Origin of the sequence: Solwaraspora sp. WMMA2101, from assembly GCF_049179175.1 — a bacterium.
Lineage (GTDB): Bacteria > Actinomycetota > Actinomycetes > Mycobacteriales > Micromonosporaceae > Micromonospora_E.
Map to the genome: position 1 here is coordinate 4,233,831 of NZ_JBMHMA010000006.1, position 115,343 is coordinate 4,349,173.

Consider the following 115,343-nt stretch of genomic DNA (forward strand, 5'->3'; position numbering starts at 1 on the left):
GGCCAGTTGTCCGCCGACGGTGTCGGCGACCCGGCTCACCCCGACCCCGAGGGTCACCGAGTCGCCCAGCAGCACGAGCCGCAGCGGCTCCCCACCGGCCGGGCCGAGGGCGGCCCGGACGGCCAGCCCCAGCTCGGGCTGGGCGTATCGGCGGTTGCGGGCCAGCAGCGCCTCGCTGACCAGTAGCGCGGCGCTGCCGACGGTGCCGGCGGCGACCGCCGCCGCGGTGACCTGACCGACCCGTACGGCGAGACTCCTCGTGGTCACAGCGGTCGCCTTCCGTTGCGGCGGTGGCCGGTGCGCACCGGCTCAGCTTTCCGGACCTGCGGGGGACAGCCCCAGGTGCTGACCGGAGGATACGGCCGATCGTCGGTGGTCGGCGTCCCGATCTGCTCCGGGCGGTCCGAACAACCAGCTCAGCGCAGCGGCCTGCCAGGACCGGCCGGGCAGCCGGGGGCGACGGCGCAGCCTGGCCCACCGTCCGTCCGGTCCGCGCTCGCGCCCGCCCACCTGGGTACCGCGTACCTCGGTGCCCGCGTGCCGTGCCGCCTCGTGGGCGGCCTGCGGCAGGGTCCGGACCTTCTCCCGGCCGGCGACGCCGGTCCGCGATGCGGTGCTCGCGCCGAGCGCGCCGAGCGCGGCCGGCAGCAGTACGGCGGCCGCCATCGCGTACCCCTCGGCGGACGGGTGGAACCGGTCCCAGGAGTACAGCCGGGTCGGCTCGGCGGCGAACCGTGGGCCGAGCAGGTCGCCGAGGGAGACGGTCCAGCCGCCGGCCTCGACCACCGCCACGGTCTGCGCGGCGGCGAGTTGACGGCTCCAGCGGCGGGCCAGCCACCGCAGCGGGGGCTTGATCGGCTCGATCGCACCCAGGTCCGGGCAGGTGCCGACGACGACCTGCGCGCCGACGGCACGCAGTTGGCGGACCGCGTCGACCAGGTGCCCGACGGCGACCTCCAGCGGGGTCCGGTGCGTGACGTCGTTGCCGCCGATCAGGATGACGACCAGGTCGGGGCGGATCTCGAGGGCGGCCTCGACCTGCGGGACGAGACCGGACGAGCGGGCCCCGACCACCGCGAGCCGGTGCAGCCGTACGGGTCGACGCAGCCGGCGGGAGATCCCGGTGGCCAGCAGCGCGCCGAGGGTCTCGCGGGGCCGGTGCACGCCGTAGCCGGCGGCCGACGAGTCGCCCAGCACCGCCAGGGTCAGCGGTGGACCGGGCAGCCGGGCCCCGTACAGCCCGTCGCCGCGCGGTGGGGGTGCCTCCGCCAGCGGGATGATCCGCCGGGCCTGCCTGGCCTGGGCGTAGAGGGTGCCGGCGGTGGCGATCGCGACGGCGGCGGCGGTGCCGGCGCCGAACGCGGCGAGCCGGGCCGCGCGGAGCGCCCACGTCCGGCCGGTCGGGTGTGTCATCGCGTCAACCGTGCCCATCGCGCCCCCCGACTGCGATCCGCTGCTGCCGTCGTGCCGTCGTGCTGCGTCCGTTCGAGATTATCTCGGTTCCGGGCGGGACGGGACGCCGCCGCCGCGCGCGGCGAAGTTTGCCGATCGGGGGCATCATGGAGAGCGAGGGCGGCGGTGTGTGCCCGGCGGGTGTGACGAGGAGGAGCCGATGGCCAGGACACTCAAGCGGGCGGCGGCGTTCGCGGCGCTCGGTCGGGCGCTGACGGCGGGGACCCGGTCCGGACCGTCGCTGGGGCGTCGGCTGGCGGCGGTGCCGCGGATGATCCGGGCCACGATGCGTGGCGACTACGACGGCGGCCTACGGCTGGCGTTGATGACGGCTGCGGTGGCGTACGTCGCCTCCCCGGTCGACCTGGTGCCGGAGGCGTTCCTGATGCTGCTCGGCATCGTCGACGACGCCCTGGTGGTCACCTGGCTGGCGGGCAGTGTGCTCGCCGAGACCGAGCGCTTCCTGGACTGGGAGACGCGTCGCGAGTCGGTGGTGCCCGGTCAGGTCGTAGGCTGACCGCGACATACTCCACCGCCGGCAGCGGGCTGTTGTCGGCTGACGACCTCGACCCCGACGATGACGGTGCCGGCGTCAGCAGAAGGGCACAACGAGGTGCGTTACCACGACAACGTCGTTGATCTCATCGGCAACACCCCGCTGGTCCGCCTACGGAAGGTCACCGCCGGAATCGCCGCGACGGTGCTGGCCAAGGTCGAGTACTTCAACCCGGGCGGTTCGGTGAAGGACCGGATCGCGCTGCGCATGGTGGAAGCCGCCGAGCAGTCCGGTCGACTCCGGCCGGGCGGCACGATCGTGGAGCCGACCAGCGGAAACACCGGCGTCGGCCTGGCGCTCGTCGCGCAGCTCAAGGGCTACCAGTGCGTCTTCGTCTGCCCGGACAAGGTCAGTGAGGACAAGCAGAACGTGCTGCGGGCGTACGGCGCCGAGGTGGTGGTCTGCCCGACCGCGGTGGCGCCGGAGGACCCTCGCTCCTACTACCAGGTCTCCGACCGGCTGGCGGCGGAGATCCCGGGGGCCTGGAAACCGGACCAGTACGCGAATCCGGCCAACCCGCAGTCGCACTACGAGGGCACCGGGCCGGAGCTGTGGGCGCAGACCGACGGCCGGATCACCCACTTCGTCGCCGGGGTGGGCACCGGCGGGACGATCTCCGGGGTGGGCCGCTACCTCAAGGAGGCCTCCGACGGTGCGGTCCGGGTGATCGGTGCGGACCCGGAGGGCTCAGTCTACTCCGGAGGGTCGGGACGACCGTACCTGGTGGAGGGAGTCGGCGAGGACTTCTGGCCGCAGACCTACGACCGGTCGGTCTGTGACGAGATCGTGGAGGTCTCCGACCGGGAGTCGTTCGTGCTCACCCGGCGGCTGGCCCGTGAGGAAGGGCTGCTGGTGGGCGGTTCGTGCGGGATGGCGGTCGCCGCCGCGCTGCGGGTGGCCCGCCGGGCCGGTCCGGACGACGTGGTGGTGGTGCTGCTGCCCGACGGCGGTCGCGGCTACCTGTCGAAGATCTTCAACGACGACTGGATGGCCCGGTACGGGTTCCTGGACACCAACGGCGCCGAGCCGACCGTCGGTGACGTGCTGGCGGCCAAGCCGGGTGGCCTGCCGGAGCTGGTGCACGTCCATCCGACCGAGACGGTCCGGGACGCGGTCGACTACCTGCGCGAGTACGGCATCTCCCAGCTGCCGGTGCTGAAGGCGGAGCCGCCGGTGGTGACCGGTGAGGTGGCCGGGTCGATCGCCGAGCGGGACCTGCTCGACGCGCTGTTCAGCGGCAAGGCGCAGCTGCACGACACGATCGAACGGCACATGGGCGCACCGCTGCCGATGATCGGTGGCGGGCAGCCGGTCCGTGAGGCGGTGGCGCTGCTGGCCGGTACGGACGCGGCGCTGGTGCTGGTCGACGGCAAGCCGCGTGGCGTGATCACCCGCCAGGATCTGTTGGCGCATCTCGGAAACAGCGGCGAATAATCGCACAGGGTGTCCGGTTGGATGCCGTGAGCTGATGTTGACTAGGGCTATGGAAGTTCCGCCCCGGCACTGTCCGCTGCCGGGGCGGACGACCATGGTGCTTCACTCTGCGGTGACCCGGGCGCCCGCCAGCATCCCGGTGTCCCGCATTGTTGCCCGCCCACGCCGATCAACCGGCACGCCTCCGCCGGTTGAGCGCCTTCGGCCAGGCGTTTTCCCCCGGTTAGGGCGGGCAGTGCCGGGCGAGAGTACGGGGCTGGACGGAACCCCCGCAGCAGCGGCTCCGTACTCTCGCCCGGCCGTCACACGTCGGTGGTGGGCAGCGCGCGGGTGTAGCGCAGCTGCGGGGTGAGCACCGGCCCGATCCAACTGTCCCGGCGCTGCCCGTCCGGCCGCCAGCCACTGTGTTCGTAGAAGCGTCGGGCCGGCTGGTTCTCGGCCAGGACCCAGAGCACCGCACGGTCGTAGCGGTGGCCGCGCATCGTGTCGAGTGCGTCGCGCAGCAGCGCGGTGCCGATGCCGGTGCCCTGGTGCGGCGGGGCGACGTGGATGGCGTACAGCTCGCCGGTGTCGGGGTCGCCGTCGCTGTGCGGGCCGACGTAGGTGAAGCCGGCCAGCTCGCTGTCGCGTTCGGCGACGGTGAGCCGGTGGGTGTCGCTCTCGTAGGTCAGTCGCTCGGTCCACCAGGCGGCCAGCACCGGACCCGGCACGGCGTCCAGCGCGGCGTCCGCGACGATGCCCCGGTAGGCGCTGCGCCGGGAGAGGTGGTGCAGGTGGCCGACCGCGTCGACGTCGTCGAGCCGGGCCGGGCGGAGGGTGAGCGCCACCTGGTGAGCGTACCGGCATAAAACGACCCCCGGGGTTTCCACGTCGGTGACGTGGGCCGGCTGGACTGGGCCGGCACCCCGGGGGTCGGGTGGCTGTCGTGGTTTCGCCGCACCGCTGCCACACGGTCTCGACGATCGGAGCTGTCGAGGACAGCGGCTAGCGGACAGTCACCTCACGAGTCCCATTGCTATCCAACGTCGGACCACCTCCTTTCCCGTGTACGGCCACGCTAGCCGGGCGCGCTGGCCGGCGGCAACGGTTTTTGCCGATCACCACGGGGGTCGCCGGTGTGCCGCCCCGGCGCCTCCGGTGGCACCGGCCGGGGTGGCCGCTGGACCTTGTCGGTTACTAAATGTAGTCACCTGTGCACATTAAGTATGCAATGTTCGGTGTATTGATGTTCGCCTTAGGGAGTGGGGAACCTGCGGGGGTGATCAATATTGACTGAAACGATACGGTGGCGACTTGTCCGTTGGCCGTTGTATCTGCCATCGTCTTTCCGGGTGATTCGTTCCGTCGTCATGATCGGACAGGTGTGGCCGGTGCGAATGCCCGCACACAGGTCGATCGATCGCAGCGTGTGTGATCGGGGGGACGAGTCGATCAAAGGCCACGTCCCGCGGCGGCAGCCGTGGACGGGCCGCGAGGTCGACGGGTCGTTACGCCAAGTCGGTGGAGGCTCGTCGAACGCGTCCTCGCGCCATCCCCGCGGCCCTGGTCAATAGCGTCGTACGGCGCTGTCGACCATGAATAGGGCGGGTGGGTTTTCAGCAGGTTTCAATAGGGGTGGGCAGACAGAATATGAGTGACACGGGTGAGAAGCTGAGGGTGGCCCGGGAATCCGCCGGCATCAGTCTGGCCCGAATGGCGGCACTCAGCCACTTCAGCAAGGGCCATCTGTCGAACGTCGAGGCAGGGCGGCGGACCGCGACGGCCGACGTGGTGACCGCCTATGAACAGGTGTTGGGAGACCAGATGCAACGTCGCGGTCTGATCACCGGGCTGGCCGCCGGAGTGGTGGCGCCGGGTGCCATCTCCGAGTTGATCCACCGCGGCTTCACCGCCGCGCTCGGCGATCCGGCAGCCGAGGAGCAGTGGCGCGAGCACGCCGACAACCTCGGCCGCGACTACATGTCCGTCGGTGCCGGGGAGTTGCAGGACCGGCTCGCCAACGACCTCGTGGTGCTGCAGCAGCAGCTCGGTTCACCGCCGATGTGGGGGCTGGCCGCGCGCTTTCTCAGCGTGTACGGCAAGACCACCGGGCAGGCACAGGAGGCTGTCCGGTGGTACCGGCTCGCCGCCGTCGCCGCCGACCGCAGCGGGGACACCGCCGTACGGGTGTGGGTCCGTGGCCGGGCCGCGCTCGCCCTCGGGTACGAAGGCGCCGCGCTCGGTGTCGCGCAGGACCTTGCCGACCAGGCGCTCGCGCTCAGTGAGCGACCCTCGCTCGGCCGGCTCAACGCACTGATGGCGAAGGCGCAGGTCGCCGGGGTACGTGGCGACCGTACCGCCGCTCTGGCCCATCTCGACGCGGCCCGGCGGGTCTTCGACGCGGTCGACTCGACCGACCAGATCTCCGATTTCGCGGTGCCGCAGTGGCGGATGGCCACCTTCACCAGCATGCTGCTGGCCCGGCTGGGCGACCCGGCCGCGGTCGGGGCCCAGGAGTGGGCGGACCGGACCCGACCGGCGAGCCTGACCCGGTTCGCCACCCACATCGAGCTGCACCGTGGCCTCATGCTGGTCCGGTCGGGCGACCGGACCGAGGGCGTGCGGTACGCCAGGTCGGCGCTGGCCCGGCTGCCGTCGGCCAAACACAGCCAGTCCCTGCGGCTGATGCTGCGGGAGGTCGAGCAGGCCGCAGCCTGACGCCCGGCCGGATACACCGGCAAGCCGACCGCGCCGCCGAGGCGGTCGGCGGCGCGGTCGGAGCCGTGCGGGCACAGCCGTGCCGTCAGGCGGTACGGGCGACGCCGACCGGGCAGGTCATCCCGTTCGGCCCGTGGTTGCAGTACCCACCGGGGTTCTTGTGCAGGTACTGCTGGTGGTGGTCCTCGGCGTAGTAGTAGGTGTCCGCCGGCCGGATCTCGGTGGTGATCCCGTCCCGCCCGGCCGCCGCCACGACCGGCGCGAACGCCTCCCGGGACGCGGCGGCCTCGGCCGCCTGCTCGGCGTCGGTGGTGTAGATCGTCGACCGGTACTGGGTGCCGACGTCGTTGCCCTGCCGCATGCCCTGCGTCGGGTCGTGGTTCTCCCAGAACACCTTGAGCAGGTCGGCGTAGCTGATCACGGACGGGTCGTAGACCACCTGGACGACCTCGGCGTGTCCGGTCGCCCCCGAACACACCTCCTCGTACGTCGGGTTGGCGGTCTCGCCACCCGCGTAGCCGACCGAGGTCGAGTAGACCCCGGGCAGGCTCCAGAACAGTCGCTCGGCCCCCCAGAAACAGCCCATGCCGAAGATCGCCACCCGGGTACCGGCCGGCCAGGGGCCGACCAGCGGCGTACCGAGCACCAGGTGCCGGTCGGCGACCGGCATCGGCCGGTCCCGGCCGGGCAGCGCCTGACCCGGCGCGGGCAGGCTCGCTTTCATCGGTCGTAGGAACACCGCGACTCCTCTCGTCGTTGCCACCGGGGTAACACCGCTGGCGGCCGGGTCGTTCCCGCCGGTGCCCCGGTGTGCCGTTCCCGGCTCGCTGCCAGGGCGTACCCACCCGGACGCGCCGCATCCGTCCCGACCGGGGGCGGCTCCCCGACTATGGCCTAGCCTCGACCCATGACATACGGGTTCGACACGGTCGCCATCCACGCCGGCCAGGAGCCGGAGGCCCGGACCGGGGCGGTCGTGCCACCGATCTACCAGACGAGCACGTACGCCCAGGACGAGGTCGGCGCCCCCCGGTCGGGGTACGAGTACAGCCGCTCGGCCAACCCGACCCGCGACGCCCTGCAGGAGTGCCTGGCGGCGATCGAGGGCGGCCGGACCGCGCTCGCCTTCGCCAGTGGGCTCGCCGCCGAGGACACGCTGCTGCGGACCGTCTGCCGGCCGGGTGACCACGTCATCATCCCGGACGACGCGTACGGCGGCACCTTCCGGCTGTTCGCCAAGGTCGCGCAGCGGTGGGGGCTGACCTGGAGCGCGGCGCGGATCTCCGACGTCGACGCGGTCCGGGCAGCGGTGCAACCCGGACGTACCAGGATGATCTGGGCGGAAACCCCGACCAACCCGCTGCTCGGCATCGCCGACATCGCCGCCCTGGGCGCCCTCGCCCGCGACACCGGCGCGCTGCTCGCGGTCGACAACACCTTCGCCTCGCCGTACCTGCAGCAGCCGCTCGCCCTCGGCGCCGACGTCGTCGTCCACTCCACCACCAAGTACCTGGGAGGACACTCCGACGTGGTCGGCGGGGCACTCGTCGTCGACGCCCCGGAGCTCGCCGTCGAGCTGGCCTTCCACCAGAACGCCATGGGCGCCGTCAACGGCCCGTTCGACGCCTGGCTCACCCTGCGCGGCGTCAAGACCCTCGGCGTACGGATGGAACGGCACTGCGACAACGCCGAGCGGATCGTCGAGTTCCTGGTCCACCACCCGGCGGTCCACCAGGTGCTCTACCCGGGGCTCGCCGAGCACCCCGGCCACGAGACGGCGGCCAAGCAGATGCGCCGATTCGGCGGCATGGTGTCGTTCCGGGCCGCCGGTGGGCCCGCCCGCGCCGTCGAGATCTGCAACCGGGCCCGACTCTTCGTGCTCGCCGAGTCGCTCGGTGGCGTCGAATCGTTGATCGAACACCCTGGACAGATGACGCACGCGAGCGCCGCCGGGTCACCTCTTGAAGTCCCCGGTGATCTCGTGCGACTGTCTGTCGGCATCGAAACCGTCGACGACCTGCTGGCCGACCTCGACCAGGCGCTCGGCTGAGACGTCGCGAAGCCCCCACCGCGTACCGGCTGCCTGGAGGTGCCGTGCACGACATCGTCCCGACCTGGGTGGGAACCACCGCCCGGCAGATCGCCCGTGCCGTGCGCCGGGGCGACGCCTCGGCCACCCAGGTCGTCGCCGACCACCTCGACCACATCGCCCGGGCCGACGGTGAACTCTCCGCGTTCCGCGCGGTCCGGGGCGGCGAGGCGATCGTCGAGGCGGAGAAGGTCGACGAGCAGGAGGACCTGGCGAACCTGCCACTTGCCGGGGTGCCGGTGGCGGTCAAGGAGAACACCCCGGTCGCCGGGTTGGCCACCTGGCGCGGCTCGGCGGCGGTGCGCACCGAGGTGGCCGAGGACGATCACGAGGTCGTCCGCCGGCTGCGCGGCGCGGGTGCGGTCGTCGTCGGGGTCACCCGGATGCCGGAGCTCGGCCTCTGGGCGACCACCGACGATGCCTCCGGGACCAGCCGCAACCCGTGGCAGCCGGCGCGCACCCCCGGCGGCTCCTCCGGCGGCGCGGCGGCGGCGGTCGCCAGCGGCATGGTGCCGATCGCGCACGGCAACGACGGCTTCGGGTCGATCCGGATCCCGGCGGCCTGCTGCGGCCTGCTCGGGCTCAAACCCGGCCGCGACGTGGTGCCACGCCAGCTCGGTGCCGAGGACTGGTTCGGCCTCACCGAACACGGCATCCTGGCCAGCTGCGTCGCCGACGCGGCCACCGGGTTCGCGGTGCTTGCCGGCCGGCGACCGGAGAAACTGGTGCAACCGGCGCGGCTGCGGGTCGCGGTGTCGCTGACCTCGCCGTTGGCCGGGGTACGCGCGGACGCGGCCAACCGCGACGCCGTCGCGGCGACGTCGCGCCGGCTCACCGAGGCCGGGCACGACGTGGTCGGCCACGAACTGACCTACCCGGTCTCGCTCGGGCTGCGTGGGGTGGCGACCTGGTTCGCCGGGGCGGCCGAGGACGCCGTCGTCGGCCGGGCCGGCGGGCGGGACCTGCAGCCGCGGACCCGCCGGCACGTCGCGCTGGGCCGGTGGGCGCAACGCCGGGGGTACGTCCGGGAAGCCGACCGGACCGCCTGGCGGGAGCGGATGATCGGGCTCTTCGCCGACCACCGGATCGACGTGCTGCTGACCCCTGCGCTGGCCGGCGTGCCGCCACTGGCCAGCAGTTGGGCGCGCCGATCCTGGGCGGCGAACATGTGGAGCTGCGTGCGCTACGCCCCGTACGCGGCACCGTGGAACATGGCCGGTCTGCCGGCGCTGGTGGTACCGGCCGGTCAGCGCCCCGAAGGGCTGCCGGTCGGCGTGCAACTGGTCGGCCCGCCCGGTTCGGAGCTGCTGCTGCTGGCCGTCGCCGGCCAACTGGAGATCATGGCACCCTGGCCCCGGCACGCCCCGTCCTGGCCACGGCCGGGCAGCCCGGTCGGTCGATGATCCTGGTTGACCCGGTCGCCGCCGCCCGACATGCTGTCGCGGGCGCGGAGGAGGACGACGTGGACGATCAGACGGCCAGTGTGCCGTGTGCGACCTGCGGTGGGCAGGTCGGTTCCCGGCAACGGTACTGCCTACTGTGCAACACCCCGGCCGGTGAGCCGGCGGTGCGGCCCGGGGCGCGGACGTACCGCACCCACACGCTCGGGATCGTGACCTGTGTGGCGATCGTCGCCGTGGTGGTCGCCGACGTCGGGTACGCCAGCTGGCCGTTGGTGGTCGCGCTGCTCGCCGAGGCCGGGGTCGTCAGCGACGGGGACATGCTGCTCCTGGCGGCGTTCGCCGTCGATCTCGCGCTCGGGCTGCTGACCGCCGGGCTGGTGCTGACGGCCTGCGTACCGATGATCATGTGGACCTACCGGGCCCGCGCCAACCTGGACGCCTTCCCCGGTGCCGGCGGATCGATGCGCCGAGGCTGGGCGATCGCCGGCTGGCTGGTGCCGATCGCCAACTTCTTCGTGCCGTACCGGGTGGTGGCCAATGTGGCCCGGGACAGCCTGTGGCAGGCCGCCACCCCGGTGGCGGTCCGGGTCTGGTGGGCGGCCTTCCTCGGCTATCAGGTCATCACCAGGCTGGTGAGTCGGCAGGGTGACCGGGTGTTCACCGAGTTCGTGGACGCCCCGTTCCCGGTGGACGTGGTCGCGTTCCGCGCCGAGTTCGTCGCGCTGGTGCCCATGCGGGTGCTTGCGGCGCTGGCCAGCGCCGTCGCGGCCGCCACGATCATCATCGTCGTCCGGCAGGTGAGCCGGGCCCAGGAGGAACGGCTCGCCCGAGCCTGGCCCCAGGTGTACCAGGGAGTACGGATCTGATGACGGAACTGGTCACGCTCGCGGACGTCGTCGCCGCCCGCGCGGCCCTCGCCGACGTGGTGCGGGTCACCCCGCTGGAGCCGTCCCGGCCGTTGACCGACCTGCTCGGCGGCCCGGTGTGGCTCAAGTGCGAGCACCTGCAGCGCGCCGGCTCCTACAAGGTCCGTGGCGCCTATCTGCGGATCTCCCGGCTGACCGCGCAGCAACGGCAGCGTGGCGTGGTCGCCGCGAGCGCCGGCAACCACGCCCAAGGGGTCGCTCTCGCCGCCGGCCTGCTGGGCATCACGTCGACGGTGTTCATGCCGGTGGGCGCGCCGCTGCCGAAGGTCGCCGCCACCAAACGGTACGGCGCCCACGTCGAGTTCTCCGGGTCCACCGTGGATGAGGCGTTGGACGCCGCCCGGGAGTACGCCGACCGGACCGGGGCGGTGCTGATCCACCCGTTCGACCATCCGGACGTCATAGCCGGCCAGGGCACCGTGGCGCTGGAGATCCTGGAGCAGTGTCCGCAGGTGACCACGATCGTCACAGCGGTCGGCGGCGGCGGGCTGGTCTCCGGGATCGCGGTCGCGGTCAAGGCGCTGCGGCCGGACGTGCGGGTGATCGGCGTACAGGCCGACAACGCGGCCGCGTTCCCACCGTCGCTGTCGGCCGGTGCGCCGGTGCGGCTGGATTCCATGCGTACGATCGCCGACGGCATCGCCGTGGGGCGGCCCGGCGAACTCACCTTCGCCCACGTCAGCAAGTTGGTGGACGAGATCGTGACGGTGTCGGAGGAGGAGATCTCCCAGGCCCTGCTGATGCTGCTGGAACGCGGCAAGCAGGTGGTCGAGCCGGCCGGGTCGGCCGCCGTCGCCGCGCTGCTGTCCGGTGCCGTACGGCCGGCCACACCGACTGTCGCGGTGCTCTCCGGCGGCAACATCGACCCGCTGCTGCTGCTGCGGGTGATCGAGTACGGGCTCGCCGCCGCCGGGCGCTACCTGCGGTTGACGATCCGGTGTGGCGACCGTCCCGGCGAGTTGGCGGCGGTGCTGTCGCTGATCGCCGAGCAGCGGGCCAACGTGGTCGACGTCGAGCACCAGCGCCGCAGCCCCCGGTTGCGACTCGGCGAGGTGGAGGTCGGGCTGTCCGTGGAGACCCGGGGGCCGGAGCACTCAGAAGCACTGGTCCGCGCGCTGCGCGGCCGGGGCTACCTGGTCAGCTTCGCTGCTGCCGAGGCCGACTGACGACCGGGGCCAGCCGCTCAGCCGGCGAAGGGCTCGAAGGTGTCGACGGTGACCTTGATGTCGGCGCCGCTGGGTGCGGTGTAGGTCACCGTCTGCCCCTTGCGTGCCCCGAGGATCGCCTTGCCGAGCGCGGACTCCGGGCTGTAGACGGTCAGCTCGGTGGTCGAGGAGATCTCCCGTGAGCCGAGCAGGAAGGTCTCGGTGTCGGCCGGATCGTCGTCGAAGTGGATCGTGACGACCGTCCCGGGTGCCACGGCGTCGGCGTTCGGGGCCTCGCCGACCTGGGCGGTACGCAGCAGCTCCTGCAGGTAGCGGATGCGCGCCTCCTGCTTGCCCTGCTCCTCCCGGGCGGCGTGGTATCCGCCGTTCTCCCGTAGGTCGCCTTCCTCACGCCGGGCGTTGATCTCGGCGGCGATCACCGTGCGACCGGCGATCAACTCGTCAAGCTCGGCCTTGAGCCGGTCGTAAGCGTCCTGGGACAGCCAGGTGGCGGGCGCCTCGCGGTCGGTCGTGGACACAGACGATCTCCTTGGGGCTTGCGGGCGGACGAGGTCGAACTACCAACGTACCAGTGATCGGCATGGTGGTGCCGTGGTTGCGGGCCGGCGGAGTTTCAGTCGGCCGGCCGACAGCGGGTGACCTCGCCGAGAAACGCCTGCCGCTCGGTGGGCAGTCGGTGGGTGGTGCGGATCTGCCGTTCGCCCGCAGCGGCCCGGACCGTCACCTCGTCCCGGCCGACCTCCGCGCCGTCGCGCGAGCGCGCCCGGACCAGGCAGGTGGCGGCCCCACCGGGTGGCACCCTCACCGCGAAGTCGATCAGGATCCCGTCCTCGGTCGCCTCGGTGTACGTGATCACCTTCGGGTCGTACGTCGGGTCGCCGTACAGCGTGTAGAGCCGGACCGTGACCACCAGCCCGGCCAGCACCGCCAGGGCGACCAGCACCGCGACCAGCCAGGGCCGGCGACGGCGGGACGCGCGCCGTCGACCGTACCGCCCGGGTGGGAACATGTCGGCGGTCGGTGCTGTTGTGGCGGACGGGTCGGTCACCCGGTACGCATCTCCTCGGCGGGGCGGATCGGTGCCGACGGGTCGGTCGGTGCCAACGGGTCGGATCGGGGCCATCGGTGAGAATGGTCGTCGGGCCCTATTGTCGCAAGGCGGGCCGGAGAGACGTCGGCAGGGGCGTCGGTGGTGTTACGAGGGAGCGGTTCGTTGGCTGAGCAACTGCGTCTGATGGCGGTCCACGCGCATCCGGACGACGAGTCCAGCAAGGGTGCGGCGACGATGGCGCGCTACGTCGCCGAAGGTGCCCAGGTGCTGGTGGTGACCTGCACCGGAGGCGAGCGGGGCAGCGTTCTCAATCCGAAGCTGGACCGGCCGGACGTGTGGGAGAACATCGCCGAGATCCGGCGGGCGGAGATGGACGCGGCCCGGGCGATCCTCGGCGTGGAGCAGGCCTGGCTGGGGTTCGTCGACTCGGGCCTGCCCGAGGGCGACCCGCTGCCGCCGCTGCCGGCGGGCTGCTTCGCCCTGGAGCCGGTCGAGCAGGCCGCCGCCCCGCTGGTGCGGTTGATCCGGGAGTTCCGTCCGCACGTGGTCACCACCTACGACGAGGACGGCGGCTATCCGCATCCGGACCACATCATGTGCAACCGGGTCAGCCTGGCCGCGTTCGACGCCGCCGGGGACGCGTCGCGGTACCCGCAGCTCGGTGAGCCGTGGCAGCCGTTGAAGCTGTACTACTGCATGGGCTTCACCCGGGCCCGGATCCTCGCCCTGCACGAGGGGATGATCGCGGCCGGCCTGGAGTCGCCGTACGCGGAGTGGATGGGCCGGTGGGAGGACCGCCCGGACAAGGGCGACCGGATCACGACCCGGGTGGAGTGCGCCGACTACTTTCCGGTCCGCGACGACGCGCTGCGCGCCCACGCGACGCAGGTCGATCCGGACGGCTTCTGGTTCCAGGTGCCGATGGAGGTGCAGCGGCAGGCCTGGCCGACGGAGGACTACGAGCTGGTGCGGTCGTCGGTGACCAGCCCGATGCCGGAATCCGACCTTTTTGCCGGAGTGCGGGAGTGGCTGGACCGGCCCTGAACTGGGCGGCGTAGCGTGTACCTGTCGTCGTCAGCGCGTGCGAGGAGTCCGACATGCTCGACCTGGTGCAGGTCGTCGCGGCCAACAACTTCGGGGACACCCGCAGCGGTGGGCTGGCCGGCCCGATGGGTCTGTTCCTGCTCCTGCTGCTCGCTGCGGTGACGGTCCTGCTGGTCCGGAACATGAACGCCCGGCTGCGGCGGTTGCCCGAGCGGTTCGAGAGCCGATCCTCTGACGACACGCCGGCGACCGCCGAGGCTAATGTCCTTGATCTGACAGATCGGCAGTCGCGCCCCGGATCGCCTTTGTAACCGCTTACATCCCCTGCTGTCAGGGACTTTTCTCCCACTGAGTGGACGTCCGCTCCTAAACCGGCCCTGTGGCCCCTGTTGCCGCAATCGGCTTTGGCTTAGCCTTCCGCCGGGGACCTTGAGTTCCTCCGACCGCGCGCGGAAAGGGGCGACCATGGACGGCATCGCAGTCGCCTCGTGCGGGGCGTCACGGACACGAGTGACGCTCGGATCGGTCGGTCGCACCGGGAGCGGCCCATGACGCCCGACCGGCCCGCTGGGCAGTGGCAGCTGGCGGTCTTCACCGCCGCGCTCCTGTTCGGTGCGCTGGCCACCGCCGCCATCGGCCTGGTCACCAACGACGACCCCGGCGGTACGGCGTGGCCCGCCCCGGCGCGGTTCGCCGTCGTCGTCCTGCTGCTCGGGGTCGCTCAGCTCGCCCGCCTGCGGTTCCGCATCGGCACCGGCACGGTCAGCTTCACCTGGGGCGAGGCCGCCCTCATCGTCGGGCTGTACCTGGTGCCAGCGGGCTGGCTGCCGGTGGCCACCGCGGTCGGCGTGGGTGCGGCCTGGACGCTGTTGTCGATGTTCGCCGAGTCGCGGACGGTGCCGGAGATCGCCCGGGTCACCGCCTCGCTGACCGTCGCGGTCGCTGCGGCGGGGCTGCTCACCCAGGTCGTGTCCGATCCGTACGGCCAGCCGCTGACCCCGCCGCTGGCCGGTGCCCTGGCGCTGGGCGCGGTCACCTACCTGCTCGTCACCGCAGGCCTGGCCGCGGTGACGATCGCCCTGCGCCACGGCCGGCCCTTCGGCGCCACCCTGCTGCACGCGCTGCGCAACAAGGCGCTGATGTTCGTCGGCAACGTGCTGGTCGGCCTCGGCACGGTCACCGTGCTGGACCACGATCCGCGCTGGCTGCTGCTGCTGCCACCGGTGCTGTGGCTGCTGCAGCAGACCTACGGGCACTGGCTGCGGGTCGAGGACGAGCGGCGAGCCTGGCAGGAGTTCGCCCAGGCGACCCACGCGCTGAACCAGCTGGACGAGCCGAGCGTGGCCGGTGCCGGCGTGGTCGGCGGTCTGGCGCTGTTCGGCGCCGAGCGGGTCGAGGTGGATGTCCGGCGCGTCGACGGCCGGCTGTGGCGTTACGTCGGGGACGACAGCGGCCAACTGCACGGCGCGGAGGCACCCGACGAGCCGCGAACGGCCGCGGTACGGGCACCGGGGCCCGACGCCGGTTCCGCCCCGTACGTCGACGCCGAACCCAACGACCGGGTCCTGGTGCATCCGCTCACCGTCGGGGCGACCACGGTCGGCGCGCTCCGGGTCCACCTTCCGGTCGGTGCGCTGCCGGGCGCCCGGGACCGCAACGCGCTCTGCGCCTTCGGCCACGCGTTGGCCGCCGCGCTGCACGACGCCACCACCCACCGCGAGCTCGCCAGCCTCAGCGCCCGGGCCGCCCACGAGTCGACGCACGACCCGGTGACCGGGCTGCTCAACCGGTCGGCGCTGCTGACCGGCGGCGACGCCGCCCTGCAGGAGCTCGGCAACGACCATCAGATCGCCCTGTTGATGCTGGACATCAAGGGCTTCAAAGAGGTCAACGACACCCTCGGCAACGCCGCCGGGGACGAGCTGCTGCAGGCCGCGGCACGCCGGCTGCGGGCCCGGACCGGCTCCGGCGAGCTGCTCGGCCGGCTCGGCAACGACGAGTTCGCCGTACTGCTGACGTCGCTGGCACCGCCGCCGGGCGCCACCGGCGACCGCAGCTCGCCCACCGGGACGGCGATGCGGCGGGCCCGCGAGATGATCACGGCGTTGGCGGAGCCGACCGAGGTCGCCGGGGTGCGGATGTCGGTCGAGAGCGCCCTCGGGGTGGTGGTCGCCGGGGCCGGCACCGCCGACATGAACGAACTGTTGCGCCGGGCCAACATCGCGATGAGCCAGGCGAAGGAGATCGGCGGCAGCGTCGCCGGCTACGACAGCGCCAAGGACGCCGCCAGCACCGACCAGCTGGCGCTGCTGGCCGAGCTGCGTGTCGCGCTCGACACCGACGACCAGCTCGAACTCGCCCTGCAGCCGGCGGTGGACCTCGCCACCGGCGCACCCACCGGGGTCGAGGCGCTGATCCGGTGGCGGCATCCACGGCGCGGCCGGCTCACTCCGGTCGACTTCGTCCGGGCGGTGGAGGGCAGCGAACTGCTCGCCCCCTTCACCCGGTACGTCGTCGACCGTGCCCTGTCGGTGGCGGCACAGTGGGCGGCGCAGGACATCGACGTGCCGATCTCGGTCAACATCTCGGCCCGCAGCCTGCTCGACCCGCAACTGCCGGCCGAGATCGGTGAGCTGCTGCGCCGGCATCAGGTGCCGGCCCGGCGGCTGGTGCTGGAGATCACCGAGACGGTGGTGATGAGCGAGCTGGAGATCATCGACGAGGTGCTGGGCACGCTGCGGGAGATGGGCGTCCAACTGGCGGTCGACGACTTCGGCACCGGATTCTCGTCGCTGGCCTTCCTGACCCGGGTCCCGGTGGACGAACTCAAGGTCGACCGGTCGTTCGTGATGAACATGATCGATTCGCCGGCGGACGCCGCGATCGTCCGGCACACCGTCCATCTCGGCCGGGACATGGGGCTGCGGGTGGTCGCCGAAGGAGTCGAGACGGCCGACCAGCGGGCCACGCTCGCCGCGCTCGGCTGCGCCGCCGCGCAGGGCTACCACTTCTTCAAGCCGATGCCGGCGGACAAGATCGTCGCCGTACTGCGGTCGTTGCTCGACTCCGCCCAGGCCCAGATCTACCCGCTACGGGCGGACGGCGCCTCGTGACCACCCACCCAGCCCGTGTACTCGTGGCCACCCACCCGGACGGCGCCTCGTGACCGCCCACCCCGGCGCGGCCGTCGACAGTTGGCTGGTGTTCGACTACGGCAAGGTGATCTCGCTGCCGCAGCCACCGGACGCGCTGGCCGCCATGGCCGCCGTCGCCGGGGTGCCGGCGGCCGGCTTCGAGCAGCGGTACTGGCAGCACCGGGACGCTTACGACGGTGGCTGGCCGCCTGGCCGGTACTGGAGCCAGGTCGTCGGCCGGCCGCTCGCCGACGACGACCCGTTGGCGGCCGAGTTGGACCGGGCCGACGTGGCCAGCTGGTCCCACCTCAACCCGGACACGGTCAGGTTCGTCGCCGACTGCGCTGCCGCCGGCCACGGTCTCGCGCTGCTGTCCAACGCCCCGGCCTCGATCGCGCTCGCGATCGAGGCGGCACCCTGGGCGCAGGCGTTCCAGCACCTGCTGTTCAGCTGCCGGCTCGGGCTGACCAAACCGGACCCGGCGATCTTCCAGGCCCTGCTGCGCCAACTGGGCGCGCCGGCCGGGCAGGTCACCTTCGTCGACGACCGGCCGGAGAACGTGGCAGCCGCAGCGGCCGCCGGCCTCACCGCGCTGTGCTATCCACAGCTGCCGGCACCGGGCCGGGGGACTGGCTAAGGTCGGGTGGTACGACGACCCGAGGAGCAGCCCGCGTGAACCGGCTTGGCGAGGCGACCAGCCCGTACCTGCAACAGCATGCCGACAACCCGGTCGACTGGTGGCCGTGGTGCCCGGAGGCGTTCGACGAGGCACGCCGTCGGGACGTGCCGGTGCTGATCTCGGTCGGCTACGCCGCCTGCCACTGGTGCCACGTGATGGCGCACGAGTCGTTCGCCGACGTCACCGTCGGGCAGCTGATCAACGACAACTTCGTCGCGATCAAGGTGGACCGTGAGGAGCGCCCCGACGTCGACGCGGTCTACATGGCCGCCACCCAGGCGATGACCGGGCAGGGCGGCTGGCCGATGACGGTCTTCGCCGCCCCGGACGGCACCCCGTTCTTCTGCGGCACCTACTTCCCCCGGCCGAACTTCGTCCGGCTGCTGCAGTCGGTCACCACCGCCTGGCGCGACCAGCGCGACGCCGTGCAGCGTCAGGGGACCGCCGTGTTGACCGCGATCGGCGGCGCGCAGGCCGTCGGCGGCCCGACCACCCCGCTCACCGCCGACCTGCTCGACGCCGCCGCGCGCACGCTGCACCAGGAGTACGACGCGACCCACGGCGGCTTCGGCGGCGCGCCGAAGTTCCCGCCACACCTCGCGATGCTGTTCCTGCTGCGTCACCACCAGCGCACCGGCGACTCCGACAGCCTGGAGACCGTCCGGCACACCGCCGAGGCGATGGCCCGGGGCGGCCTCTACGACCAGCTCGCCGGCGGCTTCGCCCGGTACGCCGTGGACGCCACCTGGACCGTGCCGCACTTCGAGAAGATGCTCTACGACAACGCGCTGCTGCTGCGGGTCTACACGCAACTGTGGCGGCTCACCGGGGACCGGCTGGCGGCCCGGGTCGCCCGGGAGACGGTCCGGTTCCTCGCCGAGGCGCTCGCCGTACCCGGCGGGGGGTTCGCTTCGGCGTTGGACGCCGACACCGACGGCGTCGAGGGTGCGACGTACGTGTGGACGCCACAGCAGCTGACCGAGGTCCTCGGCGAGGCGGACGGGCGGTGGGCGGCGGATCTGTACGGCGTGACGGCTGACGGCACCTTCGAGCACGGCAGCAGCGTGCTGCGACTGGCCAGGGACATCGACGACGTGCCGCTGGAGCCGGTGGACCGGATCCGGTCGGCGCTGCGGCGGGCCCGGGCCGGCCGGGCGCAGCCGGCCCGTGACGACAAGGTGGTGGCCGCCTGGAACGGCCTGGCGGTCACCGCCTTGGCCGAGTTCGCCACCACCGCCGACGCGCTCGGTGCCGACGGCACCGCCGACGCGCGCGGCGGTGACAGCGGTGACGACATCGGCGGCGGCACCCGTACCGGCGGCGCCGATCCCGATGTCGAGCTGGCCGCCGAGCTGGCGACGGCCACTGCGGCGTACCTGGCCCGCACCCACCTGGTCGACGGCCGGCTGCGGCGGGTCTCCCGCGACGGCCTGGTCGGCGCACCGGCCGGGGTACTGGAGGACTACGGCTGCGTCGCCGAGGCGTTCTGCGCGGTGCACCAGCTGCGCGGCGAGGGCCGCTGGCTCGACCTCGCCGGTGAGCTGCTCGACGTGGCGCTGACCCGGTTCGCCGCCGACAACGGCGGTTTCTACGACACCGCCGACGACGCCGAACGGCTCGTCACCCGGCCGGCCGACCCGACCGACAACGCCACCCCGTCCGGGCTGAGCGCGACCGCCGCCGCACTCACCACGTACGCCGCGTTGCGCGGTGCCCCGCGCTACCGGGCCGCCGCCGAGGCCGCCCTGGCCACCGTCGCGCCGGTGGTGGCCCGGCACGCGCGGTTCACCGGGTACGCGGCGGCGGCCGGCGAGGCGCTGCTCGCCGGACCGTACGAGATCGCCGTGGTCACCGACGATCCGGCCGGCGACCCGCTGCTGCTGGCGGCCCGTCGCTACGCGCCACCCGGCGCAGTGGTGGTCGCCGGGGCGACCGACCAGCCGGGAGTGCCGTTGCTGGCGGACCGGCCCGCCGTCGGCGACGTCGCCACCGCGTACGTCTGCCGGGGTTTCGTCTGCGACCGGCCGGTCACCTCGGCCGACGACCTGACCGCCCAGCTGCGCTAGGCTGGCGCCGCCATGGATACCCGTACCGGTCTGCCCATCGTCGGCATGGTGGGTGGCGGGCAGCTCGCCCGGATGACCCACCAGGCCGCCATCGCTCTCGGCCAGTCGCTGCGCGTGCTCGCCCGGACCCCGGAGGACGGTGCCGCGCTGGTCGCCGCCGACGTGCAGTACGGCGAGCACACCGACCTGGCCGCGCTGCGTACCTTCGCGAAGAGCTGCGACGTGGTCACCTTCGACCACGAGCACGTGCCGGGCGAGCACATCCGGGCGCTGGCCGCCGAGGGCGTGCGGCTGCACCCGGGGGCGGACGCGTTGCGCTACGCCCAGGACAAGGCGCTGATGCGCCAGCGGCTGACCGACCTGGGTGCCCCGGTGCCCCGGTGGCGCCGCGTCGGCGCCGTCGACGAGCTGGCCGCGTTCGGCGCGCAGGTCGGCTGGCCGGTGGTGGTGAAGACCGCACGCGGCGGCTACGACGGTCGTGGCGTGTGGGTGATCGACGACCCGGCCGGGCTGGCTGCCGCCGGGCTGGACCCGGCAACCCGGCCGGAGCTGGAGCTGATCGCCGAGGAACGGGTGGCGCTGCGTCGGGAGCTGGCGGTGCAGGTGGCCCGCTCGCCGTTCGGGCAGATCGCGGTCTACCCGGTGGTGGAGACCGTGCAACGCGACGGCATCTGTGTCGAGGTGCTGGCCCCCGCGCCGGATCTGCCGCAGCGGCTCGCGGTGGCGGCCCAGCAGCTGGCCATCGACCTGGCGACCGCGCTGGACGTGGTGGGGCTGCTCGCGGTCGAGCTGTTCGAGGTCGACGGCGAGCTGGTCGTCAACGAGCTGGCGATGCGGCCGCACAACTCCGGCCACTGGACGATCGAGGGGGCCCGGACCTCGCAGTTCGAGCAGCACCTGCGGGCGGTGCTGGACTACCCGATGGGGGAGACCGCGCTGACCGCTCCCGCCGTGGTGATGGCGAACGTGCTGGGCGGTGCCGACGGCGGCATCGGCATCGACGAACGGCTGCACCACCTGTTCGCCACCGACCCCGGGGCCAAGGTCCACCTGTACGGCAAACAGGTCCGGCCCGGCCGCAAGATCGGCCACGTCACGGTCCTGGGTGCCGAGTTGTCCGAGGTACGGGGCCGGGCCGCCCGGGCTGCCCGCTGGCTGCAGGAGGGCCGATGATCGGCGTCATCATGGGGAGCGACTCGGACTGGCCGACGATGCGCGCGGCCACCGAGGCGCTCGACGAGTTCGACGTCGCCTACGAGGTGCGGGTCGTCTCGGCGCACCGTACGCCGCGTGGGATGCTCGACTACGCCGGCACCGCCGCCGACCGTGGCCTGCAGGTGATCATCGCGGGGGCCGGCGGGGCCGCGCATCTGCCCGGCATGGTCGCCTCGATGACCCCGCTGCCGGTGATCGGGGTGCCGGTGCCGTTGAAGCATCTGGACGGGATGGACTCGCTGCTGTCGATCGTGCAGATGCCGGCCGGCGTACCGGTGGCTACGGTCTCCATCGGCGGGGCCCGCAACGCGGGTCTGCTGGCCGTCCGGATTCTCGCGGCGGCCGACCCGGTGCTGCGCGCCCGGATGGCCGCCTACCAGCAGGAGCTGGTCGAGCTGGTCGCCGCCAAGGACGCCGCGCTGCGCGCCTCCCGTACCGCCACCCCCACCCCCACCTGACCGCGTCGATCTTGCAGTTATCGAGAACTTTTGTCGGATTTGTCCGTCGATAAGTGCAAGATCGCCGGGATCTTGGCGGGAACGGGGGGTCAGCGCATCCCGCGCAGCGCACCCCGGACCCGCTCCTGGGTCTGGCGCCGCCATTCGCTGCTCGCCCCGAGGGCCAGCAGCACCAGGCCGACCGGGATCAGCACCAGCCACGGGCCGAAGAAGGTCAGCGCGTGCAGCGCGGTGACCGCGCTGACCACCGTACCGACGACCACCGGGGCCTGCTGCTGGCTCATCGCGCCGAGCAGCAGGGTGCCGACCGCGCCGAGCAGCAGCAGGACGTGCCGGAAGCTGTTGTCCCCGTCGCTGATCACGATCACCAGGGTCGGCAGGAACGTCGCGACCAGCGCCGGCCCGTACGCGGTCCAGCTGCTCAGGTCCGGCCGGTGACGCAGCTCCAGCACCCCGACGAGCAGGGCGAGCGCCGCGAACGGCAGGGTGTACGCCTCGATGAGCGCGACGTCGGCGATGCGCATCAGCATCCACCAGGCGGTGATCTCACAGCCGACGGCGGTCCAGAACAGGATCCGGCGCTCCAACGCCCGCCGGCCCGGTCGGGTGGCGGTCACCCCGAGGACGGCACCCCAGGCGGCCAGCAGCCCGGCCAGGTGCGGCGTGGAACTGTAGGCCAGCGCCAGGGCCAGTAGCGCCGCCGCGTAGCTGCTCCATTCGACGACGGACCGCTCCCGGACCGCCTCCGGATGGTCGAGCCGGGGCAGCCGGGTCGCCGACAACAGCAGCGCCGCCCCGACGGCCAGCACCCCGAAGGCCGACCAGGCCGGCGGCAACCCGGCGACCAGGCCGAGGGTCAGCACGAACAGTTGCGCCATCACCGAGGCGAACAGCCAGCCCAGGATCCGGGCCGGTTGGCTGCGCCCGCCGTACGCGGCGACCGCGCCGACCGCGACCGCGCCGCCGAGGGTGAACACGGTCAGCTGGTCGTTGGCGAGGGCACCGGCGAGCCCGGCACCGCCAGCGGCCAGGCCGATGATGAACAGCACCCGACGGGCGATCCGCAGCGGCCGGTGCCGCTCGGTGTCCGGCGGCGGCGCGGTCGACGCCAGGCCGATCATCGCGACCGCGAAGACCAGCAGCGCGGCCGTGGTGCTCGTCGGCCAGCCGATGCCGAACGACAGCGGCGTGATCAGCAGGGTCAGCGCCACGCCGGGCAGCACGACCGGAACGACCTGCCCGGGCTGGCCGCTGTTGAACGCGGTGGCGGCGAGCGCGGCGGCGACGGTGAGCAGCAGCGCCGCGAGGACGTTGGTCGGGCCGACGGCGGCGGCCGGCGGGTCGAGCAGCACCGCCGGCGGCCCCTGCCAGATCGCGGCCAACGTCCGGTACGGCTCGACCAACGCGGTGGTCAGCGTCGGTGCCACGGCCGCCACGGCCAGCGCCGTCGGCAGCGCGGCGGCGGCCAGGGCACCCTTGACCGGGCTGATCGCCCACTCCTGGCCGATCTCCAGCGGCCCGGGTCGGCCGAGTCGTCCGCCGAGTCCACTCCACCGCCGGCTCAGCCGGGACAGCTCCGTCGGCGGCGGGGTGGCGGCCCGGAGCAGTTCGGCGAGGACGGCGAGCAGCGCCGCGCCCGCGGCGTACATCCCGGTGGGCAGGTCGGTCGGGAGCGAGGCCAGCGCCGTCACGGTGGCCCCGCCGGCCGTCCCGACCGTGGCGTACGGCAGGTAGTGCGGCACCTGACGACGGACCGCGGCCAGCACGGCGACACCCAGCGCCGACGCGGCCAACGCACTGGTCAGCACCACCTCGGTGGTCCAGCCGAGGGTGGCGGCGAGCGCGGCGAGCGCGCCGGGCAGCGCCAGCAACGCGGCGCCGGTGGCGGCACCGCCGACCGTGGCCAGGTGCCGGGGCATCGTGGCGGGGTCGTCCACCGCCCACGTCGGGCGCTGGCGCACCGCCGGGTCGAGTTCGAGGTCCACGTCGTCGGCCTCGTCGGCGTCCGGGCCGTCCGCCGCCGGGTCCGGCGGCATGTCGGCCGCCATCACCCGGCCGAGCACGGCCACGACGACACAGGTCAGCACGATCACCCCGAGGGCCGCGGCGGTGGTCCACGGCCGGACCAGGCTCGCGCCGACGGCGTACAGCGCCACGGCGGCGGCGACGGTGGCCCGGGCGGTCGCGGCCTGCGGGTCGGTGGCGGCCACCGAGGCGATGCCGTACCCGATCGCGACCAGGCAGCCGACCGCGATCGGTGACCACCAGGGCAGGCCCAGGGCCGCCGGGGTGCCGACGGTGGCGAGCGCCACCAGCACCCCGGCGGCATGGAACGACCAGGGCCGGGGCAGCGCCACCGCGGCGGCCATCGCGAGTAGCACCAGCGCCAACGGCACCTGCCAGGCGTTCGCGGTGGTCTCGACCGACCAGGCGGTCAGATCCGCCTGCCACAGCTGTCCGGGGGTGGCCAGCGCCCGGATGCCGCCGGCGACCGCCGTGTAGCCGGCGAGTACCGCGATGACTGCGCCACTGACCGCCACCCCCAGCACCGGCCCGCGCTGCCAGTCCTGCGGCATGGCCCGGATGGCGACCGCCACCAGCAGCGCGAGCGCCGCGCTGGCGACCAGTTCGATGCCGGGCACCACGATGGCGCTGATCCTGGCCAGGGTGCCGACCAGCACGGCGATCGCGGCGGCGGCGGCGAAGTCGGTGCCGTCGAGCAGCCGGTCGGCGCGACGGTTCGCGTCGATGCTCGGCGTCATGAACAACAGGACGCCACCGAGCAGCAGCGCGACCGCGACCCAGACGTCGGCGACCGTGGCGCCCGGGGAACCGAAGGTGGCGGCGGTGACGGCCAGCGCGCCGAGCCCGGTGCCGATCGTCAACGGCCGGGGGATCTGCCGCTCGGCGACCTGCGCCAGCGCCGCATAGCAGAGCGTGCCGGCCACGGCCAGGAACGCGGCGGCGAGGATCGGCGCGGTCGTCTGCTGCAGCGCCGGCCCGGTCGGCCCGGGTGCCGGCACCATCGCGGCGACGAACGCGGCGACCCCGCCGGGCAGGGCAAACGCCGCGCCGCCGGCGGCCCAGCCGGCGACCGGATCGGCAGCGGGTCGGCGGCGGATCTCCGGCAGGCTGCCGGCCACCGCGATCAGCACCCCGGCGGCGGCGAGCACGAGCAGGACGGCGGCGGTCGCACCGGGGCGGGCCAGGGCGGCACCGGCCCCGGCGACACCCAGCACGGCGGCACAGCCGACGTGCACCTGGGCGGACCGTTCGGAGCCGGCGAACAGGCCGGCCCCGGCGACCACGACGGCCGCCAGCACCGGCGGCCAGCAGGCGGCGTACCAGGGCAGGGCGAACGACGCCGGTACGGCGAGCGCGGTCAGCGTGACGCCGGTGACGGTCGCCTCCCGGCGCCACTCGACCGGTACGGCGACCGCTGCGGCGACGGTGATCAGCAGCGCGGCCAGCGCGAGTTGCCAGTCGGCCGGGCCGGCGTAGGCGTCCAGCCGCTGCTGGTAGTCGGACAGGTCGGTCTGCCAGGCGGGCAGCGCGGCGCGGCCCGGGGCCAGCGCGGCCCGTAGCGCGCTGCCGGCGACGAGGACACCGAGTACGCCGAGTGTGGCGGTGGCGGCGAGCTGCGGGCCACGCCGCAGGGCCTCCGGCAGGGCCCGGACGCCGATCCCGGCGATCGCGACCACGGCGGCGATCAGCAGCAGCGCCCGGCCGGGCAGGCCGACGGCCACGAGGCGGCTCGCGGCACCGACGGCCGCCAGGGTGAACACCCCGGCGGCGATGTCCGGCACCGGCTTGTAGCCCAGGGTGAGGCCGCCGATCAGCCCGACCCCGGCGGCGATCACCAGGACCGCGCCGGCGCGGATCGCGGCCGGCACTGTGTCGGCGCTCAGCACGGCCGCGACGGCGTAGGCGAGCGCCACCGCGACCGCGAGCCCGTGGAGGGTCCAGATCAGATCGCGGAGCCAGAGCATCGCGGCGCTGGGAGCCGGCGGCGTCCACCCTGGCCCGCGCCGCCCGGCCCGCCGGTCCGGTCCGGCGTCGCCGGGCAGGTCCGCGCCGACGACGGCGTCGGCCTCCTCGGGGGCGCCCTCCGGCCGGGTGGCACCGCTGTCGGCTGCCGTGCCCGGTGCGGCCGGTCCGGCAGGTGCGGTGGGCGGGTCGTCGGTCGGCACGGTCGGCCCACCGGGTGGTGCGGTCGGATCGGCGGAGCGTCGCTGCGGTGGGGCGAGCAACCCGGCGGGGCCGGCCGCCCCGGCCGCCCCGTCAGCCGTCGTCGCCCGGCCGGCCCGGCCGGTCAGCCAGGCTCCGCTGGTGAACCGCCCGGAGCCGGTGAGCAGCCGGACCAGCAGCAGATCGACCACGGCGACGGCGGCGAGCGCCAGCGCCCAGCCGGCCGGCCCGAGGATCAGGTCGTAGCAGAGCAGCGGCACGATCGGCTGAACGGCGAGCACCATCGCGTACCGGGGCAGCTGGAGCCCGGTGGTGGCGGCGTACCCGCCGGCCACCAGGGCGGTGACCACGAAGGTCAGCCCGGCGAATACGGCCGGGCTGACCGGGCCGGACCGGACCGCGTCGGTGACCCACAGCGCGTACCCGTCGATCGGGACGAGGATCAACGCGACGGCGGCGATCGTCTCGGCGGTGGAGCGCAGCCCACGGGCCGCGACGACCGGCGGTGCCGCGAGCAGCAGCACCGTGCCGGTGAGCAGGATCAGCAGCCGGGTGGCGTCGGGCAGGGTGCTGTTGGCGACGGCGGCGAAGACCACCATGGCCATCAGCGCACCGAGACCGAGCAGGACGTTCTGGATCGACTGTGCGGACGCCTCGGGTCGGGCGCCGTCGGCCGACAGCACCCGGGTCGGATCGTCGTCGGCGGACGCCGGCGGGTAGCCGGGTTCGTCGCTGCCGGGTGGCGGCCCGCCGTCGGTGCCGGCGTCGCCGGATCGGTGCGGTGTCTGGCGGGGGAACCGGGGCGGGGCGGCACCGGCCTCTGCGGTCGGTGGCCGGCGGCCGGCGCGGCGGCGTACCGAGATCCGGGGAGCCGGACCCCGACGACCGGCGGCGCCGCCGGTGGACAGGATGTCCCGTTGGAAGATCGCCGCCTGCAGGTCGGCGGCCATCTGCTTCTGTTCCTTGGCCAGCGCGACCTCGCGCGCCTTCATGTCGGCGATCGAGCGTTCGATCCGGGCCAGGTCCTCGGCGAACTGCGGCTGGGCCGCGCCGCAACGCGAACAGGTCGCCGCGGCCGGGACCGTCCGTCCGCACGAGGTGCAGCGGTACGCCGTACTCATCGGCACCTCCTCCACGCCTGGCCAACACTGTGGACCGCTTCTAACGAAGCATGCCTAAACCAGGCAACTGTTGAACAGTCCCTGACGGCGTGGAGATCGGAGAAAAAAGCCGACCACGGTCGGCCGGACCGGCTGCGGTCGGCTGGTGGGTCAGGGGCGGCCCATGCCGCGGTACTCCCAGCCGGCGCTGGTCCACAGGACGGAGTCGAGGCAGTTCCGGCCGTCGATCACCCGGCGGCCGGCGGCCAGCTCACCCAGCGCGACCGGGTCGGCGTTGCGGAAGTCGGCCCATTCGGTCAGTACGCAGACCAGGTCGGCGTCGCGGACCGCGTCGACGATCGACGGTACGTAGTTGAGGTCCGGCTGCGCGCGGCGGGCGTTCTCGGTGCCCTCGGGGTCGAAGACCCGTACCTGCGCACCGGTCTTGGCCAGCATCGCGGCCACCGCCAGCGACGGCGCGTCGCGGACGTCGTCGGAGTTCGGCTTGAAGGTGGCACCGAGCACGGCGATCGTGGTGCCGGACAGGTCCGGCCCGGCCGGCCCGGCGCGGCGGCCCAGCAGCTCGGCGGCGAGCTGCACCACCCGGGTACGCCGCCGCTGGTTGATCAGATCCACCTCGTGCAGGAACCGCAGCGCCTCACCGGCGCCCAGCTCCTGGGCGCGGGCCTGGAACGCGCGGATGTCCTTCGGCAGGCAGCCGCCGCCGAACCCGATCCCGGCCTGCAGGAACCGGTTGCCGATCCGGGGGTCGTAGCCGATCGCGCGGGCCAGTTGGGTGACGTCGCCACCGGCGACCTCGCACACCTCGGCCATCGCGTTGATGAACGAGATCTTGGTGGCCAGGAACGCGTTCGCGGCGACCTTGACCAGCTCGGCGGTGGCGAAGTCGGTGACCACCAGCGGGACTTCCCGGTCCTCGGTGGCGGCCAGGTCGAACACGCCCTTGTGGGCGGCGTACAGCATGCCGTTGGCCCACTCGCTGCGCACCCCGACCACGATCCGGTTCGGCCGCAGCACGTCCTCGACGGCGAAGCCCTCCTGCAGGAACTCGGGGCTCCAGGCCACCTCGACGCCGAGGTCGCCAGGGGCGTGCTTGCCGACCAGCTGCTCGATCCACTCGGCGGTGCCGACCGGCACGGTGGACTTACCGACGATGAGCGCCTTGCGGGACAGGTGCTGCGCCAGGTTGGTCACCGACGCCTCGACGTAGGACAGGTCCGCGCCCATTCCGTCGGCCCGCTGCGGGGTGCCGACGCAGATGAAGTGCACGTCGCCGAACTCGGCGGTCTCCGCCATGTCGGTGGTGAACCGCAGCCGCCCGGCGGCCAGGCTCCGTTTGAGCAGCTCGTCCAGGCCCGGCTCGTGGAACGGCACCTCACCGGCGCTCAGCTTGGCGATCTTGTCGGCGTCGACGTCGTAGCCGATCACCTCGTAGCCGAGTTCGGCGAAGCAGATGGCGTAGGTCGCGCCCAGGTAGCCGGTACCGAGGAAGGTCAGCCGCGGACGGGAGGCACCGGACGGCGGCGTGACCGCCGCGATGGCTGGCATTGGCTGGGTGTTCGGGTACGGGATGGTCACGCCTGTGTTCTCCGCTCGCGCTGGCGGCGCCGTGGTTGCGTCGCGCTCGGTGGTCCGGTGCCGGGGGCTCGACACCAATCATCGTTGTTCTGATGTGTGCGGCAGACCGCTTCTTGAGGCCCGACCCGGACGCGGTGCCGGCCGGCTGCCCGGCAGACGATAGTCCGTTCAGTCGGGTAGGGGCGACTGGCACCGGCATTACTCGCCGGTATCCTCGCATTCGAGCACGATGCGAGTGGTGACCCCCAGATGAGGGAGGGCGCGATGACGTCCGGGCCAGCGTTCGATGTCTATCAGCTACCGGAGGAGCACGAGGCGATCCGCCAGGCGGTACGGGAGGTGTGCGACGCCAAGGTCGCCCCGAACGCTGCCGAAGCGGACGAAACTGCGCAGTTCCCTAGCGCCTCCTACGACGCGTTGCGCGCGGCGGACTTCCACGCCCCGCACATCCCGGAACAGTACGGCGGCGCGGGGGCGGACGCGTTGGCCACCGCGATCGTGATCGAGGAGGTGGCCCGGGCCTGCGCGTCGTCGTCGCTGATCCCGGCGGTCAACAAGCTGGGCAGCCTGCCGCTGCTGCTGGCTGGATCGGAGCAGCTCAAGCAGCGGTACCTGACTCCGGTCGCGGCCGGGGAGGCGATGTTCTCGTACTGCCTGTCGGAGCCGGACGCCGGCAGCGACGCGGCGTCGATGACCACCCGCGCGGTCCGCGACGGCGACCACTGGGTGCTCGACGGCGTCAAGCGGTGGATCACCAACGCCGGTGTCTCGCAGTACTACACCGTCTTCGCGGTGACCGAGCCCGGTGCCCGGTCCCGGGGGATCTCGGCCTTCGTGGTGGAGAAGTCCGATCCCGGGGTGAGCTTCGGCGCGCCGGAGAAGAAACTGGGCATCAAGGGCAGCCCGACCTGCGAGGTCTACCTGGACAACGTACGGATTCCGGCGGACCGGATGATCGGCGAGCCCGGCACCGGGTTCGGCACCGCGATGCGCACCCTGGACCACACCCGGGTGACCATCGCCGCCCAGGCGGTCGGGATCGCGCAGGGCGCGCTCGACTACGCCCGGGGGTACGTGCGGGAGCGCCAGCAGTTCGGCAAGCCGATCGCCGAGTTCCAGGGCGTCCAGTTCATGATCGCCGAGATGGGCATGAAGCTGGAGGCCGCGCGTCAGGTGACCTACGCGGCGGCGGCCCGGTCCGAGCGGGGCGACGCCGATCTGACCTTCTTCGGTGCGGCGGCGAAGTGTTTCGCCTCCGACGTCGCGATGGAGATCACCACGGACGCGGTGCAGTTGCTCGGCGGCTACGGCTACACCCGGGACTTCCCGGTGGAGCGGATGATGCGGGACGCCAAGATCACTCAGATCTACGAGGGCACCAACCAGGTGCAGCGCATCGTGATGGCCCGCCAGTTGCTGTCGTCCTGAGCGGCGACGTCCGACCGACCCCGGTGACCGCCGGTCAGCCGGCCGGCTTGCGCGCGGTCGCGTCCGGGTCCGTCGGGGGCAGCGCCGTGGTGGCGTCCGGGTCCGTCGGGGGCAGCGCCGTGGTGGCGTCCGGGTCCGTCGGGGGCAGCGCCGTGGTGGCGTCCGGGTCGGCGGCGGGGGAGACCACCGCTGTGGTCTGCTCGTCGCCCCCGGTGTCCGGCGCGTCGGCCGCCGGTGGGGTCCGCAGCCGTACGGTCTCGTCCGCCGCCGCGATCCGGGTGGTCTCGTCGCTGTCGGTGTCGGCGGCGGCCGGTAGTTGGATCCGGGTCGTCTCGTCGCTGTCGGTGTCGGCGGCCGGTAGTTGGATCCGGGTGGTCTCGTCGGCCGATCCGCTGCCGGTGCCGGTCCGCAGCGGCACCGTCTGGTCGGCCGGTGGCGGGCCGGCCGGGATCCGGGGCGTTGCCCCCGGCACCGGCGGCAGGGCGATCGTCGGGTCGTCCCGACGGTGCCCCGGTGGGGTCAGCCGCATCGTGTCCTGCTCGGAATCCGGGGCCCCCGCCGGATGGGCCGGGCGCGGCAGCGGGCCGGCGGCAGCCGGAAACGCCATGGTCTGGGCCGGGCCGCCGTACCCGCCATAGGCCCGGGGCTCGCCGTACCCGCCGCCGTACCCGCCGCCCTGGCCGTGACCCGGCAGCGGTGCGGTTCTGGCTACCTGCGGGGACTCCGGCTGACCGGCGTACAGGGCGACCATCCGCTCGCCGCGCCACCGGCGCGGGCTGACCACCGTGGCCAGCAGCGGCACCGCCAGCACGACGGCCAGCCCTTCGGCCGGGGCGGTGAACGTGTCGTCGGTGCCGAACAGCCGGCCCGGCATGTTCTGGTAGAAGCTCGTCATGTCTGCGGCCGACCAGGCGGCGAGACCGAGGAACGACAGGCCGGCGACGACCGGCCCGATCGGTGACAGCCGGGGCAGCAGCAGCAGCGCGTACACGATGCCGCAGACCGCCAGCGCGGCCAGCCCGACGAACACCTCGGTCGGCGGCTGGTCGTACGCCTCCCGGCGGGCCGTCGCGTACTCGCTGAGCCCGAGGCCGGCGAGGAACCAGATGACCGGGGCGAGGACCAGCGACAGCACCAACGAGCCCACGTGCCTCATCTGGACTCCTCACGCGTCGACACCTCATCGCACGGTACCCGCCGGGACGACAACGGTCGCAGGTGACCGGCGGAGTCCCGTCGACGCGTGGGTCGGCGGCGGACGCGTGGGTCAGCGGCCGCGTCGGGTCGACCGGGGGATCGGGCGGGCCGGCCGCAGCCGGTCGGCGTCGGTGTCGGCCGCCGTGGCCGTCAACGTGGTGGTGGTGCCCGACCGGCCGCTGGTCGTCGGATCGGCCGCCGTGGGCGCGGTGGGGGTCGTCGCCGGCGCCGGTTCGGCCGGGCCACCGGGCAGCGACCACAGCGACGGGTCGAACTCGCCGAGCGGCCGGACCGGCAACGGCTCCGCTGCCGGTGCCGCCGGCTCGGCGGGGGCCGGGTCGCCCGTACGGCGGTCGCCCGACCAGCGCCGCCGGCTCAGCACGGCCGTGCTCAACAGCACCCCGAGCAGGGCCAGGGTGCCGTTGTCGACCGGGCCCAGCAGCACGATCGGCTCACCGAACACCGCCGCGTCGACGCCGAGGAGGTCACGGGTGCCCAGCGGGTCGATGAACGTCGCCACGTACGGGGCGGCCAGGGCCAGCCCGGCGGCGAGCGGGCCGAGCGGGGAGAACCGCAGCGTACCCAGCAGGCCGAGCAGCAGCCCGGCCGCGAACAGCAGCGCCGCCGGCCCGAGCAGGGTCGCGGTGTGGTACTCGCCGTCGGTCACCCAGCCACCGATGGTCCTGGTCGACGTCGTCTGGCCCACCGCGACGAGCAGCCAACAGAGCGGCGCGACAGCGATGCCGCTGAGGAAGCTCCAGAGATGACGCATGGGCGAACCGTACCGTTTCGGGTGGGTGATGGCGGGCACCCCGGGCAGCACCGGCGGGTTTTTCGGCGGTACGCCGGTCGGCTGTGCCCGCACCGCGACCTGCCCGGCACGGCTTGTGTTCCCAGCACGCTCCGTCGCCCCCGTCGCAGGCACGACAATGGCGACGGCGGTACGGGAGGATGGTCACGGGTGCCTTCGGCGGCGCGGCCGGGGCCCGGGGAGGAGTGCAGGCGTGAGCGAGGTGCTGTGGCGCCCACCGGCGGACGTACGGCAGCGGACCCGGATCGGTGCCTACCTGCAGTGGCTGGAACGCACCCGGGACCTGCGGTTCGCCGACTACCCGCAGCTCTGGCAGTGGTCGGTGGACGATCTGGCCGGCTTCTGGGGGTCGATCTGGGAGTACTTCGCCGTGCTCGCGCACGAGCCGCCGCAGGAGGTCCTCGCCGAGGCGCGGATGCCGGGTGCCCGGTGGTTCCCCGGTGCCCGACTCAACTACGCCGAACACGTGCTGCGCGCCGGCGGGCTCGCTGACGACGATCCGGTGGTCATCGCGCACAGTCAGACCCGGGCCCCGGTCACCCTCACCGTCGCGCAGCTGCGTGACCAGGTGCGTCGGGTGCGGGCCGGGCTGCGCCGCCTCGGGGTGGGGCGCGGCGACCGGGTGGCCGCGTACGCGCCGAACATCCCGGAGACGTACGTGCTGATGCTGGCCACGGCGAGCCTGGGCGCGGTCTTCTCGTCGGCCGCGCCGGAGTTCGGCACCCGCAGCGTCACCGACCGGTGGCGGCAGATCGAGCCGACTGTGCTGGTCGCCGTCGACGGCTACCGGTACGGCGACAAGGCGGTGGACCGGCAGGCGGAGCTGGTGGCGATCGCCGCCGCGCTGCCGTCGGTCCGGCACCGGGTGGTCATCCCGTACCTGTCGCCGCAGGCGGCGACGCCGCAGTGGGCGACGTCGACCTGGTCGGCGCTGGCCGGGCCGACGGACGAGCCGCTCGCGTTCGACGCGGTGCCGTTCGACCATCCGTTGTACGTGCTCTACTCCTCGGGCACCACCGGGCTGCCGAAGCCGATCGTGCACGGCCACGGTGGGATTCTGCTGGAGCACCTGAAGATGCTGGCGCTGCACCACGATCTCGGCCCGGGGGACCGGTTCTTCTGGTTCACCACGACCGGCTGGATGATGTGGAACTATCTCGCTTCCGGGCCGGCGGTCGGCGCGGCGATCGTGCTGTTCGACGGCAATCCGGCGGTCGACGCCGCGCCGGACGGCCCGGCCCGGCCGGACCTGGGCACCCTGTGGCGGCTCGCGGCACACACCGGCACCACCTACTTCGGCACGTCGGCGCCGTTCCTGCTGGCCTGCCGCAAGGAGGGGCTGGTGCCCCGCGAGATCGCCGACCTGTCCGCGTTGCGGGGCGTGGGTTCGACCGGGGCTCCGCTGCCCGCCGAGGGGTTCACCTGGGTGTACGAGTCGGTCGGCGCGGACCTGCAGTTGGCGTCGCTGTCCGGCGGCACCGACGTGTGCACCGGGTTCGTGGGCGGCGTACCGCTGGTGGAGGTGCGGGCCGGGGAGATCGCCTGCCGCGCGTTGGGCGCGCGGGTCGAGGCCTGGGCCGCCGACGGCCGGGCGGTCGTCGGTGAGCTGGGCGAGTTGGTGATCAGCGCGCCGATGCCGAGCATGCCGGTCGGGTTCTGGAACGACCTGGACGGGCACCGCTACCGGCAGGCGTACTTCGAGCGCTACCCGGGGGTGTGGTGTCACGGTGACTGGATCACCATCGCCGAGCACGGTGCCTGCGCGATCACCGGCCGCTCCGACGCGACGCTCAACCGTGGTGGTGTCCGGCTGGGCACGGCCGAGTTCTACTCGGTGGTGGAGGCGCTGCCCGAGGTCGCCGACTCGTTGGTGATCCATCTGGAGGATCCGCAGGGCGGCGCGGGAGAGCTGCTGCTGTTCGTCGCGTTGCGCGACGGCACCGCGTTGGACGACGCACTGCGTACCCGGATCGTGCGTGAGCTGCGGTCGGCGCTGTCGCCGCGGCACGTTCCGGACGGGATTCACCAGGTCGCGGCGGTGCCCCGGACCCTGTCCGGCAAGAAACTGGAGGTGCCGGTGAAGAAGATCCTGACCGGTACGCCGGTGGAGCAGGCGGTGGCGAGCGGGGCGCTGGCCAACCCGGCGGCGCTGGACGCGTTCGTCCGGTTCGCCACCGACCGGGTGCCGGCCAGCTGACCGCGAGCTGGCGGTCGGCTGACCGACGGGCGCCGGCCCGTCACCGACGGTGGATCGAATTCGGTCGACCTTGGCAACTCAGCGTCAACGCTGTGCGTCTGACTGTCGTGGGGATCTACTTCCGCCTACAGATCACCGACACGCTCGGCGTCTGGGTCGAGGGGACGCATGCCTTCGATCCCGCGGCCGGAATCACCCGGACCTTCTGGTACCGGCTGCCGACCGAGTGGGTGGTGAACGGTGCGATCCTTCAGCAGCGCCGCGAGATGCTGGTCGACCGCCTGTACGGGCCCGGCTGGCGCGACGGCAATCCGGACGGATCGCGATACATCATCCTCAGGGTCCGGGAGAAGGTGCTCACCGACGGCGAGGCGGCCGGCAAGCCGTGGCTGGCCGAGCGGGGTGGCTTCTTCGTGTGCGCACCGGACGGGGCACAACGGGAGGTGGTCCCCAGCGAGCTGTGAGCCGGCCGGCTCAGGCCAGCACCAGATCGACCTTCTCGCTGGCGACCCGCCCGTCGAGCGAGGCCCGGTCGAGCTGCCGGCAGAGCACCACGCTGGCGGTGGCGGCCAGCGGCGCGAGCAGCCAGTCGACCGGGTCCGGGTGCCGGTCGGCGTCGATCAGGACCCGGCTGCCGGCGACGATGCCCAGCTCCGCACCGCGTGCGGCCGCCCGGGCCGCCAGCTGGGCGTCCTGCGGATCACCCGCCGGGTACGGCGTGAAATGGTCGCCGTGCCCGCGTACCTCGGTGACGTAGTCCACCCAGCCGGGCGGCAGGTCGCGGGCCGGCATCGCCATCGGCGCGAGGCTCAGCAGGTACTGCTCGCCGGCCGGTGGCCGGTCCGGTCCGGGCAGCCGGTGCGCGGTGGCGAAGCACACCTCGGCGGGCGGGCCGTCGGCCCGGCTCCCGGCACCGGCCGGGCCGTCGACCAGCCCGGGGGCCCGCACCGCGAGCCCGGCGGACCAGCAGCCCAGCAGCACCGCGGCGGTCTGCCAGTGCGGCGGCAGCAGCACCTCGGCGGTGTCACCGGCCGTGGCACCGGCGCCGTCGACGATCAGGTTGGCGGTCTTGGCCACCCAGTTGGCCAGGGTCGCTCCGGACAGCTCGGTCCGGTCGCCGATCGCGTCGTCGTACCAGGTGAGCAGTGGTCGGGTCGGATCGGCGGCGATGGTGACCGCGAGCAGTCCGGCGAGGTTGTTGGTCATCGGCGCCGAGCCTAACGCGCGTGTCACGGCTGTGCCCGACGGTCACTGACCGTACTCGCAGTCACGGTCCGGTCTCGCCCCGCTGACGGGCGGCCGGCCGGCACACGAACGCTGGTTTTCGTCCGCCTCGTCGGCGCGGCGCACGGCGTCGGGCGGCGTAGGCTTGGCACACGTGTCGTTCTTCACAACCCTCCACCACCCCTCTAGAGGAGTTGCCCTGTGACCGCCGGTCGACCGCCCCGCGTACTCATCGACGCCACGAGCGTGCCCGCCGACCGCGGTGGCGTTGGTCGATACGTTGACGGCCTGCTCGGTGCCCTCGGTGCCCTCGTCGGCAGCGACATCGAGGTCTCCGTCGTCGCGCTGCGTACAGACGTCGAGCGGTACACCCGGATGCTGCCGGCCGTCGACGTGATCGCCGCCCCGGCGGCGGTGGCGCACCGTCCGGCCCGGTTGGCCTGGGAGCAGACCGGGCTGCCGCTGCTCGCCCAGCAGGTCGGTGCGGACGTGCTGCACTCCCCGTACTACACCTGTCCGATGCGGGCGGGTTGTCCGGTTACCGTCACCGTGCACGACGCGACGTTCTTCACCGAGCCGGAGCACTACGACAAATCACGACGGACCTTCTTCCGCAGCGCGATCAAGACCTCGCTGCGTCGGGCCAGCCGGGTGATCGTGCCCAGCAAGGCCAGCCGCGACGAACTGATCCGGTTGCTCAACGCCGACCAGGCACGCATCGACGTCGCCTACCACGGGGTCGACGCCAGCGCCTTCCACGTGCCCAGCGACGAGGAGAAGGCCCGGGTCCGGGCCCGGCTCGGCCTCGCCGGCACCAGCTACATCGCCTTCCTCGGCGCCAAGGAGCCGCGCAAGAACGTCCCGAACCTGATCCGGGGCTGGGTGCGCGCCGTCGCGGACCGTCCCGAACCCCCCGCCCTGGTCCTGGCCGGTGGCCAGGGCCACGACGACGACATCGACCGAGCCGTCACCGACGTCCCCGCCCACCTGCGGCTGCTGCGCCCCGGCTATCTGCGCTACGCCGACCTGCCCGGCTTCCTCGGCGGCGCGCTCGTCGCCGCGTACCCCTCGTACGGTGAGGGCTTCGGCCTGCCGATCCTGGAGGCGATGGCCTGCGGCGCGCCGGTGCTGACCACGCCCCGGCTGTCACTGCCCGAGGTCGGCGGCGACGCGGTCGCGTACACCAGCGAGGACCCGGACCGGATCGCCGCCGACCTGGCCACCCTGCTCGACGACGAATCCCGCCGGGACGCGCTCGCCAAGGCCGGCGTGGACCGGGCCCGGGACTTCACCTGGTCGTCCAGCGCCCAGGTGCACGTCGCGTCCTGGCACCGGGCAGCGGCACGGCCCGCCGGGTGAGCCGGTCCCGGCCCCGCCGGGTGATTCCGTCCCGGGCCTGCGGGGTGAGCCCGCCCAGGTACCGCCGGGACGGATGCGCCGGGCGGGCATGATGGGCTGATGCTCTTCGCCGTCATTCCGGCGGGTGGCAGCGGCACCCGACTCTGGCCGCTGTCCCGCGCCGGTAACCCTAAATTCCTGCATCCGCTCACCGGCACCGCCGCGTCGCTGCTCCAGGCGACGGTGGCGCGGCTCGCCCCGCTCACCGATCCGGAACGGATCCTGGTGGTGACCGGTGCGGCGCACGCCGCAGCGGTCGCCCGGCAGTTGGCGGCGGTGCCGGAGGAGAACGTGCTCGTCGAGCCGTCGCCCCGGGACTCGTGTGCGGCGATCGCGTTGGCGGCCGCAGTCATCGCCCGCCGCGAACCCCAGGCGGTGATGGGATCGTTCGCCGCCGACCACCTCATCGGCGACACCGACCGGTACGTGACCACGATCCGCCAGGCGGTGGCCGGTGCCGAGGCCGGGCTGCTGATGACCGTCGGCATCACCCCGACCCGACCGGAGACCGGCTACGGCTACCTGGCCTGCGGCGACACCATCGGCCCCGGCCCGGTCCGCCGGGTCGAGCAGTTCACCGAGAAACCCGGCCTGGCCGTCGCCGAAAACTACCTGCGGTCCGGCCGGCACCTCTGGAACGCCAGCATGTTCGTCTGGCGGGTCGACGCGTTCCTCGCCGAGTTGGCCCGCCAGCAGCCGGAGCTGCACTCCGGCCTGACCCGGATCGCGGCCCGCTGGGACTCGCCCGACCGCGACGAGGTGCTCGGCGACATCTGGCCCACCCTGCCCCGCATCTCGGTCGACTACGCGGTGATGGAAGGCGCGGCGGCGGCCGGTCGGGTCGGCACCGTACCGGGCGACTTCGGCTGGAACGACGTCGGTGACTTCCACACCCTCGGCGACGTGCTGCCGGCCGACCCGGACGGCAACGTCGTGCTCGGCGCCCCGACCGCCGAGGAGAAGCCGGGTGTGCTGCTGCACGACAGCACCGGGCTGGTCGTCGTGCCGCACTCCGGCCGGCTGGTCGCCGCGCTCGGCGTGCGGGACCTGATCGTGGTGGACACTCCGGACGCGGTGCTGGTCTGCCCCCGGGACCGGGCACAGGACGTCAAACGCCTGGTCGACGCGCTCAAGGAACGCGGCGCCGACGGGTACGTGTGAGTCACCGCGCCGGCGGCGGACCCGCTGCCCGCGCGGTGTGCGGGTCAGCCGCCGGCGCGGTGTGCGGGGTGACCGGTCGACCCGCCGTCGGGCGTCAGCCCGAGCAGGACGTCGACCCGCCCGTCGGGCGCGTCGGTGACCACCGCCGTGCTGGCGATGCCGTCGGCGGCCAACGCGGCCCGCAGCCGGTGCAGGTCGGTGCCGAACCGCACCAGGTCCGCCGCCCCGGCCGAGGGCGGCTGACAGTGCAGGTAGCCGGTCGAGGTGACGGCGGTGGCCGCCCCAGCGGCGGTCGGACCGGCAGCAGCCGGCGGTGACCACGGGGTGAACCGGGTGCCCGGCGCGGCGATTTCGGAGACCAACCGGACCGCTTGCCGTACCGCCTCGGCGTCGACCGGCCCGTCGGCTGGCGGCGGGCCGACGGAGCCGGCGTCGGTCGGACCGTCGGGACCGGCCGGCGGCAGGATCGCGGCGGCGATCAGGCCGGCCCGGTGTGCCTCGGCGGTGCCGAGGCGGAACATGTCCTGACCCGGTTCACGGACCAGCGGCCGGACCCCGGGGCCGTCGTCGCCGGGCTGCTCCGCCGCCTCGCCCCGGCGCCACGGGTAGCCGCGTACCACCGCCACCGGGACCTGCTCCGATTTGCCCTTGACCAGGTCACCGGCGCCGGCGAGTTCGTCGACCACGGCCACCTGGGTCAGCCGCAGCTCGTTGCCGTACGGATCGGTCAGCCCCCGGTAGTCGCGGACCGGGTCGATGCCCGCGGCCCCGAGCGCGACGTCGGTGAGGCCGTTGCGCCACGGCCGGCCCATCGTGTCCGACACGATCACCGCGACGTCCCAGCCCCGCCGGACCCGCAGCGCCCGCCGCAGCCGGCGGGCCGACTCGTCGGGATCCACCGGCAGCAGCACCAGGTGGGTGGACGCCACGTTGGAGTTGTCGATTCCGGCGGCGGCCATCACGAACCCGTGCCGGGTCCGGGCGATTCGGGTCGGCCCGCGCTCGGCGACCACCTCGGCGGTCTCGGCGTCGAGCAGCTCGGCGCGGACCCGGCTGCGCTCCGGCTCGTCGGCCGGCAGCGCCACCAGCCGACCTTCCGCCTTCGACACGATCTTGCTGGTCACCACCAGGACGTCGCCGTCGCGCAGCCACGGTGCCGCGTCGGCGATCACGTCGGCCAGGTCGTCACCGGGCCGTACCTCGCCGATCCCGGTCACCGGCAGGATCTCCAGTCTCATCCGGCCACCTCCGTCCGGCCCGCTGCGGCCAGCTCCACGGCCGCCGCGACCATCGCCTCGGTCGCCACCTCGTCGGACATCCACAGTGGTGCGGCGCGGACCTCGACGCCGTCGAGCCGGGTGTCGGCGTCGACGTCGTCGACCAGCCAGCCGTCGAGCAGGCCACCGTCGCGGCGGGCGCCGTACAGGCCGGCGACGCCACCGGCCGTACAGGGGGTGCCGAGTACGGCGAGGCAACGGTCGGCCATCCCGCGCACCGGCGCGTCGCCGATGATCGGCGAGACGCCGACGACCGGTGCCGGGCCGTTGACCAGCGCGGCGCGGACTCCCGGTACGGCGAGGATCGGCGCGATGCTCACCACCGGGTTGCTCGGCGCGATCAGGACGACATCGGCGGCGGCCACCGCCTCCGGTACGCCGGCCGCCGGGGTCGCCTCGGCGGCCCCGACGAAGACGAAGCGGTGCGTCGGCAGGGCGCCCCGGTGCCGTACCCACCATTCCTGGAAGTGGATGGCCCGCTCGCCGCCGTCCGGATCCGAGACGACGACGTGGGTCTCCAACCGGTCGTCGGTGGCCGGCAGCATCCGGATCCCCGGCTGCCACCGGACGCAGAGCGCCTCGGTGACCGCCGACAGCGGGTAGCCGGCGTTGAGCATCGTGGTCCGCACCAGGTGGGTGGCGATGTCGCGGTCACCGAGCCCGAACCAGGTCGGCTCCGCCTGGTACGCGGCCAGCTCCTCCTTGACCGTCCAGGTCTCGCCGACCCGACCCCAGCCACGTTCCGGGTCGGCACCACCACCCAGGGTGTACATCACACTGTCCAGATCGGGGCTGATCCGCAGCCCGTGCAGCATGACGTCGTCACCCACGTTGACCACGGCGGTCACCTCGGCTCCGGTGCGCCGGGCGTACGCCCGGGCACCGACCAGGAACTTCGCCCCGCCGATCCCACCGCTCAGCACCACGATCCGCATGCCGACCATCCTCGCCCATCGGTGGACACCGCTAGGCTTTGCCGGTACACCGCCGCGCTCTGCCGGTGCACCGCCGCCACCGAAGGATCGGGAGAAGCCGTGACCACGCACCCCGAGGCCACACCCGGAGACCGACCGCCGGCCAGGGACTTCACCATGCCGCTACGGGAGGTGGCGGCGGTCGTGCTGCTCGGCGCCACCGCCGTCTTCCTGTTCCTCGCGCTGCTGGACCTGCTCGTGCCGTACCGGCTCGGGGCCGGTCCCGGGTTCGCCCGTCGGTCGGCGGACAGTTTCGGCGGCTTCGTCAACCTGGTGACGATCGGGTTCCCGCTGGTGGCGGTGCTGTTGGCCACGCACTTGTCGCCGGAGCTGGCCCGGGCCCGGCTGGTCACCCTGGTCGCGCTGATCGAGTACGCCGTCATGGCTTTCTTCGGCGGTCTGTTCGGGCTGCTGGTCGGTTTCGTGGTGCTGGTCGACGACAGCATCCGGGCGGCCTTCCAGGGGCTACTGGGCCGGGCGGCGTGGCTGGCCGTGCTCGGCGTGGCCGGGTTGGCGATCTTCCAACTCTGGCAGGGCCGCTACCAGGTGCCGAAGCCGAAGCAGCCAGCCGCGTACGGCCCGCCGGGGCCGTACGCCCCCGCGCCCGGCTACGGCCCACCCCCGCAGGCCGGGTATGGCCCAGCGGGGCCGCACGGTCACCCGCATCCGATGTACGCGCCGCCGCCACGACCCGCGTCTGGGCCGCCAGCGGCGTCTGGGCCGCCAGCGGCGTCTGGGCCGCCAGCGGCGTCTGGGCCGCCGGCCGACGCAGGTCCGGCCGCTGCGGAGCCGCCGAGCGATTCAGGACCGCCGGCCGAGCCGACCCAGCGGACCTCCTGACCGGGGCCATCGAGCTGGTGCACTGCCGGGCCGCCCGGCCGAGCTGTGGCGCATGCCACCGATGAGTGCGGCAGCGAGGACCTAGTCTCAACGGGTGACCGCGCACCCAGACCCCGTTGCCGCCGCTGACGGTGCGGCGCAGCACCCGACACCGGCGAGTGTGCGTCGGGCGCTGCGCCGGGCCGCCGCCGGCCGAAGCCTCGACGTCGACGAGGCGACCGCGTTGCTCTGCGCCACCGGAGCGGAGCTGGACGAGCTGCTCACCATCGCCGGGGCGGTCCGTGACGCCGGGCTGCGCGACGCGGGCCGGCCAGGGGTGATCACGTACTCCCGGAAGGTTTTCATCCCGTTGACCCGGCTGTGCCGGGACCGGTGCCACTACTGCACCTTCGCCACCGTTCCCGGCCGGCTGCCGGCCGCCTACCTGGACCGTGACGAGGTCCTCGCGATCGCCCGCGCCGGTGCCGCCCAGGGCTGCAAGGAGGCGCTGTTCACCCTCGGTGACCGTCCGGAGGAGCGGTGGCCGGCGGCCCGGCAGTGGCTCGACGAGCGCGGCTACGACTCGACCGTCGACTACCTGCGGGCCTGCGCGATCGCCGTGCTGGAGGAGACCGGCCTGCTGCCGCATCTCAACCCGGGCGTGCTGAGCTGGGCGGAGCTGCAACGGCTCAAGCCGGTCGCGCCGAGCATGGGGATGATGCTGGAGACCACCGCGACCCGGCTGTGGTCCGAGCCCGGTGGCCCGCACTTCGGCTCGCCGGACAAGGAACCGGCGGTGCGGTTGCGGGCGATCGCCGACGCCGGCCGGGTGGGGGTGCCGTACACGACGGGACTGCTGATCGGGATCGGCGAGACGCGCCGGGAGCGGGTCGAGTCGCTGTTCGCGATCCGGTCGGCGGCCCGCGAGTACGGCCACATCCAGGAGGTGATCCTGCAGAACTTCCGGGCCAAGCCGGACACGGCGATGCGTGGCATGCCGGACGCCGAGCTGCGGGACCTGGCCGCGACGGTCGCCGTCGGCCGGATCCTGCTCGGCCCGTCGGCCCGGTTGCAGGCACCACCGAACCTGGTCGCCGGGGAGTACGCGTTGCTGCTGCGGGCCGGCATCGACGACTGGGGCGGGGTGTCCCCGGTGACCCCCGACCACGTCAACCCGGAGCGGCCGTGGCCGCAGATCGAGGAGCTGGCCCGGCGTACCGCCGACGCCGGCTTCACGCTGCGGGAGCGGTTGACGATCTACCCCGAGTTCGTGCGGCGCGGCGGGGCCTGGCTCGATCCGCGGCTGTCCGGGCACGTCGCGGCGCTCGCCGAGGCGGACACCGGCCTGGCGGACGGGTCGGCGGTGCCGGTCGGTCGCCCCTGGCAGGAGCCGGAGGAGGTGTTCACCTCGACCGGCCGGACCGACCTGCACGCCACCATCGACACCACCGGGCGCACCGACGACCGGCGGGGCGACTTCGACCAGGTGTACGGCGACTGGGCCGAGGTGGCCGGGCGGATCAGCGTACCCACGGGTGCCGGGGCCGCGAGCGGCGCGGACGCCGACGCCGACCTGCGGGCCGGGTTGCGGCTGGCCGCCGACGATCCGGCGGCGCTGCTGCTGCCCCGGCACACCGACGCGGCGCTGGCTCTGTTCGCCGCCGACGGGGCGGCGCTGGAGCAGCTCTGCCGGATCGCCGACGACGTGCGGCGCGACACCGTCGGCGACGACGTCACCTACGTCGTCAACCGCAACATCAACTTCTCGAACGTCTGTTACGTCGGCTGCCGGTTCTGCGCGTTCGCCCAGCGGGAGCGCGACGCCGACGCCTACCGGCTCTCCGCGCAGCAGGTGGCGGACCGGGCCGAGGAGGCCTGGCAGGCCGGGGCGACCGAGGTCTGCATGCAGGGCGGTATCGATCCGGCGCTGCCGGTGACCGCGTACGTCGATCTGGTCCGCGCGGTGAAGCAGCGGGTGCCGCAGCTGCACGTGCACGCCTTCTCGCCGATGGAGATCGTCACCGCGGCGGCCAAGGCCGGCGTACCGGTGCGCGACTGGCTGGTGGGGTTGCGTGCGGCCGGCCTCGACACCATTCCCGGCACCGCCGCAGAGATCCTCGACGACGACGTGCGCTGGGTGCTGACCAAGGGCAAACTTCCGGCCGCCACCTGGGTCGAGGTGGTGACCACGGCCCACGAGGTGGGACTGCGGTCCAGCTCGACCATGATGTACGGACACGTGGACCATCCGGCGCAGTGGCTGGCGCATTTCCGGGTCCTGGCCGGGGTGCAGGACCGCACCGGCGGGTTCACCGAGTTCGTGGCGTTGCCGTTCGTGCACACCAACGCGCCGATCTACCTGGCCGGTCTGGCCCGGCCCGGCCCGACCTGGCGGGAGAACCGGGTGGTGCACGCGATGGCCCGGCTGCTGCTGCACGGTCGGATCGACAACATCCAGTGTTCCTGGGTGAAGCTGGGCGACGAGGGCACGGTCGCGATGCTGCGCGGTGGCTGCAACGACCTGGGCGGCACTCTGATGGAGGAGACGATCTCCCGGATGGCGGGTTCGGCGAACGGGTCGGCCCGTACGGTGGCGCAGCTGCAGGCGATCGCGGCCGCCGCCGGGCGTCCGGCGGTGCAGCGCAGCACCGCGTACCAGCGGTGACCGCAGGGCCGGTGCGGCCGCCGGCCAGCGGCCGCCGGCGGGTGGAGCCGACAGTCCGACGAAGCTGTTTCGCACACCGTCGAACCGCCCGGCGTCGTCGCGCGTATGGATAGTTGCCGGCGGCTGCGGGGCAACCGATGGACCTGCCGCTGGCGAAGGTCCCGTCGCGACAGTGGGTTACCCCCTGACCCACCGGAAAGGTTGTCCATGAGAACTGGCCAGCGGAACCGACCGAAGTTCAAGATCTCCCGCCGTCAGGTGCTGACCGTGGCGGCAAGCGCGGGTGTGGGCGCGGCGGCGGTCAGCGTCACCGGCCTGTCCGCAGCTGTGGACAGCCGGCTCGCCGGGTCCGCCGGCGACCAGGCGATCGTCGTGCACCTGCGGGATCCGTCCAGCGGCACGATGGACGTCTTCGTCGGCACCTCACGGATCGAGGTACGTGACAAAGGGCTCGCCGCTTCGCTGCAGCGCGCCGCAAAGGGCTGACGGCCCTCCTCGGCGTACGCCCGAGCTTTTCTCCACCTGGCGCGTCCCGCGTCGATTCCCCGATTCACTCAGGCTATGTGAGGTAGGTTCGCCATGTCTTCGCACCGCGAGGCACCGGAGATATCAAAAGACCCGGTTGCCGACAGCACCGACGTGTACGCGTTCGTCAGTCCGGACCGGCCGGACACCGTCACGCTGATCGCCAACTATCTGCCGTTCCAGGTGCCGTCGGGCGGACCGAACTTCTTCGAGTTCGGCGACGACGTGCTGTACGAGATCCACATCGACAACAACGGTGACGGGCACCCGGACATCACCTACCAGTTCCGGTTCGTCACCGAGATCACCAACGAGAACACGTTCCTCTACAACACCGGTCCGATCGACGCGCTGGACAGTGAGAACTGGAACCGGCGGCAGTTCTACAGCGTGACCAAGGTGGACGCGCACGGCCGGGCGCAGGTGCTGGCCAAGAAGGTACCGTGCCCGCCGTGCAACATCGGCCCGCTGTCCACCCCGGACTACGTGGGTCTGGCCAACGACGCGACGTTCGAGTTGAAGACCGGTGAGCGGATCTTCGCCGGGCAGCGCGCGGAAGGTTTCTTCGTCGACCTCGGTGCGATTTTCGACCTGGGCAATCTGCGTCCGTTCCAGCAGTTGCACGTGGTCGGAAAGGACATCTTCAACGCGGCGGACGAGCCGGTCAATGCGACCGACCGGGTCAACGTCTCCAGCATCGCGATGCAGATTCCGATCACGCACCTGGTCAGTGGTGGCGGACGGTACGACGTCAAGGACCCGCGTTCGGTGATCGGGGTGTGGACCTCGGCGGGCCGGCAGCAGATCCGGATGCTCGGTGAGGCCAAGGCGGCGGACCTCAACGTCGGCCCGGTGGTGCAGGTGTCCCGGTTGGGCAACCCGCTGTTCAACGAGGTCATCGTGCCGATGGCGCAGAAGGACCTGTGGAACACGCTGCCACCGTCGGAGGACAAGCGGTTCGCTGGCCTGGTCGAGAAGCCCGAACTGGCGCAGCTGCTGCCGGTGCTCTACCCGGATGTCTTCCCCCGGCTGGCGGAGCTGAACGAGTCGGGCAAGCCCCGGGCGGACCTGGTGGCGATCCTGCTGACCGGTATCCCGGCGGGCCTGATCGACGGTTTCCAGAACAACACCGGCGACGTCCAGGCCGACATGCTGCGGCTGAACACCGCGATCCCGCCGGCCAAGCGGCCCAGCCGATTCGGTCTGCTCGGCGGTGACCTGGCCGGCTTCCCGAACGGGCGGCGGACCACCGACGACGTGGTGACGATCGCGCTGCGGGCGATCGCCGGGTTGACGTTCCCGCTGATCGACAAGAACTTCACCCCGGACGACGCGGCGGGGGCGGTGACCCACGGGTTGAGCGCCGCCGACGTGACCGCCCCGTTCCTGAAGAAGTTCCCGTATCTCGGCGTGCCGTACGACGGCTTCAACAACCCGTCCTGACCACGCGCGGACGTTCGAGCCAGCAGGCAAGACCAGGAGGTGGACGCAATGCACGAGCACAGTCTGGCCCCGTCGGAGACCGGCAGTGTCGTCCTCGACATCGGTGGCGACATGGGAGCTCTCATCATCTACACCGGACAGGAGTTCCACGGCCGGGAGATCGAGATCAGCCCGGTCGCCGATCCGGATGCGGCGGAGCCGACGCTGCGTACCCATGCCGCGGTGCGTGAGCGGCAGGTGCACGACGGGGTGTTCTTCAGTGCGGTCTACACCGACCTGCGGGCTGGTTCGTACACCGTCTGGCGCTCCGAGGACGTGCCGGCCGGTCAGGTGACGATCACCGGTGGCGCGGTGACCGAGTTCGTCTGGCCGCAGCATCCGACCGCCGGGAGGTTGATCCCGCGCGCCGTGTGACGAGATCGACTTCCGGGTGTGACAGACCCCTGGGGAGGGCAGCAGGGCACGTGAGGTAGGCGGTCGATCAGGCCGCGCCACCGAGCCGGTACCGCGTTGGCGGTGCCGGCTCGGTGGCGTGTGCGCGCCAGAGGCGCTGAAGGGGCGCCGCAGGGGGTGCGGCAGGGGTGCGCCGGGCTCGGTCGCGGGGTTGCGGAGGGTGGATTCACGCAGGTGGCGGGGGCGACGCGCCGATGTCGCGTTACTTGGTGGGGGTCTGAATCGATAGGGCAGGTTGCGGGCCTGTTGACGGTGGGAGGTCAGTCGGCCCGGTCCGCGAGAGGGAGCCTTATTTACCAGGTTCGTCTTGACGACGCACGCATTACACGCGTGTAATTTCCCTGGGGTCGCTCGGACGGGACGTACTAAAACCGGATCGAACGGGCAAGTTGGACACGCCTTCCGCGTGGGGGGTTGCGCCGGCCGGGATCGGCCGGCGCGCGAAAGGAGGCACGCGTATGGATGGTCGGCTGGAGGTTGCGGACCTGCTCGGGAACGCCCCGGAGTGGCAGGAACGGGCGCTGTGCTCGCAGACCGACCCCGAGGCGTTCTTTCCGGAGAAGGGCGGATCCACTCGTGAGGCGAAGCGGATCTGCTCGCGGTGTGAGGTGAAGTCCGAGTGCCTGGAGTACGCACTCGGCCACGACGAGCGGTTCGGCATCTGGGGTGGACTGTCCGAACGGGAACGTCGCAAGCTCAAGCGGCGCGTCGCCTGACGTACCGCGCCGTCGGCCCGGCCCGGGACATCCCGGCCGGGCCGACGGCCTTTCCGGGGCCGACCGGCCTTTCCGGGGCTGACCGGCCTTTCCGGGGCTGACCGGCTTTTCCGGGGCTGACCGGCCGCGCACCGCCACGGCCGACGGCCGCTCGCCGCCTCTACCGACGGCTGCTCAGCGTCGGGTAGGCAGCCCGGTCAGGCCAGCTCGTCCGGATCCACGCCCAGCAGGTTCGCCACCTGCTCGATGATCACGTCGTGCACCAGGTCGGCGAGGTCCTCCCGGTCCATCGCCCGGAACTCCAACGGCCGCCGGTAGAGCACGATCCGGGGCGGCATCTCCTGGCGGCCCGGCCGCCCCGGCAGCAGCCGGGCCAGCGGCACCTCGCCGTCCTCCAGCACGTCGGAGTCGTAGACGTTCAGATCCGGCGGTACGTCCTCGACGGCGAACTCGACCCCGACGAGCTCCTTGGCGAACCGGCGCTCCAGCGTCTCGACGGTGTCCAGCACCAACTCGTCGAAGACCTCGGCCTTCGTCCGGGCGAGCGGGACCGTCGCCGGCACCAGCCGGCCGCGCAGACCGCGCCCGTGCCGGTCCCGGCGGTCCCGCCGGGCGCGGCGGGGCACCTGGGCGCTTTCCGGCGCGGGGACGGTCACAGAAATCCTCCGGTCACCAGCTCAGCGTAGTCCGGATCCGGGCCGTTCGGGCGTGGGGGATCAGGAGTCTCGGCGTGTCGCGGCGGCACGCTGGTCGGCAAGCCGGTAATAGAGATACCGTGCGGCCGTGAGGTCACAGCGGCGCTGCTCCCGGAACGGCTGTCCCCGTCAGGCCGTCGCCACGTTGACCTACGTCTACAACGAGTCGACAGCTGTCGTCGGGCCACTGGCCGCGTTCGCCGAACCCCACACGTACGACCTGTGTGAGCAGCACGCCCGGAGCCTGACCGCGCCCCGGGGCTGGCAGGTGGTGCGCCACGAAGGGGAGTTCGACCCGCCGCCGCCGACCACCGACGACCTGGTGGCCCTCGCCGAAGCGGTCCGCGAAGCGGCCCGCCCCGCCCCGCCACCTCGGCCGGGTGAGCCGGACGTCGTCGATCTGGACATCAACTCCCCGACCGGGCGCCGCGGCCACCTACGGGTGATCCCACCACGGCCCTGACCCGCGCACTCGCGCCGGCGGCGCTCAGCTGCTGGTCAGCTCAGTTGCCGATCAGCCGGTTCAGCAGCGCCGCCCGCCGCGACGGCCGTCCCGACCGTGCCTCCGCCGCGTCGGCGCTGCCCATCAGCCGTACGCTGGCGTTGACCCCGAGCCAGCGCAGCGGCTCCGGCTCCCAACGCGGCGAGCGGTGCCCCACCCAGGGCAGCGCGGTCAGCTCACTGTCGGCGTCCAGGATCAGGTCGGCCAGCGTACGGCCGGCCAGGTTGGCCAGCCCCACGCCGTCGCCGACGTAGCCGCCGGCCCAGGCCAGCCCGGTCGACCGGGCCAGCCCCACCGACGCCGCCCAGTCCCGGGCGACGCCCAACGGCCCACCCCAGGCGTGGGTGAGCGCGACGTCCTCGCCGAGCGCCGGGAACAGCTCACCCAGGGTCCGCCGCAGCGCGCGGAACACCCGTGGGTCGCGGTCGAACTCCGGGCGGACCCGGGACCGGAAATGGTACGGCGCGCCGCGCCCGCCGAACGCCAGCCGCCCGTCAGCGGTGCGCTGGCCGTAGATGATCAGGTGCCGGAAGTCGCTGAACGTCTCCCGTTCGGCCAGCCCGATGCGGTCCCACGTCTCGTCGGGCAGCGGCTCGGTGGCGATCATCAACGAGTAGACCGGGGTGATCGCGCGCCGCAGGCCGGGCAGCGCCGGGGTGTAGCCCTCGGTGGCCCGGACCACCACCGGTGCGCGGACCGTCCCGGTCGGCGTTGCGGCCATCCCGGGGCCGTACGCCGTCACCGGGGTCCGTTCGTGGAGTGTCACGCCGTACCGCTGCACGGCTGCGGCGAGGCCACGCACGAGCCGGGCCGGGTGGATCGCGGCGCAGTGCGGGGTGTAGGTGCCCCCAAGCACCCCGTCGGCGGCACACCGGGCGGTGGCGGCGTCGGCGCTTAGCAGGGTCAGGTCGGCGTCGGATCCGCCGTAAACGTGGGCCTCGGCGACCGCTGCCTCGGCCCGGCGTAGCTGGGCCGGGGTACGGGCGAGTGTGACGGTGCCGCCCTGGCGCCAGTGGCAGTCGATGCCCTCGGCGGCGACGACCCGGCGCACCTCGCCGACGGTGGCGTACATGGCCTGCTGCATGGCCACCGCCCCGTCTCTGCCGTGGCGGCGGGCCAGCTCGGTCAGCGACGTCGGCAGCAGCGCCGAGCACCAGCCACCGTTGCGCCCCGAGGCACCGTACCCGGCGATCTCCTTCTCCAGCACCACGATCTGCAGCGTCGGGTCGGCCAGGGCCAGGTAATAGGCGGTCCACAGGCCGGTGTAGCCGGCCCCGATGATCACGACGTCGGCGATCCGGTCACCGTCCAGCGCCGGCCTCGGCGTGAGCTCGTCCTTCTCCACCGTGGACATCCAGTACGACACGTCCACCCGCCACCCTCCCCTCTTTCCCGACGATCTTGCAGTTATCGAGAAGATATGTCCACTTTGTCCAACGATAAGTGCAAGATCGTCGCGATCTTGGGGGGTGGTTGGCTGGGTCAGAGGCGCTGCCAGGCCTCGGTCAGCACCGCACGCAGGATCTGCTCGATCTCGTCGAACTGGGTCTGGTCGGCGATCAGCGGCGGGGCGAGCTGGATCACCGGGTCGCCCCGGTCGTCCGCGCGGCAGTAGAGCCCGGCGGCGAACAGCGCCCCGGAGAGGAACCCGCGCAGCAGCCGCTCCGACTCGGCGTCGTCGAACGACTCCCGGGTGGAGCGGTCCTTCACCAGTTCGATGCCGTAGAAGTACCCGTCGCCCCGGACGTCACCGACGATCGGGAGGTCGTACAGCTTCTCCAGGGTGGCCCGGAAAGCGCTTTCGTTCGCCCGTACGTGCCCGATCAGGTCCTCCCGCGCGAAGATCTCCAGGTTCGCCAGCGCCACCGCGCAGGAGACCGGGTGGCCGCCGAAGGTGATCCCGTGGGCGAACGACGCGGTGCCGTCGAGGAACGGCTCGATCAGCCGGTCCGAGGCGATCATCGCCCCCAGCGGCGAGTAGCCGGAGGTGATCCCCTTCGCGGTGGTGATGATGTCCGGCTGGTAGCCGTACCGCTCGGCACCGAAGTACGCACCCAGCCGCCCCCACGAGCAGATCACCTCGTCGGAGACGAGCAGTACGTCGTAGGCGTCACAGATCTCGCGTACCCGCTCGAAGTAACCCGGCGGCGGCGGGAAACAGCCGCCGGCGTTCTGCACCGGCTCCAGGAAGACGGCGGCCACCGTGTCCGGGCCTTCGCGTTCGATGGCCCGGCCGATCTCCTCGGCCGCCCACCGGCCGAACGCCACCGGGTCGTCGCCGTGCTCCGGCGCGCGGTAGAAGTTGGTGTTCGGGGCCTTGATCCCGCCCGGGACCAGCGGCTCGAAGTCGGCCTTGATGCCGGGCAGCCCGGTGATCGACAGCGCCCCCATCGTGGTGCCGTGGTACGCGATGTGCCGGCTGACCACCTTGTGCTTCATCGGTCTGCCGGTCAACTTGAAGTAGGCGCGGGCCAGCTTCCAGGCCGACTCGACCGCCTCCGAACCACCGGTGGTGAAGAAGACCCGGTTGAGGTCGCCGGGGGCGAGCGCGGCGATCTTCCCGGCCAGCTCGACCGCCGTCGGGTGCGCGTACGACCAGATCGGGAAGTACGCCAGCTCGCTGGCCTGCTTCGCGGCGGCCTCGGCCAGTTCGGTGCGCCCGTGACCGGCGTTGACCACGAAGAGCCCGGCCAGCCCGTCCAGGTAGCGGCGGCCGGAGCTGTCCCAGACGTACGCGCCCTCGCCGCGCACGATGGTCGGCACCGGGGCGTCCCGGTAGCTCGACATCCGGGTGAAGTGCATCCAGAGGTGGTCGGTCGGGTTGCCCATGTCGTGGCCCCATCGCGTCGGCAGCACCGGCGCCTGCGCAGACGCCGTCCTGGCTACGGTTATCGCACAGATCCGGCGCACACTGCAAGGTTCACGAGATCAACATCGGCGTTCGGCCACGATTTGAGCAATCCTGGCTAGCTGTAACGACGAAATCCGCATCACGGGCTGAGTCGCCCAAGCGGTGCCGCTCGATGACATTTCGCGGTCAGCAGATCGCGGCACGGTGCGCCCGCGAGCCAACTCCCCGAGCAGGTACCGCCGTAGACCGGTATTCCTGTGAGGAATAATCATTCCTCCCAGGAATACCGCTCGACCGGACACTTGCCGCCGCCCGAAGGCCGCGGTCGGGGCTGAAGCTGACGTCGGGGCCGGTGCCCGGCTCAGCTGAGGCGGTCAGTCGGTGGTCGGTCGTGGCGCGTTGAGGTCGACGCTGCCGCCGGCCGGGACCGGCACGAACGTCGGGCAGCCCTTGGCGGTCTCGTCGGTCAGGCAGCGCTGGAACACCTCGTAGAGGACGTACGCGTCCGGGCCGAGCACCTCGACGAGCTGGCGGATCTGCTTGAGCTTCTCCTCGACGGTGGCGTTCTGCTCGATGATCGCCCGCCGTTCGGTGATCGCCACCTGCACCGCCGCGAGGCCGTCGACCAGTTCCTGACGCGGCGTCGGCTTCTGCAGGGTCAGGTTGAACTGCAGGAAGTAGGCCCGGCCGCCGGTGGTGGCCTGCACCGCCGCGCCCAGGTCCTCGTTGATCGCGGTCTCGAAGGCGGCCCGGGTGGCCGGGTCGTTGTACAGCGCCAGCCAGTCGTACTTCTGCGCCTCGGTCGTCATCGCCTTGTGCAGCGGCTGGCCGATGTAGAACCGCAGCAGGTCCAGCCAGTGATTGGTGGTCCGGCCGTCGCCGTCCATCACCGGCTGGAACTTCAGCCCGATCTCCTCGTGGAACTCCCGCAGCATCCCGCCCTCGTCGGCACACGAAGTGTCCAGGTGGAAAGTAAGTCCACCAGAGACGCTCAGCTCCTGGTTGTCCTTCGACACCACCACGAACGGCGTCGACTCGGAGCCCTCGTTGCCAGTGAAGTCGAAGGTGCGCTGGCCGGCCGGGTAGACGTAGTACCGCTCGCCCGGCCCGTCCCAGGTACGGTTGTTCTGGGTGACGCACTCCTGGTAGGTGGTGCTGGAGAAGGCCCCGGCGTCGTAGTGCAACGCCACCTGGTCCGACTCGGTGCTGACCGTGGTGCAGCCGGCCACGGTCGCCAGCAGCACGACGGAGACGCCTGCGATCATCCGTACCCGACGACGACGCATCTGCCCGCCCCGATCTGTTCGACGTGTGCCGTCAGGGTAGGCGGGGCAATCAACCCGAACGGACCCGACTCAGGCCGTACCCCAGGTGTAGGTCTGTTTGCGCAGCTTGAGATAGACGAACGCCTCGGTCGAGACGACGCCTTCGACAGCACGCAGCCGTTGCAGGATCTCCAACAGGTGGTCGTCGTTGCGGCAGACCACCTCGGTGAGCAGGTCGAACGAACCGGCGGTGATCACCACGTAATCGACCTCCTCCAGCTCGGCCAGCCGGTCGGCGACCGCCTCCAGGTCCCCGGAGGTCCGCAGGCCGATCATCGCCTGCCGGGGGAAGCCGAGCTGCAGCGGATCGGTGACCGCGACGATCTGCATCACCCCGGCGTCGAGCAGCCGCTGCACCCGCTGACGGACCGCCGCCTCGGACAGCCCGACCGCCTTGCCGATCGTGGCGTACGGCCGTCGGCCGTCCTCCTGTAGCTGTTCGATGATCTGTTTGGCCACGTCGTCGAGGAGTACGTGGCCCGGGCCGCCGCCGCCGCCGGACTGCCGTGTGCCCATCCCGGGGTTCCCTCTCTGCCGAAGTCGGTGCATTATTCCCTGCAGGTGGTACGCCGCCGAGGCGGCTGGCGTTAAGAGTCTGAGTCTGGCGCATTTCGTCGCCAATGGCGAGCTCCGCAACGGAATCCCTTGTGATGCGGGCATCTGCATGTCAGGATCGGCGTCTAATTGGTCACACACTACGCCGCCTTGCTTCCGGGTCGGCTCCGCCGACCCTCACCCCTTCAGGAGCCGTCCATGCGTAGCCGCCTCCGCCCGCCGCCGTCCGCTCCGGCCGCCGCCCTGCTCGCCGCCCTCGGCGCCGGCCGCTCGGTGAGCCGCCGCAGCCTGGTCCGTGGTGCCGCCGTCGCCGGCGGAACGCTGCTCGGCGGCAGCGCCCTCGCCGCCTGCGGCACCCCCGCCGCCCAGCAGACCGAGGAAAGCTGCGTCAGCGAGGACGTCTCCGACAGCGAGCAGACGATCGCCTTCTCCAACTGGCCGCAGTACATCGACGTCGACGCCGACGACGAGAGCCGCCGGCCGAGCCTGGAGGCGTTCCAGCAGGCCAGCGGGATCGAGGTCACTTACACCGAGGACATCAACGACAACAACGAGTTCTTCGGCAAGGTGCAGAACCAGCTGTCGGCGTGCCAGCCCACCGGCCGCGACATCATGGTGCTCACCGACTGGCTGGCCGCCCGGATGATCCGACTCGGCTGGGTGCAGCAACTGGACAAGGCGAACCTGCCGAACGTCACTGCCAATCTGCTGCCGTCGCTGAAGGCCCGGCCCTTCGACCCGGACGACTCGTACGCCGTACCGTGGCAGTCCGGGCTGACCGGGATCGCCTACAACGGCACCGTCACCGGCGAGGTCCGCACCATCGACGAGCTGCTCACCCGCGCCGACCTGAAGGGCCGGGTGACCGCGTTGACCGAGATGCGCGACACCATGGGGCTGCTGCTGCAGGCCGGCGGCCACGACCCGTCCGACTTCACCGACGCCCAGTTCGACGACGCCCTGGAGAAGCTGCGCCAGGCGGTCGCCGACGGGCAGATCCGCCGGTTCACCGGCAACGACTACGCCGCCGACCTGGCCCGGGGCGACGTGGCCGCCTGCATCGGCTGGTCCGGCGACGTCATCCAACTCTCCGCCGAGGACCCCAACATCGTCTTCCAGGCACCCGAGTCCGGGCTGATCCTGTTCTCCGACAACATGCAGGTGCCGAACCAGGCCAGCCACAAGACCAACGCCGAGAAGCTGATGGACCACTACTACGACCCGGCGGTCGCCGCCGAGGTCGCGGCGTACGTCAACTTCATCTGCCCGGTCTCCGGTGCCCAGGAGGCAATGGCCGCCATCGACCCGGAGCTGGCCGCCAACCCGCTGATCTTCCCCGACGAGGCGTTGCTCGGCCAGGCCAAGGTCTTCATGGCGCTGACCGAGGAGCAGGAACGCTCGTACGAACAGAAGTTCCAGCAGGTCATCGGGGCCTGAGGCAGCGACCGATGGCGACCGACCCGCCCGCCGGTGACCTGCACCTGGCGAACGTGACCAAACGGTTCGGCCCGTTCCTCGCGGTCGACGAGCTGAGCCTCACCGTGCCGCAGGGGGCGTTCTTCGCCCTGCTCGGTGCCTCCGGCTGCGGCAAGACCACCACCCTGCGGATGGTCGCCGGGCTGGAACAGCCCACCAGCGGCCAGGTGCGCCTCGGCGACCGGGACATCACCCGGCTGCGGCCGTACCGCCGGCCGGTGAACACCGTCTTCCAGAGCTACGCCCTGTTCCCGCACCTGAGCATCGCCGAGAACGTCGCGTTCGGGCTGCGCCGACGCGGCATCCGCGACGTCAAGGCCCAGGTCGAGCAGATGCTGGAGCTGGTGCAGCTCGGCGGCTTCGGCCCGCGCCGACCACAGCAGCTCTCCGGCGGGCAGCAGCAGCGGGTCGCTCTGGCCCGCGCGCTGATCAACCACCCGCAGGTGCTGCTGCTCGATGAACCGCTCGGCGCCCTCGACCTGAAACTGCGCCGGCAGATGCAGACCGAGCTGAAACGGATCCAGACCGAGGTCGGCATCACCTTCGTGCATGTCACCCACGACCAGGAGGAGGCCATGACGATGGCCGACACCGTCGCGGTGATGCACGCCGGCCGGATCGAGCAGCTCGGCCCGCCCGCGCAGATGTACGAGTTCCCGGCGACCGCGTTCGTCGCGAACTTCCTCGGCCAGTCGAACCTGATCGCCGGCGAGGTCACCGGGCGTTCCGGCGACGACGTGACGGTCAGCGCGTACGGCTCGCGGTTCACCGTGCCCGCGGCCCGGTCCCGGTCCGTCGACGGTCCGGTCCATCTGGGGGTACGCCCGGAAAAGCTCGCCCTGGCCCGAGACGCCGACAGTGTGCCGTCCGGGGCGCAGTCGGTCGCCGGCATCGTCACCGACCTGGCGTACCTGGGGGTCAGCACCCAGTACCAGGTGCGCACCGGCTGGGGCACCGAGCTGAGCGTGTTCAGTCCGAACATCGGCTCCGGTCCGGGCGGCGGGTCCGGCGGCGCCGACGGCCAGCTGCTGCCGGTCGGCGCCGACGTGGTCGCCTACTGGCAGCCGGCGCACGCCTTCCTGCTGGCCCGTGAACCGGGTGCCGGCGACCAGACCACGCCGCTGCTCGACGAAGCCGTACCCGCCTCATGAGCGTCCTCGCGCACGTCGGCGGCGCTGCCGGCGGGGGACCGACCGGCAGTGGGCCGGCTGGCGGCGGACCGGCCAAGCCGCCTCCGGCGTCGACCCGGCGCGGACGTGGCCGGCTGCTGCCGTACCTGCTGCTGCTGCCCGGCGGGGCCTGGCTGATCCTGTTCTTCGCCGTCCCGGCGATCCAGCTCGGGGCGACCAGCCTGTACGACCCGAACGGCTCGCTGGCCACCGGCTACGCGATGACCTGGTCGTTCGGCAACTACCCGGCGGCGCTGTCGGCGTACTGGACCCAGTTCGGCCGGGGCTTCCTCTACGCCGGCATCGCCACCGTGATCGCGGTGCTGCTCGGCTACCCGCTGGCGTACGCGATCGCGCAGCGGGCCGGCCGGTGGAAGAACCTGATGCTCGTCTGCGTCGTCGCCCCGATGTTCACCAGTTTCCTGGTGCGCACCCTGGCCTGGAAGACGATCCTGTCGGAGAACGGCTGGCTGGTCGGCGTACTGCAGGATCTGCACCTGCTCGCCCACGACGGCCGGCTGCTGTTCACCCCAGTCGCGGTGGTGCTCGGGCTGACGTACAACTTCCTGCCGTTCATGGTGCTGCCGCTGTACGCGAGCCTGGAGCGGCTCGATGGTCGGCTGCTGGAAGCCGCCAGTGACCTGTACGCCTCCCCGGCGCGGGCCTTCTGGCGGGTGACCCTGCCGCTGTCGGCTCCCGGGCTGGTCGCCGGCACGCTGCTGACGTTCATCCCGGCGTCGGGGGACTACATCAACGCCCGGCTGCTCGGCACCCCCAACGAGTACATGATCGGCAACGTGATCGACTCGGCGTTCCTGGTGCGGCTGGACTATCCGCAGGCGGCGGCGCTGTCGTTCCTGCTGATGGCGACGATCCTGGTCATCGTGTCGGTCTACGTCCGGCGTACCGGCACCGAGGAGGTGCTGTGATGGGTCCGGGCCCTGACGCGACGGGGACCGGTGCGCGGCTGGCCCGATGGCTGGTCGACCGCTGGGTCCTCGGCGTCGGCCTGCTGGTGCTCGGCTACCTGCTGCTGCCGGTGGCGGTGGTCGCCGGGCTTTCGTTCAACCGGCCGTCCAGCCGGCTGTCCTACGACTTCAACGAGTTCACGTTGGACAACTGGCGGCAGCCCTGCGCGACCAGCGACATGTGCGACGCGGTGCTGCGCAGCGTACAGATCGGTTTCCTGGCCACCGCCACCGCGACGGTCCTCGGCACGCTGATGGCGTTCGCCCTGGTCCGGCACCGGTTCCTCGGCCGGTCCGCGACCAACCTGCTGATCTTTCTGCCGATGGCCACCCCGGAACTGGTGCTGGGCTCGTCGCTGCTGACGCTGTTCGTGGCCGGCGCGGTGCCGCTCGGCTTCTGGACCGTGGTGATCGCCCACGTTATGTTCTGCCTGAGTTTCGTCGTGGTCACCGTGAAGGCGCGGCTGGCCGGCATGGACACCCGGCTGGAGGAGGCGGCGACCGACCTGTACGCCACGCCGTGGCAGACGTTCCGGCTGATCACCCTGCCGCTGGTGCTGCCCGGCATCGTCGCCGCCGCGTTGCTGTCGTTCTCCCTGTCGTTCGACGATTTCATCGTCACCAACTTCACCTCCGGCACCACCGTCACCTTCCCGATGTACGTGTGGGGTGCCGCCCAGCGTGGTATCCCACCGCAGGTGAACGTGATCGGCACGGCGATGTTCGCGGTGGCGCTGCTGCTGGTGGTGCTCGGCGGCACGATCGGCCGGCGTCGGCGCGCCGGCCTGGGCTGAGTGGGGAGCGCGGTGCGGATCCTGCTGAGGGGGGCGCGGTGCGGATTCTGCTGATAGGTGCCGGTGGCGTGGGCGCGGCGGCGGTGTCGATCGCCGCCCGCCGGGACTTCTTCGACACCATGGTGGTCGCCGACCGCGACCCGGCCCGTGCCGCCCGCGCGGTGTCGGCGCTCGGTCGCGGGCGGACGGGTGCCGGCGGCACCGGTGCCGCCGGCGGCACTGCGGCCGGCGGTGGCGACCCCCGCTTCGTCGCGGCCGGCGCGCTCGACGCCTCCTCGGCCGAGGCAGTGACCGCGCTGTGCCGGGAACACCGGATCACCCACGTGCTCAACGCCGTCGACCCGCGCTTCGTCATGCCGATCTTCAACGGTGCGTACGCCGCCGGCGCCGACTACCTGGACATGGCGATGTCGCTGTCCACCCCGCACCCTGACCGGCCACACGCCGAATGCGGGGTGAAGCTGGGTGACGCGCAGTTCGCCGCCGCCGCCGACTGGGCCGCCGCGGGTCGGCTGGCCCTGGTCGGCATCGGCGTCGAACCGGGACTGTCCGACGTGTTCGCCCGCTACGCCGCCGACCACCTGTTCTCGTCGATCGACCAGATCGGGGTACGCGACGGCGCGAACCTGACCGTCGACGGCTACGACTTCGCCCCGTCGTTCTCCATCTGGACCACCATCGAGGAGTGCCTGAACCCGCCGGTGATCTGGGAGGCCGACCGTGGCTGGTACACCACGGCACCGTTCAGCGAACCGGAGGTCTTCGACTTCCCCGACGGTATCGGCCCGGTCGAGTGCGTCAACGTCGAACACGAAGAGGTGCTGCTGATCCCGCGTTGGGTGCCGGCGAAGCGGGTCACCTTCAAGTACGGCCTGGGGGCCGAATTCATCGACGTCCTGAAGACGCTGCACAAGCTGGGGCTGGACTCGACCCGGCCGGTGAGCGTCGGCGGCGTCCGGGTCGCCCCGCGTGACGTGGTCGCCGCCTGCCTGCCGGATCCGGCCACCCTGGGGGACCGGATGCGGGGCAGGACCTGCGCCGGCACCTGGGTCACCGGGCTGTCGCCCACCGGCGAACCGCTGGAGGTGTACCTCTACCACGTGGTGGACAACGAATGGTCGATGGCCGAGTACGGCCACCAGGCGGTGGTGTGGCAGACCGCCGTCAATCCGGTGGTGGCGTTGGAGTTGCTGGCCGCCGGCACCTGGTCCGGCACCGGGGTGCTGGGTCCAGAGGCGCTGCCGGCGAAGCCGTTCCTCGACCTGCTCACCGCGTACGGGTCCCCCTGGGGCCTGCGTACCTCCTGACCGCCCCCTCATGATCGCGACGATCTTGCGCTCATCGAGACTATTTGTCCACTTTGCTCCACGATAAGCGCAAGATCGTCGCGATCATGCGAGGGCCTGACGTAGGACGGCCACGACGTGGCGTGGGCGTCGATAGATGTCGACGGCGGTGAAATACCGCATCCGCCAGCCCTGCGAAGAGAGCCAGTTGTGTCGCTCCCGATCATGTTGGGCCCGCTTCGCGGTGAGATGCGACCGGCCGTCGTACTCCGCGCCGACCCGCGACTCCTCCCACCCGAGGTCGATCACGTACCGGGTGATGTACGAGGCGTCGAGGACCCTGATCTGGGTCTGCGGACGGGGCAGCCCGCCGTCCATCGCGATGAGCCGAAGCTGACTCTCCTGGCGGCACTGGGCACCCGCATCCACTATGTTGAGCAGTGCGCGTACCGTCACCACGCCCGGCAGGCCGAAGTGCAGCGTCACCTCTGAGGCGAGTGCGTCGAGATCGCATAGGCCGGACCGCAGTGCGCCGTCGAGGACGGGCAGGGCGTCGATCCGGCTGGACGTTCGTGCCAGGTCGACCGCCGTACGCGCCGCAGACGTGCACCGCACGCCGTCGACGAGACACGGCTCGGCCGGCAGGGCGGTTTCGTGGACGACCACACCACGCAACCGGGGGCGAGGGACGCCCGCCGGTAACAACACGTGCACCCTGTCGTCTGTGTTTCGGGCGACGAAGTCACCGAAGCCGTGCAGCGGCGCGGCACTCTGTCGACAGATCAACGCGGCCGGCGGTAGCCGGCACAGCAGCGCCTTGAGTCGGGCGTGCGGGAGTTGCCGTGCTGACGTTGTGGAGAGGTACGTGTCGTTGAACGGGCGCCAGAGTTGGCCGCGGTCGACCCGACCCCGGATCTCGCCCTCGCTGATGCCGGAGTCTCGTAGTGCCCGGTAGCGCGTCGCGTCAGCCATGCCTGGCACCCTGCTGCGACGCCGTACGCCAGGGCGGTTGCCGTCAGCCCGGCTGTGGATGAACCCGCAGCCTGTGGATAACGCTTCTGGCCCGCCCACACTGTGCATGATCGCCCCTTGCATGATCGCGATGATCTTGCACTTATCGTGGAACAAGGTGGACAAATCTTCTCGATAAGTGCAAGATCATCGCGATCATGGGGGGAGTGGGTTGGGCGGGACGAGGGTGGGGTGAGGGTGGGCTACTGGCTAGGGATTCGCCCGAGTGGCTGAGCCGGATCCGCGTCGCGGCTGTCAGGATGACGGCGGGTCGGATCGGTGACGGTCAGGATGATGTGGTGATCGAGGATCTCGGCGAGCAGCAGCGACGCGACAGAACGGTGCTGGCGGGCAACAGTGGGTGGAGCCGGATCGGCGGCCTGCTGCGGTGGCCGCCTCCGCACCCGTGGCCGGCCCGCGTCGGATGGCGGGTCGCGGCAGTGGGCACCGGATTCGCCGTGCTTGGTACAGCCGGGGCGTTCCTCGGCGACGTCGGCAGCATCGTCGGCTTCGGCATGGCGCTGATCGGTGGTGCGCTGCTCGCCGTGGCGGTCGCCTACCGGGTCCGCCGCAGCTGGCCAGGTCTGCTGATAACCCTGGCAGTGGCGCTGGTCAGCATGGTCGTCGCCGACCTGGCCAGCATCGGTTACCTCACCGCGGCCGGCGACCGGGTCACCGCCGTGGTGGCGGCCCGGGAGTGTACGCAGCAACGCGGCGACGTCGTCGACTGCGAATACCAGTGGCAGGACGCCAGCGGTGCCGTCCTGGTGCCGGACCTGCTCAGCGACGACCGCTACCAGGTCGGCGACTCGGCCGAGCTGCTGGTCGACCCGGCCGGTGTGGTCAGCGTACGGCCGGCGGACACGATGTCGCCGGACCTGGTCAGCCTGCTCGTGGCGGTGCTCGGCGGCCCGCTGCTGGTGCTGCTGGTGGTCCGCTGCCTTGCCGTTGGCGAAGGCTGGCTGCCCCGACGGGATGCCGCCAGCGCGACTGAGCCGGCCACCGCGACTGGTGAGCCGGCCAGCGGCGCCGGTCCGGACCCGGCTGGTGGGACGCCCGCGCCCGCTGGCGGCTGAGCCCGGTCCGGAAGACCAAGCGGCGGCTCAGCTGTCGATGGCGTGCATGACGTGCTTGAGCCGGGTGTAGTCCTCCAGCCCGTACATCGACAGGTCCTTGCCGTACCCGGAATGTTTGAACCCGCCGTGCGGCATCTCCGAGATGAACGGGATGTGGGTGTTGACCCAGACGCAGCCGAAGTCGAGCCGGCGGGTCATCCGCATCGCCCGGCCGTGGTCGCGGGTCCACACCGATGCGGAGAGTCCGTACCGGACGCCGTTGGCCCACCGGACCGCCTCGTCCTCGTCGGTGAACCGCTGCACGGTGATCACCGGGCCGAAGACCTCGTCCTGGATGATCTCGTCGGGCTGGCGCACCCCGGAGACCACCGTCGGGGCGTAGAAGAAGCCCCGGTCACCGACCCGTACGCCGCCGGTGTGCAGCTGCGCGTGGTCCGGCAACCGGTCGACGAAGCCGGTGACCCGGCCGAGCTGGTCGACGTTGTTCAACGGCCCGTACGCCACGTCAGGCTCGTCCGGCAGGCCGGTCTTCGTACCCCGGGCCTGCTCGGTGAGCGCCGCGACGAAGTCGTCGTACACGCCCGGCCCGGCCAGCACCCGGGTCGCGGCGGTGCAGTCCTGCCCGGCGTTGAAGTAGCCGGCGCCGGCGATCGCCTCGGCGGCAGCCGCCACGTCGGCGTCGTCGAAGAGCACCACCGGGGCCTTGCCGCCCAGCTCCAGGTGGGTGCGCTTGAGGTCGGAGGCGGCGGCGGCCGCCACCTCCATGCCGGCCCGGGGTGATCCGGTGATCGACACGAACTCCGGCGTCGGGTGCGCGACGAGGGCCCGACCGGTGTCCCGGTCGCCGCAGACCACGTTGAACACTCCCGGCGGCAGGAACTCGGCGGCGACCTCGGCCAGCAGCAGCGTGGACAGCGGCGTGGTGTCCGACGGCTTGAGCACCACCGTGTTGCCGGCGGCCAACGCCGGGGCGATCTTCCAGACCGCCATCATCAGCGGGTAGTTCCAGGGCGTGACCTGCGCGCAGACCCCGATCGGCTCCCGCCGCACGTAGGAGGTGTGCCCGGCCAGGTACTCGCCGGCCGACTTGCCCTCCAGCACCCGGGCCGCGCCGGCGAAGAAGCGGAACTCGTCGACGCAGGGCGGCAGCTCCTCGTCGGCGGTCAACTGCCGGGGCTTGCCAGTGTTGCGGACCTCGGCGTCGACCAGGTCGGCGGCGCGGGCCTCGACCGCGTCGGCGAGTTTGAGCAGCGCCAGCTGCCGCTGCGCCGGGGTGGTGTCGCGCCAACTCTCGAACGCGCTGGCGGCCGCCGACATGGCCCGGTCGACGTCGGCCGGGCCGGAGGTCGGTGCCTGGGCGAACACCTCACCGGTGCACGGGTCGACCAGGTCCTGGTAGCCGCCGTCGACCGGGTCGACGTACCCGCCGTCGACGAAGTTGCGCAGGGTCTGCTTGTCGGTCATGTTCGGCTCCCGCACGTCGGCCCGGATCAAGGTCTGGAATCGGATCAGGTCAGGGATCGGATCAGGTCAGGATGAGGTATCCGCCAGCTATGAGCCATCCTTGCGACCGAAATCGCGGCAGACAAGGGGTACGGCGACTGTTTCCGTGCGCGCCGCGCAGCGCGACCGACGGTGTGGCCGGGTTGGTCACGCTGCGCCGGGTTCGACCGGGTCGGCGACAGCCACGGTACGTCGCCAGTGTGCCGGGGCCGTCGAACGGCCGTCGCGGAGAGGCGAACTCCGGTAACGATCATCGGCACGCTCTCCGGAGCCGGCGCAGGGGCCCAGATCGCGGGCCGTGCCGTGCTGGCCTTGCCGGCCTCCGTCCACCCGTATTCTCGCGGTCCCACGGCAACCAGCGTGCAACGCGTAGAACGCCTGCGTTGGCAGCCTCGGCATCGAGGTGAGGCTCGGATACCTCACCTCGTTGACGTGCGTACGCCTCACTTCGGCGGCGAATCTGCCAACCCCAGCACGTCGTCGAGGTGCCGCGATCCGGTTCGCTACGGTGGTCGAATGTTCGCTGGCGTCATCGTTCCCGGGCGTGGCTACGGTCCGCAGGCACCGCTGCTCGACCTTGCCAGCGAGGCGCTCGCCGACCGCGAAATGCCAGTGGAGACGGTGCGGTGGGACGTCCCGGACGGGCTGCTGAACATCGGGCCGGAACCGTTCGTCCGGGCACACGTGGCGGCGGCCATCCACCGGCTGTCCATGTCCGCACCCGACGCACAGCCGGTGATCATCGCGAAGTCGCTCGGCAGCTATGCCGCCGTGCTTGCGGCCGAACGGCAACTTCCGGCGATCTGGCTGACCCCGCTGCTGCACATCGAGGCCGTCGCGGAGGCGATCGGCCGGAACCCGGCACCCGCGCTCCTCGTCGGGGGGACCCGTGACCGCAGCTGGCTGCCGGAGGTCGCCACGGCGACGGGCAAGCGGGTCGTCACGATCACCGGCGGCGACCACGGCCTGCGGCCACCCGGTCCGCTGCGGGCCTACGCCCAGGTCCTCGGCGATGTCGGTACGGCGATCGAGGAGTTCCTGGCGCAACTGTGAGCCGCGACGGTACCGCCTACCCGTCTACCAGCTCGCGGTCCAGCTGTACCAGGCCCCTCCGAGGTGCCGGAAGACCGGGGACTCGAAGGAGCCGTTCTCCAGATCCGGAGTTGGCCCTTCGGGCAGGTAGGCGAACCCTGCGTCGTCGAACAGGTTGCCGTTTCTCTCCTGGAACACGACGCCGCCGGGTACGTGGTAGGCGGCGATGATCCGGTAGGAGCCGATCGTGGACGGTGCCGGGACGTGGTACCAGTCTTCTCCGGCGGGCAGAGCCACGACCGCGTCTTCAAAGGCGCTGCGGCTCATCGCCCAGCGGGCCTGCAGCGGCACTCCTGTGACGAGCAGCGCCAGCGCGAGCGCGACGATCATCGGAGCAGGCAGGAACGACCAGGACCACCGCCGGCGATGCAGCCCGAACATCACCACCCAGACCACCCAGGCCAAGCCGGCCAGCCCGAGTACGGGCACCGCGCCGAACACCAGGAAGAACGAGAAGCCGGGAACGCTGAACGCCCAGAGCAGGCATGCCGTAGCCACCAGCGTCACGAGGTGCAGGGCCCACCAGGGGCGCGCGGTGTCATGGGCCTGGCAGGCGGGCCGCCGTCCCGCTCGACGGTCACCATCCGAACCCGTTGTCCAGCATCGCCCGATCATGACGGCCCAGGGCAGGCGGGGCAACCGTCGACGAGTGGACCGTCGGCATCACCCGAGGTGACGGGGCTGGCGTACGCGATCCGTGACCGTATCGCCGCCGGTGACGATGTGGGCGCCGCAGCCCTGCTCCCCGTCGAGCGGGCGTATCCGGTGCCGGCCGGGGCCGCGACGGGTCATCGCGGGTCACGTCTCAGCGAGCGACGCTGACGGCGTACCGCGCGGCGGTGACGATCACGTCGGCAACGACGCCTGGCTGTGTGGCGTACAGGGCGTGACTGGCTGGGACGTTGGTGATCGTGGCACCGATCCGGTTGGCCATGTGCTGCAGCATGGCCTGGTCGAACGCCTTGTCCTCGGTCGCGATGACAGCCCAGCTCGGCCGGTGGCGCCAGGCGGCGTTCTTCACCGGGGTCGAGAACGCCGCCATGTTGACAGGCACCTGCGAGTCGCGGAGGAAGGCAGCGTCGGCGTCGCTGGCGTCTGCGGCGAATCCGGCCTTGAACTTCTCCGGGTTGAGGAAGCCGTATCCGTCCTCGGTGACGTCGATGACGAAGTCGGGTGTCGGGGCGAACCCTTCGTACTGCTGGGCGGTGGTTTCGCCCGCGTCGGGCGCGAGCGCTGACACGTAGACCAGCCCGGCGACGTTCGGGTGGACTCCTGCCTCGGTGATGACGGTGCCGCCCCACGAGTGCCCGACGAGAATCGTCGGGCCGTTCTGCTGGTCGAGCACTCTCCGGGTCGCCGCGACGTCGTCATCGAGCGAGGTGAGCGGGTTCTGCACGATGGCGACCCGGTAGCCCTGGGTCGTCAGCCTGTCGTACACGCCGCGCCAGCCCGAACCGTCAGCGAACGCGCCATGCACGAGCACGACATTCTCGATCTCCTGACCACCGGTGGTGCCGCTCATGTGGCTCGTCCTTTCGTCGCCGCGCAGGCGTCGCCCGGCGGGGTACTCGCTGAGGTCGCGGTCGTTGCCTCCGATGTGCAATATATTGCATGAAGTACGACGCGGTAAAGTGGCTGCGCGGTCATGGCTCGATGGTGAGCCGGGTGATGGAGGCGCCGTCCAGGTCGAACCGGTAGTGCAGGTCCGCTGACCCGCCCGGGAAGTTGCCTTCCAGGTGCTGCACCACGTCGAACTGCGCATCACCGACGCGGTGGGCACCGACGAGATCCGTGGTGTACGTGTACTCGCTGCCCCCATTGACTAGCCATGTCCTGATTTGGTCCAGGCCCCGGTAGGTGCGGCCTTCATCCGTGACCACCGCGTCGACGGCGAACGCGCCGATGGCGGTCTCGGTGTCGCGGGCTTGCTGCGCGGGCAGGTACACCGCGATGGCGGTCGGCAACTCTTCCCAGGCGACGGGGGTCTCTCGGTTCGGCTCCATGTTCATACCCCGACGATCGAGCCTCCCCCGGGGAGAGGGTCAAGGACGTCGGCGCACTACCTCGTCCGGGTGCTGCGTCACTGTGAGTTCAGCCGGGGGACAGCCGGAAGACCGGCCAGCCGATCTCGGTCCGCCACCGTCGAGCGTCCCCGGTCTCGCGGGGACCCGTCAGGTACGTCTCGTGAACGGGCCCGTCCACGGCCAGCGCATGCGAAGCCACCCAGTTCCCCAGGCGACCGTAGGTGACATCGATGTCGTCGTGCGGGCCCGCATGGACGGCCACGGCCAGATCGGCAGCCGGAAGGTCGACGACCTTGATCCGGCCATCGCTACGCGGGTGGTGCACCGGCCGGAAGACGGTCATGACCCCGGTCCCACCGGTGAACAGCTCGTTGGCGTACCGACCGCCGGCCGGCCCGGAGCGCTCGTCCGGTGGAAACGCTTCCTCCAGGTCGTCCATCGCCCGGTCGAACCAGGCGAGGGAGTTCTCGAGCCGGACCTCCGCGCTGATGGCGACGACGGTCCGGGAGGGGACGGAACGCAGTTCGACATCGAGCACCGCAGCGTCGGGCAGCAGCAACTGGCGCAGCGACACCACCGCTGCCCGCGTGCGGTCGAGTTCGGCCTCGAGCCGGTGCAGGTGACCCGCAATGAGCTCGGCACGCTGTTGCGGGTCGTCGGTCGTGATGATCGACTTGATTTCGGCCAAGGGCACGTCGAGCTCCCGCAGCCGATGGATCACCTGCGCCGTCGCGATCTGGTCGGGCAGGTAGTACCGGTAGCTCGTGTCGGGGTCCACCTTCGCCGGCGCCAGCAATCCGGACTCGTGATAGCGCCGCAGGGTCCGCACGCTGAGGTGGGTCACGGTGGCGAACTGGCCGATGGTCAGACCCGTACGCATCGTCACAGTCTCCAACAGGTCGTCACGCAGGCGAATCGGCGGCCGCTCCCAGTTCGAACGCCTCATCCAGGCTCATCCAGTTCTCCCGGGCGGCTGTGGCGGCACCCTCCACGTCACGTGCCTCGCACAGCGCGATGATGCGCTCGTGCTGAGCCACCGAGCTGCGGCCGCTCAGCGAGGAGAAACGCAGCCGCTCGAGTCGCCGGAGTACGGGCGTGAACTGCTCGAGAACCGTGCGAAGAGCCGGATTGGCGGAGACAACGACCGCAACGCCGTGAAACTCGTCATCTGCTGTGATGGCCGCGTCGACGTCGTCAGCCTGCAAGGCTGCCGCGAAATGGACGTTGGCTGCCCGCATGGCCTCGATGTCATCGGCCGACAGCCGGGGCACCGCTTCGCGGACCGCGAGCTCGTGCATTGCGGCGGTGACTGTCTGCGCTGCCCGTGCAGCGTGGGCATCCAGCGGGCTCACCATGGTGTAGCGGCCGGGCTTCGTCCTGACCAGGCCCATCTCCTCAAGGCGGGTCAACGCCTCGCGTACCGGGGTGCGGCTCACTCCCAGCCATTCCGCCAGCTCCGCGTCGTTGAGCCGTTCGCCCGGCGCCAACGTGCCGTCGACGATGGCGTCCCGGATCCACCGGTAGGCGTTCTCCCGTAGCAGGGATCGCGACATCACCCCAACGCGTCCTGGCACCGGCATACAACATATCCCACACCACATGCAGGTTTGTCGTCAACGGGCTCACAGGCACGCCCTGGTTTGCGGCAACTCCAGGATGCCTAGGCGTCGCATGTCCAGGTGGGGTCTGTGGCGATGGCGATCACTTCGTCGAGGCGTACCCGGGCCTGGGTCATCGCGGCGATCTGTGCCTCCAGCCGCTCCCGCTCGGCGTCCAGCAGGGCCCGTGACCGAGGTACGCACTCGGCCTCGAGCAGAGCGTGTGTGGGCCTGACCCGGTTTGACGGACATCCCAGCTCAGAGGGGCTGTGTGCCCCTCGGGAGGATGTTCATCATGGAAGGCATGGGCAAGAAACCACGCCGGCCGCGCAGAGCGTTCACGCCGGAGTTCAAGGCGGAGATCGTCGAGGTGTGCCGGCGGGGTGACCGATCGGTGGCGCAGGTCGCGAGGGACTTCGACCTGACCGAGACCGCGGTCCGTGAGTGGGTCAAACAGGCCGACATCGACGCCGGCACCCGGTCGGACGGGTTGACCAGCGACGAGCGCGACGAGCTGGCGCGGCTGCGGCGGGAGAACCGCCGGCTCCGCGAGGACGTCGACATCCTCAAACGGGCCACGGCTTTCTTCGCGACGGAGACCCGGTGAACGTGTACCCGTTCATCGAGGCGGAGAAAGCGCGGCCCGACGGGAACGTGAAGCGTTCCTGTGAGCTGCTGGAGGTCTCCCGGTCCGCCTACTACCAGCACCGCACCGGTCCGTCGCGGCGGGACCGCGACGACGTCGACCTGACCGCCCGCATCGCGCGGATCCACGCCGACTCGGCCGGCACCTACGGCGCGCCCCGGGTCCGCGCCGAACTCGCCGCGCAGGGGCGGCGGCACTCCGGCAAGCGGGTCGCGCGGCTGATGCGGACCGCCGGGTTGTGTGGTCGCACGCCGAAGCGGTGGCGGACCACGACCGTGCCCGACCCGGGTGCGGCGTTGTCGGCGGACCTGATCCGCCGGGACTTCGACGTCGCCGCCGGCCGGGTCGACACCCGCTGGTGCGGCGACATCACCTACATCCACACGTGGGAGGGCTGGTTGTACCTCGCCACCGTCATCGACATCGCGTCACGCCGGGTGGTGGGCTGGGCGACCGCCGACCATCTGCGGACCGATCTGCCCGCTCAGGCGTTGTCCACCGCGATCGCCGTCCGCCGCCCGACCGGGCCGGTGATCTTCCACAGCGACAGGGGTTGTCAGTACACGAGTGCGCAGTACGCCCGGCTGGCCGACCGCAACGGGGTGCGGTTGTCGGTCGGTGGGCGGGGTCAGTGCTGGGACAACGCCGTCGCGGAGTCGTTCTTCGCCACGATCAAGACCGAACTGCTCGACCGGAGGGCGTGGCCGACTCGGGCCGCCGCCCGTGCGGCGATTTTCGAGTGGATCGAGGGGTGGTACAACACCCGCCGCCGCCATTCCACCCTGGACTACATGAGTCCGGCCGAGTATGAGGCAACGGCCTATTCCCGCAGGCCAGCCAGCAAGGTAGCGTGAGATCAACTTACCGACCCTGTCCGTCAAACCGGGTCAACCCCACATGCCTTGCCAGGCTCGAAGCGTTACCCCGACACCGAGGGCGAGTACGGCACCGTTCTGGCTCGACACAACACCGTCTTGGGCGAGTTGGTGACCGGCTCGGCCGTGCTGGTGATCACCGCCGGCTACTCGGACCAGCCCGACCCGCAGGAACCCGGCCGGTCAGCTGAAACCATCGCGGCACACCCGCCCGGAGCGTATTGGACGAGTGTCTGCGTCGATGACGAGCCGGGCTTCGAAAGCTGGATGCATCTCTTTGCAAGCGAAACTCCCTGGTCGCCCGGCTGCCTCGACCTGCTGCTCCGCCGCGTGGCCGACGACGTCATCGGCAATGTCCTTGTCTGTGACTTCGATCTGCGCTGGCTCTATCACCCGTACGACGGGGGCATGGACGTCGTCCTGCCTACCACCGCTGACCGTGACGCCCTGCGGAGCCGACACCAGGACTGGCTCTCCACACACCCACAAGGCCTGTAGGACCCACCGCCATGCAGCGCGAATAGCGCGGCAGATCAGTTCCTTGCCCTCACAAGCTCTTCAAGGGTGTCGGCCAGCTCGGACACGTCACGACGCCCATCGAGCTCGGTTGTAGCGCCGCGTCGCAGACGAGGCTCGACGGTCCGGACGTATTCGGCGATCTCGGCTCGCTGCTCGGGAGTCCGACCGTAGGGGTTCGCTCGGCGCGCGACCCGCTGCAGAAGCACTGCTAACGGTGCGCTGAGAAGAACGACGTGGTCAAAGCGGTCGTAGAAGCGGCCTTGGTTATCCACTGTCCCGGACACGATCAGGTCTTCGTGCGAGGCCAGCAACTCGTCCATGCGCAGCTCATCCCAAGTGCCGTCGGTTAGTTCCCAGCCGTCGTAGTCGGTGTCGACGGTGAGGTATCCCCGCCTGCGCAACTCGTCAAGAACAGTAGTCTTACCTGCCCCCGACATACCCGTCACCAGAACCCTCGCCACGCACGTATGGTATCGATCGACGCAGCACCTCATGGTTCAGGCGCACCTCGCGGCCAGATGCGGCGTGCGATACGCCCACACATCGCGGCATGAGCGGATTTCGCTGTGCCGCCCCGACAACCCCTAACCGCCGAAGCGGCGCGTGGCGGCAGGTTCAAATCCGGACGCCCGCGATCGGCGACGCTGCTTCGAGTGGAGGGCTCAGGCACGTTACTCGCGCGAGTAACGTGCCTGAGCCCTCCACTCGACGGCGGACCGAGACTCGACGGACCGAGGTGCGCGCTTCTCGGCAGATCCGGAAGCGAGGACCGGCAGGCCGGGCGAGGCATTCTCACGCGACGTTACCGAGCCGGCAGGGCAGCCGGGCCCAGAGTTCGGTCCGCGCCTTGCCGTCGCGGCGGTGGCCAGGTTTCTGGGCGATGGCAGGACGGAGAGCGGCGGGCTCGGCCGGGCCAGCGTGAGCGGGAGAGACTGCGCCGGCTCTACCAGGCAGAGCCGGCGCAGTCTGGTCGACTTGTCGAGCGGGGTCAGCTCAGTGATGCTGCTTGGCCAGCTCGACGAAGGAGCGCCAGGCGGAGCCGTCGAAGGTCAGGGTGCCGCCGTCGCGGTCCTTGGTGTCGCGGACCAGGACCCGGCCAGGCAGGTTGTCCGCCACCTCGACACAGTTGCTCACTCCACCCGATCTGGTGGACTTGCGCCATGAAGGGCTAGCTGTGCTCATCGATCAACCTTAGAAGCACGTCTTGGCTCTGGGTAGTCGACAACGAGAGATCGGTGATCGCCTCCCATGCCCATTCGAGTTCGATGACGTCGGCGGTTGTGGTTGCCATCCTGCCGCGTAGCTGGTCGTCCAGGTAAGCGATCCGGCTTCCGTCGCCCAGCGTCGCCAGCGAGAACGGCCCGCCGAGGCCAGGGTGGAGGCCCACGCCACGGTCGGGTACGACCCGGATCCGGATGTTCGGTTGGTGGCTGGCGTCAACCAGGTAGCCGAGCTGATCTTTGAGGACCTCGCGCGACCCTTGATGCAGGGCAGTCTCACCGATCAGGCAGGACAGCTCGACCGGCTCGTCGCGATCGAACACCGCCGCCTGCCGTTCGAGTCGGATCCGTACCAGGTCGTCGACCTTGCTCTTGTTGGCCGGAACGGATGCGAACAGCTTACGCATGTAGGGCTCCCGCTGCAGTAGCCCTGGCATGATCGACAAATCCCAGCAGCGGAGCAACACCGCTCGCTGCTCGTGGTCAGCCCAGGACCGCAGCCATGGTCGGCGGTCTGCGTGCGCTTCCTTGGCGAGTTTCTGGATCTTGTCGCCGGAGTTCAGCACCTGGTCGATGGCCTGCGCGGTGTCCTCCTGCGGCACCAGTCGGCCGGTCTCGAAGCTGGCGATCAACGATTTCGACACCGAGAGCGCCTTTGCCAGTTGGGTCTGGTTCATGCGCCTGGCCAGTCGGAGCCGTCGGAGCTCCGTCGTGAGTTCACTCATGTTTATCACCCCGAATATCTACTGATGGCCGTGATCTCAACCTGGTTCATCTTCTACTCACGCCAGCCGATAGTCCAGGGTGGAAAACGACATCCTTCGGAAGTGATCGAGAGGAGTGTGGATGGTGGGAATCGAAGCGGTGGTCGGGGCGGCGCTGCTCGGCTTTGCCGCCGGGCTGTGGTCGTTCCGGGTGAAGTCCCGGTGGTGCCCGTACTGCGGGCGGCCGACCTGGCCGCTGGCCAGGCACTCTGACTAGCCGGCTGGTCCGGGAGCCGCATCCGAAGTCGGGAGACGTACTGGTGATCGGCCGGGCAGCGAGCGTGCAGTTCGCCGACGGCCGGGGGTTCCGGTTCCGGGTGATCTCGGTCGACCGGAAGTGGACGTACGACGGCTGGGTCTGGCTCACCGGATACGTGATCGACCGTGAGGGGAACGCCGCCGAACGGCGGGAGATATTCGTCCAGCGTCGAGGGCTTCATCGACTTGCCGGACATGCGAAAGACTGATTCTTGATCAAGGAGAAAGATGATCATCGAGATGGTGCGGGACTGGTGGCTGCGCGTCCGGGACCGGTTTTCCGGCAGGTCGGCGGCGTCCCGGCGACTGGAAACGCTGCGGCGGCTGGATGCGCTGCGGCACGAGCAGGCGAGGAAGCAGGTGCCGGACCGGGCGGCGGTACGGCGTCGTCGGCGCGACGGCAACCGGGGACACCACTGGTCGGCGGAGCCGACGATGCTGGTCCCGACGACCCGCCCGCTGCTGACCTACGCCCAGCAGCTCGGCTACCGGCTGCCGCGCCCGTGACGACGAACCCGGCTGATCGACGGGGACCGGGGCGGCAACGGCTCCGATCCCCGTCGATCAGCGGGCGACACCGGTCACGCGGCCAGCAGGTCGTCGATCTGGTTGATCGCCGAGGTGGCGCCCTCCACCATGCCCATGTCCAGGACCTGCTGCAGCGCCTCGGTGGACTCGTACCTGGCTGTGTACGTGGCCCGGGTGCCGCCGTTGTGAGCGGCGAAGGTGTAGGTGTTGTGGGAGACCGGCAGTTCCGCCTTCGGCGTGAAGTCCAGGCCCGCGAAGCCGTCGTCAAAGGTGAGGCGCGTCGGTTCGTCGACAGCGGTGATCAGCCAGTACCCGGCGTACTTCTCGCCCTCCGGGCTGGTCATGTAGTAGGTCACGCGTCCGCCGGGCGTGAGGTCGTGGTCGACCACGGTCGCCGGGTACGTCGGTGGTCCCCACACCTTCTCCAGTTGGCGGGGGTCGGCGTAGACCTGCCAGACCCGCTCCAGTGGCGCGGCGAAGTCCGCCGTGATGGTCAAGGTCAGGTCGTCAAGGTCCTGCTGGACGTCGGTCACTGGCATTGTTGTTCGGTCCTTCCGTCGGGATCGGCTGCGATCAGTGCGTCGATGCGTGCGATGTGGCCACGCCAGATCTGTTCGAGCTCGGCGAGCATGGCTGCCACCGAGCGCACGGCCTGCACGTCGCCGCTGGCCAGCTGCTCGCGACCTCTGCGTCGCTTGGTCAGCAGCCCGGCCCGCTCCAGCACGGTGACGTGTTTCTGGACGGCGGCGAAGCTCATGTCGTACTTGGCGGCGAGCGTGGAGACGGAGTGCTCCCCGGCCAGCACCCGGCGCAGGATGTCGCGCCGGGTGCGGTCGGCGAGCGCGTGGAACATGGCGTCGGCCCGGTCTGCGCTCTCCTCGGTCACCACACAGACATACAACCAATCGGTTGTATGTCTGTCAAGTTCGTCGAACGAACTCGTGCATCATCACTGGCCTAGGCTGGCGGGATGGAACCTGCCGACCCGACCCTGCGTACGCCGTTCTGGCTGGCCGGCGAGCCGGCGCACGGCGACGAGCCGCTCGACGTGCACCACCCGTACGACGGTCGGGTCGTCGGTCGGACCAGCCTGGCCACGCCCGACCAGGTCGAGCAGGCGGTCGCCGCCGCGCACCGGGTCGCGCCGGTGGCGGCCGCGCTGCCGGCGTACCGCCGGGCGGCCGCGCTGGACCACGTCAGTGCCCGGCTCGCGCAGCGCGCCGACGAGATCGCCCGGCTGATCACCGCCGAGAACGGCAAGCCGATCAAATGGGCGCGTGCCGAGGTGGCCCGCGCGGTCTCCACGTTCCGCTGGGCGGCCGAGGAGGCCCGGCGCTTCTCCGGTGACCTGCAGCGCCTCGACACCGACCCGGCCGCCGCCGGCCGGATCGCGCTGGTCCGCCGGGTGCCGCGCGGCCCGGTGCTGGGCATCTCGCCGTTCAATTTTCCGCTGAACCTGGTGGCACACAAGGTGGCCCCGGCGATCGCGGTAGGCGCGCCGATCATCGTCAAGCCGGCCCCGGCGACCCCGTTGACGGCGTTGCTGCTCGGTGAGCTGATCGCCGAGGTCACCGAGCCGGACGGGCCGGAGTCCGGGCTGCCGGCCGGGATGGTCTCCGTACTGCCGGTGCCGAACGACCGGGCCGGCGGTCTGGTCGCCGACCCACGCCTGCCGGTGGTGTCGTTCACCGGCTCCGGCCCGGTCGGCGCGCTGATCCGCCGCTCAGTGCCGGAGAAGCATGTCACCTTGGAACTGGGCGGCAACGCCGCCGCGCTGATCTGCGAGGACTGGACCGGCGACGAGGAGCTGACCTGGGCGGCGCAGCGGATCGCCACCTTCGCCAACTATCAGGCCGGGCAGAGCTGCATCGCGGTGCAGCGGGTGTACGTGCACGAATGGCTCTACGACGGCTTCCTGCCCCGGCTCGTCGACGCGGTGGCGGCGCTGCGCCTCGGCGACCCGGCCGACGAGGCGACCGACGTCGGACCGCTGATCGACGAAACCGCCGCTGTCCGGGTCGAGTCCTGGGTGGACGAGGCGGTGACCGCCGGGGCGACGATCGACGTCGGCGGCCGGCGCGACGGTGCGACGTACCCGCCGACGGTGCTGACGCAGGTGCCGGCCGGTGCGCGGGTGCTCACCGAGGAGGTCTTCGGCCCGGTGCTCGTCGTGCAACGGGTCGACAGCGACGCCGCCGGGTTCGCGGCGATCAACGACTCGGCGTACGGGCTGCAGGCCGGCGTCTTCACCCGCCGGTTGCAGACGGCGTTCGCCGCGCACCGCACCCTGGCCGTCGGCGGGGTCATCGTCGGTGACGTGCCGTCGTACCGGGCCGACCAGATGCCGTACGGCGGGGTCAAGGGCAGCGGTGTCGGCCGCGAAGGGGTGCGCAGCGCGATGGACGACTACACCGAGCCCCGGGTGATGGTCCTCACCGGACTTGATCTCTGACCGGAGTTTGCACGACTGTGCAAGTTGGCGTGGGATCGCTCAATATTCATTGACACCAGTGTGTGACGGCTGAGACGGTTTCACCGGCAGAGCTCCAGTCGTCCCACACGGGGGTGGACGTGCGTCGCTCGGTGTTCCTACGCGTGCCCGGATTCCGTACCGCAGCAGCCCACCACAAGCCCGGCAGGTCGGCACTGGCCGCAGCGGTGGCCACCGTCATGCTGGTCAGCCTCGGTGGCAGCGGAGTGGACGGCACCGCGACGGCCCGGCACCAGCGGCCGGCGGACCGGCCGCACGTCGCCGCCGACAAACCCGACCAGCGGTGGGGGAGCGCGGCCAGCGGCAGCCACCTGACCCGTCCGGCGGTGAACCGCAACCTGCCGCAGAGCTACCGTGGACAGTATCCGCTGCACCAGTTCGACGGCGTCGCCGAACCCGGGCGCAACGAGGCCCGGGTGGTCGACCCGCCGACCGTCGAGACACCCGGATTCGACCCGGCGACCAGCCGGGAACGGGCCGTGGACCGGGGCCGCCACCAGCGGGTGTTCGACAACGCCGACGGCACCAGGACCACCGAGTTCGCGGCCGAACCGGTCAACTACGAACTGCCGGGCGGTGGTTGGGCGCCGATCGACACCGACCTGGTCGCGGCCGGCGCGGACGTGGGCGGCGGCTGGCGAAACGCCGCCGACGCCGTCGACCTGCGGCTCGCCCCGCAGGCCGACGCCGCCGACCTGGTCCGGCTCACCCTCGACGGGCAACATTCCATCGAGTACGGCGTGGCCGACGCCGCCGAGGTGGCCGGCACGCACAGCGTCGCCGCCGAGACGGCGGGCGGCACGCAGGCCACCGCCGCCGTCACCTACCCCGGGGCGTTGCCGCACGTCGACGTACGGCTGGAGGCCCGGCCCGGTGGGGTCAAGGAGACCCTCGTCCTGCACTCCGCCGACGCCGCCCACACGTACCGCTTCCCGCTGCGGCTGCGCGGACTCACCGCCCGGCTGGTCGACGGCGAGGTGCGGTTCGTCGACGGCTCCGGGGTGGTGCGGGCCGTCGTCCCACCCGGTTACATGTCCGACGCCGGCACCGGCGCGCAGGGCCCGGCGACGTCGACCGGCGTCCGGTACCGGCTGACCGGCCCGGCCGACCAGCCGGTGCTGGAGATGACGCTGGACTCGGCGTGGCTGCGCGACCCGGCCCGGGTCTACCCGGTCGAGGTCGACCCGACCGTCGGTCCGCCGGTCACCGAACGGGCCAGCACATCCAGCATGTACGTGCACGGCAGCACCTCGGTCTCCGGCGGCAACGAACTGCTGATCGGCCGCAGCGGCAGCGCCAACGCCGCCGCGTACCTCAGGTTCGACAACCTGGGGCAGCTCGCGAACCACACCGTCCATGGTGTAGCGATGACGGTGGTCAGCTACGACGCCCCGTCCTGCCGGCCGAGGCCGGTGTCCGTCCACCCGGTCACCGCCGGCTGGTCCGTCGGCACCCACCACTCCTGGCCCGGCCCGGCCGTCGGCAAGGCACTGGCCAGCCGGTCGTTCGCCAACGGGTACGTCGCCACCGGCCAGTCCCAGTCCGCCTGCCCGGCCGCCTCCGAACTGTTCGACCTGGGAGTGGCCGGCCGTGACCTGGTGCAGGGCTGGGTCGACGGAACCCGCGCCAACAACGGACTGTCGTTGCGCGCGCCGGTCGACGACAGCTCGGCGTGGAAGAAGTTCGCCGGCACCGGCACCCCGAACGGCCCCCGGCTGTACGTCACGCACAGCCCGTACAACGCCGACTACGCCATCCCGAACCCGGTGCCGGAGCCGGCGGTCCTGCAGAACCGCGACGGCCAGGTCGCCGTCACGGTGACCAACCGCAGCGCCGAGGCGTGGACCCCGGCCAACTACTACCCGGCCTACCGGGCGTACAACGCCGAGACCGGCGCGGCCGTCACCCAGCAGCGGGCCGGGAACCTGCCCGGCACGGTGGCCCGCAACGGCAAGGCCACCGTGACCGCCACCATCAAGCGGCTGCCACCCGGGGTCTACTTCCTCGACTTCACCATGGTGCGCACCGGCGGTGTCGTCTTCACCGACCACCAGGTGCCGCCCGCCCGGATCGTGCTGCACGTCATCGACATCGAACCGGTGGTCCAGGAGGTGCACCCGCCCAACGGCTACCCGGCGCCGACGTTGACCCCGCTGCTGTACGCCCGCGCCGTCGACCCGGACGCCCCGCCCAGCCTGAACCTGCAGTACAAGTTCGAACTCTGCGCCACCGACGACGACGGCGAACCGGTCGACTGCACCAGTACGGCGTACCAGGCCAGCCAGGCGTGGGCGGTGCCGGCCGGGCGGATGACCTGGAGCACCACGTACCTGTGGCGGGCCGTCATCCGCGACGCCAACAACGAGGTGCCGACGCCGTACTCGATGCTGGTCACCTCGGTGCCGCAGCCCGACATCACCTCGAAGATCGCCGGTGCGCCGAACGCCGCCGTCGGGCAGGAGTACGACGCCCAGACCGGCAACCTGACCACCGCCGCCGTCGACGCGGTGGTCGCCACCGTCGGCCCCGAACTCAACGTGGTCCGCACGTACAACAGCCTCGACCCGCGACGCGACCTCGGCACCGCCGCGACCGGCCTGGCCGCCGTACCACCGGTCTTCGGGGCCGGCTGGGCCAGCCGCTACGACATGCGGGTGGTGCCCGACGACGACGGCACCGGCAACCTCGTGGTCGTCTACCCCGACGGGCAGACGGTCCGCTTCGGCCGCAACCCCGACGGCAGCTTCGCGGCACCGCTCGGCCGGGTCGCCCAGCTGACCGAGGACGCCACCCACTGGCGGCTGCGTGACCAGTCCGGCACCACCTACTCGTTCTTCCGCTCCACCGGCAAGATCACCGAGATCGTCGACAACGCGTCCCGGCGGCTGCGGTTCACCTACAACACCGCCGACGGCGGCCGGCTGGGGCGGGTGCAGGCGGCGGCCACCCCGTCGGACACCACCGGCCGGTCACTGTGGTTCGTCTGGAACGGCAACCGGATCGACACCATCCGCACCGACCCGGTCAACGGGTCACCGCTGTCCTGGCGCTACCACTACACCGGTGACCTGCTGACCCGGGTCTGCGCGCCGGACAGCTCCTGCACCGAGTACGAGTACACGCCGGCGTCGCGCTACCACGCCGCGGTCCTCGACGCCCGCCCCGACTCGTACTGGCGGTTCGCCGAGAGCCAGGGCACCGCCGCCGGCAGCGAGATCGCGACCAACCTCGGCAAGGACGCCGGCACGTACACCGGGGTCACCCTGGGCGCCGCCGGCCCGATCGCCGGTACGGCCGACACCGCCGCGTCGTTCAACGGCACCTCGGCCCGGGTCACCCTGCCGAAGGGGACGGTCAAGAAGTCCCGGGACGCCTCCGTCGAGCTGTGGTTCCGCGTCGGCCTGACCCACACCGGCGGCCCGCTGATCGGCTACCAGGACACCGAGTTCGGCAGCACCGCCGGCACCGGCGTACCGCTGCTCTACACCGGCACCGACGGGCGGCTGCGCGGCCAGTTCGCCGGCGGCGGCATCGCCCCGATCACCTCGGCCGCCACGGTCAACGACAACCAGTGGCACCACGTCGTGCTCACCTCGATGGGCACCACCCAGACGCTGTACCTCGACGGGGTCAAGGTCGGCGAGGCCACCGGCCGCACCATCGACCACGCCCTGTTGACGTACAACCAGGTCGGGGCCGCCGTCGCGACCAGCCCGACCGCCTGGCCCGGCTGGGGCACGACGGCGCAGCGGCACTTCGCCGGCCAGATCGACGAGGTCGCCGTCTACGCCCGACCGCTCGGGCCGGGCACCGTCGCCGAACACTTCCGCGCCGCGCAGACCGGCAGCCACCGGCTGACCACCGTCCTGCTGCCCAGCGGCAAGACCGCCATCGAGGCCCGCTACCACGAGATCACCGGCCGGATCACCGAGTACACCGACAGCAACGGCGGCACCTGGAAGGTCGGCGCGCCGACCGTCTTCGGCAGCGACACCGACCTGCGACGCAGCGTCCAGGTGCTGGACCCGGCGAACCGGCCGCACCTGTACGAGTACGACGCCCTCGCCGGCCGGCTGCTGCGCAGCGGCACCCCGCTCGGCCTGGAAACCCGGCAGGAGGACCTGCCCGGCCCACCGCCGACGTCGTCGCCGTCCCCGCCGACCGAAGTGTGCAGCCAGCCCGACCCGAACGACCCGGCGTTCTGCACCATCATCCCCGACGACTCCGGCGGCCCGGTCTTCATCCGGCACCCGCTGGAAGGCATGGCGATCCGCACCTACACCTACGACGAGCAGGGCCGGCAGAAGCAGATCCGCGACGAGAACGACCACGGCGTCGAACTCGGCTACGACGACCGGGGCAACGTCACGTCCCGCAAGAGCTGCCGGACCAGCACCGAGTGCCACACGACGTACTACACGTACCCGGCGGGCATCACCGACCCGTACGACCTGCGGGCCGGCCTGGCCACCGAGGTCCGCGACGGACGGTCCAGCAGCGCCACCGACAACCGGTACCGCACCACGTCCAGCTACCACTTCACCGGGAAGCTGATCAGCCAGACCGGGCCGGACAACGTCACCGTCACCCACCAGTACACCACCGGGGGCGAGCCGGCGTTCGGCGGCGGAAACCAGCCGACCGGGCTGCTCGATCGCACCCGCGCCCCCACCGCCGCCCCCGGCGTGGAGCGGGTCACCCGCTACTTCTACTACCGCAACGGTGACCTGGCCCGCACCGTCGACCCGGCCGGGCTGACCACCGAGTACACCTACGACCCGCTCGGCCGGCTGCTGACCGAGAAGGAGATCTCCGACAGCTTCCCGGCCGGCGTCGTCACCACCTACACCTGGGACACCCACTCGCGGCTGAAGAGCGAAACCGGTCCGGTGACCACCGACGCCGTCACCGGCGAACAGCATCAGCAGCACGCCGTCAACGACTACGACGCCGACGGCAACCTCATCGCCACCACCGTCTACGACCTGGTCGGCGACGAGGAGCCACGGACCGCGACGACCGAGTACGACGAGCACAACCGCCCGGTCCGGGTGGTCGACGCCGAAGGCAACGAGACGAGCCTGTCCTACGACCGGTTCGGCAACAAGACCTCCGAGACCGACCCCAACGGCAACCGGTACGACTACGCGTACACCAACCAGAACAAGCTGGCCGAGGTCCGGCTGCGCAACTGGCGCAGCGACCCGCCGGGCGGGCCGGGCACCGGCGACGTCGACTACCTGGTGCTGCACTCCTACTCGTACGACTTCGCCGGCCGGCTGGCCAGCGACACCGACGCGATGGGCCGGCGGCTGGAGTACACCTACTACCACGACGACCTGCTGGAAAAGGTCGTCCTGAAGGGGTTCCGCAACCCCGACGGGTCCACCCGTGACCAGGTGATCGAACGCAACGTCTACGACGGGGCCGGCAACCTGGTCCGCCGGGAGGAAGGCAACGGCACCACCGTCACCGAACACACCCTGGACAACGCCGGCCGGATCACCTCCACCGTCGAAGACCCGGACGGGGTACGGCGCCGGACCGACCTGCGGTACAACGCCGCCGGCGAGGTCGACCGGATCACCCGTTCCGGCAACACGTCGAACGTGCCCTGGCTGGTCGCCGTCGAATCCGAGATCGTCAACTACGTCTACCACGTCTCCGGTGGCGTGGCCCGGGAGACGGTGGTCGCCGGTGACGCGACCCGGGTCACCACCCACACGTACGACCAGCGGGGTGTCCGTACCTCGACCACCGAGCCACGCGGCAACGTGCCCGGCGCCGACGCGGCGGCCTTCACCACCCGGTTCGTCAGCGACGAACTCGGCCGGCAGACCAGGATCACCGGCCCGGCGGTGGCCGCCGAGAGCGGCAGCGGTACGCCGACCACGGTCACCCCGACCGTCACCGCCGGCTACAACGCCTTCGGTGAGCAGGTCGCCACCCGGGACCCGCTCGGCAACGTCACCCGCACCGAGTACGACCGGCTCGGCCGGCCGGTGCGGACCATCGCCCCGTCGTACACCCCACCGGGGGCGCCCACGCCGATCACCCCGACGGTCCGGACCAGCTACGACCCGCTCGGCAACGTGGTCGAGACGGTCGACGCCCGCAACGCGGTCACCCGGTACGCCTACGACCAGCTGAACCGGATGGTCAGCCGGGACGCGCCCGGCACCACCAACGAGCAGCGGGCCGTCTGGCACTACACCTACACCCGCACCGGCGAGGTGCTGTCGGTCACCGACCCGACCGGGGCCCGCACCGAGTCCACCTACGACGACCTGGACCGGCCGGTCACCCAGACCGTGGTCGAGCGGCACCCGGTGGTCGACAACTTCACCACCACGTTGCGCTACGACGACGCCGGCAACGTCACCTCGGTGATCTCGCCGTCCGGGGCGACCATGACCAGCGCGTACAACGGTGTCGGCGAGCTGATCCGGATGACCTCGCCGGCCGGGGTGGTCACCCAGTACGGCTACGACCGGGCCGGCCGGCAGGTCCGGGTCGCCGACGGGCTCGGCCGCACCGCGCGGACCAGCTACAACCTGTTCGGTGACCGGGTCGCGCAGGCCAACCTGAACCCGGCCGGCGACGTCGTCGCCACCACCAGCTACGGCCACGACGCGGCCGGCAACGTCGTCACCGTCACCGACCCGGAGCAGGCCGTCTCGCAGTACGCCTACGACGCGGCCGGTCGCCTGGTCAGCCAGGTCGAACAGGTCTCCGCGACGAAGTCGATCACGACGACGTTCGGCTACGACGCCGCCGGCAACCGCACCCGCTACACCGACGGGCGCGGCCACGAGATCATCTACACGGTCAACGCGCTCGGCCTGGCCGAGTCGGTCATCGAACCGCCGACGACGGCGCACCCCGACCTGGCCGACCGGACCTGGACGGTCGCCTACGACGGCAACGGCAACGCCCAGCGGCTGACCGCCCCCGGTGGGGTGACCCGGCAGCGGGTGTACGACGCGGCCAACCGGCTCGTCGAGGAGACCGGATCCGGAGCCGAGACGACCACCACCGCCCGCAGCCTCGGCTACGACCTCGCCGGTCGGCTCACCCGGGCCGGTGCCCCCGGCGACGACGACACGTTCAGCTACAACGACCGGGGCGGTCTGCTCACCGCTGCCGGACCCGCCGGCACGGCGAGCTTCAGCTACGACGCCGACGGCAACCTGACCGGCCGGACCGACGCCGCCGGCACCACGACGTTCAGCTACGTCGACGCCCGGCTCGACGAGATCACCGACGCGGTGACCGGCCAGCCGCAGACACTCAGCTACGACGCCGCCGGCGCGGTACGCGGCATCGACTACGGCGCCGGCCGGGTACGCACGTTCAGCTACGACGACGTCGGTCGGCTCACGGACGACGTGCTGCGCAACTCGGGCGGGCAGACCGTCGCCTCGATCGTCTACGACTACGACCTCGCCGGGCAGTTGACCGGCAAGACCACCACCGGCACCGCCGGGGCGGGCGCGCACAGCTACGACTACGACGACGCCGGGCGGCTGGTCAGCTGGACCGGGCCGGACGGCACCGTCGCCTACGAGTGGGACGACGCCGGCAACCGGACCCGCGCCGGCCCGAAGACCGCCGTCTACGACGAGCGCAACCGGCTGGTCTCCGACGGCGACTACACGTACGGCTACAGCGCCCGGGGTGCGCTGCGCACCCGGGTCAGTTCCGGCCTGGTCGAGCAGTACGCCTTCGACGCCTTCGACCGGATGACGTTCGCCGAGGGCGAGTCGTACGCGTACGACGCCCTCAACCGGGTCGTGTCGCGGGGCAGCACCGCCTTCCAGTACGCCGGGTTGAGCACGGAGGTCGTCAGCGACGGCACCGAAACGTACGCCCGGGGGGCCGGCGACGAACTGCTCGCCGTCGGCCGGGGCACCGAGCAACGGCTGACCCTGTCCGACGCGCACGGCGACGTGGTCGCCGCCTTCGACCCCACCAGCGGCGTCCTGCCGTCGCTGCCGGACTCGACGGCCTTCGACCCGTTCGGCGAGCCGACCGCCTCCCAGGGCGACACCGGCAACATCGGCTACCAGGGCGACTGGACCGACCCGGACACCGGCAAGGTCAACATGGGCGCCCGCTGGTACACCCCGGGCACCGGCGGCTTCGCCTCCCGCGACAGCGTCACCTACAGCGCCGGCGCGTCGATCCTGGCCAACCGCTACACGTACGGGGCCGGAGCGCCGCTGAACTACGACGACCCGACCGGCCACTGGCCGAGCTGGGTCGACAAGGGAATCAACAAGGTCAAGCGGACGGCCTCCAACGCCTGGAACACCACCAAGAGCTGGGCCAGTTCGACCTGGAACACCGCCAAGAGCTGGGGAATCTCAGCCTGGAACTGGGGCGTGTCGGCGCTGCGGACCTTCGGCAGCCAGCTCAAGCGCTTCTCCAACTGGGTCTACCACAAGTCGGGTGCCGCCACCGTCGTCAACAAGGTGAGTGAAGGCGTCCAGGCCGTCAGGGACGGCAACTTCCGCAACTGGGCCGCCGAACAGGCCGCGCAGGCGGTGCAGATCACCCAACGGGCCAAACAGGCCGTCGAGAATTACGTCCAGAACAAGGTGGTCCCCAGGATCAAAGCGGCCGTGCAGCCGCTGGTGGCCGGGGCGCGGACGTTGGTGTCGACGACAGCGCGGGTCGCGGCGGCCGTCACCGCGGTGACCGTCACCGCCATCAAGGATCCGCAGCAGTTCGCCAACACGCTGGCGCTGGAGGCGGCGAAGCAGTACCAGGGCCTGACCGAATCCATCAACGGCATGGTCGACAGCGCGGCCCAGTTCTGGGACGAACACAAGGCGACCATCACCGGCGCGGTCGTCGGCGGCGTCATCGGCATCGGCTGCGGGGTGGCCATCGGCTGGACCGGAGCCGGCGCGGTCGCCTGTGGTGTGGCGGCCGGCGCGATCGGCGCTGCGGTCACCGGCTACATGCAGGGCCAGCGGGGCTGGGAACTGGCGGGCACCGCGCTGCTCGGCGGGGCGACCGGCGTACTGGGTGCCTTCGGCGGGGCGCTGCTCGGCTCGGCGGCGCGGGCCGCCGCACCGGCGCTGCGGGCACTCGGCGGCCGGGCGATGGGCGCGCTGTCCAGCGGAGCCCAGAACGCCGTACGGGGTGCCGTCAGCAGCACCCGGTCGGCGGTGCGCTCCGGCGTGGAGAGCACCCGGAACCTGGCGAACCGGCTGATGGGCAAGTGCAACAACAGCTTCGTCGCCACCACCCCGGTGCTGATGGCCGACGGCAGCCGCAAGCCGATCAGCGACGTCGAGGTGGGCGACGTCGTGCTGGCCACCGACCCGACCACCGGCCGCACCGAGGGGCAGGAAGTCACCGGCCTGATTGTCGGCACCGGTGAGAAGAACCTGGTCGAGGTGACCGTCGACCTGGACGGTGCCGACGGCGACCGGACCGGCACGATCACCGCGACGGACAACCACCCGTTCTGGGTGGAGAGCGAGAACCGCTGGGTCGACGCGGTCGACCTGAAGCCCGGCTACGCCTTCGAGACGGCCGACCACCGGCCGGCCACGGTCGCCGGCATCCGCGCCTGGACCGAGTACGAGACGGTCCACAACCTCACCGTCGACACCCTCCACACCTACTACGTCACCGCCGCCGACACCCCCGTACTCGTCCACAACTGTGTCGGCGAAGCTACGGTGTTTTTTGACGGGGGACATGCCACAATTCGAACGACCGTTGGTGGCGATGTTATGCACACGCATCAACTTGGTGGCTTGGTCGAGATTCCGGGCATGGGTAGGGTGCCGACGCCCGTTCGACCCGCAAGATTCGACGGGGAGGTTTCGCCGGCCGCGCGTTCCGCGACGGTCCATCTTCCGAACCCTGGAGGGGCATTTGCATACCAAGAGGTACAGCTAGACAAAGCTGCACGGGGATTCGACTTTGGAATGTATGACGAGACGTATAGAACGTGCTTCCATTATTGTGCTCGCGTATTGGAAGCGGGAGGAGTTCAAGGAGTTCCAGCAGGCGGGACGGCGCGCGAGATTATTGCGTTCCTGCGTAGACTGGAGCGCTCGTAATGAGGTGGAGAAATGACTTCAGCGGACGACCTAGACTGGTTGGATGACCTTCCGAAAGAATGGGAGATGCCCCAAGAGTTGCGCGCGCCTACGGGAGTGCCTTTTGTCAACTTCGCCATTGTTGTTCTTTCGAGCGATAGAACATCGAATGCAATAGTGCTCGCTGTCGCCGAACTTCTCGCGGCGAAAGAGAGATTCAGCATCTGGTGCATGACAAAGGGCAAGGAGGCTCTGGGTGAACGTCGCCTCCTGGAATTTTCGTTAACCGCTAATGATCTCCTCAGGGAATGCTGGGAGGCGTGGTTAGAGTACAGTTTAGTTGAAGAGTGGAGTGCTGATCTTTATTCGAAAACAATCGCGACCTGGAATAGAGCAAAATCTCGCTTCGGTGAAATCGTGACTGAGGACCTAGGTTGAGGACCCGCGCCATCCGCATCCAGGCCGGCGCCCCCATCCTCGTCGCGGCCGACCCCCTGCCCGGCGACCTCCGCCACGCCCTTAAGGCCATCCGCGCACACCCAGGTGTGCACAAATTTGATAAGACTCGGGCTTCAGTCATCAGGATTGATCGTCCTCCTGGCGTTGCCGGCCCGGGGTCTTTAGGGTGCAGTTTATCTACAAGATCGGGGAGGTTTTTCAATGTGCACCGCACTGGGTCATAAATCGCGCATGCTCGGAAGTCTTGTCAGAGATCAACGTGTTGTCTCAGCTCAAGTCAGGACTAGCTCCAAGATCATTACTGGCATGCTGAAGATGTGCCAAGTGGCGGCGGGCCAGAGATTGTCTAGAATTGCGCGTTCGGTGGCGGCTGCGCTGCTGGTCGCGGCGGGGTTTGCCGTGGTGCAGCCCGGTGGGGCGGCGTACGCGGACGCGGCCGGCAAGGGCGGTGACTACGTCCCGTTCGCTACGGCGACCGCCCTGGTGGACACCCGCACCGGTCTCGGAGGTACCACCGGGACCCGACCGGCCGGGAGCACCACGACCTTCCAGGTGCTCGGGGCGGCCGGGGTGCCGGCCACCGGGGTCAGCGCGGTGATGCTCGACGTCACCGCCATCAGTCCGACCATCCGCACCCACCTGACGGTCTGGCCGGACGGCGAGGACCGCCCGGTGGTGTCGGTGGTCAACGCGGACGTGGGTCAGGTGCTGTCGAACTCGGCGATCGTCAAGGTCGGCTCGAACGGTCGGATCGCCGTCCACAACAACTCCGGCACCGTGCATGTCAGCATCGACGTGCAGGGCTACTTCACCAGCAGCGCCGGGGGCAGCGGTGGCGGCTTCGTGCCGACCGCCCACACCCGACTGGTCGACACCCGCGACGGGACCGGTACGTCGGTCGGTGCCATCGCGGCACAGAGCAACCGTACGTTCACCCTCACCGGTGGCGTCGTGCCGGCGGGGGCCACCAGCGTCGCCCTGGACGTCATCGTGGTGAACGCGGCCGTTCCTGGCTGGATCGCAGCGTTCCCGCCGGGCACCACCGGCACCCGCAGCCTGATGGACTTTCCCGCAGGCACCACCTCGCACGCGGGCACCGTAACCCTGTCCAGCAGCGGTGAGGTGACTTTCCGTAATCCGACCAGCAGCCCGCTGCATGTGGTGCTGAGTGCGCAGGGCTACTTCACCGGCAGTTCCAGCACCGGCGCGGGCCTGCGTACGCTGCCGGCGTCCCGGCTGCTCGACACCCGCAGCAACAGCGGGGCGGCGATTCCCGCCAACGGGGAGATCGACGTCCAGGTCGGTGGCACCAACGGTCTGCCGACCCGGGGCATCGCCGCAGCGGTGTTGAACCTGACGGCGATCAACCCCTCGTCGAACGGGTACCTGCGGGTCTGGCCGTTGGACGGCACCCAGCCGACGCCGTCGGTGCTGAACTATTCCTCCACCCAGATCGCGCGGGGGAGCCTGGCGTTCACCCAGGTCGGCACGGAGGGGAAGGTGCGGATCCGCAACTACAGCAGCGGCACCGTGCATCTGACGGTCGACCTGCAGGCATGGTTCGCCGACCCGATGCAGCCTCTGGATGTGCCGCCGTACTCGAAGACGGTGGTGCAGCAGCTGACGCCGACCGGGACGGGCCTCGGCTCCGTCGAGTACGGCTACGTCGACAACCTCGGCAGTGTCCGGATCGGCCGGCAGGACAACGTCGACGACTACAACTCGGTGGAGTGGACGACCATCTCCGGGCTGGAGGCGTTCGTCGGCCCGGTGACGCTCAGTCAGGGGTCGGACGGCCGGGCACAGGTGGTCGCCCAGCACACCGACAGCAACGTCTGGTCGCGCACCCAGGCCGAGCCGAACCAGTCAGGCTGGTCGCCATGGGCGCAGCTCGGCGGCTCGATGGCGGCACCGCCGACGGCGGCGACGGTCGCGGACGGCACCCAGGTGATCTTCGCGGTGGGCGACGACGGCCGACTCTGGCACTACCGGCAGGCCGGCACCAACCCGGCGTGGCGCAGCCTCGGCCCGGCCGAGCTGACCGGGTCGGTGACGGTCGTGCCGGCCCAGAACGGGCTGCGGCTGCTCGCCTCGGCGTCGGACGGCTCGGTCAGGACTGCCGTCTACAGCAACGACGGCGTGCTGTCCGGCTGGACCACTGTGGGCACCGGGGTGACGCTGGGGGCGATCGCCGCCGTGGTCAACCCGGGCTACCGTACGCGGGTCGTGGTCCGCGCCGATGACGGTACGGTCGTCGAGAAGCTGCAGGAGGCCAACGGCACCTGGCCGGCCAACTGGTCGCCGGTCGGCTCGTTCAGCACGGCCGGGACGCCGGCGGTGATCCTGGACCCGGCACTGGGGCGGACCGTCATCGTCGCCCGGGGCGTCGACAACGAGATCTACCGGGTGTTCGAGACCGGGCCCGGCACCGGCGTGTGGGGGACCTGGGCGATGATCAGCGACTACGGCTCCGATCCGGCGGCGACCGACCCGACGGTGGCGCCGGTGACGAACTCGAACGGTCAGACCTTCGTCGTCGTGTTCCGCGGCATCAACCAGGCCACCAAGGTCTACGAGCGGCAGAGCATCGCCGGGATCGGCCGAGGCGAGGCGGGCGGGTCGGCGACGTCGCAGCTGACGTTCGACGCCCACACCCTGCCCGCACCGCCGGACTGACCCGAGACCCCAAGCAACACCGCACACCGTTGCCCGTGCCCGGGAGATCCTGGGCACGGGCAGCGTGCCGTCTAGGCGACGGCCAGCAGGTCGGCACCGATCAGCGGTGCCCAGAAGCGACTCGCCGACTCGATGTCGTTGCACCAGGTCATTCCGCTGCGGCTGCCGTCGCTGTGCACGATCAGCACCTTGCCGTCCGGCATGGCGAACGCCCAGCCGACGACGCCGTCGGCCGCTCCGCCGGAGTCGACCGTCTCGTCCGCGTCGGCCAACTCGTCGTTGTCGTCGTCGAAACGGCACAGCGCGAACACCTTCGGTGCCCGATCGAGCAGGATCGCCTCCAGGCGGATCGCGCTGGTTGCCGTGCGGGTCTGGTCGTTCACAGTCGACCTCGATTCGGTGCGCAGTGACGTGTGGTGATGTCATCGTGTTCTGCGTCCACCAGTCATGCAAGTGCATCGAGTAGCACTATCTGAACTACTGGTAGCTGACTTCGCGCGTTCGGTAAGCGAGACTGGCGTCCATGCATCGATGTCCAGGAGGTGCCTGATGGTCGTCGGATCGCCGCCGACGGTGCGACGCCGGCAGCTCGGTCGTGAGCTACGTGCCCTGCGGGAGGCCGCCGGCCTGCTCGCCGAGCAGGTCGCCACTGAGCTGCGCTGCTCGACCGCCCGAATCAGCCGGATCGAGACGGCCCGGGTCCGGATCTCGCCCGGCACCGTCCACGAACTGCTCGACGTCTACGGCGTCGAGGGCTCCGAGCGGCAGCGGCTGGTCGCCCTGGCCCGCCAGGCCCAGGAGACCGGCTGGTGGCAGGAGTACAGCGAACGTCTCACCTGGGAATACTCCACGCTGATCGCGTTGGAGAACGACGCCGCCGAGCTGCGCTGGTTCGAGCCGTCCGTACTGCCCGGCCTGGTGCAGACCGAGGAGTACGCCCGAACGGTCATCCGCAAGACCCTGCCCGGCCACAGCGCCGAGACCATCGAGGAGAAAGTCGGCGTACGGATGGCCCGGCAGCGGGTGCTGACCCGCGACACCGACCCGGTGCGGCTCTGGGCGGTCCTCGACGAAGCGGTGCTGCGCCGGCTCGTCGGTGGGCCGGAGCTGATGCGCCGACAGCTGCGTCACCTGGTCGACCTGTCCACTTTGTCGACCGTACGGCTGCAGGTCCTGCCCTTCGCGCGCGGTGCCTCCGCCTGCATCACCGGGCCGTTCACCGTGCTGACCTTCCCGGAGACCGCCGACGCCGACGTGGCCTACGTCGAGAACGAGGCCGGCGACCTCTACGTGGAGAAGCCGGCCGGCGTCGACCGCTATAACCTTGTCTTCGACGACCTGCGGGCGGATGCGCTCGGCTGCGACGACTCCCGGGCGTTCATCGCCGAGGTCGCCGACGGGCTGAGTTGACGCGTCGCTGACAAGGAGCACCACATGTCCACAGCAGATTTCGTCGGGGCGGGCTGGCGCAAGAGCAGCTACAGCGGCGGCAACGGCAGCTGTGTCGAGGTCGCCGTCGTCGGCGGGTTCGTCGGCGTACGGGATTCCAAGGACCCGGCCAGCCCGGTGCTCGCCTTCACCGCGACGGACTTCGGGCGGTTCGTCGCCGACGTCCGAGGTGGCGCGCTGCGCGGACCGGCCGCGTAGCGGTCGCGCGGTAGCCTGTCGCGCGACGGCGTCGCAGGCGCGGGTGCCGGCGACGCGGGAGGTGAGGCGGGACATGGCGGTACGGCGTACAGCGGCCCAGGTCGCGATGGTGCTCCTGCTGAGCGCCGGCACAGTGCTGCCCGTCGCAGCCCCGGCGTACGCGCAGGACGACCAGGTGCGGGTCCAGCTCGGCCTGCCCGGCAGGTTCACCGTCGGCGAGAAGGCCGCCGGGGTGACGGTGAAGGTCTCCAAGCGCTCCGACGGGTGCGTGTCGCTGCGTACCGGCCTGGCGATCCGGCTGCCCGGCGCAACCGTCGACCAGGTCGCCGTGCAGGCACGGATCGACGACGACTGGGTGCCGGTGCCGGTCGCCGACAACGGCGACGGGCTGCTGGTCACCGACCGGACCGCCCCGGAGAATGACGAGTTGTGCAAGGGCAAGAGCCGGTCGGTGCGCTACCAGGTGGCGTTGCGGGCCGGCACCCCGGCCGGCACGGTGAACGTGGTCGCCGAGGCGTACACCGCCGGTGGTGACCTGCTCAACCGTACGGCCGGGTCGAAGAAGGCCACCGGCCGGCTCGCCGGCAGCTACGCGCCGGCCCCGCCGTCGCCGACCGGGGAGCCGACCCCGGAGCCGACCGAGGTGCCGGCGGCGGTGAGTCCGAGCCCGCCGCCGGTCGCCGCCCCGGTGGACCCGGACCTGGTCGCCGCCGCCGGGTCCGGCGGTGATCCTGGTCAGGGGCCCGGGATCGGCGTCGGGGTGCTCGCCGTCGGCCTGGGCATGGTCGCGGTCGGGGTGGCGCTGCTGGTGCTGCTGGTACGCCGGGGGCGCGGTGGTCGACCCGCGACGCCTGGTGCCGACGGTACGGACGCCGCCGGCTCGGCGACGATGCTGCTGCCCCGCATTCAGCGCTGACCTGCCCCGACTTCAGCGCTGACCTGCGACGATCCGGTCACTCAGCGGCGTGGCCGGCCGGATGGAGGATGAACATCGCGCGGCCGGAGGGTGGCCCGACCGCCTTGACCACAGCGGCCGGACGCTGCTCCGTTACCCTCACCTGTGTTGGCAACCGGCGCGGCTGAGGAGCGAGACCTTGTCTGACTTGTCCAAAATCGTCAAGGCCTACGACGTCCGTGGCACCACTCCCGACCAGTTGAACGAAACGGTGGCCCGAGCCCTCGGCACCGCGTTCGTGCAGGTGCTCAAGGAGTTGGGCGACAAGGCCGACCGGATCGTCATCGCCCACGACATGCGCGAGTCGTCCCCGCCGCTGGCCGCCGCTTTCGCCGCCGGGGCCAACGCCGCCGGGGCCGATGTGCTGCACGCCGGCCTGGCCTCCACCGACCTGCTCTACTACGCCTCCGGCGCGTTGGAGCTGCCCGGTGCGATGTTCACCGCCAGTCACAACCCGGCCCAGTACAACGGGATCAAGATGTGCCGCTCCGGGGCGGCACCTATCGGCCAGGACTCCGGGCTGACCGACATCCGCGACCGCGCCCAGGCGTTGCTCGACAGTGGTGAGACACCGTCCGGTGCGGAGCAGGTGGAGCGGCGTGAGCTGCTCGCCGACTACGCCGCGCATCTGCGTACCCTGGTCGACCTGTCCGGGATCCGGCCGCTGAAGGTGGTCGTCGACGCCGGCAACGGGATGGGCGGCTACACGGTGCCCGCCGTCCTGGGTGACACGGTGCTGCCGGCGCTGCCGCTGGACATCGTGCCGATGTACTTCGAGCTGGACGGCTCGTTCCCCAACCACGAGGCGAACCCGCTCGACCCGAAGAACATCGTCGACCTGCAGGCGGCGGTCCGGGAGCACGGCGCCGACCTGGGTCTGGCGTTCGACGGCGACGCCGACCGCTGCTTCGTCGTCGACGAGCGCGGCGAGCCGGTCTCGCCGTCGGCGATCACCGCCCTGGTCGCCACCCGGGAGCTGGCCAAGCACCCCGGCGAGACGGTCATCCACAACCTGATCACCTCCAGCGCGGTGGCCGAGATCGTCCGGGAGAACGGCGGGGAGCCGGTCCGGGCCCGGGTCGGGCACTCGTTCATCAAGGCGGAGATGGCCCGGACCAACGCGGTCTTCGGCGGCGAGCACTCGGCGCACTACTACTTCCGGGACTTCTGGTTCGCCGACACCGGGATGCTGGCCGCGATGCACATGCTGGCCGCGCTCGGCGAGCAGGACAAGCCGCTGTCCGAGCTGGCCCACTCCTACGAGCGGTACGTCGCCTCCGGCGAGATCAACTCGACGGTCACCGACCAGCAGGCGAAGCTCGCCGAGGTCAAGGCCGCGTACGCCGACGCCGACCTCGACGAGCTGGACGGACTGACCGTCAGCTTCGACGACGGTTCCTGGATCAACCTGCGGGCCTCGAACACCGAGCCGTTGCTGCGGCTCAACGTCGAGGCGCCGACCACCGAGCGGATGGTGCAACTGCGCGACGGCGTACTGGCGCTGGTCCGCGGCTAGGATCATCTTCGGGTTCACCCCGCGACGTGGAAGGAGCCACCCGATGGCCCTGGATTCGCAGCTACTGGAGATCCTGGCCTGCCCGGACACGCATCACACACCGTTGACCTACGATGCCGACGCGCAGACCCTCACCTGCCCGGAGTGCACCCGGATCTTCGAGGTGCGTGACGGCATTCCGGTGCTGATGCTGGACGAGGCCCGGATGCCGGGCGAGGCGTCCTGATGGCGCTGCCGATCGACGGGACGTCCGGGGTGGTGGGCCAGCGGGTCGCCGACGAGGCGCTGCTCGACGACGTCGACGCGCTGGGCCTCGCCGACCCGGGCGGGATGCTGCGGTTCACCGCCTCGGCCGGCGCGCAGGTACGCGAGTCGGCGGCGTTGGCCGCCGAGGCCAACCTCGGGGTACTCAGCGACGAGGGGCGGCCCCGGGCGGTGGTGATCGCCGGGATCGGCACCGCCGGTCGTACTGGTGACGTGCTGGCCACGGTGGCCGGCCCGCGCTGCCCCGTACCGGTGATCCCGCACCGCAGCGCCGGCGTGCCCGGCTGGGTCGGTGCGGCCGACGTGGTGATCGCGGTCAGCGCCTCCGGGCGCAGCCCGGAAGCGCTCGGCGCGGCGCAGGCCGCCGCCCGGCGCGGAGCCCGGCTGGTCGCCGTCGGTGCCCCCGACTCACAGTTGCAGTCGGTCGCCGAAGGGGTCCGCGCGCCGTTCATCCCGGTGCCGCGTCGGGCTCCGGCCCGGGCCAGCCTCTGGGCGTTGACCGTGCCGGTGCTGCTGGCGGCGCGGGCGCTCGGCCTGGTGAAGGTCAACGAGGCGGACCTGGCGGAGACCGCCTCCCGGCTCGACGCCGACGCCGAGCGGTGCCGGCCGGCGGCGGAGTCGTTCGTCAACCCGGCGAAGGCGCTCGCGCTCGGGCTGGCCGGTTCGGTGCCGATCGTCTGGGGCTCGTCGCCGGTGGCGTCGGTCGCCGCCCGCCGGTTCGGTGACTCGCTGTCGACGAACGCCCGCTATCCGGTGGTCACCGGCGCGCTCGGCGAGGCCGGCCGGGGCCGGGTCGGCCTGCTCGACGGGGTCTTCGGGGGTCTCGGCGAGTCCAGCCGTGACATCTTCGCCGACCCGGACGAGGCCGAGGAGCCGCCGACCCGGTTGCGGCTGGTGCTGCTGCGCGACGGCGGGCTGAACCCGGAGGACGACGCCGACGAGCCGCTGGCCGTGGAGGAGCGGCGGGCCGAGGCGGTGCAGACCCTCGCCGACCGCCGTGGGGTGCGCTGCGACGTGTTGACCGCCGAGGGCGGGTCGGCGTTGGAGCGGCTCGCCTCGCTGATCGCGGTGCCGGACTTCGCCTCGGTGTACCTGGCGCTGGCCCACCACCTGGATCCGATGGCGGTTCCGGCGGTGACCGAGATGAAGGAACTCTCCACCACCTGAGGCAGGGCCGTCGTGGAACTGTTGACCAGCCAGATCCGGGACTACGCCTGGGGGTCGCGGGAGGTCATCGCCCAGTTGCAGGGCCGGCCGTCCCCGTCGCCGGGGCCGGAGGCGGAGCTGTGGCTGGGCGCCCACCCGGCAGCACCGTCCACTGTCGAGCGGGGCGGGGTGCCGGTCAGCCTGGCGGAGCTGATCGACCAGGATCCGCAGGGCTGGCTGGGCGGGTCGACCGCCGCCCGGTTCGACGGCCGGTTGCCGTACCTGATGAAGGTCCTCGCCGCGCGGACGCCGCTGTCGCTGCAGGCCCACCCGGACGCGGCGCGGGCCCGGCAGCGGTACGCCGCCGAGCGGTCCGGTGGCGCCGAGGGCGGGGTGCGCAACTACGTCGATCCGTACCACAAGCCGGAGCTGCTGGTCGCGATCAGCGCGTTCGACGCACTCTGTGGCTTCCGGGACCCGGCGCGGTCCGCGCAGGCGCTGGCGGCGCTGCGCCTCGACGCCCTGGAACCGGTGGTCAAGTCGCTGCGGACCGGCACCGTCGGGCTGCCGGAAGCGATCGAGACGCTGCTCGGCTGGCCGGCGGACGACCGGGCGGCGCTGGTGTCGGCGGCGGTGGCGGCGGTCGACGGCCTGCCGGCCCGGTACGCCGCCGACGGTGCGCTGCTGACCGACCTGGCCACGCACTACCCCGCCGACCCGGGAGTGCTGGTCGCGTTGCTGCTCAACCAGGTGCGGCTGGCCCCTGGCGAGGCGGTCTGGATGCCGGCCGGCAACCTGCACGCCTACCTGCGCGGCGCCGGGATCGAGATCATGGCCGCCAGTGACAACGTGCTGCGCGGCGGGCTGACCCCCAAGCGGGTCGACGTCGCCGAGCTGCTGCGGGTGTTGCGCTTCGACGTGCTCGACGAGCCGGTGGTACGGCCCCGGTCGGTCGCCCCCGGGGTGATCACCTGGCCGGTGCCGGCGGCCGAGTTCAGCCTGCACCGGGTGGTGCTCGACGCCGACGTGTCACAGGCGACGGTAGCGGCGGGCGGCCCCCGGGTGGTGCTCTGCCTCACCGGCGCGGTCACCGTTGACGACGGGGTCGCGGCGGTCGCCGTACCGCCGGGGCGGGCTGCGGTCGGGCCGGCCCGACCGGGGTCGCTGACGATCTCGGGTGCGGGTGAGGCGTTCGTCGCATCGGTGAACCTGCCGGGACATGTACGCGGGGCGGCCGCCTGGTGAGCGTCCGCTCCGCTCACCTGCAGCCGCCCCGCGCATCCCCCCGGTTTGGTTCCCCCGCGCGTCAGCGTGACGTTGTCGTGACGCGACGTAGTCGTAGATTTGCAGTGCGTAGCCAGACTGTCAAGCTAATCCGGAAATTACCGACTCGCGGCGTGTCGCGGTCCGGCCCTGAATCGGCTACGACGGGCGGCGTCCCGGGCGTACCCAGGTCCAGATGCAGTAGACCAGCCAGCCCAATGCCAGCGCAGTGGCCAACGGGCGTAGCCCGACCGCGTTCAGGCCGATGACCAGGAGCAGCACGACCAGCCAGGGGATGAATGCCTTCACCGCACCGATGCTGCCACACCACACCGGCATTCCACCCTGGCCCGTTACGTCACCTTCCGTGACGGCACCCCACCGGGATACCTGTCCGAACGATATACCTCAGAGGAATAATTATTCCTCTGAGGAATACTGCTCTACCGCAGTACCGTGCCTGCCAGGTGCCGCCCGGCCCCGGATCCGTCAGGTGCCGTCCGGCCCCGGACCCGTCGGCTCCCGCACCGGCGCGCGGCGCAGCGTGCTGGCGACCGGCGGCCGCCGTACCCCGGTCCAGTCCGGTTGTTCGCTGGTCGGTCCCATCCACGGCGGCCGGGGCCAGTTGCCCCGTGGCCACTGCGCCGCGTCACGCTGCGTCGGCACCACCGCACCGGCCGGCACCGCAGTACCCGCCGGATCCGGCGCGCGGACCGGATCGGCCCAGGACGGTGGCGCCGCCGGCCGCAGCGCGCCGGTCCGCGCCGGGCTGAGCCCCGCCAACTCCGGCCAGAGCGCGGCGGTCGCCGCCCGGCCACGCACCAGCCGCTGCCCGGACCGGCGGTGCCGCTCGGCCAGGACCGCCGCCAGGTACGCCCACCCCGGCACCCCGGGCGGCGGCGGGGGAGTGGTCACCGCGGCGACGTCCGCCGCGACCAGCCGCACCAGCTCCGAGCGGGCCGGCTCGGCGAACCCGTGCCCCCTGGTCAGCAGGTGCCGCACCGACAGCGCGAGCTCGTCGTCGAGCCGGGTCAGGTCGAGGGTACGGGCCCAGCCGGCCAACGCCGACGGCATCCCCGGCACCCAGCCCCACGACGCCGGAGCCCGGTCGTGGACCACGATCGTCCCGGCGGCCAGATCCCCGAGCCGTTTGCCCTGACTGTTCGACATCAGCGTCACCAGGCTCGCCAGCCAGGTCAGCGGCGGCAGCAGCAACCCCGGCCACTCGGCGGCCACCCCGACCAGGTTGCGGGTCAGCGCGTGCCGGAACTGCGGCGGGCCACCGTCGTCGCGGACCACCCGGATCCCGACCGCCCGCTTGCCGACCGTACGGCCGTTTCCGAGGGTTTCGCACAGCACCGGGTAGCCGACCAGAACCAGGACCGCGCCCACGGTCAGCACCGCCTGCCCGAGCGCGTCGTCCACCTCGACCGACGACGGCAGCGACGCCAGCCCCACCCCGGCCACCACCGCCAGCAGCAGCGCGATCAGCACCTGGACCAGTAGATCCACCAGCAGCGCCAGGATCCGGGAACCGGCCCGGGCCAGCCGTACCTCGACCTCGACGGCCTCACCGCCGACCAGCCTGGTCCCCCCGGATGCGTGCGCACTCACCCTGCCAGTGAACACTATGGGACGGGAGGTGGCCGTGGACCTCGACGCGTACGTGGCCGAGCACGAGCCGCAGTGGCGGCGGCTCGAGCAGCTGACCCGTGGCCGGCAGCTCACCGTCGCCGAGGTCGACGAACTGGTGGCGCTGTATCAACGTACCGCCACCCACCTGTCGGTGGTCCGCAGCCGCTCGCCCGACCCGGCGCTGGTCGCCCGGCTCACCACCCTGGTGCTGGCCGCCCGGTCCCGGCTGACGACCGGCCCCCGGTCCAGCTGGCGCGCTCTCGGCCAGTTCGTCGCCACCGGGTTCCCACAGGCGGTGCTCCGGGCGGCCCCGTGGTGGGGTGCGGTCGCGGTGGCGTTCTGCGCACTCACCGGATTCCTGATGTGGTGGGTCGCCGGGAACCCGGACAGCGCCCGGGCGCTGATCGGCGACCGGGCCGCGGCGGAACTCGCCGAATCGAGCTTCGCCGGCTACTACACCCGGTACGCGGCCCCCAACTTCGCCGCCCAGCTGTCGACGCACAACGCCTGGCTGGCCGCACAGTGCCTGGCCGCCGGGATCCTGGTGGTCCCGGTGCTCTACCTGCTGTGGGTGAACGCCCTCAACATCGGCGTCACCGGCGGCGTGATGATCTCCTACGACCGCGCGGACGTCTTCTTCGGCCTGATCACCCCGCACGGGCTGCTGGAGCTCACCGGCGTGTTCGTCGCCGCCGGGGTCGGGCTGCGCGTCGGCGGTGCCTGGCTCGCCCCGCCGGCCGGGGCGAGCCGCAGCCGGGCCGTCGCCGACGCGGGGCTCTCCGGCGTCGGGGTGGCCCTCGGGCTGGTGCCGGTCTTCGCCGTCGCCGCGCTGATCGAGGCCTTCGTGACGCCGGCCCCGCTGCCGACCTGGCTGCGGGTCGCCGTCGGCGCGACCGCCTGGCTGGCCTTCCTCGGCTACGTGCTGGTACGCGGCACCCGCCGGGGCGCGGACCGCTCCGGCGGCGGGCCGGCCGACCGGTCGACCGACCGGGCTCAGAGCCGGCCGAGCAACTTCAGCTGAAGGTAGAGGTCGGCCAGACGGCCGGCGAAGGTCGGCGCCGAGGCGTCCAGCACCGCCACCCCGTACCGGCGCAGCACCGCACTCACCCGGGCCCGCTCGGTGACGGTCCGGGTCGCCGCGGCGGCCAGGTAGGCGTCGGCGACCCTGTGCACCGGTGCGTCCACCGTCGCCGGCAACGTCGGATCCCCGATGCCGGCGACCACGACCTGATGGCGGGCGGCCAGCCGGGGCAGCACCGGCAGCAGTCCGTCGCCGAGCGCGCCGGGCTCCAGCGCGGTGCAGAGCACCACCAGGCACCGTCGGGACTCCCGCCGCAGGATCTCCCCGACGACCAGTTCGTAGTCCGTCTCCACCAGCGCCGGTTGCAGCCCGGCCAGGGTCTGGACCAGTCGGGGCAGCAGCGCCTGCCGGCTCACGCCCCAGATCGCCGCCCGGACCTTCGCATCCGCCGCCATCAGGTCGAACCGGTCGCCGGCCCGGTTCGCCAGGGTCGCCAGCAGCAGCGCGGCGTCGATCGCGACGTCGAGTCGGGGCTGGTCACCGATCAGGGCCGCCGAGGTCCGCCCGGTGTCCAGCACGAACATCACCCGGCGGTCCCGCTCCGGGCGCCAGGTCCGGACCAGGACGTCGGACCGGCGGGCGCTGGCCCGCCAGTCGATCGACCGTACGTCGTCGCCGACGACGTACTCCCGAAGGTTGTCGAACTCGGTGCCCTGGCCACGGCCCCGGGTGGCCCGGATCCCGTCGATCACCCGCAGCCGGGCCAGCTTCTCGGCGAGCAGCCGGCGTGCGTCGAAGCGCGGCAGCACCCGTACGGTCCACTGCGGAGTGGGCGGGTGCCCGCGTCGTTGCCGGAAGGCCAGCCCGAGCGGGCCGGCCGACCGGACGGTCACCTCGACGGCGGACCGGTCGCCGTGCCGGGTCGGGGTGAGCCTGGCAGGTAGCGCCGCGACCGCACCCGGTGCCAGCCGTACCCGCCAGACCGGTCCGCCGCCGTCGCCGCCGCCGCCGGCCGTCACGGCGTCGGCGTCGGCGCCGGCGCTGTCCGGGCCGGCCTTGACCGCGGCACCGACCGGGTCCGCGACGGCGCCGGCGGACGGGACCCAGGTGTCGCGGACCTGCGCCCGCACCCGCCGCCGGGAGCCGTTGCGCAGCCGCACCGTCACCGTCGCCGACGTGCCGAACCAGACGGTCCGGTCGCCGTCGCGGCCAAGTTCGAGCCGGCTCAGCGGGGCGGCCAACGCCACGTCCAGCACGGTCAGGGCGGCCACCGACGTGGTGATCACCAGCAGGCCCCACCAGGGGGCGGGCCACCAGGGCAGGGTCGTCGCGCCGATGCCGAGCAGCGCCGCCGCCCGCCAGGTCACCATCGCGACCAGCCGGACGCCGGCGGCGGTGCCGACCCGCTCACCGGGGCGTCGCGACGGTGCCGAGCACCGAGTCGAGTACGCCGTCGGCGGTGACGCCTTCCAGTTCCGCTTCCGGCCGCAGCCGGATCCGGTGCCGCAGGGTGGCCCGGGTCACCGCCTTCACGTCGTCGGGTGTCACGTAGTCGCGCCCGGCCAGCCACCCCCACGCCTTGGCGGTGTTGAGCAACGCGGTCGAGCCACGCGGCGAGGCCCCGAGCTCCAGCGCCGGCGCCGTGCGGGTCGCCCGGCACAGGTCCACGATGTAGCCGAAGACCCCCTCGCTGACCTGCACCTGCCGGACGGCGTGCCGGGCCGCCGCCAGATCGGCGGCCCCGGCGACCGGGCGGATCCCGGCGGCGGCCAGGTCACCCGGGTCGAAGCCGGCGTGGTGCGCGCGCAGCACCCCCAGCTCGTCGTCCCGGTTCGGCAGCGGTACGGCCAGCTTCAGCAGGAACCGGTCGAGCTGGGCCTCCGGCAACGGGTAGGTGCCCTCGTACTCGACGGGATTCTGGGTGGCGGCCACGATGAACGGCGCCGGCAGCGGCCGACGGACCCCTTCCACCGACACCTGGTGTTCCTCCATCACCTCCAGCAGCGCCGACTGGGTCTTCGGCGGCGTGCGGTTGATCTCGTCGGCGAGCAGCAGATTCGTGAAGACCGGCCCCTCCCGGAAGGTGAAGGCCGCCGTACGCGGGTCGAAGATGAGTGATCCGGTGACGTCGCCGGGCATCAGGTCCGGGGTGAACTGCAGCCGCTTGGCGTCCAGGTCCAGGGCGGCGGCGACGGCCCGTACCAGCAGCGTCTTGGCGACCCCGGGCACCCCCTCGAGCAGGACGTGCCCCCGGCAGAGCAGCGCGATGACCAGGCCGGTGACCACCGCGTCCTGCCCGACGACGGCCTTGGCCACCTCGGCGCACAGCCGGCGCAGCGCGGCCCGCGCGGCGTCACTGTCGGTGGTCAGAACGTCGACCGGACCGACCGCACTGGGTTGGCTCACCGGGGCTCTCCTTCGATCGCGGATGGGGACCGGGGTGCCGGGGCAGTCGGCCCGGCTGTCGGGTGGACCGGCCCGGCGAGGTCGTCCGGTAGGGCCGCCAGCCGCCGGGTCAGCTCCAGCAGCTCGCCGTCGGTCGTCGGCGCCGGGCCGTACAGCAGGGCGTCGACCTGCGCGGCCGACGCCGGGGTCCGGGCAGCGACCGCCGCCACGATCTCCGCCGGCCGGGGTCGGTCCGGCAGGTCCAGCAACGCGACGACGCGGTCCAACGCGGCGGTACGCAGGATACCGGCCGTGGCGGCGCGGTCCCGGGACCGCCGGTAGAGCTGCCCCCGCCCCAGCAGGGTCTCCGCTGCCGGCACCGTCACCGGCAACGGCTCGGCCACCACCGGGCCGAACCGGCGGGCCCGCCACAGCACCAGTACCAGCGCGGCAAGGACGAGCTGGGCGAGCAACGCCCAGAACCACGGCGGGAAGGCACCCCACAGGGGATTGTCCGACGGCGCGGTGGCGTCGGGGGCCGGAAACTGTCGCCCGGCTGCCGGCGTGGCGCTCGCGCTGGGGCTGGAACCCGGATCCTCCGGCGGCAGGTAGACCGGCGGCTGCGGCGCCGCGTCGCGGGTCGGCGGCGGCGCGTCCGGCCGGGCCAGATCCAGCCAGACCACCTGCGGCCTGGTGCCCAGCAGCCCGGCGGCGAACGTCGCGTTGCGGTGCTCGCCGAACCGGTCGTTGCGGAACGGGTCGTTCGCGCCGGCCACCACCAGCTCCACCTGACCCCAGGCCAGCCGGGCCACGGCGGCGTCGAAGCACAGGTCGAACCGGGTCGGGTCGACCCCGGACGGGGCGGTGTAACGCTGCCGTACCGTCGCCGCCGGTCCCGCGTCGGCCACCTCGGGCACCACGCAGCGTCGCCCGTCGACGCCCGGTCCCGCCGCCCGCGCGGCCCACCGCCGGCCGGCGGTGTCGACCGGCAACGGGCTGCCGCGCAGCAGCCGGGCCGGCGGGTCGACCAGCAGCACCCGGGTGCCGGCCGGCAGCCGGGTCAGGACCTGCAGATAGTCGGGGTGCACCAGGGTCGGCGCGGGGACGAACAGGGTGCTCGGGTTGGCCTGGGCGGCCCGCAGCGCGTCGACGGTCCCGCTGGCCGGGAGCACGGTGACACCGTCGTCGCGCAGTGCGGCGGCCAGCTCGCTGCCGCCGTGCGGGCCGACGTTGGTCGGGGACAGGAAACCTGGCCGGGTCGGGTCCGGGTGCGTCCGGTGGTACGCCACCGCCGTACCGGCGAACAGGCCGCCGACCAGCACGAACGGGACGACGAGCCGCAGCCAGCGCCACCGGGCGGCGGTGCCGCTGCCGGTACGGGTCATCGGTGCGCCCCCGGCGTGGTCGGGCCGAGGGCGGCACGCAGCTGGTCGGCGAGTTCCCGCATCCGTTGGTCGTGCCCGGCCCGCGCCGGGCGCCTGCCGTACCAGACCTCGCTGAAGATTCCGCTGGCCTCGGCCAACGCCGGGTGGGCCGCCGGTGCCGCCTGCCCGGCCGCGTCGGCGAGTTCGGTGACCGTCCAGCCGGGTCGGTCGGCGACCACGCCGTGCTGGGCGACGTCGCGGATCATCGTCCGCAGCCGTTCCCGGACCGCCTCGGCGTACCGACCCTGGGCGGCGAACCGGTCGGCGAGCCCGTCCGGCGGGCCGTCCGGCGGGTGCGGCCGCGCCGGTGCGACCGGGCCGGCGGACACGGTCGCCGACCGGCGGCGCCGACGCGGGTCGAGCCTGGCCAGCCAGCGGCGGACGGCCCGGACGGTCAGCCGCCGGTACGCGGCGGCGACGGCACGGCCGGCGCGGACCCCGAACGCCGCCAACCGGCGTACCGGGGCCGACGCCGCCGACCAGCTGAACCGGCGCAGCCAGGCCCACGGATGCAGCCGGCCGGGCCGCCGCCGGGGCCGCCAGGCCGGCCAGCTGAACCAGCCGGCACCGAGGATGGCGGCACCGGCCACCAGCAGCAGCGCGGCCAGCGGCAGTGGCAGTACGTCGCCGACGGCGGCCACCCGTTCGGTCCACCAGCGGCTCAGCGACGCGCTCACGTACCGACCGCCAACGGTGGTGCGGGCCGGTCACGGACGGCGGCGGTGCGGCGCAGGGCGATGTCGAGCCCTTCGGTGCGCATCCTGGTCTCCACGTGCAGTACGGCGTCGAGGCAGGCCAGGGTCGGGTAGACCAGCGCGTTGATCATGGTCCAGCCGGCCACCGTCGCCGCCAGCAACCACGGCGATCCGGGGTCGACCAGGTTCAGCGCGGCCAGTCCGAGTCCGGCGCGGATCGCGAACCAGATCAGGTAGCCGAGGATCCGGATCAGTCCGGCGCGCAGCCCGGCCCGGCAGGCCAGTACCGACGAGCGGGCCAGCGTCTGCCACACCGGGAGCCGGTCCAGGACGAGCGCGGGTACGGCGAGACCGAGGATCGCGTACGCCACGAACCAGACCGGCCCGGCCAGCGCGGCGGTGAACATGACCGTACCGGCGGCCCCGGCGACCAGGACGACCCCGGCGAACCGGCCGCCACGTGGATCGAGCAACCGACGTACGGGTAGCCGCCGGCCGAGCAGTGCCGCCCCGGCGGCGCGGGAGGTGAGCCCACCGAGCAGCGCGATGATCGTCACCTCGACGGCGGCCCCGGCGGCCAGCAACAGCCAGTAGTGCCCGAACCGGTGCCACGTCGGCAGGTACGTCGGCGGCGTCGCGCCGGCGGCCTCGCGCAGCGGCAGCAGCAGTAGCTGCTCGGCCAGGGCCAGCAGCGCGCCGGCGGCCAGCAGCACCGGTGCGTGACCGCGCAGCAGACCGACCGCGGCGTCGAGCACCTCGCCCGTGGTGAGCGGGCGCAGCGGCAGCACGTCGGACGGGCCGGCCTGATTCACCCGGGACTCCTGGTGACGAGGTGGTTGACCGTGATGCACGGGGCGTCAGCGTCCCATCGTGGCACGTTGGCCGCTACCCGCCACGGCAGGGCGGGCGACCGCCGTAAATGTCGGGAGCGCGGCCGCCTGGGCGGTTCGTCGGCGGTGGCGGTCCCCCGCCGGTGGAGGCGGGATGGAATATTGGTCACATGAGAGCCCGCGTGCTGGTTGTCGACGACGATCCCGCCCTGGCGGAGATGATGGGTATCGTGCTGCGCAGCGAGGGTTTCCTGCCGTCGTTCGTTGCCGACGGGGAGCGGGCGCTCGCCGCGTTCCGGGAGAACCGGCCGGACATCGTGCTGCTCGACCTGATGCTGCCCGGGATGAGCGGGATCGACGTGTGCCGGGCGATCCGCTCCGAGTCCGGCATCCCGATCGTGATGCTGACCGCCAAGAGCGACACCGTGGACGTCGTACTCGGCCTGGAGTCCGGTGCCGACGACTACGTGGTGAAGCCGTTCAAGCCCAAGGAGCTGGTGGCCCGGATGCGGGCCCGGTTGCGGCGCGGCGAGGACGTCGCCCCTGAGCTGCTGACCATCGGACCACCGGGCAACCAGATCACCATCGACGTGCCGGCGCACACGGTCAGCCGCGACGGTGAGGAGGTCAAGCTGACCCCGCTGGAGTTCGACCTGCTGGTCGCGCTGGCCCGCAAGCCGCGCCAGGTCTTCACCCGGGAGGTGCTGCTGGAGCAGGTCTGGGGCTACCGGCACGCGGCGGACACCCGGCTGGTGAACGTGCACGTGCAGCGCCTGCGGGCCAAGATCGAGCCGGATCCGGAACGACCCGAAATCATCCTCACCGTTCGGGGCGTGGGCTACAAGGCGGGCACCGGCTAGCCTGGGTCGCACTGTGGCTGGCCGACTCCGTACCGCATCCGTCCTGCTCTCCCGCGTCACCGGTGCCCTGCGCCCGGCGCGGGAGCTGGCGGCCGCCCGGATCCGGCTGGTCGTGGTGGCGGCCAACCGGATGTGGCGTCGGTCACTGCAGCTGCGGGTGGTCACCATCACCCTGGTCGCCTCCGGGCTGCTGGTCGGCGGCTTCGCCTACATGGTCGCCTCGCAGAGCACCAACATCCTGCTCGACCGGGCCCGCGAGGACGTCCAGCGCCGGCTGGAACACGGCCGGGACTACGCCGCCGAGCAGATGAGCGTGCATCCGCAGTATTTCGATCCGCAGCTGCGGGTCACCTTCGAACAGATCGTCGGCACCCTCGCCGGCGGCGACCCCGACCAGCGGGGCGGGGTGGTGGTCGTGATGACCGCGAGCAGCTACCCGCTGATCTCCTCGGCGATCTCTCCGGCGGTGGACGCCAGCGGCATGATCACCCCGGAGCTGGCCGAGCAGGTCGGCTCCGGTGCCCAGGCGCAGCAGATCCGCACGGGTGACCTGGGCGAAGGGCGGGCGAAGTACCTCGTCTACGGGTCACCGGTGCCGACCAAGTTCGGCCAGGTGGAGCTCTACTATCTCGCGCCGTTGACCACCCAGGACCAGGCCGCCAACCAGATCCGGACCACCGTGCTGATCACCGGGCTCGCGCTGGTCATGCTCCTCGGGCTGCTCGCGGCCCTGGTCACCCGGCTGGTGGTGACCCCGGTACGGGTGGCCGCCCGCACCGCGCAGCGGCTCTCCGCCGGCCTGCTGGACCAGCGGATGGTGGTCGACGGCGAGGACGACCTCGCCCTGCTGGCGGCGTCGTTCAACCAGATGGCGACGAACCTGCAACGGCAGATCACCCGCCTGGAGGAGATGTCGCGGCTGCAACGTCGGTTCACCTCCGACGTGTCGCACGAGCTGCGGACCCCGCTGACCACCGTACGGATGGCAGCCGACCTGATGTTCGCCGAGCGGGACGGGTTCGACCCGGCGGTGGCCCGCAGCGCCGAACTGCTGCAGACCGAGCTGGACCGGTTCGAGAACCTGCTCACCGACCTGCTGGAGATCAGCCGGTTCGACGCCGGATTCGCGGTGCTCGACGTCGAGCCGACCGATCTGGTCCCGGTGGTACGCCGGGTGGTCGACCGCCTCGACGGGTTGGCCGAGCGGTTGGGGGTCCGCGTCGAGCTGCGACTGCCGGACACCCCGGTGATCGCCGAGGTCGATCCGCGGCGGGTGGAACGGGTGCTGCGCAACCTGCTCGGCAACGCGGTCGAGCACGGTGAGGGCCGCCCGGTGGTGGTGACGCTGGGCATGGACGACGCCGCCGTCGCGGTGACCGTCCGCGACCACGGAGTGGGGCTGCGCCCAGGGGAGGAGAAGTTGGTGTTCAACCGCTTCTGGCGGGCCGACCCGTCGCGTGCCCGGCAGACCGGTGGGACGGGTCTCGGTCTGTCGATCAGCGTGGAGGACGCCCGGTTGCACGGTGGTTGGCTGGAGGCCTGGGGCGCGCCGGGCCAGGGGGCGCAGTTCCGGCTCACCCTGCCGGCGCGGGCCGGGGACCGGCTCCGGTCCGCCCCGTTGCGGCTGGTGCCGACCGACCGGGGCGCGGTGCCGGAACAGGCCACGACGCCGGCCGACGACACATCAGACGCGGCCGACGGCGGGCGCGTCGCCGGCGACGGTTCAGGGGCGGTCGACGACGAGCCGGGCCGGGTCGTGGTGACGCCCGCCGGCGGGGTGACCGGGGCGGGGGCACCGTCATGAGACATCGCTGGCGCAGCCGCCTGCTGGCGACCCCGCTACTGGCCGTCCCGGTGGTGGCGGCGGTGCTGCTCGCCGGGTGCGGCATCCCCGAGTACACCGAGGTCCGCGTCGACGGGCAGGGCCCGGCACCCGGGCTGCCGACCGGCAGCGGCGGGACCCAGACACCGGCCTCGCGGCTCGACGAACGCAACAACACCGAGTCGTTCGTGGAGAACTTCCTGCAGGCACCCGCCGTCGAGGCGGAACGGGCGGTCGAGCAGGTCCGGGAGTTCGTCGCTCCGGTGCACCGCGACGACGTCCGTGTCCCGAACCCGGAGGTCGTGCTGACCGTGGTGCGGCTGCGGGAACGCCCGCAGATCACCCGGGCGGAGGCCGGTGTCGAGGAGGTGGCGCTCACCGTCCAGCAGGTGGGGCTGCTGCGTCCCAACGGTGCCCTGGAACCGCTGCCGGCCCAGGAGCCCGAGTTCACCGAGTACACCTTCCGGGTCGGCTCGGTCGTCGGGGAGCAGGGCAAGTTCATCTTCGACCCACCGTCGGTGCTGCTGCTCAGCGAGGACGCGCTGAAGTCCTTCTACCTGCAGCGCACCATCTACTTCTGGGACACCAGCCAACGGGCCCTGGTGCCGGACCTGCGGTACCTGCCGGCGGCGGTGCCGGCGGAGCGACGTCGCACCGTCCTGTTGGAGGCGCTGATCAGCGGCCCGTCGAACTGGCTCGCCTCGGCGGTGCAGGCGCTACCGAGCGGGCTGCGCGCCGGCGGCAACGTCCCGGACACCGGCGACCAGCTCAAGGTGACCCTGGTCGCCGACGCCGCCGCGTCGACCGACGAACGCCAGCTCGACCGGCTCGCCGCCCAGCTGATGTGGTCGCTGGGGCAGGGGAACTTCAGCAACGACCTGGAGCTGACGATCCAGGGTCAGAACCCGAAGGTCTTCCGGGGTGCGGATCTGCGCGCGATGAACGCCAGTGAGGCGTTGGCGGAGACGCCCGAACGGTTCGCCGTCTACCAGGGCGAGGTGCACCGGCTGAGCAGCTCGGCGCGCAGCGGCGAGCCGGTCCCGGTGCTCACCGAGGAGGTCAACCGTGACGTCGTCGCCGCTGGTTTCACCCGGGCCGGCGGCGGCACCTACGCGGCGCTGGTGGTCCGCAGCGGCGACGGGCAGCGTCTGGTGACCGGCGCGGCGACCGGCGCCGGCACCAGCTTCGACACCAGCACCCGGGCGTTCGGCGCCATCGGCCGGCCGGTGTGGCTGAAGACACCTGGCGACGTCGGGCTGATCGTCGCCGACGGCGGCCTGTACTCGTTCCGGGTGGGCACCGGTGCGGTCGAACCGGTCACGATCCCCGGCGTCGACGGTGCGGTGCAGTCGGTGGGTGTGGCGCCGGACGGGCATCGGATCGCCCTGGTCGTCGGCGGGCAGCTCTACGTGGCCGCGCTCGGCCGCGACGACAAGGTCGAGGTGCTGCCACCGCGTGCGGTGCCCACCTCGTTGTCCGAGATCACCCAGGTCGACTGGGTGGCGGAGACGCTGGTGGTGGTGGCCGGCACCAACCCGGACGGTCGGGTGACCCTCTACGACGTGACGGTCGACGGGGCGATCGAGACGCGGTCCCTGCGGGACCTCGGTGGGGCGAGCGTGACGCACCTGGCCGGCTATCCGGCCAACCCGGCCAATCAGGTCCCCGGTGCGCCGGCCAGTGTCGGTGCCCGGATGTACGTGGCCAACGGCATCCCGTACGACATTTTCGAACCGAGCGAACAGATCCGGCTGGAGGAGGTGGAGGGGGTGGATCTGGCGGCCGCCGCCGAATCCGGGACCGACGACGTGGCCCCCAGCGCACCGTTCTTCCTGTACTGATGCACCTCTTCCTGTACTGATGCACACTGCCAACCGATGGGACCGTGCGCGTGCCGGGCGATGTCTGGGCCTACCTGGTGGGCGACGTCTGGGCCTCTCTGGTGGATCTGGTGCTGCCGACCCGGTGCGCCGGCTGCGGGTCGACAGCGGCGGCCCGGGCCGCCGCCGAGGTCCGGGTGCGGCTGCGGTACGGGGTGTGCGACGACTGCGTCGCCCAGGTCCTGCGGCTGCGCCCCCGGTCGGTGCGGCCGACCCCGGCCCCGCCCGGGCTGCCTGACTGCGTGGCCCTCGGCGAGTACGCCGGGGTGCTGCGGGAACTGCTGTTGGCGTACAAGGAACGGGGCCGGCACCGGCTCGCCCGGCCGTTGGGTCGGCTGCTGGCTGCGGCGGTGGCCGCCACCGCCGCCGACCGGACCCGCCCGGTGCTGCTCGTCGCGGTGCCGTCGACCGCTGCGGCCGTGCGGGCCCGGCACGGCGACCACCTGCGGCGGATCACCCGGTACGCGGTCGCCGCGCTGCGCGCCGACGGGTGGCGGGTGTCGGTGGCCCGGCCGTTGCGGGCGTTGCCCCGACCGGACTCGGCGGGGTTGGACAGCGCCGGCCGGCTGGCGTCGGCCCGCGCCGGTTTCCGGCACCGGCGGGTCGGACTTGACACGCGTCGACCGCCGGACCCGCGACGCTGTGTGATCGTGGTGGACGACATCGTCACGACGGGTTCGACATTGGCCGCTGTCGACCGGCTGCTCACCGCGCAAGGGCTGGCTCCGTACGCCGCCGTGGTGCTCGCCGCGACACGGCGCCGTTACTCGCAGTAATCGCTTGTGGTCACGGGTCTTGGGCACTGTTCGCGATGTGGAAAACTTCGCGCTCCGGTCTTCCCGGAACTGATGACGTTGCGCCGTCGGCGCGTTAGCGTGTGCCTATCAGGGGTATGACAGGTGGTTGAACAGCCACCGCTGGTGTCCCGGAGGGAGGTGCGAAACCTGACCCGACCGGTTGATGCCCGGCCCGCTGTGGCACCTGGACCGGTCGGCGATTCCCCACCAGTTACCGGTCGTCTGATCGTATTCAGGAGGTCACGCGTGGACATCGTGGTGAAAGGCCGAAACGTCGAGGTTCCCGAGCACTACCGGGTGCATGTCGCCGAGAAGTTGGCCAAGGTCGAACGGTACGACCACAAGTTGATGCGCGTCGACGTCGAGTTGTTCCACGAGCGCAACCCCCGGCAGTCCGGCAACTGCCAACGGGTCGAGCTCACCTGCGTTTCGCGCGGCCCGGTCATTCGTGCCGAGGCCTGCGCCAAGGATTTCTACAGCGCGCTCGACGCCGCCATCAGCAAGTTGGACACCCGGCTGCGCCGGGCCGCCGACCGCCGCCGGGTGCACCGGGGTCGACACGCCCCGGTGTCGGTCGCCGAGGCGACCGCCGGGCTGCCCACCGCCGGGCTGAACGGCTTCGCCCCGCTGCCGCCGGCTCAGCCGACCGAGGAACCCGCCGCTTCGGTGGCCGTGCTAGACCGCCCCGGCCCCGACACCACCCACGATGAGCACGACGCCTACGACGCCTACGACGACCAGCCGTGGCACATCGTCCGGGAAAAGGAACACCCGGGCGACCCGATGACGGTCGACGACGCGCTTTTCCAGATGGAACTGGTCGGTCACGACTTCTACCTGTTCCTGGACAAGGAATCGGGCCGGCCGAGCGTGGTCTACCGCCGTAAGGGCTACGACTACGGCGTCATGGCGTTGGCCGAGCCGACCACGACCTGACGCGCCCAGCCAACTGACCTGACGCAACTGACCTGACACACCCGACCAACTGATCCGTGTCCCGCCCGGTGCCGGGGTACCGGCACCGGGCGGACCGTGCTCACGGCTGGCTCTCGGCCAGCCACTGCGGCAGCAGGGCGTACTGGACGTCGTCGACCCGGGTGCCGTCCGGACCGGGAAGCCGGCCGCGCAGCACCGCCTCCCGGCGGAACCCGGCCCGTTCCAGGACCCGCTGCGAGGCGACGTTGCCCGGTGCCGCGCCGGCGATCAGCCGGGCGATCGTGGTGTGGTCGAACGCCCACCGGGCGACCAGCCGGACCGCCCGCGTGGTGTAGCCGCGACCGCGCCACCGGGGCAGCAGCGAGTAGCCGATCATCGCCTGCCCGGTCTGCGGCTCCTGGTGGTAGAGGCCGAGCCGGCCGGCCGGCTCACCGGTCGCCGCGTCGCTGATCACCAGGTCGGCCCGGTGTCCGGCGAGCCATCTGCTGCCGGCCAGGGCGCACTGCGTCGCCACGTCGGCCCGGGTCGGCACCACCGACGGGACGCTGGTGGCGACCACGTCCGGCAAGGTCTGCAGGGCGTAGGTGAACTCGGTGTCGGCGGCCACCAGCGGCTGCAGCCGCACCACCTCGTCGGTCAGCGCGCCACCGGGCAGGTCGGGCAGCAGGCGTGGGGTCGGGCCGGGCGGGTCGTCGGCCAGCCGGGCCCAGACCACGAGATCGTCCCGAGGTGCACCGCCGGTGGGCCCGAGCGCCGCGCCCCGGCGTATCCCCTCGCGGGTGAAGCCGGCGGCCAGCGCGATCCGCTGACTCGCGACGTTCTCGCCGTCGGTGAGCAGCTCCACCCGGTCGAATCCGTTGGTGAGAGCGTGTCGGGTGGCGGCGACGGTGGCGGCGGTGGCGAGCCCGCGTCCGCGCCAGCGGGGCACCATCCAGTAGCCGACCTCGATCTGGCGGCGCTCCGGCACGGCCCGGCTCAGCCCGACGCAGCCGTACAGCTGATCTGTGGCCGGGTCGGCGATCGCCCAGGCGGCGCCGCCGGCGGCCCACGCCCCGGTCGAGCCTTCGGTGATCCAGTGCATCGCCTCGGCGACGGTGTACGGCTGCGGCATGCCGGGGACGAACCGCTGGGTGAGCGGGTCGTCGCAGGCCTGTGCGACGGCGGGGGCGTCGTCGGGCAGGAACATCCGCAGCCGGACGCCGCCTTCGGTGATCTCGACGGGTTCCACCGGCCCATCCTGGCCCAGCTTTCGCGCAGGGCGAAACGGTTATGCCGGCCGGCCTGGCCGGCATGGTCCGGTTTGTCGCTCTTTCCGTGCAGAGAAGCCGGCTGCGACTGCCGTCAGCCCGACTGGTGCGCCTACGATAGTGACGCACACCGTCTAGGGGAGCGTTGATCCGTGTCGATTCTTGAGAAGGTCCTCCGCGCCGGCGAGGGCCGCATGGTCCGCCGGCTCAAGGCGGTCGCCGCGGCCGTCAACTCGATCGAGGACGACTACGTCGACCTCACCGACGCGGAGCTGCGCGAGCTGACCGACCAGTACCGGCAGCGGTACGCCGACGGCGAATCGCTCGACGACCTGCTACCGGAGGCGTTCGCCACCGCCCGCGAGGCGGCGTCGCGGGTGCTCGGCCAGCGCCACTACGACGTGCAGATCATGGGCGGCGCGGCGCTGCACTTCGGCAACATCGCCGAGATGAAGACCGGTGAGGGCAAGACGCTGACCTCGGTGCTGCCGGCGTACCTCAACGCGCTGTCCGGCAAGGGAGTGCACGTCGTCACCGTCAACGACTACCTGGCCGAGCGGGACGCCGCCTGGATGGGCCGGGTGCACGAGTTCCTCGGCCTCACCGTCGGCGTGATCCTGCCGAACCGGCCGTCGGCCGAGCATCGGGCCGCGTACCACGCGGACATCACCTACGGCACCAACAACGAGTTCGGCTTCGACTACCTGCGCGACAACATGGCCTGGTCAAAGGACGACCTGGTGCAGCGCGGGCACAACTTCGCCATCGTCGACGAGGTCGACTCGATCCTCATCGACGAGGCCCGGACCCCGCTGATCATCTCCGGCCCGGCCGAGCACTCCGCCCGCTGGTACGGCGAGTTCGCCGCCGTGGTGGGCCGGATGCAGGTCGGCAAGGACGGCGAGGGCGACTACGAGATCGACTACGCCAAGCGGACCGTCGCGGTCACCGAGCGCGGCGTCGCCAAGGTCGAGGACCGGCTGGGCATCGACAACCTGTACGAGTCGGTCAACACGCCGCTGGTCGGCTACCTGAACAACGCGATCAAGGCCAAGGAGCTCTACAAGCGGGACAAGGACTACATCGTCAACGACGGTGAGGTCCTGATCGTCGACGAGTTCACCGGCCGGATCCTGCACGGGCGCCGCTACAACGAGGGCATGCACCAGGCGATCGAGGCCAAGGAAGGCGTCGAGATCAAGCAGGAGAACCAGACGCTCGCCACGATCACCCTGCAGAACTACTTCCGGCTCTACAGCAAGCTGTCCGGCATGACCGGTACCGCCCAGACCGAGGCGGGCGAGTTCAACAAGGTCTACAACGTCGGTGTCGTCACCATCCCGACCCACCGCGACATGGTCCGCATCGACCGGGCCGACGTCATCTACAAGACCGAGAAGGCCAAGTTCAACGCCGTCGTCGAGGACATCGCCGAGCGGCACGCCGTCGGTCAGCCGGTGCTGGTCGGCACCGTCTCGGTGGAGAACTCGGAGATCCTGTCCCAGCTGCTGCGCCGCCGGGGCATCGCGCACGCGGTGCTCAACGCGAAGTTCCACGCCAAGGAAGCCGAGATCATCGCGCAGGCCGGGCGCAAGGGCGCGGTCACCGTGGCGACCAACATGGCCGGCCGGGGCACCGACATCCTGCTCGGCGGAAACCCCGAGTACCAGGCGGCCGCGCAGCTGCGCCAGCGCGGACTCGACCCGGTCGAGCACGCCGAGGAGTACGCCAAGGCGTTCGAGGAGATCATGCCGCAGGTCAAGCAGGCCTGCGCCGCCGAGGCCGACGAGGTCGCCGCCGTCGGCGGTCTCTACGTGCTGGGCACCGAGCGGCACGAGTCCCGCCGGATCGACAACCAGCTGCGCGGTCGGTCCGGCCGGCAGGGTGACCCGGGCGAGTCCCGGTTCTACCTGTCCCTGCAGGACGAGCTGATGCGGCGGTTCCGCGCGGGCGCGGTCGAAGCGGTCATGGAGCGCTTCAACATCCCCGAGGACGTGCCGATCGAGTCCAAGATGGTGACCCGGCAGATCAAGAACGCCCAGGCGCAGATCGAGGGTCAGAACGCCGAGACCCGTAAGAACGTCCTCAAGTACGACGAGGTGCTCAACAAGCAGCGTCAGGTGGTCTACGCCGAGCGGCTGCGGGTGCTCAACGGCGAGGACCTGCACGGCCAGGTCACCAAGATGATCGACGACGTGGTCGGTGCGTACGTCGACGGCGCCACCGCCGACGGGTACGCCGAGGACTGGGACTTCGACCAGCTCTGGTCCAGCCTCAAGCAGCTGTACCCGGTCGGGATGACCGTCGACGAGCTGGTCGAGGAGGCCGGCGGCGAGCGCAGTGCCGTCGACGCCGACTTCCTGCGGGTCCAGGTGCTGCAGGACGCGCACGCCGCGTACCAGCGCCGGGAGGAGGAGCTGGGCGCCGACGCGCTGCGGCAGCTGGAGCGGATGGTCCTGCTGCAGGTGATCGACCGCAAATGGCGGGAACACCTGTACGAGATGGACTACCTGAAGGAAGGCATCAGCCTGCGGGCGTACGCCCAGCGGGACCCGCTGGTCGAGTACCAGCGGGAAGGCTACGCGATGTTCGCCACCATGATGGACGGCATCAAGGAGGAGACGGTCGGGTTCCTGTTCAACGTCGAGGTGCAGGTGCAGCAGCAGTCCGCACCGGCGGCGGCGGGCGGCGACCGGCCCGGCACCCAGGTGCCGGTGCCCGACGGCGGCGACGTCCAGGTCCGGGCCAAGGGCATCGAGGCGGCTCCCCGACCGCAGCGACTGCAGTACGTGTCGCCGACCATCGACGGCGCTGCCGGCTCCGACGGCGGCGTGCAGGTGCAGCAGGCTCCGGCGTTGGGTCTCGGCGGCACCCCGTCGTCGGCCCGGCCGACCTCCGGCGCTCGACCGACGCCGGCCGGCCGGCCCGCCGCCGGCCCCCCGGTGCCGGTGAGCAACGCCCGCCGGGCCGCGCCCGGCCAGGCGGTCGCCAGCAACGGGCCGTCGCGCAACGCCCCCTGCCCGTGCGGCTCGGGCAAGAAGTACAAGCGCTGCCACGGCTCGCCCGGCGCCTGACCGCTCCCGGCGTCGCAGGTGCGTCGCCTGACCGATCCCGGCACCACAGCTGTGGCACCTGACGACCCCGGCGGCGCGGCTGCGTCGCCCGACGGACGCCCTGGCTCAGACGAGATACACGGCCGTGCTGAGCCAGGCGTCCGCCTGCCGTTCGAGCCGGAACGCCAGTGCCCAGCTGCGGCTGGTGGTGCCGAGCACGGCGGCGGTCTCCACCACGCCCGCCGTCGGTTCACAGATCCGTAGCTGGCGGACCCGGAGCAGTTCGCCGCGCTGGTCGCCCCGACCGGTCGATGGGGCCGTCGGCCGAGGGCCCCGGTTGCGGACGGCACCCGGTGGCCGGTCCGGGGTGCGGGCCCGCTGGGCCGCGACGGTCAGCTGGGCGCAGATCACCGACGCCTGAGCAGGAGCGGCCAGCCGGCGGGCGTGGGGCACCGGTCGGAAACCGTTGATGATCTCGACGGCCGCCGACAGGAACCGCTGCGCCGCCCGCCGGGCTTCCGGCGACGCCCCGGCCAGGCCGGGAGCCGGAAGCCCGACCGGCGGCGTGCCCGGTGGTTGCGGCGTGCCCGGTGGTTGCGGCGCCTCGGCCGGCCGGCGGGGCGCCGGCGCGGTGCTCGGTCCGGTCAGGTCCAGAGCCAGCTGTACGCCCGGGTGGACGACGAAGTCCGCAGACTCGTCGATGAAGGGTGGATCCAGCGGCGGCGCGGGCCGCAGCCGGATCGGTGGACGCCGGATCCGAGTCGGGACAGCCATCCGTCCTCCAGTTGATCTTGCGTTTGCCTTCGTTTGCTTTCGGCAGATCAATTTGAAGTCAGCATGACACCCTCCGTCAACGCCTCGCATTGACGGTGATCAGACAACTCGTGAAGCGGCACGGCGCGCTCGTGCCCGGTGGTGCCGGTGACCCGGGTCGCGCCGACTACTCGGGATCGCGCTCGATCAACGGGTTGCCCTGCACCCACTCGGCGGTTTCCGCGTACTTGCGCTGGATGTACTCCTCCAGCCGGGCACGCTCCACCCGCCACTGTCCGCGTCCACCGATCTTGATCGCGGGCAACTCGCCACTGCGGACCATGTGGTAGACCTGCGAGTCGGATACGTTGAGTTCGGCGGCGACGTCGGACAACTGCAGGAACCTCGGCTCCACGGTGACTCCCGGCTCGTCTACGTCGGTCGGTTCAGTGTGCCATCGCCGCCCGACGGAGCCGACGGGCGGCGTACATTGCTCAGCGACGACTTCAGTGGGGGAGACCGTGCCCGACAACCAGCTCCGGGTCTACGTACCGGCCACCCTGCCGGCGCTCGGCGCGCTGCGCCGCGACGGCCAGCTCGCCGTCGACGCCGCGCACACCGTCACTCCGGCCCTGCGCGAGTGGTACGTCGAGGGCGACGAGGAGGAACTGGAGTACGTCGCCTTCACCCGGGCCGCCCAGGAGTCGCTGCGGTTGCTGCACGACGACCCGACCGCGCCCCGCCGACGGGTCGTCGTCTCCGTCGACCTGCCGGCGGACGCGGTCAAGCGCGCCGTGGCGGAACTCGGGTCGAGCAGCGTCGCGCTGGTCGGTCCGATCGCACTGGCCTCGGTCGCCGCGGTGCACGTCGACGGCGACGAGGCGACCGACGACGTGGCCGCGGCAGCCGACGCGGTGTCCCAGGCGGCGGCCGGGGACCCGGACGCCCAGTTCGTCGTGGACGGCGCCGAGGACCACGAGCTGGAGTGGTACGACGTCTCCGAGCTGGACCTGCTCTCCTGACCCGCACGGGCCGGCCAGCCGGCCAGCCCGCGAGCCAGCCAGCCGACCGGGCCGTCCGGCTCAGCGCCGTCCGGCTCAGCGCCGTCCGGCTCAGCCCATGTGCGGGTAGCGGTGCTCGACCGGCGGCACGAACGTCTCCTTGATGGTGCGCGGTGAGGTCCACCGCAGCAGGTTGTGCCAGGAACCGGCCTTGTCGTTGGTGCCACTGGCCCGGCCACCGCCGAACGGCTGCTGCCCGACCACCGCACCGGTCGGCTTGTCGTTGACGTAGAAGTTGCCGGCCGCGTACCGCAGCGTCTCGCTGGCCCGGGCGATGACCCGGCGGTCGGTCGCGAACACCGACCCGGTCAGCGCGTACGCCGCGACCGACTCCGCCTGGGCCACCACGTCCCAGAACTGGTCGTCGTCGAAGACCGACACCGCCAGGATCGGGCCGAAGAACTCGGTGGTGAAGACCTCATGCCCGGGGTCGGTGCAGGTCAGCAGGGTGGGCCGGACGAACCAGCCCTCGCCGTCGTCGGCCGTACCGCCGGCCAGCACCTGACAGGACGGATCGTCGCGGACCTTGTCCAGCACGGCGGCGTGCCGGGCGAAGGCCCGCGCGTCGATCACCGCCCCGCCGAAGTTGCCGAAGTCGGCCACGTCGCCGTAGGTCAGCGACTCGACGGTGGCAGCGAGCCGGTCGCGCAGGCCGGCCGTCCAGAGCGACTTCGGCAGGTACGCGCGGGACGCCGCCGAGCACTTCTGCCCCTGGTACTCGTAGGCACCCCGGACCAGGGCGGTGTGCAGCGCGTCCGGGTCGGCGCTCGGGTGCGCCACGACGAAGTCCTTGCCGCCGGTCTCGCCGACCAGCCTCGGGTACGACCGGTACCGGCCGATGTTCTCCCCGACGGTGCGCCACAGCTGCTGGAAGACCCGGGTCGAGCCGGTGAAGTGGATGCCGGCGAGGTCCCGGTCGGCCAGCACCACGTCGGAGACGGCCAGCCCGTCCCCGGTGACCATGTTGATCACTCCCGGCGGCAGCCCGGCCGCCTCGAACAGCCGCATCGTGAAGTGCGCCGCGAGCTGCTGGGTCGGCGCCGGCTTCCAGACCACCGTGTTGCCCATCAGCGCCGGTGCCGACGGCAGGTTGCCGGCGATCGCGGTGAAGTTGAACGGGGTGACCGCGTACACGAAGCCTTCCAGCGGCCGGTGGTCGAACCGGTTCCAGACCCCGGGCGCCGAC

99 protein-coding genes and 2 pseudogenes (2 of these 101 cut by a window edge) are annotated in these 115,343 nt (G+C 71.8%); 59 read left to right on the top strand and 42 right to left on the bottom strand.

Translation table 11 applies throughout. The annotated features are described in order from the left end of the window. Positions 1–267: the beginning of an SGNH/GDSL hydrolase family protein gene (locus tag ACN28F_RS20265; protein ID WP_289209462.1), read on the bottom strand. Its footprint begins 540 nt before the window's first position; only the first 267 of its 807 coding nucleotides appear in the window; the start codon lies at positions 265–267; the stop codon falls past the left edge of the window. A 42-nt stretch (positions 268–309) separates the two neighbouring features. Then, on the bottom strand, positions 310–1,431 hold the full coding sequence (locus tag ACN28F_RS20270; RefSeq protein WP_421359192.1) for an SGNH/GDSL hydrolase family protein: 1,122 nt from the start codon (positions 1,429–1,431) through the stop codon (positions 310–312). Positions 1,432–1,612: 181 nt separating this feature from the next. Here ACN28F_RS20270 and ACN28F_RS20275 point away from each other — a divergent pair, with 181 nt between their 5' ends. Both ACN28F_RS20275 and ACN28F_RS20280 read left to right on the top strand, forming a co-directional pair. After that, positions 1,613–1,969 (top strand): YkvA family protein, encoded by a 357-nt coding sequence (locus ACN28F_RS20275; RefSeq protein WP_282223882.1) that lies wholly within the window; start codon positions 1,613–1,615, stop codon positions 1,967–1,969. A gap of 96 nt (positions 1,970–2,065) precedes the next feature. Beyond that, positions 2,066–3,442 (top strand): cystathionine beta-synthase, encoded by a 1,377-nt coding sequence (locus ACN28F_RS20280; RefSeq protein WP_289210834.1) that lies wholly within the window; start codon positions 2,066–2,068, stop codon positions 3,440–3,442. A gap of 302 nt (positions 3,443–3,744) precedes the next feature. Here ACN28F_RS20280 and ACN28F_RS20285 read toward each other — a convergent pair whose 3' ends face one another. Continuing rightward, positions 3,745–4,269, bottom strand: coding sequence for a GNAT family N-acetyltransferase (locus ACN28F_RS20285; RefSeq protein ID WP_421359194.1), 525 nt, complete (start codon positions 4,267–4,269; stop codon positions 3,745–3,747). Between the two features lie 802 nt (positions 4,270–5,071). Between ACN28F_RS20285 and ACN28F_RS20290 the strand changes: the two genes are divergently transcribed. After that, complete coding sequence (locus ACN28F_RS20290) at positions 5,072–6,139, top strand: helix-turn-helix domain-containing protein (RefSeq protein ID WP_289209464.1); 1,068 nt, start codon at positions 5,072–5,074, stop codon at positions 6,137–6,139. A gap of 85 nt (positions 6,140–6,224) precedes the next feature. Here the strand turns inward: ACN28F_RS20290 and msrA are convergent, their stop codons facing one another. Further along, positions 6,225–6,878 (bottom strand): peptide-methionine (S)-S-oxide reductase MsrA, encoded by a 654-nt coding sequence (gene msrA, locus ACN28F_RS20295; protein ID WP_289209465.1) that lies wholly within the window; start codon positions 6,876–6,878, stop codon positions 6,225–6,227. A gap of 168 nt (positions 6,879–7,046) precedes the next feature. Here msrA and ACN28F_RS20300 point away from each other — a divergent pair, with 168 nt between their 5' ends. Genes ACN28F_RS20300 through ilvA form a run of 4 tightly spaced genes read left to right on the top strand, consistent with a single transcriptional unit; the run spans position 7,047 to position 11,723 of the window. Then, positions 7,047–8,189, top strand: a complete 1,143-nt coding sequence (locus ACN28F_RS20300) for a cystathionine gamma-synthase (protein WP_289209466.1) — start codon at positions 7,047–7,049, stop codon at positions 8,187–8,189. Between the two features lie 44 nt (positions 8,190–8,233). Continuing rightward, positions 8,234–9,631, top strand: a complete 1,398-nt coding sequence (locus ACN28F_RS20305) for an amidase (RefSeq protein WP_421359198.1) — start codon at positions 8,234–8,236, stop codon at positions 9,629–9,631. Then, on the top strand, positions 9,628–10,497 hold the full coding sequence (locus ACN28F_RS20310) for a DUF4328 domain-containing protein (protein WP_289209468.1): 870 nt from the start codon (positions 9,628–9,630) through the stop codon (positions 10,495–10,497). Before ACN28F_RS20305 ends, ACN28F_RS20310 begins: the two co-directional genes overlap by 4 nt. Then, positions 10,497–11,723 (top strand): threonine ammonia-lyase, encoded by a 1,227-nt coding sequence (gene ilvA / locus ACN28F_RS20315; protein WP_421359200.1) that lies wholly within the window; start codon positions 10,497–10,499, stop codon positions 11,721–11,723. The genes ACN28F_RS20310 and ilvA overlap by 1 nt, the downstream gene beginning before the upstream one ends. Before the next feature lie 17 nt (positions 11,724–11,740). On the opposite strand, the gene greA is transcribed toward ilvA, so the two are convergent. Together greA and ACN28F_RS20325 are read right to left on the bottom strand one after the other, a co-directional pair. Next, the gene (greA, locus tag ACN28F_RS20320; protein WP_282223874.1) at positions 11,741–12,241 is read right to left on the bottom strand and encodes a transcription elongation factor GreA; all 501 of its coding nucleotides are present in this window, start codon (positions 12,239–12,241) and stop codon (positions 11,741–11,743) included. A 95-nt stretch (positions 12,242–12,336) separates the two neighbouring features. Beyond that, positions 12,337–12,771: a DUF4307 domain-containing protein gene (locus ACN28F_RS20325; protein ID WP_421359202.1), complete on the bottom strand. Its 435-nt coding sequence runs from the start codon at positions 12,769–12,771 to the stop codon at positions 12,337–12,339. A gap of 165 nt (positions 12,772–12,936) precedes the next feature. Between ACN28F_RS20325 and mca the strand changes: the two genes are divergently transcribed. The 8 genes and pseudogenes from mca (at position 12,937) to purE (ending at position 21,370) form a co-directional block, all read left to right on the top strand. Further along, on the top strand, positions 12,937–13,818 hold the full coding sequence (gene mca / locus ACN28F_RS20330; protein ID WP_289209470.1) for a mycothiol conjugate amidase Mca: 882 nt from the start codon (positions 12,937–12,939) through the stop codon (positions 13,816–13,818). Positions 13,819–13,871: 53 nt separating this feature from the next. Continuing rightward, positions 13,872–14,129, top strand: coding sequence for a hypothetical protein (locus ACN28F_RS20335; protein WP_289209471.1), 258 nt, complete (start codon positions 13,872–13,874; stop codon positions 14,127–14,129). A 237-nt stretch (positions 14,130–14,366) separates the two neighbouring features. Further along, positions 14,367–16,931 carry a GGDEF domain-containing phosphodiesterase gene (locus ACN28F_RS20340; RefSeq protein WP_289209472.1) on the top strand — a complete coding sequence of 855 codons (2,565 nt, stop codon included), beginning with the start codon at positions 14,367–14,369 and terminating at the stop codon, positions 16,929–16,931. A 49-nt stretch (positions 16,932–16,980) separates the two neighbouring features. Beyond that, the gene (locus ACN28F_RS20345) at positions 16,981–17,589 is read left to right on the top strand and encodes an HAD-IA family hydrolase (protein ID WP_289209473.1); all 609 of its coding nucleotides are present in this window, start codon (positions 16,981–16,983) and stop codon (positions 17,587–17,589) included. 35 nt (positions 17,590–17,624) lie between these two features. Continuing rightward, positions 17,625–18,861 (top strand): annotated as a pseudogene (locus ACN28F_RS20350) (thioredoxin domain-containing protein); the annotation flags it as partial. Between the two features lie 137 nt (positions 18,862–18,998). Further along, a pseudogene (locus tag ACN28F_RS20355) lies at positions 18,999–19,697 on the top strand (hypothetical protein); the annotation flags it as partial. Positions 19,698–19,709: 12 nt separating this feature from the next. Further along, the gene (locus ACN28F_RS20360; protein ID WP_289209475.1) at positions 19,710–20,870 is read left to right on the top strand and encodes a 5-(carboxyamino)imidazole ribonucleotide synthase; all 1,161 of its coding nucleotides are present in this window, start codon (positions 19,710–19,712) and stop codon (positions 20,868–20,870) included. Then, positions 20,867–21,370 carry a 5-(carboxyamino)imidazole ribonucleotide mutase gene (gene purE, locus ACN28F_RS20365; protein WP_289209476.1) on the top strand — a complete coding sequence of 168 codons (504 nt, stop codon included), beginning with the start codon at positions 20,867–20,869 and terminating at the stop codon, positions 21,368–21,370. The genes ACN28F_RS20360 and purE overlap by 4 nt, the downstream gene beginning before the upstream one ends. A gap of 89 nt (positions 21,371–21,459) precedes the next feature. Here purE and ACN28F_RS20370 read toward each other — a convergent pair whose 3' ends face one another. Then, complete coding sequence (locus tag ACN28F_RS20370; protein WP_289209477.1) at positions 21,460–26,679, bottom strand: SCO7613 C-terminal domain-containing membrane protein; 5,220 nt, start codon at positions 26,677–26,679, stop codon at positions 21,460–21,462. Between the two features lie 150 nt (positions 26,680–26,829). Further along, positions 26,830–28,257 carry a UDP-glucose dehydrogenase family protein gene (locus ACN28F_RS20375; RefSeq protein WP_289209478.1) on the bottom strand — a complete coding sequence of 476 codons (1,428 nt, stop codon included), beginning with the start codon at positions 28,255–28,257 and terminating at the stop codon, positions 26,830–26,832. A gap of 264 nt (positions 28,258–28,521) precedes the next feature. Between ACN28F_RS20375 and ACN28F_RS20380 the strand changes: the two genes are divergently transcribed. Next, positions 28,522–29,685, top strand: coding sequence for an acyl-CoA dehydrogenase family protein (locus tag ACN28F_RS20380; protein WP_289209479.1), 1,164 nt, complete (start codon positions 28,522–28,524; stop codon positions 29,683–29,685). Positions 29,686–29,719: 34 nt separating this feature from the next. Here ACN28F_RS20380 and ACN28F_RS20385 read toward each other — a convergent pair whose 3' ends face one another. Then, positions 29,720–30,841 carry a hypothetical protein gene (locus ACN28F_RS20385; protein ID WP_421359207.1) on the bottom strand — a complete coding sequence of 374 codons (1,122 nt, stop codon included), beginning with the start codon at positions 30,839–30,841 and terminating at the stop codon, positions 29,720–29,722. Positions 30,842–30,952: 111 nt separating this feature from the next. Further along, complete coding sequence (locus tag ACN28F_RS20390) at positions 30,953–31,654, bottom strand: hypothetical protein (RefSeq protein ID WP_289209481.1); 702 nt, start codon at positions 31,652–31,654, stop codon at positions 30,953–30,955. 232 nt (positions 31,655–31,886) lie between these two features. Here ACN28F_RS20390 and ACN28F_RS20395 point away from each other — a divergent pair, with 232 nt between their 5' ends. Both ACN28F_RS20395 and ACN28F_RS20400 read left to right on the top strand, forming a co-directional pair. Next, on the top strand, positions 31,887–33,890 hold the full coding sequence (locus ACN28F_RS20395; protein WP_421359209.1) for an acetoacetate--CoA ligase: 2,004 nt from the start codon (positions 31,887–31,889) through the stop codon (positions 33,888–33,890). A 92-nt stretch (positions 33,891–33,982) separates the two neighbouring features. Beyond that, on the top strand, positions 33,983–34,354 hold the full coding sequence (locus tag ACN28F_RS20400; protein WP_289209483.1) for a hypothetical protein: 372 nt from the start codon (positions 33,983–33,985) through the stop codon (positions 34,352–34,354). A gap of 10 nt (positions 34,355–34,364) precedes the next feature. Here the strand turns inward: ACN28F_RS20400 and ACN28F_RS20405 are convergent, their stop codons facing one another. Beyond that, positions 34,365–35,096: a TIGR03089 family protein gene (locus ACN28F_RS20405; RefSeq protein ID WP_421359211.1), complete on the bottom strand. Its 732-nt coding sequence runs from the start codon at positions 35,094–35,096 to the stop codon at positions 34,365–34,367. Between the two features lie 219 nt (positions 35,097–35,315). Here ACN28F_RS20405 and ACN28F_RS20410 point away from each other — a divergent pair, with 219 nt between their 5' ends. Together ACN28F_RS20410 and ACN28F_RS20415 are read left to right on the top strand one after the other, a co-directional pair. Then, positions 35,316–36,473: a glycosyltransferase family 4 protein gene (locus ACN28F_RS20410; protein ID WP_421359213.1), complete on the top strand. Its 1,158-nt coding sequence runs from the start codon at positions 35,316–35,318 to the stop codon at positions 36,471–36,473. 99 nt (positions 36,474–36,572) lie between these two features. Beyond that, positions 36,573–37,673 carry a mannose-1-phosphate guanylyltransferase gene (locus ACN28F_RS20415; protein WP_421359215.1) on the top strand — a complete coding sequence of 367 codons (1,101 nt, stop codon included), beginning with the start codon at positions 36,573–36,575 and terminating at the stop codon, positions 37,671–37,673. Between the two features lie 44 nt (positions 37,674–37,717). Here ACN28F_RS20415 and ACN28F_RS20420 read toward each other — a convergent pair whose 3' ends face one another. Next, positions 37,718–38,911, bottom strand: coding sequence for a coenzyme F420-0:L-glutamate ligase (locus ACN28F_RS20420; protein ID WP_421359217.1), 1,194 nt, complete (start codon positions 38,909–38,911; stop codon positions 37,718–37,720). Continuing rightward, complete coding sequence (gene cofD, locus ACN28F_RS20425) at positions 38,908–39,885, bottom strand: 2-phospho-L-lactate transferase (protein WP_421359219.1); 978 nt, start codon at positions 39,883–39,885, stop codon at positions 38,908–38,910. Before cofD ends, ACN28F_RS20420 begins: the two co-directional genes overlap by 4 nt. Positions 39,886–39,984: 99 nt before the next feature. On the opposite strand from cofD, the gene ACN28F_RS20430 reads away from it, so the two are divergent. The 6 genes from ACN28F_RS20430 to ACN28F_RS20455 all read left to right on the top strand — a co-directional run bounded on the left by ACN28F_RS20430 (position 39,985) and on the right by ACN28F_RS20455 (position 46,545). Next, a complete protein-coding gene (locus tag ACN28F_RS20430) occupies positions 39,985–40,764 on the top strand; it encodes a hypothetical protein (protein ID WP_421359220.1) in 780 nt (259 codons plus the stop codon). 94 nt (positions 40,765–40,858) lie between these two features. Next, positions 40,859–43,408 carry a bifunctional FO biosynthesis protein CofGH gene (locus ACN28F_RS20435; RefSeq protein ID WP_289209490.1) on the top strand — a complete coding sequence of 850 codons (2,550 nt, stop codon included), beginning with the start codon at positions 40,859–40,861 and terminating at the stop codon, positions 43,406–43,408. Between the two features lie 207 nt (positions 43,409–43,615). Then, on the top strand, positions 43,616–43,894 hold the full coding sequence (locus ACN28F_RS20440) for a hypothetical protein (protein WP_289209491.1): 279 nt from the start codon (positions 43,616–43,618) through the stop codon (positions 43,892–43,894). A 93-nt stretch (positions 43,895–43,987) separates the two neighbouring features. Next, positions 43,988–45,376 carry a DUF4331 domain-containing protein gene (locus ACN28F_RS20445; RefSeq protein ID WP_289209492.1) on the top strand — a complete coding sequence of 463 codons (1,389 nt, stop codon included), beginning with the start codon at positions 43,988–43,990 and terminating at the stop codon, positions 45,374–45,376. Positions 45,377–45,424: 48 nt separating this feature from the next. Then, a complete protein-coding gene (locus ACN28F_RS20450) occupies positions 45,425–45,790 on the top strand; it encodes a phospholipase (RefSeq protein WP_289209493.1) in 366 nt (121 codons plus the stop codon). A 497-nt stretch (positions 45,791–46,287) separates the two neighbouring features. After that, the gene (locus ACN28F_RS20455) at positions 46,288–46,545 is read left to right on the top strand and encodes a WhiB family transcriptional regulator (protein WP_123605977.1); all 258 of its coding nucleotides are present in this window, start codon (positions 46,288–46,290) and stop codon (positions 46,543–46,545) included. 197 nt (positions 46,546–46,742) lie between these two features. On the opposite strand, the gene ACN28F_RS20460 is transcribed toward ACN28F_RS20455, so the two are convergent. After that, entirely contained in the window at positions 46,743–47,108 is a 366-nt protein-coding gene (locus tag ACN28F_RS20460; protein WP_282229429.1) for a metallopeptidase family protein, read from the bottom strand. A gap of 220 nt (positions 47,109–47,328) precedes the next feature. Here ACN28F_RS20460 and ACN28F_RS20465 point away from each other — a divergent pair, with 220 nt between their 5' ends. After that, a complete protein-coding gene (locus ACN28F_RS20465; protein WP_282223849.1) occupies positions 47,329–47,703 on the top strand; it encodes a DUF3499 domain-containing protein in 375 nt (124 codons plus the stop codon). A gap of 40 nt (positions 47,704–47,743) precedes the next feature. On the opposite strand, the gene ACN28F_RS20470 is transcribed toward ACN28F_RS20465, so the two are convergent. The 4 genes from ACN28F_RS20470 to ACN28F_RS20485 form a co-directional block, all read right to left on the bottom strand. After that, a complete protein-coding gene (locus ACN28F_RS20470) occupies positions 47,744–49,096 on the bottom strand; it encodes an NAD(P)/FAD-dependent oxidoreductase (RefSeq protein WP_289210836.1) in 1,353 nt (450 codons plus the stop codon). Positions 49,097–49,224: 128 nt separating this feature from the next. Then, positions 49,225–50,571, bottom strand: a complete 1,347-nt coding sequence (locus ACN28F_RS20475) for an aspartate aminotransferase family protein (RefSeq protein WP_421359224.1) — start codon at positions 50,569–50,571, stop codon at positions 49,225–49,227. Positions 50,572–50,967: 396 nt separating this feature from the next. Beyond that, on the bottom strand, positions 50,968–51,879 hold the full coding sequence (locus ACN28F_RS20480) for an SPFH domain-containing protein (protein ID WP_421359226.1): 912 nt from the start codon (positions 51,877–51,879) through the stop codon (positions 50,968–50,970). A 69-nt stretch (positions 51,880–51,948) separates the two neighbouring features. Beyond that, complete coding sequence (locus ACN28F_RS20485; RefSeq protein WP_421359228.1) at positions 51,949–52,434, bottom strand: Lrp/AsnC family transcriptional regulator; 486 nt, start codon at positions 52,432–52,434, stop codon at positions 51,949–51,951. A 237-nt stretch (positions 52,435–52,671) separates the two neighbouring features. Here ACN28F_RS20485 and ACN28F_RS20490 point away from each other — a divergent pair, with 237 nt between their 5' ends. The 5 genes from ACN28F_RS20490 to ACN28F_RS20510 are packed head-to-tail and all read left to right on the top strand — an operon-like array spanning position 52,672 to position 58,187. Next, entirely contained in the window at positions 52,672–53,910 is a 1,239-nt protein-coding gene (locus tag ACN28F_RS20490) for an ABC transporter substrate-binding protein (protein ID WP_421359230.1), read from the top strand. Positions 53,911–53,921: 11 nt separating this feature from the next. Beyond that, positions 53,922–55,100, top strand: coding sequence for an ABC transporter ATP-binding protein (locus ACN28F_RS20495; protein WP_421359232.1), 1,179 nt, complete (start codon positions 53,922–53,924; stop codon positions 55,098–55,100). Next, complete coding sequence (locus ACN28F_RS20500) at positions 55,097–56,047, top strand: ABC transporter permease (RefSeq protein WP_421359234.1); 951 nt, start codon at positions 55,097–55,099, stop codon at positions 56,045–56,047. Before ACN28F_RS20495 ends, ACN28F_RS20500 begins: the two co-directional genes overlap by 4 nt. Then, entirely contained in the window at positions 56,047–56,880 is an 834-nt protein-coding gene (locus tag ACN28F_RS20505) for an ABC transporter permease (protein WP_421359235.1), read from the top strand. The genes ACN28F_RS20500 and ACN28F_RS20505 overlap by 1 nt, the downstream gene beginning before the upstream one ends. 38 nt (positions 56,881–56,918) lie before the next feature. Further along, positions 56,919–58,187: a saccharopine dehydrogenase family protein gene (locus ACN28F_RS20510; RefSeq protein ID WP_421359237.1), complete on the top strand. Its 1,269-nt coding sequence runs from the start codon at positions 56,919–56,921 to the stop codon at positions 58,185–58,187. Between the two features lie 84 nt (positions 58,188–58,271). Here ACN28F_RS20510 and ACN28F_RS20515 read toward each other — a convergent pair whose 3' ends face one another. Further along, complete coding sequence (locus ACN28F_RS20515) at positions 58,272–59,138, bottom strand: DUF559 domain-containing protein (RefSeq protein WP_421359239.1); 867 nt, start codon at positions 59,136–59,138, stop codon at positions 58,272–58,274. Positions 59,139–59,476: 338 nt separating this feature from the next. Here ACN28F_RS20515 and ACN28F_RS20520 point away from each other — a divergent pair, with 338 nt between their 5' ends. Next, positions 59,477–60,253, top strand: a complete 777-nt coding sequence (locus tag ACN28F_RS20520; protein WP_421359241.1) for a hypothetical protein — start codon at positions 59,477–59,479, stop codon at positions 60,251–60,253. A gap of 27 nt (positions 60,254–60,280) precedes the next feature. On the opposite strand, the gene ACN28F_RS20525 is transcribed toward ACN28F_RS20520, so the two are convergent. Then, positions 60,281–61,717: a gamma-aminobutyraldehyde dehydrogenase gene (locus ACN28F_RS20525; protein WP_421359243.1), complete on the bottom strand. Its 1,437-nt coding sequence runs from the start codon at positions 61,715–61,717 to the stop codon at positions 60,281–60,283. 555 nt (positions 61,718–62,272) lie between these two features. Here ACN28F_RS20525 and ACN28F_RS20530 point away from each other — a divergent pair. Beyond that, positions 62,273–62,809 carry an alpha/beta hydrolase gene (locus tag ACN28F_RS20530; RefSeq protein ID WP_421359245.1) on the top strand — a complete coding sequence of 179 codons (537 nt, stop codon included), beginning with the start codon at positions 62,273–62,275 and terminating at the stop codon, positions 62,807–62,809. A gap of 24 nt (positions 62,810–62,833) precedes the next feature. On the opposite strand, the gene ACN28F_RS20535 is transcribed toward ACN28F_RS20530, so the two are convergent. The 5 genes from ACN28F_RS20535 to ACN28F_RS20555 all read right to left on the bottom strand — a co-directional run bounded on the left by ACN28F_RS20535 (position 62,834) and on the right by ACN28F_RS20555 (position 66,425). Further along, the gene (locus tag ACN28F_RS20535) at positions 62,834–63,346 is read right to left on the bottom strand and encodes a hypothetical protein (protein ID WP_421359247.1); all 513 of its coding nucleotides are present in this window, start codon (positions 63,344–63,346) and stop codon (positions 62,834–62,836) included. Positions 63,347–63,653: 307 nt separating this feature from the next. Further along, positions 63,654–64,370 carry an alpha/beta fold hydrolase gene (locus ACN28F_RS20540; RefSeq protein WP_421359249.1) on the bottom strand — a complete coding sequence of 239 codons (717 nt, stop codon included), beginning with the start codon at positions 64,368–64,370 and terminating at the stop codon, positions 63,654–63,656. A gap of 121 nt (positions 64,371–64,491) precedes the next feature. Then, positions 64,492–64,857, bottom strand: coding sequence for a nuclear transport factor 2 family protein (locus tag ACN28F_RS20545; protein ID WP_289209512.1), 366 nt, complete (start codon positions 64,855–64,857; stop codon positions 64,492–64,494). 82 nt (positions 64,858–64,939) lie between these two features. After that, a complete protein-coding gene (locus ACN28F_RS20550; RefSeq protein WP_421359251.1) occupies positions 64,940–65,752 on the bottom strand; it encodes a MerR family transcriptional regulator in 813 nt (270 codons plus the stop codon). Between the two features lie 22 nt (positions 65,753–65,774). Then, positions 65,775–66,425: a GntR family transcriptional regulator gene (locus tag ACN28F_RS20555; RefSeq protein WP_421359253.1), complete on the bottom strand. Its 651-nt coding sequence runs from the start codon at positions 66,423–66,425 to the stop codon at positions 65,775–65,777. A 349-nt stretch (positions 66,426–66,774) separates the two neighbouring features. Here ACN28F_RS20555 and ACN28F_RS20560 point away from each other — a divergent pair, with 349 nt between their 5' ends. The 3 genes from ACN28F_RS20560 to ACN28F_RS20570 are packed head-to-tail and all read left to right on the top strand — an operon-like array spanning position 66,775 to position 68,489. Continuing rightward, positions 66,775–67,077 carry a transposase gene (locus ACN28F_RS20560; protein WP_421359255.1) on the top strand — a complete coding sequence of 101 codons (303 nt, stop codon included), beginning with the start codon at positions 66,775–66,777 and terminating at the stop codon, positions 67,075–67,077. Then, positions 67,074–67,970, top strand: a complete 897-nt coding sequence (locus tag ACN28F_RS20565; protein ID WP_421359257.1) for an IS3 family transposase — start codon at positions 67,074–67,076, stop codon at positions 67,968–67,970. Before ACN28F_RS20560 ends, ACN28F_RS20565 begins: the two co-directional genes overlap by 4 nt. A 48-nt stretch (positions 67,971–68,018) precedes the next feature. Continuing rightward, entirely contained in the window at positions 68,019–68,489 is a 471-nt protein-coding gene (locus tag ACN28F_RS20570; protein ID WP_421359259.1) for a DUF3885 domain-containing protein, read from the top strand. Between the two features lie 35 nt (positions 68,490–68,524). On the opposite strand, the gene ACN28F_RS20575 is transcribed toward ACN28F_RS20570, so the two are convergent. From ACN28F_RS20575 to ACN28F_RS20585, 3 genes are all read right to left on the bottom strand, one after another. After that, complete coding sequence (locus tag ACN28F_RS20575) at positions 68,525–68,971, bottom strand: AAA family ATPase (RefSeq protein WP_289209516.1); 447 nt, start codon at positions 68,969–68,971, stop codon at positions 68,525–68,527. A gap of 532 nt (positions 68,972–69,503) precedes the next feature. Next, complete coding sequence (locus tag ACN28F_RS20580) at positions 69,504–69,692, bottom strand: DUF397 domain-containing protein (RefSeq protein ID WP_421359261.1); 189 nt, start codon at positions 69,690–69,692, stop codon at positions 69,504–69,506. Further along, complete coding sequence (locus ACN28F_RS20585; protein WP_421359263.1) at positions 69,679–70,455, bottom strand: helix-turn-helix domain-containing protein; 777 nt, start codon at positions 70,453–70,455, stop codon at positions 69,679–69,681. Before ACN28F_RS20585 ends, ACN28F_RS20580 begins: the two co-directional genes overlap by 14 nt. A 121-nt stretch (positions 70,456–70,576) precedes the next feature. Between ACN28F_RS20585 and ACN28F_RS20590 the strand changes: the two genes are divergently transcribed. Genes ACN28F_RS20590 through ACN28F_RS20600 form a run of 3 tightly spaced genes read left to right on the top strand, consistent with a single transcriptional unit; the run spans position 70,577 to position 71,259 of the window. Continuing rightward, positions 70,577–70,711: a hypothetical protein gene (locus tag ACN28F_RS20590; protein ID WP_289209519.1), complete on the top strand. Its 135-nt coding sequence runs from the start codon at positions 70,577–70,579 to the stop codon at positions 70,709–70,711. A gap of 43 nt (positions 70,712–70,754) precedes the next feature. After that, positions 70,755–70,961 carry a hypothetical protein gene (locus ACN28F_RS20595; protein WP_421359265.1) on the top strand — a complete coding sequence of 69 codons (207 nt, stop codon included), beginning with the start codon at positions 70,755–70,757 and terminating at the stop codon, positions 70,959–70,961. Between the two features lie 19 nt (positions 70,962–70,980). Beyond that, complete coding sequence (locus tag ACN28F_RS20600; RefSeq protein WP_289209521.1) at positions 70,981–71,259, top strand: hypothetical protein; 279 nt, start codon at positions 70,981–70,983, stop codon at positions 71,257–71,259. Between the two features lie 74 nt (positions 71,260–71,333). Here the strand turns inward: ACN28F_RS20600 and ACN28F_RS20605 are convergent, their stop codons facing one another. Then, the gene (locus ACN28F_RS20605) at positions 71,334–71,819 is read right to left on the bottom strand and encodes an SRPBCC family protein (RefSeq protein WP_289209522.1); all 486 of its coding nucleotides are present in this window, start codon (positions 71,817–71,819) and stop codon (positions 71,334–71,336) included. Continuing rightward, complete coding sequence (locus ACN28F_RS20610; protein ID WP_289209523.1) at positions 71,810–72,166, bottom strand: ArsR/SmtB family transcription factor; 357 nt, start codon at positions 72,164–72,166, stop codon at positions 71,810–71,812. The genes ACN28F_RS20605 and ACN28F_RS20610 overlap by 10 nt, the downstream gene beginning before the upstream one ends. Before the next feature lie 84 nt (positions 72,167–72,250). Here ACN28F_RS20610 and ACN28F_RS20615 point away from each other — a divergent pair, with 84 nt between their 5' ends. The 4 genes from ACN28F_RS20615 (at position 72,251) to ACN28F_RS20630 (ending at position 86,967) form a co-directional block, all read left to right on the top strand. Then, positions 72,251–73,732 (top strand): aldehyde dehydrogenase family protein, encoded by a 1,482-nt coding sequence (locus tag ACN28F_RS20615; RefSeq protein ID WP_289209524.1) that lies wholly within the window; start codon positions 72,251–72,253, stop codon positions 73,730–73,732. 119 nt (positions 73,733–73,851) lie between these two features. Beyond that, complete coding sequence (locus tag ACN28F_RS20620) at positions 73,852–83,853, top strand: LamG-like jellyroll fold domain-containing protein (RefSeq protein ID WP_421359268.1); 10,002 nt, start codon at positions 73,852–73,854, stop codon at positions 83,851–83,853. Between the two features lie 12 nt (positions 83,854–83,865). Continuing rightward, positions 83,866–84,270, top strand: coding sequence for a hypothetical protein (locus ACN28F_RS20625; RefSeq protein WP_289209526.1), 405 nt, complete (start codon positions 83,866–83,868; stop codon positions 84,268–84,270). 384 nt (positions 84,271–84,654) lie between these two features. Beyond that, positions 84,655–86,967, top strand: coding sequence for a hypothetical protein (locus ACN28F_RS20630; protein ID WP_289209527.1), 2,313 nt, complete (start codon positions 84,655–84,657; stop codon positions 86,965–86,967). 71 nt (positions 86,968–87,038) lie between these two features. Here ACN28F_RS20630 and ACN28F_RS20635 read toward each other — a convergent pair whose 3' ends face one another. Beyond that, a complete protein-coding gene (locus tag ACN28F_RS20635; protein WP_421359270.1) occupies positions 87,039–87,350 on the bottom strand; it encodes a hypothetical protein in 312 nt (103 codons plus the stop codon). A gap of 166 nt (positions 87,351–87,516) precedes the next feature. Between ACN28F_RS20635 and ACN28F_RS20640 the strand changes: the two genes are divergently transcribed. From ACN28F_RS20640 to manA, 7 genes are all read left to right on the top strand, one after another. Next, on the top strand, positions 87,517–88,377 hold the full coding sequence (locus ACN28F_RS20640) for a helix-turn-helix domain-containing protein (RefSeq protein WP_421359272.1): 861 nt from the start codon (positions 87,517–87,519) through the stop codon (positions 88,375–88,377). Positions 88,378–88,401: 24 nt separating this feature from the next. Beyond that, positions 88,402–88,614 (top strand): DUF397 domain-containing protein, encoded by a 213-nt coding sequence (locus ACN28F_RS20645; protein WP_421359274.1) that lies wholly within the window; start codon positions 88,402–88,404, stop codon positions 88,612–88,614. A gap of 73 nt (positions 88,615–88,687) precedes the next feature. Beyond that, a complete protein-coding gene (locus ACN28F_RS20650) occupies positions 88,688–89,530 on the top strand; it encodes a hypothetical protein (protein WP_421359276.1) in 843 nt (280 codons plus the stop codon). A gap of 178 nt (positions 89,531–89,708) precedes the next feature. Beyond that, positions 89,709–91,085 (top strand): phosphomannomutase/phosphoglucomutase, encoded by a 1,377-nt coding sequence (locus ACN28F_RS20655; RefSeq protein ID WP_289209530.1) that lies wholly within the window; start codon positions 89,709–89,711, stop codon positions 91,083–91,085. 43 nt (positions 91,086–91,128) lie between these two features. Continuing rightward, positions 91,129–91,311: a Trm112 family protein gene (locus ACN28F_RS20660; protein WP_289209531.1), complete on the top strand. Its 183-nt coding sequence runs from the start codon at positions 91,129–91,131 to the stop codon at positions 91,309–91,311. Further along, complete coding sequence (locus ACN28F_RS20665; protein ID WP_289209532.1) at positions 91,311–92,516, top strand: SIS domain-containing protein; 1,206 nt, start codon at positions 91,311–91,313, stop codon at positions 92,514–92,516. Before ACN28F_RS20660 ends, ACN28F_RS20665 begins: the two co-directional genes overlap by 1 nt. A 12-nt stretch (positions 92,517–92,528) precedes the next feature. Next, on the top strand, positions 92,529–93,740 hold the full coding sequence (gene manA / locus ACN28F_RS20670) for a mannose-6-phosphate isomerase, class I (RefSeq protein ID WP_289209533.1): 1,212 nt from the start codon (positions 92,529–92,531) through the stop codon (positions 93,738–93,740). A gap of 177 nt (positions 93,741–93,917) precedes the next feature. Here the strand turns inward: manA and ACN28F_RS20675 are convergent, their stop codons facing one another. Next, positions 93,918–94,067, bottom strand: a complete 150-nt coding sequence (locus ACN28F_RS20675; RefSeq protein WP_282223818.1) for a hypothetical protein — start codon at positions 94,065–94,067, stop codon at positions 93,918–93,920. 180 nt (positions 94,068–94,247) lie between these two features. Then, positions 94,248–95,372 (bottom strand): RDD family protein, encoded by a 1,125-nt coding sequence (locus ACN28F_RS20680; RefSeq protein ID WP_289209535.1) that lies wholly within the window; start codon positions 95,370–95,372, stop codon positions 94,248–94,250. A 16-nt stretch (positions 95,373–95,388) separates the two neighbouring features. On the opposite strand from ACN28F_RS20680, the gene ACN28F_RS20685 reads away from it, so the two are divergent. Beyond that, positions 95,389–96,414, top strand: coding sequence for a stage II sporulation protein M (locus tag ACN28F_RS20685; RefSeq protein ID WP_421359278.1), 1,026 nt, complete (start codon positions 95,389–95,391; stop codon positions 96,412–96,414). Here ACN28F_RS20685 and ACN28F_RS20690 read toward each other — a convergent pair. The 5 genes from ACN28F_RS20690 to ACN28F_RS20710 are packed head-to-tail and all read right to left on the bottom strand — an operon-like array spanning position 96,387 to position 101,730. Then, complete coding sequence (locus ACN28F_RS20690; protein WP_421359280.1) at positions 96,387–97,784, bottom strand: DUF58 domain-containing protein; 1,398 nt, start codon at positions 97,782–97,784, stop codon at positions 96,387–96,389. The two genes, ACN28F_RS20685 and ACN28F_RS20690, sit on opposite strands and share 28 nt — an antisense overlap. 37 nt (positions 97,785–97,821) lie before the next feature. Next, positions 97,822–98,820 carry an AAA family ATPase gene (locus tag ACN28F_RS20695; RefSeq protein WP_289209537.1) on the bottom strand — a complete coding sequence of 333 codons (999 nt, stop codon included), beginning with the start codon at positions 98,818–98,820 and terminating at the stop codon, positions 97,822–97,824. Next, positions 98,817–100,184, bottom strand: coding sequence for a DUF4350 domain-containing protein (locus ACN28F_RS20700; protein ID WP_289209538.1), 1,368 nt, complete (start codon positions 100,182–100,184; stop codon positions 98,817–98,819). Before ACN28F_RS20700 ends, ACN28F_RS20695 begins: the two co-directional genes overlap by 4 nt. After that, positions 100,181–100,900, bottom strand: coding sequence for a DUF4129 domain-containing protein (locus ACN28F_RS20705; RefSeq protein ID WP_289209539.1), 720 nt, complete (start codon positions 100,898–100,900; stop codon positions 100,181–100,183). The genes ACN28F_RS20700 and ACN28F_RS20705 overlap by 4 nt, the downstream gene beginning before the upstream one ends. Continuing rightward, on the bottom strand, positions 100,897–101,730 hold the full coding sequence (locus ACN28F_RS20710; RefSeq protein WP_421359283.1) for a hypothetical protein: 834 nt from the start codon (positions 101,728–101,730) through the stop codon (positions 100,897–100,899). The genes ACN28F_RS20705 and ACN28F_RS20710 overlap by 4 nt, the downstream gene beginning before the upstream one ends. A 188-nt stretch (positions 101,731–101,918) precedes the next feature. Between ACN28F_RS20710 and mtrA the strand changes: the two genes are divergently transcribed. The 5 genes from mtrA (at position 101,919) to hpf (ending at position 108,043) form a co-directional block, all read left to right on the top strand. Continuing rightward, positions 101,919–102,608, top strand: a complete 690-nt coding sequence (gene mtrA, locus ACN28F_RS20715; protein ID WP_282223809.1) for an MtrAB system response regulator MtrA — start codon at positions 101,919–101,921, stop codon at positions 102,606–102,608. A gap of 130 nt (positions 102,609–102,738) precedes the next feature. After that, entirely contained in the window at positions 102,739–104,412 is a 1,674-nt protein-coding gene (gene mtrB / locus ACN28F_RS20720) for an MtrAB system histidine kinase MtrB (RefSeq protein WP_421361456.1), read from the top strand. Beyond that, positions 104,409–106,271, top strand: coding sequence for an LpqB family beta-propeller domain-containing protein (locus tag ACN28F_RS20725; RefSeq protein ID WP_421359285.1), 1,863 nt, complete (start codon positions 104,409–104,411; stop codon positions 106,269–106,271). The genes mtrB and ACN28F_RS20725 overlap by 4 nt, the downstream gene beginning before the upstream one ends. Positions 106,272–106,321: 50 nt before the next feature. Continuing rightward, complete coding sequence (locus ACN28F_RS20730; protein ID WP_289209542.1) at positions 106,322–107,086, top strand: ComF family protein; 765 nt, start codon at positions 106,322–106,324, stop codon at positions 107,084–107,086. 267 nt (positions 107,087–107,353) lie between these two features. Then, positions 107,354–108,043, top strand: coding sequence for a ribosome hibernation-promoting factor, HPF/YfiA family (gene hpf, locus ACN28F_RS20735; protein WP_289209543.1), 690 nt, complete (start codon positions 107,354–107,356; stop codon positions 108,041–108,043). 100 nt (positions 108,044–108,143) lie between these two features. Here the strand turns inward: hpf and ACN28F_RS20740 are convergent, their stop codons facing one another. Beyond that, positions 108,144–109,271: a GNAT family N-acetyltransferase gene (locus tag ACN28F_RS20740; protein WP_289209544.1), complete on the bottom strand. Its 1,128-nt coding sequence runs from the start codon at positions 109,269–109,271 to the stop codon at positions 108,144–108,146. Positions 109,272–109,442: 171 nt separating this feature from the next. On the opposite strand from ACN28F_RS20740, the gene secA reads away from it, so the two are divergent. Continuing rightward, positions 109,443–112,364 carry a preprotein translocase subunit SecA gene (secA, locus tag ACN28F_RS20745; RefSeq protein ID WP_289209545.1) on the top strand — a complete coding sequence of 974 codons (2,922 nt, stop codon included), beginning with the start codon at positions 109,443–109,445 and terminating at the stop codon, positions 112,362–112,364. Between the two features lie 105 nt (positions 112,365–112,469). On the opposite strand, the gene ACN28F_RS20750 is transcribed toward secA, so the two are convergent. Both ACN28F_RS20750 and ACN28F_RS20755 read right to left on the bottom strand, forming a co-directional pair. Continuing rightward, a complete protein-coding gene (locus ACN28F_RS20750) occupies positions 112,470–113,117 on the bottom strand; it encodes an Rv3235 family protein (protein ID WP_421359289.1) in 648 nt (215 codons plus the stop codon). Between the two features lie 166 nt (positions 113,118–113,283). Then, positions 113,284–113,511: a helix-turn-helix domain-containing protein gene (locus ACN28F_RS20755; protein ID WP_289209547.1), complete on the bottom strand. Its 228-nt coding sequence runs from the start codon at positions 113,509–113,511 to the stop codon at positions 113,284–113,286. A gap of 106 nt (positions 113,512–113,617) precedes the next feature. Between ACN28F_RS20755 and ACN28F_RS20760 the strand changes: the two genes are divergently transcribed. Continuing rightward, on the top strand, positions 113,618–114,118 hold the full coding sequence (locus ACN28F_RS20760; RefSeq protein WP_289209548.1) for a DUF6912 family protein: 501 nt from the start codon (positions 113,618–113,620) through the stop codon (positions 114,116–114,118). Positions 114,119–114,208: 90 nt separating this feature from the next. On the opposite strand, the gene pruA is transcribed toward ACN28F_RS20760, so the two are convergent. Continuing rightward, positions 114,209–115,343 carry the 3' portion of an L-glutamate gamma-semialdehyde dehydrogenase gene (gene pruA, locus ACN28F_RS20765; RefSeq protein WP_289209549.1) on the bottom strand. It continues 494 nt past the right edge of the window, so only the last 1,135 of its 1,629 coding nucleotides appear in the window; the start codon falls outside the window, past its right edge; its stop codon occupies positions 114,209–114,211.

Bases quoted from the DNA above. Each gene is read 5' to 3' on its own strand.
- ACN28F_RS20270 (WP_421359192.1), bottom strand. From the start codon at position 1,431: ATGGGCACGGTTGACGCGATGACACACCCGACCGGCCGGACGTGGGCG.
- ACN28F_RS20275 (WP_282223882.1), top strand. From the start codon at position 1,613: ATGGCCAGGACACTCAAGCGGGCGGCGGCGTTCGCGGCGCTCGGTCGG.
- ACN28F_RS20290 (WP_289209464.1), top strand. From the start codon at position 5,072: ATGAGTGACACGGGTGAGAAGCTGAGGGTGGCCCGGGAATCCGCCGGC.
- ACN28F_RS20300 (WP_289209466.1), top strand. From the start codon at position 7,047: ATGACATACGGGTTCGACACGGTCGCCATCCACGCCGGCCAGGAGCCG.
- ACN28F_RS20310 (WP_289209468.1), top strand. From the start codon at position 9,628: ATGATCCTGGTTGACCCGGTCGCCGCCGCCCGACATGCTGTCGCGGGC.
- ilvA (WP_421359200.1), top strand. From the start codon at position 10,497: ATGACGGAACTGGTCACGCTCGCGGACGTCGTCGCCGCCCGCGCGGCC.
- ACN28F_RS20335 (WP_289209471.1), top strand. From the start codon at position 13,872: ATGCTCGACCTGGTGCAGGTCGTCGCGGCCAACAACTTCGGGGACACC.
- ACN28F_RS20340 (WP_289209472.1), top strand. From the start codon at position 14,367: ATGACGCCCGACCGGCCCGCTGGGCAGTGGCAGCTGGCGGTCTTCACC.
- ACN28F_RS20360 (WP_289209475.1), top strand. From the start codon at position 19,710: ATGGATACCCGTACCGGTCTGCCCATCGTCGGCATGGTGGGTGGCGGG.
- purE (WP_289209476.1), top strand. From the start codon at position 20,867: ATGATCGGCGTCATCATGGGGAGCGACTCGGACTGGCCGACGATGCGC.
- ACN28F_RS20370 (WP_289209477.1), bottom strand. From the start codon at position 26,679: ATGAGTACGGCGTACCGCTGCACCTCGTGCGGACGGACGGTCCCGGCC.
- ACN28F_RS20380 (WP_289209479.1), top strand. From the start codon at position 28,522: ATGACGTCCGGGCCAGCGTTCGATGTCTATCAGCTACCGGAGGAGCAC.
- ACN28F_RS20385 (WP_421359207.1), bottom strand. From the start codon at position 30,841: ATGAGGCACGTGGGCTCGTTGGTGCTGTCGCTGGTCCTCGCCCCGGTC.
- ACN28F_RS20390 (WP_289209481.1), bottom strand. From the start codon at position 31,654: ATGCGTCATCTCTGGAGCTTCCTCAGCGGCATCGCTGTCGCGCCGCTC.
- ACN28F_RS20405 (WP_421359211.1), bottom strand. From the start codon at position 35,096: ATGACCAACAACCTCGCCGGACTGCTCGCGGTCACCATCGCCGCCGAT.
- ACN28F_RS20415 (WP_421359215.1), top strand. From the start codon at position 36,573: ATGCTCTTCGCCGTCATTCCGGCGGGTGGCAGCGGCACCCGACTCTGG.
- ACN28F_RS20420 (WP_421359217.1), bottom strand. From the start codon at position 38,911: ATGAGACTGGAGATCCTGCCGGTGACCGGGATCGGCGAGGTACGGCCC.
- cofD (WP_421359219.1), bottom strand. From the start codon at position 39,885: ATGCGGATCGTGGTGCTGAGCGGTGGGATCGGCGGGGCGAAGTTCCTG.
- ACN28F_RS20440 (WP_289209491.1), top strand. From the start codon at position 43,616: ATGAGAACTGGCCAGCGGAACCGACCGAAGTTCAAGATCTCCCGCCGT.
- ACN28F_RS20445 (WP_289209492.1), top strand. From the start codon at position 43,988: ATGTCTTCGCACCGCGAGGCACCGGAGATATCAAAAGACCCGGTTGCC.
- ACN28F_RS20450 (WP_289209493.1), top strand. From the start codon at position 45,425: ATGCACGAGCACAGTCTGGCCCCGTCGGAGACCGGCAGTGTCGTCCTC.
- ACN28F_RS20455 (WP_123605977.1), top strand. From the start codon at position 46,288: ATGGATGGTCGGCTGGAGGTTGCGGACCTGCTCGGGAACGCCCCGGAG.
- ACN28F_RS20470 (WP_289210836.1), bottom strand. From the start codon at position 49,096: ATGTCCACGGTGGAGAAGGACGAGCTCACGCCGAGGCCGGCGCTGGAC.
- ACN28F_RS20475 (WP_421359224.1), bottom strand. From the start codon at position 50,571: ATGGGCAACCCGACCGACCACCTCTGGATGCACTTCACCCGGATGTCG.
- ACN28F_RS20480 (WP_421359226.1), bottom strand. From the start codon at position 51,879: ATGCGTCGTCGTCGGGTACGGATGATCGCAGGCGTCTCCGTCGTGCTG.
- ACN28F_RS20485 (WP_421359228.1), bottom strand. From the start codon at position 52,434: ATGGGCACACGGCAGTCCGGCGGCGGCGGCGGCCCGGGCCACGTACTC.
- ACN28F_RS20490 (WP_421359230.1), top strand. From the start codon at position 52,672: ATGCGTAGCCGCCTCCGCCCGCCGCCGTCCGCTCCGGCCGCCGCCCTG.
- ACN28F_RS20495 (WP_421359232.1), top strand. From the start codon at position 53,922: ATGGCGACCGACCCGCCCGCCGGTGACCTGCACCTGGCGAACGTGACC.
- ACN28F_RS20500 (WP_421359234.1), top strand. From the start codon at position 55,097: ATGAGCGTCCTCGCGCACGTCGGCGGCGCTGCCGGCGGGGGACCGACC.
- ACN28F_RS20505 (WP_421359235.1), top strand. From the start codon at position 56,047: ATGGGTCCGGGCCCTGACGCGACGGGGACCGGTGCGCGGCTGGCCCGA.
- ACN28F_RS20515 (WP_421359239.1), bottom strand. From the start codon at position 59,138: ATGGCTGACGCGACGCGCTACCGGGCACTACGAGACTCCGGCATCAGC.
- ACN28F_RS20525 (WP_421359243.1), bottom strand. From the start codon at position 61,717: ATGACCGACAAGCAGACCCTGCGCAACTTCGTCGACGGCGGGTACGTC.
- ACN28F_RS20530 (WP_421359245.1), top strand. From the start codon at position 62,273: ATGTTCGCTGGCGTCATCGTTCCCGGGCGTGGCTACGGTCCGCAGGCA.
- ACN28F_RS20540 (WP_421359249.1), bottom strand. From the start codon at position 64,370: ATGAGCGGCACCACCGGTGGTCAGGAGATCGAGAATGTCGTGCTCGTG.
- ACN28F_RS20545 (WP_289209512.1), bottom strand. From the start codon at position 64,857: ATGAACATGGAGCCGAACCGAGAGACCCCCGTCGCCTGGGAAGAGTTG.
- ACN28F_RS20550 (WP_421359251.1), bottom strand. From the start codon at position 65,752: ATGCGTACGGGTCTGACCATCGGCCAGTTCGCCACCGTGACCCACCTC.
- ACN28F_RS20555 (WP_421359253.1), bottom strand. From the start codon at position 66,425: ATGTCGCGATCCCTGCTACGGGAGAACGCCTACCGGTGGATCCGGGAC.
- ACN28F_RS20560 (WP_421359255.1), top strand. From the start codon at position 66,775: ATGGGCAAGAAACCACGCCGGCCGCGCAGAGCGTTCACGCCGGAGTTC.
- ACN28F_RS20580 (WP_421359261.1), bottom strand. From the start codon at position 69,692: ATGAGCACAGCTAGCCCTTCATGGCGCAAGTCCACCAGATCGGGTGGA.
- ACN28F_RS20585 (WP_421359263.1), bottom strand. From the start codon at position 70,455: ATGAGTGAACTCACGACGGAGCTCCGACGGCTCCGACTGGCCAGGCGC.
- ACN28F_RS20590 (WP_289209519.1), top strand. From the start codon at position 70,577: ATGGTGGGAATCGAAGCGGTGGTCGGGGCGGCGCTGCTCGGCTTTGCC.
- ACN28F_RS20600 (WP_289209521.1), top strand. From the start codon at position 70,981: ATGATCATCGAGATGGTGCGGGACTGGTGGCTGCGCGTCCGGGACCGG.
- ACN28F_RS20605 (WP_289209522.1), bottom strand. From the start codon at position 71,819: ATGCCAGTGACCGACGTCCAGCAGGACCTTGACGACCTGACCTTGACC.
- ACN28F_RS20615 (WP_289209524.1), top strand. From the start codon at position 72,251: ATGGAACCTGCCGACCCGACCCTGCGTACGCCGTTCTGGCTGGCCGGC.
- ACN28F_RS20625 (WP_289209526.1), top strand. From the start codon at position 83,866: ATGACTTCAGCGGACGACCTAGACTGGTTGGATGACCTTCCGAAAGAA.
- ACN28F_RS20640 (WP_421359272.1), top strand. From the start codon at position 87,517: ATGGTCGTCGGATCGCCGCCGACGGTGCGACGCCGGCAGCTCGGTCGT.
- ACN28F_RS20645 (WP_421359274.1), top strand. From the start codon at position 88,402: ATGTCCACAGCAGATTTCGTCGGGGCGGGCTGGCGCAAGAGCAGCTAC.
- ACN28F_RS20650 (WP_421359276.1), top strand. From the start codon at position 88,688: ATGGCGGTACGGCGTACAGCGGCCCAGGTCGCGATGGTGCTCCTGCTG.
- ACN28F_RS20660 (WP_289209531.1), top strand. From the start codon at position 91,129: ATGGCCCTGGATTCGCAGCTACTGGAGATCCTGGCCTGCCCGGACACG.
- ACN28F_RS20665 (WP_289209532.1), top strand. From the start codon at position 91,311: ATGGCGCTGCCGATCGACGGGACGTCCGGGGTGGTGGGCCAGCGGGTC.
- ACN28F_RS20685 (WP_421359278.1), top strand. From the start codon at position 95,389: ATGGGACGGGAGGTGGCCGTGGACCTCGACGCGTACGTGGCCGAGCAC.
- ACN28F_RS20690 (WP_421359280.1), bottom strand. From the start codon at position 97,784: ATGGTGACCTGGCGGGCGGCGGCGCTGCTCGGCATCGGCGCGACGACC.
- ACN28F_RS20700 (WP_289209538.1), bottom strand. From the start codon at position 100,184: ATGACCCGTACCGGCAGCGGCACCGCCGCCCGGTGGCGCTGGCTGCGG.
- mtrA (WP_282223809.1), top strand. From the start codon at position 101,919: ATGAGAGCCCGCGTGCTGGTTGTCGACGACGATCCCGCCCTGGCGGAG.
- mtrB (WP_421361456.1), top strand. From the start codon at position 102,739: ATGTGGCGTCGGTCACTGCAGCTGCGGGTGGTCACCATCACCCTGGTC.
- ACN28F_RS20725 (WP_421359285.1), top strand. From the start codon at position 104,409: ATGAGACATCGCTGGCGCAGCCGCCTGCTGGCGACCCCGCTACTGGCC.
- ACN28F_RS20750 (WP_421359289.1), bottom strand. From the start codon at position 113,117: ATGGCTGTCCCGACTCGGATCCGGCGTCCACCGATCCGGCTGCGGCCC.